The organism is Streptomyces geranii (assembly GCF_002954775.1).
In the GTDB taxonomy this organism is placed as follows: Bacteria; Actinomycetota; Actinomycetes; order Streptomycetales; family Streptomycetaceae; genus Streptomyces; species Streptomyces geranii.
In genome coordinates, this window is sequence record NZ_PJME01000003.1 from 230,686 (window position 1) to 345,251 (window position 114,566).

Genomic DNA, 114,566 nt, shown 5'->3' on the forward strand with positions numbered 1-114,566 from the left:
GGCACCAGGCCGAGGAAGACCTCGGGGAGGGAGAAGGCCGGGATGGCCTTCGACACGGTCCGGTACGAGCAGTGCAGACCGACCTCGACGCCACCGCCCATGGCGGCACCGTTGTAGTAGCCGAAGGTCGGGACCGCGAGCGCCGACAGCCGCTTGAAGACCTCGTGGCCGCCCTTGCCGATGGCGAGCGCGTCGTCGTGGTTCGTCAGGAGCTCTACGCCCTTGAGGTCCGCGCCGACGGCGAAGATGAACGGCTTGCCGGTGACACCGACACCGACGATCTCGCCGGCCGACGCCTCCTTCTCGACCTGGTCGATGGCGGCGCTCAGGTTCGCCAGCGAGGCAGGGCCGAAGGTGGTCGGCTTGGTGTGGTCGAGGCCGTTGTCGAGCGTGATCAGCGCGAAGCGCCCGGCGCCGAACGGCAGGTCGAGGTGGCGTACGTGCGCCGACGTCACGACCTCGTCGGGGAACAACTCGGCCGCGCCCTTGAGGAGTTCGGTGATGCTCACTTGCTGCCTCCGGCGGACTCGAAGTGCGGGTTCTCCCAGATGACGGTGGCGCCCATGCCGAAGCCGACGCACATCGTCGTCAGGCCGTAGCGGACCTCCGGCTGCTCCTCGAACTGCCGGGCGAGCTGCGTCATCAGGCGCACGCCGGAGGAGGCCAGCGGGTGACCGAAGGCGATGGCACCGCCGTACTGGTTGACGCGCGCGTCGTCGTCCGCGATGCCGTAGTGCTCAAGGAAGGCCAGCACCTGTACGGCGAAGGCCTCGTTGATCTCGAAGAGACCGATGTCGTCGATGGACAGGCCCGCCTGGGCGAGCGCCTTCTCCGTCGCCGGGATCGGGCCGTAGCCCATGACCTCCGGCTCGACACCCGCGAAGGAGTACGAGACGAGACGCATCTTCACCGGGAGGTTGTTCTCGCGGGCGAAGTCCTCGGAGGCGATTAGGGAGGCGGTGGCGCCGTCGTTCAGACCGGCCGCGTTACCGGCGGTGACCCGACCGTGCACCCGGAACGGCGTCTTCAGGCCGCTCAGGTTCTCCAGGGTGGTCCCCGGCCGCATCGGCTCGTCGGCGGTGACCAGACCCCAACCGGTCTCACCCACCTCCGCGTTGGTGTTCCGTACGGAGATCGGCACCAGGTCCTGCTGGATCTTGCCGTTGGCGTACGCCTTCGCAGCCTTCTCCTGCGAGCGCACGGCGTACTCGTCGGCGCGCTGCTTGGTGATCGTCGGGTACCGGTCGTGCAGGTTCTCGGCGGTCATGCCCATGAACAGAGCGGACTCGTCGACGAGCTTCTCGCTCACGAACCGCGGGTTCGGGTCCACGCCCTCGCCCATGGGGTGGCGGCCCATGTGCTCGACACCACCGGCGACGGCGATGTCGTACGCGCCGAACGCGACGGAACCGGCGACCGAGGTGACGGCGGTCAGCGCGCCGGCACACATCCGGTCGATGGAGTAACCGGGCACCGACTGCGGCAGCCCGGCGAGGATGCCCGCCGTACGGCCGATGGTGAGCCCCTGGTCACCGATCTGCGTGGTCGCGGCGATGGCGACCTCGTCGATCTTCGCCGGGTCGAGACCGGGGTTGCGGCGCAGCAGCTCCCGGATCGCCTTCACGACGAGGTCGTCCGCGCGGGTCTCGTGGTAGATGCCCTTCGGGCCCGCCTTGCCGAACGGGGTGCGGACGCCGTCGACGAAGACGACGTCCTTGACGGTACGAGGCACGATGGCTCTCCTCCAGAGGTGCGGGACGGCACTGCTGCATACGCAACCGCTGAGCGGGCGCTCAGCCCCATGCTACTTGTGAGTAACCGTACTGCACACCCCCGGGAGGAGGAGCGGCAAAGGTCACACGGGCTCAACATGTTACCGCCGGTTACACAAGCGTACCCAAGGGGCGCGAGGAACGGCGCGACCAGCCACAACGGACCCGCACCCGCCCGAACAACAGAAGCCCCTACCCCTTGGGCGGAGCAGTGGACCCCCGGGGAACAAGCACAGGGGTAGCCACCGGATGGGACTCCGCACCCCCACCGATCACCCCGAACAAGGTCCGGGCAACATCCACCCCAAACCCGTGCACATCATGACTCATCGCCGACAACGTAGGCCGGGTCAACCGGCACAACTGCGAGTCGTCCCACGCCAGCAACGACACATCCCCCGGCACACTCAGCCCCATCTCCGCAGCCACGGACAACCCCGCCACCGCCATGATGTCGTTGTCGTACAGAATCGCCGTAGGCCGCTCCGAGCCCGACACGGACAACAGCGACCGCGTCGCCCGAGCCCCCTCGTCCCCCGAGAAATCGGTCGCCACCTGCGACACCCCCACGAGCCCGACCCCCCGCGCCGCCTCGTCGAACGCGGCCGTACGAATCCCGCTGTGCCCCAGCGCCACCGCACCCCCCACCCGGGCGATCCGCCGATGCCCGAGCGCCGAGAGATACCGCACCGCCTCCGTCACGGCGGTCGCGTCATCGGTCCACACGGCGGTGAGCCCACCGGCCAGCGACGGATGCCCGACCGCGACCGCGGGCATCCCGAGCCGCTCGACGGCCGGGACGCGCGGATCGTCGGCCCGCAGGTCGACCAGGATCGCCCCGCCGATGATCCGCCCCTTCCACCAGGACTCCTGCAGCCCGACCTCCTCCTCCAGGCTCCGCACGAGCCGGAGCAGCAGCGAGCACGAGTGCTCGGTCAGCACGCTCTCCACGCCCGAGATGAAGTCCATGTAGAAAGGTTCGAGCCCGAGCAGCCGGGCGGGCCGGCAGATCGCCAGCCCCACCACGTCGACCCGCGCCCCGGCCAGCGACCGCGCGCTGACGCTCGGCTCCCAGCCCAGCTCACGGGCGGCGGCGAAGATCCGGTCCCGGGTCGCCTCGGCGAGCCCCGGCTTGTGGTTGAAGGCGAGGGACACCGCCCCCTTGGAGACACCGGCGCGCGCGGCGACGTCCTTGATGGTGACGCGGGGGGTCGGCGATGCCGTCATCGTGCCGGCTCCACGCAGTACAGGGCCGATCGGGCGATCTCGGCATCCGGAGTCTCCCAGCCACGCACCCCGATGGTCACCTGTTCCCCGGGCAGCAGGGTCACCAGCCCACGATCGGCCCGCGCCCCCGGGTCCAGCCGGTCCGCCTGCAACAGCAGATCCCGTACGAGGGTACGGGCCGTCACCGTGACCGCCCCCGGAGCGACACTCACGTCGAACTCGGGCCGGGGATAGGGGATTTCACGGTCGGGCACCGGAAAATACAGCGCCCGCAGCCCGTCCACGTCGGCGACCAGGAACTCCCCGCCCCCCACGGGCACAAGCCCCTCGGGCACCGGCACCTCGGCGACGGCCCGCCTCTCCACCTCGAACCCGACCCGCGTCACCGCCCCGCCACCCACGGCACCCCCGTCCACGGCCGGCCGCCGCAGCTCCACGGTCCCCTTCCACCGCTCGGCGGCCTGATTGACGACCACCAACACCAGCCCGGCCTCCCGCACTTGAAGAGTGAGCAGCCGATCCGCGTACAGCCGCCGCAGCTCGTGCCACAGCGGCTTCTCTCGCCCGTCCCCGTCGACCGCCGCCCAACTCGTCACCGGCCAGCAGTCGTTGAGCTGCCACACGATGGTCCCCGCGCATACGGGCCAGTGCGACCGCCAGTGCTCGATCCCGGCGGAGACGGCCCGGGCCTGATTGACCTGGGTGAGATAGTGCCACCGGTCGAAGTCCCCTTCGGGCAACGCGAAATGGTGACCGAGCCCGCGCTCCAGCTTCCCGTTCCCGTCCTCCGCCTTCTGGTGGTGCAGCATGCCGGGGGAGTCGGCGGCGAGCGCCTCACCGGGCAGCGCCCGTCGCAGCGTGGCGTACGCGGGCGGTGCCTGCCATCCGAACTCGGCCACGAAACGCGGGACTTCGAGCCGGTAGTCGGCGTAGTCCCGCCGGTTCCACACCTCCCAGGAGTGATGCGTGCCGTGCGCCGGATCGTTCGGATGCCGCTCCCAGGAACCCGACCAGGGACTGCCCGCCGTGTACGGCCGCGTAGGGTCCAACTCGGCCACCACGCGCGGCAGTACGCCCAGGTAGTACCCCTCGCCCCAGGACTCCCCGGCGAGCCGCCGCTCCCACCCCCAGTCCTTGAAGCCCCAGAGGTTCTCGTTGTTCCCGTTCCACAGCACCAGCGAGGGATGCGGCATCAGCCGTACGACGTTCTCCCGGGCCTCCGCCTCGACCTCGCCCCGCAGCGGCTGCTCCTCGGGATAGGCCGCGCACGCGAACGGGAAATCCTGCCAGACCAGCAGCCCCGACTCGTCGCAGGCGTCGTAGAAGTCCTCGCTCTCGTAGATCCCGCCGCCCCACACGCGTACGAGGTCCACGCCCGCGTCGGCGGCCTGCGCGAGCCGCTCCCGGTACCGCTCCCGGGTGATCCGGGACGGGAACACGTCGTCCGGGATCCAGTTGACGCCCCGCGCGAACAGCCGCTCGCCGTTGACGACCAGCGTGAACCCGGTCCCATGGGCGTCGGCGGACATGTCGAGCCGAACGGTCCGGAACCCGACCCGCCGCCGCCAGCCGTCCAGCGGAACCTCGCCATGACGAAGCGTCAACTCGACCTCGTACAGCGCCTGTTCTCCGTACCCGCGCGGCCACCACAACTCGACGTCCGGGACTTCCAGCCGTACGACACCACTGGTCCCGTCGACCGTGCCGAGCGCCCGAAGCTCGCCGCCGCCGGAAACACCACTCACCCGGGCCTCCAGGGTGAGCCCGGCCTCGACCCTCGTGCGCTCCACATCGACCGCCAACTCGACGTGCCCCACGCCCAGTTCGTCGACCGTCACCTCGGGCCGCACCCGCGCGATCCGGGCCGTGGACCACTGCTCCAGCCGCACCGGCCGCCAGATCCCGGCGGTGACAAGGGTGGGCCCCCAGTCCCAGCCGAAGGAGCAGGCCATCTTCCGGATGTACTGGTAGGGCTCGGCATAGGCACCCGGCCGCTCGCCCAGCCGCTCCCGCACGGCCTCCGCCTCGGCGTACGCGGAGGCGAACCGCACGGTCAGCCGCCCGGACATGCCGGTCACGTCGAAGCGGTAGGAGCGATGCATGTTCCGCACCCGGCCCAGGAGTTGACCGTCGAGGAGGATCTCGGCGGCGGTGTCCAGCCCGTCGAAGACGAGATCGGTCTGTTCATGCGTGGAGGAGGCATCGAGGTTGGTCTCGTACGTCCACTCCCGCCGCCCCACCCACGCGACCTCGGCCTCGTTCCGCCCGATGAAGGGGTCCGGGACGACCCCCGCCGCCAGCAGGTCGGTGTGCACGCAACCAGGCACCGTGGCGGGCAGTCGGCCCCCCTCGTGCCGCACGGTCCAGCCCTCGGTGAGCGGTGTGGCCTCCAGCATGCGCACTCCTAAACCGTTCAACTTCCGCGTGAGTCAGGCGCGGAAAGAGTGGGGTCAGCGTTGGCGAAATAGGGACTTTACCGGTTCAGTAAGTGGTGTCAGAGTGCCGAATCAGCCATCCCGTTAGTGCTCGTCCGTCCCGAACGGAGCTGATGCACATGAACCGCCGCACGCTTCCCGCACTCCTCACCGCCGGTCTGCTGCTCTCCGCGTGCACCGGCACCGGCGGAGCCTCAAAGGGCGCCGACGCGAAGGCGCCTGACGATCCGTCGAAGGTGAGCGGAACCATCAAGGTCCTCACCGTGCGGACCGACCTCGTGCAGGACGGCACGCTGAAGAAATACGCCGACGCGTTCCGCGAGACGTACCCGAACGTGAAGGTCGAGTTCGAGGGGCTCACCAACTACGAGGCCGAAGTCAAGATCCGGATGAACACGGAGAACTACGGCGATGTCCTGCTGATCCCCGCGGTGATCAAGAAGAGCGACTACCCGAAGTTCTTCGCCTCCCTCGGCACCCAGGCGGAGCGCGCCGCGAAGTACCGCTTCACCGACTTCACCACCGTCGGCGGCAAGGTCTACGGCCAGAGCCCGGTCGGCGTGACCCCCGGCTTCCTGTACAACAAGCGGATCTGGCAGGAGGCCGGCATCACCGACTGGCCCACCACGCCCGCCGAGTTCATCACCGCCCTCAAGGCGATCAAGTCGAAGACGGACGCGGACCCGTACTACACCAACTTCGCCGCCCAGTGGCCGCTCACGTCCTGGACGTACGTCAACGGCTCGGTGGGCTGCGACACCGGGGCGACCACGAAGCTGGTCGAGAGCGACCCCTGGGCCAAGGGCGCCGACCTGCGCGTCGGCGACACCCTCCTCTACGACATCGTGCACGACGGGCTCGCCGAGAAGGACCCGACGACCACCAACTGGGAGGCGTCCAAGCCCCGGTTGGCGAAGGGGCAGATCGCCACGCAGTGGCTCGGCACCTGGGCGATCGTCCAGTTCCAGGACGCGGCGAAGAAGGCCGGCGTCGACCCCGCCGACATCGGGTTCATGCCCTTCCCGGCCCAAGTGGACGGCAAGTTCTGCGCTGTTGTCGGCCCCGACTACAACCAGGCCGTCAACGTCCACAGCGAGCACAAGGAGGCGGCCCGCGCCTGGATCGACTGGTTCACCGACAAGTCGGGCTACGCGGACGACAACCTGGCCATCTCCCCGCTGAAGAACGCCCCGTTGCCCGCCGTCCTCCAGCCGTACGAGGAAGCAGGCGTGAAGTTCATCGAGGTCGACGACAGCGCGGGCGCCCAACTCAAGCTCGTGGACACCGAGTCGGAGGTCGGCATCTACGCCCCCGACTACCGCCAGGACCTCGTCGACCTGGCCCGAGGCGCCCGCAAGGGCAGCCTGGACGACTTCCTCGGGGACCTCGGCAAGCGCTGGACCGAGGCACAGCAGTCCGTGGGGACCCGGTGACGGACACCACCGAGGCCGCCATGACGGGGCGTGCGGCGGCGCGCGGGAAGGAGCCGCCGCCCGCCCCCGCACCACCGCAGGCCCCACGCGGAGCGCGTCTGCGGCGAGGCGCGACTCCCTGGCTGTTCCTGATCGCCCCGCTCGCGCTCCTGCTGACCTTCACCTACGCGCCGATCGCCAACATGGTCGCGTACAGCTTCACCGACTGGGACGGCGTCAGCCCCGAACTGCACTACACGGGCGCCGGGAACTACACCGAACTCCTCACCCGCCCCGAGCTGTTCGAGGTGTTCTTCGTCAGCGGCTACTACCTGGCCGCGTCCGCCGTCCAGATCGTCGCAGCGCTCTACTTCGCGACGATCCTCAGCTTCGACGTGCGCTTCCGGAACTTCTTCAAGGGCGTGCTGTTCTTCCCGTATCTGATCAACGGGGTCGCGATCGGCTTCGTGTTCCTGTACTTCTTCCAGGACGGCGGCACGCTCGACTCGGTCCTGAGCGTGTTCGGCGTCCACACCGACCACGCCTGGCTGGGCACCCCGACGTCGGCGAACATCTCACTCGCCGGCGTCTCGGTGTGGCGCTACATGGGCCTCAACTTCGTCCTGTTCCTGGGCGCGATCCAGTCCATCCCGGGGGAGTTGTACGAGGCGGCCGAACTCGACGGCGCGAACCGCTGGCACCAGTTCCGGTACATCATCGCGCCGGGCATCAAGCCCGTACTGAGCCTGAGCGTGATCCTCTCGATCTCCGGCTCGCTCTCGGTCTTCGAGATCCCGTACATCATGACCGGCGGCGCGACCGGCACCGAGACCTTCGTGATCCAGACGGTGAAGCTGGCCTTCCAGTTCAACAAGACGGGGCTGGCCTCGGCGGCGGCTGTCGTACTCCTGCTGATCGTGCTGGCCGTGACCTGGGTGCAGCGGCGGCTCGTCCCGGACGACAGGGTGGACCTCGTATGACGCGCCGAGCGGTCGCCCGTACGTTCGTGTACCTGTCCCTTGTCCTCGCGGCGCTGGTCGTCCTGCTGCCGCTGGGCGTGATCGTGCTGACCTCGCTCAAGTCCGAGCAGGAGATGGCGGACGACAGCGGTGCGCTCTCCCTCCCCGGCGACCTGCTGAACTTCCACAACTACGTGACGGCGTTCCAGGACGGCGAGATGCTGGCCGCGTTCGCCAACACGGCGTTCATCCTCCTGTTCGCCGTCACGGGAACCGTCCTCATCGGCTCCATGACGGCGTACGCGATCGACCGCTTCACCTTCCGCTTCCGGAAACCGGTGATCGCCCTGTTCCTGGTGGCGACCCTGGTCCCCGGCGTCACCACCCAGGTGGCGACCTTCCAGATCGTCAACAGCTTCGGCATGTTCGACACCCTCTGGGCGCCGATCGCGCTCTACATGGGCACGGACATCGTGTCGATCTACATCTTCCTGCAGTTCGTCCGGTCCATCCCGATCTCGCTGGACGAGTCGGCACGCCTCGACGGAGCCAACGCCTTCACGATCTACCGCAAGATCATCTTCCCGCTCCTGAAACCGGCGATCGCGACGGTGGTGATAGTGAAGGGGATCACCGTCTACAACGACTTCTACATCCCCTTCCTCTACATGCCGTCGGAAGATCTTGGCGTGATATCGACGTCCCTCTTCCGCTTCAAGGGCCCCTTCGCGGCCCACTGGGAGACGATCTCGGCCGGAGCGGTCCTGGTAATCCTGCCCACGCTGGTCGCGTTCCTGTCGCTGCAGAGGTTCATCTACAACGGCTTCATGAAGGGCGCGACCAGGTGAGGCTTTTGCTTTCAGGGGCGCGGGGAACTGCGCGAGCAACCACGACGCACCCGCACCCGCCGAACAACAGAACCCTTACGGCGCCTTGGCGGAAAGCGCCGATACCAGCACCGGAGTCACCTGCTCCACCTGCCAAGCCCGCGCACCGAATCCCTCAAGCGCCGCCGCGACGGACTCCGCGTCGGAAACGACAGGCGGCTCCCAGCAAACCCTCCGCACCGTGTCCGGAGTGATCAGATTCTCCTGAGGCATATTCAGCCCCTCGGCCAGTGCCGAGACCGCGGCCCGCGCCGCGGACAACCGAGCCGCCGCCACCGGATCCTTGTCCGCCCATGCCCGCGGCGGCGGCGGCCCGACCACGGGCTGCCCCGGCTGCGGCAACTGCGAGTCGGGAACCGTCTTCGCCCGGTCCACCGCCGCCTGCCACTGCTCCAGCTGCCGCCGCCCCATCCGATGCCCGAACCCGGTCAGCCCCGCCAGCGCGTGCACGTTCGCCGGCACGGCGAGCGCGGCCTCGACGATCGCCGCGTCCGACAGCACCTTGCCCGGCGACACGTCCCGGCGCTGCGCGATCCGGTCCCGGGTCTCCCACAGCTCCCGTACGACAGCCAGCTGCCTGCGCCGACGCACCTTGTGCATACCGGACGTACGCCGCCAGGGGTCCTTGCGCGGCTCGGCCGGCGGCGCCGACGCGATGGCGTCGAACTCCTGCCTGGCCCACTCCAGCTTGCCCTGCCGGTCCAGCTCCTTCTCCAGCGCGTCCCGCAGGTCGACCAGGAGTTCGACATCGAGTGCCGCGTACCGCAGCCAGGGCTCGGGCAGCGGGCGGGTCGACCAGTCGACCGCGGAGTGACCCTTTTCGAGTACGAAGCCCAGGACGCCCTCGACCATCGCGCCGAGGCCGACCCGGGGGAACCCGGCCAGCCGTCCGGCCAGCTCGGTGTCGAACAGTCGGGCGGGGATCATGCCTATCTCGCGGAGACAGGGCAGGTCCTGGGTGGCGGCGTGCAGCACCCACTCCACCCCGCCGAGCGCCTCGCCGAGGCCCGAGAGGTCGGGACAGGCGACGGGATCGATGAGCGCGGTACCGGCGCCCTCGCGCCGCAGCTGCACCAGATAGGCACGCTGACCGTAGCGATAACCGGACGCGCGTTCGGCGTCGACGGCGACGGGACCGGTGCCCGCGGCGAACGCGGCGATCACCTCGGCGAGGGTGTTCTCGTCCGCGACGACTGGCGGAATACCGTCGCGCGGTTCGAGGAGGGGGATCGGCGCCTGAGCCTCAGAAGATCCGTTGTCGTCCGGAGGAGCGCCTCCGGTGGTTCGCAGTGAGCTGTCTGCTGCGGTCTCTTGGGCTTCGGTCACCTGTCAAGGGTATCTGTGTATCGACGGCGCCCGCCGACGGAACGTTCCGTCGACGGGCGCCTTGGGGTCGTAAACCAGTCACGTGTCACACGTGTCAGTGAATTCGGTCGGTGATCAGTGGTCAGTGATGGTCGTTGATCATTGTTCAGTGAGGTTCAGTGGATGATCCCGGTTCGGAGAGCCACCGCCACCATCCCGGCGCGGTCGCCCGTGCCGAGCTTGCGGGCGATCCGGGCGAGGTGGCTCTTGACGGTGAGCGCGGACAGGCCCATGGAGACGCCGATCGCCTTGTTCGACTGGCCCTCCGCGACCAGCCGCAGGACCTCCACCTCACGGCCGGACAGTTCGCGGTAGCCGCCCGGGTGGCTCGGGGCACCCGGGGGGCGGCGGTGCATACGGGCGCCGGCGCCCATGGGGGCGGCGCCCGGTCGGCTGGGGAGCCCGACGTTGTTGCGGGTGCCGGTGACGACGTAACCCTTCACACCGCCCGCGAGGGCGTTGCGCACGGCTCCGATGTCGTCGGCGGCGGACAGGGCCAGGCCGTTGGGCCAGCCCGCGGCACGGGTCTCGGACAGCAGGGTGAGCCCGCTGCCGTCGGGGAGGTGGACGTCTGCGACGCAGATGTCGCGGGGGTTGCCGATGCGGGGACGAGCCTCCGCGATGGACGAGGCCTCGATCACATCGCGTACACCGAGCGCCCACAGATGGCGGGTGACGGTGGAGCGGACGCGAGGGTCGGCCACGACCACCATGGCGGTCGGCTTGTTCGGGCGGTAGGCGACCAGGCTTGCGGGCTGCTCAAGAAGAACGGACACCAGGCCTCCTGGAGTGCGGCGTGCTTTCAAGGTCACAGAGGTCTTCGGCATCAAACCTGTGCTCCTTTAGAGAAAGATCACGATCTGGTGAGTAACAATCCGAGCAATTCGGACACGCGATCGATCATCCGAAGATCGAACGGTTTCGCTCAACGTCGATACGCGGCCGAAAGTGGCCGTATCGACAAAGAGCTACTAAAGACGGCGTGCCGATCCACGACAAAAGAGAACGGCCTTGCGGTACCCGTCCGGGTACCGCAAGGCCGTTCTCAGGACTTCAGCGCGACTGCGGGCCCCGCCGCTGAGGCAGCGTCACCACCGACGCGTCGCCCGGGGCGGCCGGTGGCAGGCCCGCGATCTGGGCCAGGAGGTCGCACCAGGAGGCCAGATGGGACGCGGTGTCCGGGACGCCGCCGAGGCCCTCACGGGGCGTCCAGGAGGCGCGGATCTCGATCTGGGAGGCGGCCGGCCGCTCCGACATCCCGCCGAAGTAGTGCGAACTCGCGCGCGTGACCGTGCCGCTGGCCTCGCCGTACGACAGCCCGCGCGCCTGGAGCGCCCCCGTCAGCCACGACCAGCACACGTCGGGCAGCAGCGGGTCCGCGGCCATCTCCGGCTCCAGCTCGGCGCGCACCAGCGTCACCAGCCGGAAGGAGCCCTGCCAGGCGTCGTGCCCGGCCGGGTCGTGCAGCAGGACGAGCCGGCCGTCGGCCAGATCCTCCTCGCCGTCCACGACCGCCGCCTCCAGCGCGTACGCGTACGGCGCCAGACGCTGGGGCGCCCGCGTCGGCTCGATCTCGATCTGCGGCCTCAGCCGCGCGGACCGCAAGGCGTCGACGGCCGCCCGGAAGGGCAACGGAGCCGTCTCCACCGCATCCCGGTCCCCCTCCTTCGCGTCGTCCATCCCGCCAGCGCCGTCCGACAGTCGTCCCTGAGCCGCAGCCATGCGGGGAAGATTAAGGGGAACCAGGCCTCCGCGCGCGGAGGGACACCCGTGGGACGGGCCACAGTACGGTCGCGACCGCCGGCCGGACCGTTCGAGGGACTGTCGGCAGGGGCTGTCGGTGGGGCGTGCGAGACTTTGGGTCGTGAGCGCGAACCAGAGCCCCGCGGGCCGGCAGCCGACAGCGACGCCCGCCGCCGTCAAGAACGACGCCGTGCAGGAATCCGCCTTCCTGAAGGCGTGCAGACGCGAGCCGGTGCCGCACACACCCGTGTGGTTCATGCGCCAGGCCGGGCGCTCGCTGCCCGAGTACCGCAAGGTCCGCGAGGGCATCCCGATGCTGGAGTCCTGCACCCGGCCCGAGCTGGTCACCGAGATCACCCTCCAGCCGGTACGCCGGCACAAGGTGGACGCGGCGATCTACTTCAGCGACATCGTCGTCCCGCTCAAGGCCATCGGTGTCGACCTCGACATCAAGCCCGGCGTCGGCCCGGTCGTCGAGAAGCCGATCCGCACCCGCGCGGACCTCGCCCAGCTCCGCGACCTCACCCCCGAGGACGTCTCGTACGTCACCGAGGCGATCGGCCTGCTCACCCGCGAACTCGGCGCCACCCCGCTGATCGGCTTCGCCGGAGCGCCCTTCACCCTCGCCAGCTACCTCGTCGAGGGCGGCCCCTCGCGGACGTACGAGAACGCCAAGGCGATCATGTACGGCGACCCGCAGCTCTGGGCCGACCTCCTCGACCGCCTCGCCGACATCACGGCCGCCTTCCTCAAGGTCCAGATCGAGGCGGGCGCCAGCGCCGTCCAGCTGTTCGACTCCTGGGCAGGTGCCCTCTCCCCGGCCGACTACCGCCGCTCGGTGCTCCCCGCCTCCGCGAAGGTCCTCAAGGCCGTCGAGGGGTACGGCGTGCCGCGCATCCACTTCGGCGTCGGCACCGGCGAGCTGCTCGCCCCGATGAGCGAGGCCGGGGTCGACGTCATGGGCGTCGACTGGCGCGTCCCGCTCGACGAGGCCGCCCGCCGGATCGGCCCCGGCAAGGCGCTCCAGGGCAACCTCGACCCGACGGTCCTGTTCGCCTCCACGGAGGCCGTCGAGGCCAAGACGCGCGAGGTCCTCGACTCCGCGAAGGGCCTGGAGGGCCACGTCTTCAACCTCGGCCACGGCGTCATGCCGAACACGCCTCCGGACGCCCTCACGCGCCTCGTGGAGTACGTCCACACGAACACCGCCCGCTGACGCCGCGGGAGTCGGCGCCCGTCACCACGTATGCCGTGCCCGCCTGCCCCACAGCAGGCGGCCCGGCTCGGGCGGCGGCGGGGTGCCCGCCCTGAGCGGCCAGGCGAGCAGCATGCCCGCGAGGAAGCCCACGATGTGGGCGGCGTACGCCACGGTGCCGGCCTCGGAGACGCCCTCGCCGGACGAGTACACGGCCTGGAGCACGAACCAGAAGCCCAGCACCAGCCAGGCCGGCAGCCGCAGCGGCAGGAAGATCAGGAAGGGCACCAGGACCCACACCCTGGCCTTCGGGAACAGCACCAGATAGGCGCCCAGGACACCCGCGATGGCCCCGGAGGCGCCGATCAGGGGGTCGGCCGAGTCGGCGTTGACGAGCGCGAAGCCGTAGGACGCCGCGTAGCCGCAGACGACGTAGAAGAGCAGGTACCGCACGTGTCCCAGGCGATCCTCGATGTTGTTGCCGAAGATCAGCAGGAACAGCATGTTGCCCAGCAGGTGCAGCCAGCCGCCGTGCAGGAACATCGCCGTGAGGACGGACAGGACCGGTGACTTGTCGTACGTCGGCGGGCCGATCACGCAGCCCGGGCCGCCCGTGCCGATCCCGACCTCGCCCGTCGGCACCATGCGCGGGAGCTGGTCGTGGATCAGTTCCCGGGGCACGGCGGCGTAGTGGTCCAGGAAGGCCTGGAGATGGCACAGCTGGGCCAGGGCGCTCTCGCCCGTCACCGAGCCCGCTGTGCCGGGCATGGCGAGGAACACGAGGACGTTGGCGGCGATCAGCGCGTACGTGACCCAGGGGGTGCGGTTCGCGGGGTTCACGTCATGGACGGGGATGACCACAAGGAAGTAGTGCCCGCGATGCGTCCCGTGAATCGGTGAACGCGGCTGTGCGTGTGTCCGTATCTGTCCTCAACGTCCGCGGCACGGCGAAGGCGCGCTGCGGGGACGACGTGAGGAACAGGCGATGAACGACCGAGTGACTCCTCCGATGGTGGCTCTGCCCAACGGAGAGGCCGAACTGGCCCTGGTGGTCCACCTGCCCTGGGAGGACGTGGCGCGGCTCGGCCAGGAGGCGGGGCGGTTGGCCACGCAGATGCAGCGGCCGGTGTCGCTGGACGAGGCTGTCAGCCATCGGCTGCGGTCCAGTGGGCTGGGTGCGCACGCGAAGCCTGCGGTTTCTCAGGCGCCGCCTGCTGTTTCGGCGTCGGCTTCTGTGTCCTCGTTGCCGTCCCGGCCCCCGGCTGAGCAGGCTCGGCAGGCTATTGATCGGATCAACGGGACGGCCTAGGGGGTGGGGGGTTCTGTTCGGTGCCGGGTGCGGGTGCGTTGTGGCTTGTCGCGCAGTTCCCCGCGCCCCTAGGACAGCTGCCCCTAGCGTGTCTTGGTTCGCACCGCCGCTGATGCTTTCCTCGCCGCTACCAGTACCGGGTCCCAGACCGGGGAGAACGGGGGCGCGTAGCCCAGGTCCAAGGCGGTCATCTGTTCTACCGTCATCTGTGCTGTCAGGGCCACCGCTGCGACGTCCACCCTCTTTGCCGCGCCCTCCCGGCCTACGATCTGGACGCCGAGGAGGCGGCCGGTGCGGTGTTCGGCGAGCATCTTCACCGTCATCAGGGCGGCGCCTGGGTAGTAGCCCGCGCGGCTCGTCGACTCGATGGTGACCGTTTCGAAGCGGAGGCCCGCCCGGTGCGCGTCCTTCTCGCGCAGGCCGGTGCGGGCGATCTCCAGGTCGCAGACCTTGCTCACGGCCGTGCCGACGACCCCGGGGAACGTGGCGTAGCCGCCGCCCGCGTTCGCGCCGATGACCTGGCCGTGCTTGTTGGCGTGCGTGCCCAGGGCGATGTGCCGTTCGCGGCCGGAGACCAGGTCCAGGACCTCCACACAGTCGCCGCCCGCCCAGATGTCGTCGTGGCCCCGCACCCGCATCGACAGGTCGGTGAGGAGGCCTCCGTGGTCGCCCAGGGGGAGCCCGGCGGCACGGGCGAGCGTTGTCTCGGGGCGTACGCCGATGCCGAGCACGACCACGTCCGCCGGGTACTCGGCGTCGTCGGTCACCACAGCCCGTACGCGGCCGTCCTCGCCCGTGAGCAGCTTGGTGACCTCGGCGTCGTTCACCATGGTGATGCCCAGGCCCTCCATCGCCTCGTGCACCAGCCGGCCCATGTCCGGGTCGAGCGTGGACATCGGCTCCTTGCCGCGGTTGACGACCGTCACCTCGTAGCCGCGGTTGATGAGCGCCTCGGCCATCTCCACGCCGATGTACCCGGCGCCGACCACGACCGCGCGCCGGCCCCCGGTGCCGGCCAGGGTGTCCAGGAGGGCCTGGCCGTCGTCCAGGGTCTGCACGCCGTGCACCCCGGGGGCGTCCATGCCCGGCAGTGCCGGGCGGATCGGGCGGGCTCCCGTGGCGATCACCAGTTTGTCGTACGACGTCCATGACTCGACGCCCGTGTCCAGGGCACGCGCGCGTACCCGGCCGCCCGGGACGTCGATCTCCGTCACCTCCGTGCGCATGCGCAGGTCGATGCCGCGGGCCCGGTGCTCCTCGGGCGTACGGGCGATCAGCCGGTCCCGGTCCGGGACGTCGCCGCTCACCCAGTAGGGGATGCCGCACGCCGAGTAGGAGGTGAAGTTGCCGCGCTCGAACGCCACGATCTCCAGCTCGTCGGGGCCCTTGAGGCGGCGGGCCTGCGACGCGGCGGACATACCCGCCGCGTCGCCGCCGATCACGACCAGCCGCTCGGTCCCACGGTCCGTGTCCCTCGTACGCTCATCGCTCGCGCTCATGGTCATACGAACACGCTACGGGGACCGTGCATTTCAGTCCTGGTCCGGGACGTTCGGCTGGGGCGCCGGGCTCGGGGCCGCCGCCGTCGCCGGGGCCGAGCTGTGCCTGCGGGTGCGGGTCAGGCGCAGCCAGGCGAACAGCAGCAGGAACGCCACCGCCGCGAACGGCAGTACGGCGGCGACGGCCACCACGATCCAGCGCAGCATCGACACGAACGCGTTCCAGCCGCCCGAAAGGGCGTCCAGGACACCGGGGTCCTCGTCCTCGTCGGACTCCTTGGCGGGGGTCTCGGACAGGGAGAGGTTGATCGTGGCCAGGGTCGTGCGGTCCTTCAGGGAGGACTGGCGGGCCAGCAGCGACTCCAGGTCGGCCTGGCGGCGGCTCAGCTCGCCCTCCAGGGTGACCACGTCGGAGAGCTTGGTGGCCCGGTCCATCAGTTCGCGGATGCGGTTCACGCTGGCCCGCTGCGTGGTGATGCGGCTCTCCACGTCGACGACCTGCTCGGTGACGTCCGTGGCCTCCGCCTCGCGGTGCAGCAGCTTGCCGGTGCCCTCCAGGGCGTCGAGGACCTTCTCGTACTCGCCGACCGGCACCCGCAGGACGACGTCGGTGCTCTCGCTGCCCTCCCCGCCCTCCTCGCCGTCCTCCTCGCTCAGGGTCGTCGCCTCGCTGCCGACGTAGCCGCCCGCGTTCTGCGCGGCGGTGCGGACCTTGGCCAGGGCCTTCGACACGTCCTTGACCTGCACGGAGACGGAGACGGTACGGATGATGTGCGGGCCGGTGGCGGGCTGCGGCGCCGTGCTGGCCTGGGAGCCGCTGCCCTCGCCGCCGCCCGGCTTGCTGTCGCTGTCGGCCTGTTCCTCCAGGGCCTCGGAGGCGGCCTGCTTGGCGCCGCCGCCCGCGTCGCTCGCCGTCGAGGCGTCGTCGGCGGCGCCGGTGCAGCCGGTGAGCAGCAGACCGGCGGCGAGCAGGATTCCCGCCAGTGCCTGGACCGGGCGGGTACGGCTTGTGAGCAGGGTGTTCATCTTGTGGGTCCCCCCGAGGGTTGTCGTCGGACCGTCTTGGGCCGCCGTGGTGCACGGCTGACGCTCCTTCGACGCCCGAGGGGTTCGGGACGTTGGCCGGTTCCGGTTCCGATGAGGTCACGGTCGGGACTCGTGCCGGACACCGGGGCGCGGTGTGCGCCGAGGGGAGTGTCAGTGGGGTCTGAGAGGGTGGAGACATGAGCGCAGTGGAGGCCCGTGCGGGTGCCGGGCATGTCGTCGTCATCGGGGGCGGGATCGCGGGTCTGGCCGCCGCCCACCGGCTGCTGGACCGGGGCGTCCTGGTCACGGTCCTGGAGGCGTCCGACCGGGTCGGCGGCAAGCTGCTGCCCGGCGAGATCGCGGGCGCCCGGGTCGATCTGGGCGCCGAGTCGATGCTCGCGCGCAGACCCGAAGCCGTCGCGCTCGCCCGCGAGGTCGGCCTCGACGACCGCCTCCAGCCGCCCGCCACCTCGACGGCCTCGATCTGGACCCGGGGCGCCCTGCGGCCCTTCCCCAAGGGGCACGTCATGGGCGTCCCCGGCAACGCCTCGGCCCTGTCCGGGGTCCTCTCGGACGAGGGGCTGGCCCGGATCGGGCGGGACGCCGAACTGCCGCGCACGGAGGTCGGGGACGACGTGGCGGTCGGGGAGTTCGTCGCCGCGCGCCTCGGCCGCGAGGTCGTCGACCGGCTCGTCGAGCCGCTGCTCGGCGGGGTGTACGCGGGCGACGCCTACCGCATCTCGATGCGCTCGGCCGTGCCCCAGCTCTTCGAGGTGGCGAAGCGGTACGCGTCCCTCACGGAGGGCGTGCGCGGCATCCAGGACAGGACGGCCGCCGCCCCCCAGCAGTCCGGCCCGGTCTTCATGGGCATCCAGGGCGGTGTGGGCCGACTGCCGCTCGCCGTCGCGGAGTCGGTCCGCGCGCGGGGCGGCGAGATCGTCACCGGGACACCGGTGACCGAGCTGCGCCGCAGCGGAGCGGAGGGCTGGCGGATCGTCGCCGGTGAGCGCGTCCTGCACGCCGACGGCGTGATCGTCGCCGTACCCGCACCCGTGGCCGCCGAGCTGCTGCGACCCGAAGCACCCGGCGCCGCCGCCGAGTTGGGCGCTGTCGAGTACGCGTCGATGGCCCTGATCACCCTCGCCTACCGCCGAGCGGACGTCGAACTCCCGGAAGGCAGCGGCTTCTTGGTGCCGCCGGTCGACGGCCGCACCATCAAGGCAGCCACCTTCGCCTCCCAGAAGTGGGGCTGGATCGCCGACGAGAACCCGGACGTACTGGTCCTGCGCACCTCGGTGGGGCGCTACGGCGAGACGGCGATCCTGGAGCGCGAGGACACCGACCTGGTCGACGTCTCACGCCACGACCTGCGCGAGGCCACCGGCCTGGACGGCACACCCCTCGACACCCGCGTCACCCGCTGGACCGACGGCCTGCCCCAGTACCCGGTCGGCCACCACGCGCGCGTGACCCGCATCCGCGAACACGTGGGCAAGCTGCCCGGCCTCGCCGTGTGCGGCGCCGCGTACGACGGGGTCGGCATCCCGGCGACCGTCGCGAGCGCCTACGCGGCAGTCGAGCGGCTGACCGGTGCCCCGGTGCCGAGCGCCTCCGGCGGAGCGGGAGAATAGGCGCATGAGTGACGACGCCCCCACCACCGAGTCCGGCCGGATCCCGAACAAGGGCAAGCTGGCCAAGGACCTCAACGAGGTCATCCGCTACACCCTGTGGTCCGTCTTCAAGCTGAAGGACGTCCTGCCCGAGGACCGCGCGGGCTACGCCGACGAGGTCCAGGAGCTGTTCGACCAGCTCGCCGCGAAGGACGTGACCGTCCGTGGCACCTACGACGTCTCGGGGCTGCGCGCCGACGCCGACCTGATGATCTGGTGGCACGCCGAGACCGCCGACCAGCTGCAGGAGGCGTACAACCTCTTCCGCCGGACGAAGCTGGGCCGCGCCCTGGAGCCGGTGTGGTCGAACATGGCGCTGCACCGCCCCGCCGAGTTCAACCGCTCGCACATTCCGGCGTTCCTGGCCGACGAGACGCCCCGGAACTACATCAGCGTCTACCCGTTCGTGCGCTCGTACGACTGGTACCTGCTGCCCGACGAGGACCGTCGCCGGATGCTCGCGGACCACGGCAAGATGGCCCGCGGCTATCCGGACGTGCGCGCCAACACGGTCGCCTCGTTCTCCCTCGGGGACTACGAGTGGCTGCTGGCCTTCGAGGCCGACGAGCTGTACCGCATCGTCGACCTCATGCGCCACCTGCGTGCCTCCGAGGCCCGGATGCACGTCCGCGAGGAGGTGCCGTTCTACACCGGGCGTCGTAAGGACATCGGCGAGCTGGTCGCCGGTCTCGCCTGACGGCCGGTCGCTTCACGCGCCCTGGGTGGCCTTTCCGCCTGCGGTCTGCCGGGAGCGGCTGACCGGGGCCGCCGGGCGCGGCTCCGGGTGCGGCGCGCAGTCCGTGCCCCGCACCGGCAGCCGGCCCGTCAGCAGGTACGCGTCCAGGTGGGCGTTGACGCACTGGTTCGGGCCGCCCGCGATGCCGTGCGTGCCCGCGCCCCGCTCGGTCACCAGGGCCGAGCCGGGCAGCCGGCGGCGCAGTTCGAGGGCGCCCGCGTACGGGGTCGCGCCGTCCCGCTCGGCCGCCAGGATCAGTACCGGCGGCAGCTCGCCCGGGCCGGTGCGCACGTCGAGGGGGGTCTGCCGGGGCGCCTGCCAGTAGGCGCACGGCAGGTTCATCCACGCGTTGTCCCAGGTCTCGAAGGGCGCCGTGCGCGCGAGCCGGGTGTTGTCCCGGTCCCAGACCCGCCAGTCCGTCGGCCAGGACGCGTCGTTGCACTCGACGGCCGTGTAGACCGCGTTGCCGTTCTCCGCCTCCACGGCCGCCTCCGTCACCGGCGCCGCCTGGTCGATCAGCGGCTGCGGATCGCCCTTGAGGTAGGCGGACAGGGCGTGCGCGCGGTGCGGCCAGTAGTCGTCGTAGTACCCGGCCTGGAGGAACGCGCCCTGCAACTGGCCCGGGCCCACCTGCCCGCCGGCCGGCTCGGCGGCGAGCCTGGCCGCCGCCTTCTCGTAGCTCTGCAGTACGGCTTCCGGCGTAGCACCCAGGTCGTACACGTCGTTGTGCCTGGCCACCCAGGACCGGAAGTCCGCCCAGCGGGCCTCGAACGCGGCCGACTGGTCGAGGTTGTTGCGGTACCAGATGCCGCCCGGGTCCGGGTTCACCACCGAGTCGAACACCATCCGCCGTACGTGCGACGGGAACAGCGTCGCGTACAGCGCGCCGAAGTAGGTGCCGTACGAGGCGCCCATGAACGTCAGCCGGTCCTCGCCGAGGGCGGCGCGGATGACGTCCAGGTCACGGGCGTTGTTGAGGGAGTGGTAGTGGCGCAGCGCGTCGCCCGAGCGCTCGGCGCACCCGCGCGCGTACGCCTTCGCCTCGGCGATGCGCTCCAGCTTGTACGACTCCGAGGGGTGCAGCGGTGCCTGGGTGGGGCCCTTGAAGAAGTGCTTCGGGTCCTTGCAGGACAGCGGCGCCGACCGGGCCACCCCGCGCGGGGCGTAGCCGACCAGGTCGTACGCCCCCGCGATGCGCTTCCACTCCGGGATGACGCCGATCATCGGGAAGAACATGCCGGAGGCGCCGGGGCCGCCCGGGTTGTAGACGAGGGCGCCCTGGCGCTCCACCTTGTGCTCGGGGTTACGCGGGTCCCGGCCGGTCGCCTCCGCGCGGCTGACGGTGAGCTTGATCTGCTTGCCGTCGGGGTGCGCGTAGTCGAGCGGCACGGTGACGGTGCCGCAGCGCAGACTGTCCGGCAGTTCCTCCTCCGGTGGGCACTTCCCGAAGTCGATCCCGGTCGCCTCGGCGCGCGCCGCGGCCCGCACGGAGCCCCGGAACTCGGCCGAGCCGGGGCCGCCCGGGCGGTCGGGCAGGCCCGGGGCGCTGTCCGCGGGGGCGGCGGCCAGGGTGGTCAGCAGCAAGGACCCGGCAGCCGTGTACAGGGCGGCAGCTCGCATTCGCGTATCCCTTCGGTGGGGCAACAGAAGGGATGTTTCGGGCGCCGGTGGGTGAAGGCAAGCACCGCCCGCCCGGTGTCGCCGCGAGCACTCCTATGCGCCCCCGCACACCTCCCGGGCGCCGGGGACGGCGGGGCGGCGGGGAGTGGGCCGGTCAGCGCAGGCGTTCGCGCAGGGTGGCGTCCAGGGGTTCGCGGTGTGCGAAGGCCGCGCGCAGATCGGGCTCGCCGACCGCGCGGACGCCCAGTACGGCGACGGAGGTGAGGTAGGTGCGTTCGTCGCCGGTGCCGTGGTGGCCGGCGGTCCGGGTGCGCCGGGACAGGGTGGTGAGCAGGCGCTGTCCGGCGGGTGACGCCCAGCGCGAGTAGGGGTGCACCTCGACGCGGGCGATGGCGAGGCAGCTCAGGCTGAGGACCAGGGGGAGCGCGAACCAGAGGGCGACCAGGTCGCGGGGTACGGAACCGCGTCCCGGCAGCAGCAGCGCGACCGTGCCCAGCGCGACGACGGTCAGTGCGGCGGCCCGCACCTGGCGGACCGCGAAGGCGATCCCGCGCCGGGCGCCGTCGGGCACGGCCAGGCCCGCCGCGACGAGCCGGTCCGCGAGCCCCCGTACGGCCTCGGTGCCGGCCGCGGCCCGGCGTACCGGAGCGATGCGGGACTGGCCCTCCGGTCCGATGGCGCCTATCACCGACCGTTCCATCTCGTCGCGTCCGCTCGGGTCGACGACGGTCGCCCAGCCGGTGTGGGCGAGCAGCAGGCGCCGCTGGCGGGCCATCGACACCAGGGTGAGATCGGCGACCCGGGCCGGTCCGCCGGACAGGAAGGCGGCCTCGTACAGCGTCAGGTCGTGTCCGCGTCCGCCGGGGCCCGCGTCCGGATCGGCGGCCGTCGAGTGGACGGCGGCCAGACAGAGCCGGGTGCACGCCGTACCGGCGGCGATCCAGGCCAGCAGCAGGAGGAAGGACCAGAACATGCCGTTGTTCTATGCGAAGGGTGCCGGGAACGCCATGGGCTTTCAGGATATGGACGAGGTATGGCCGATACGCGCCGTATGGGCGATGGCCGGATCAGGGCGCTTCGACAGCCTCGGAGGGCTCGGCAGCCCTTGCGGGCTCCGAGGGGTCGGTGGGCCAGGTCGGGTCCGCGAACTCCACGATCTCGCCGACCTCCGGGGGCGGGCCGGTCGCGGGCGGCGGCAGCGGATAGGTCGCGGCCGGGGAGGGTGTCACCGGGACGGCGGACGCGGGGGCGGGCACCGGTCCTGGCGGGGCCGGGGAGTTGGTGAGCGGCGGGGTGCTCGCGGCGGCCATGTCGTTGGCCAGGGCGTCGAAGTCGACGTAGCCCGTGGCCTCCAGGACCTGGATGTGGTCGAGGACGGTCCTGTTGGCGTCGTCGGCCAGCGCCCGGACCAGGGAGTTGCGGGTGCTCGCGCGGACCTGCGCGACGACCGAGAAGACCTTGCCGTGCGCCATCCGCAGCAGGTTGGCGAACTGGCGGTCGTACTCCTGGCCCTGGGAGGCGTCCATGGTGCTCAGCCAGCCGCGCTGCTGCTCGTTCGGCTGGTTGGGCAGTTCGATCCCGAGCCGCGAGGCCACGTCCCGGACCCGCTCGTCGAGAAACATGTGCCCCTCGATCAGATGGCGGCCCGCGATCCGTACGGCCTCGGTGGTGCCGCGCTGCTGGGCCTGCTGGCCGGCGGGCAGCTCCCACAGTCCGGCGAGCCGCACCTTGACGAGGAACTCGCGGTCGAGCGCGGACAGTGGCCCGAACCGGGTGGACACCGACTGGGCGTTGAGGACGTCCGCACCGGTCCCGGCGCGGTCCGTGTACGACCAGACCGGGAAGATCAGCGCGGCGAGGGTCGCCGCCAGCCCCGAGAGGATGAGCCCGGTGCCGCCCAGGCCGGGACGTTGGATGGATCGCATGGTGCCTTTGCCTCCTGTTGCGGCACCGCACGCTAATGCGCTTCGGGCACGAAGTCGGCATTCTACTCCGGGCCCTACGTCAACTGCCGTACGAGGGGGAAGGGCTGTGGGGGAGGGGGCGGACGCCGGATGGGGGAGCGCACGCCGCGTACAAACCACCTGAAACGCCAACAAATAGCCACCGGAGGTGAGATGAAGCCACCGCGCTGTTAACCGCCGCACAGTGCGCGGCGGTTGGGGGCGGGGCGGCTCAGCGGCGCAGCAGTACGCGGCGGGTGGCGCGGGCCAGCCGGGCCGTGGGGCGCTGGGAGCGCGGGGCCGGGCCCGAGCGGTCCAGCCACCACTCGCGCAACCGCCGTCGGCTGTCGGCGTCCGAGGGCTGCTCGCCGAGCAGCAGATGGGCGGCGAAGTCCAGCGCGTCGTGCCGGTAGCCGTCGGACATGGGGTGCCCGTGCGCGTACGTGAGGAAGGCGGGCCGGTAGCCGTCCCCGAGGATCTCGGGCAGCTCCGGCGCGACCTTCGCGACGACATCGGCCCGCTTCGCCCCGAGCGCCCGCGCCTGCACCCCGAGCCGCACCCGGTCGAACCCCTCCGGCACAGGCGTCCCCGCGACGAGCGCGGACAACAGGGCGGCCTGCGCGAGGGCGAGACGCTGCCGGACGGGTTCGTGAGCGGCGGCGGGGCTGTCGCCGGGGGTGGCGCCGTGGCTGTCGTCGACCGCATCGCCGGCCGGCGCCTGCGCGGCGATCGGTGCCTTCGGCGCGGCCGGGGTTTTCGGTGTGGCTGTCGCCGGAGCGTGCGTCTTGTCGGTCGGTGACTTCGGTTCGGGCTGTGCCGGAGTCCGGGTCCGGGTGGACGTGGCCCGTGCCAGGGCTCCCCGGATCGCCACCAGCTCCCGCTCCAGCTCGGTCGCCTCGGGGAAGTTGTCGTCCCGTTCCAGGAGGACGCCGGGTGGGCTCACCCGGGACGCCAGGGTCGTGAGGATGTCGAGGACCGCTTCCGGGACCGGGTGGGCGTGGCTGTCGTGCCAGACGCCGTCCCGTTCGAAGCCGCCCGCGACATGGACGTACGCGATGGCCTCCACCGGCAGCTCGGCCAGGGCCTTCGCCGGGTCCTCGCCCCGGTTGACGTGGTTCGTGTGCAGGTTGGCCACGTCGATCAGGAGTCGTACGCCTGTCCGGTCGGCCAGTTCGTACAGGAACTGCCCCTCGGTCAGCTCCTCGCCCGGCCAGGCGATCAGCGCGGCGATGTTCTCGACCGCGAGCGGCACCGGCAGCGCCGCCTGGGCGATACGGACGTTCTCGCACAGGACGTCGAGCGCGTCCCGGGTGCGGGGGACCGGCAGCAGATGGCCGGCCTCCAGGAGCGGGGAGGCGGTCAGCGGGCCGCCCGCCCGGACGAACGCGATGTGCTCGGTGACCAGGGGCGAGTCCAGTGCCTCGGCGCGCTCGGCGAGTGCGGTGAGCCGGTCCTCGGCGGGGCGGTCCGCGCCGCCCAGGCCCAGGGAGACACCGTGCGGGACGACCGTGACACCGCGCTCGCGCAGGCGGAGCAGCGACTCGGGGAGATGCCCGGGGCAGAGGTTCTCGGCCACGGCCTCGACCCAGTCGATGCCCGGCATGGCCTCCACGGCGTCCGCGATCTCCGGCCGCCACCCGATGCCCGTACCCAGCCGCTCCGGTCGCTTCATGGTCCGTCCCCTTCTCCGACCTGATCGGTCCACGGAGTGATGGCCCGGGCTCCCGGGAGCGAACCCTTCCCGGGAGACCTTCAGAGCAACATTTGAGCTTCCGCCCGCCCCCTGTCCGCTTCCGCCCGCCTACGGGGTCGGGGTCTGGGTGGGGAGTGCGTTGGGGTCCGGGGCCTCCGGCCGGTTGGTGTTGATCGTGCCGGGTGTCGTCGGCGACGGCTTCGAGCTCACGACGACGTCGGTGGTCGGCTCCACCGCGGGCGCGACGGGCGGCACCACTCCGGGCGACGGCGGCGGCGGACCGGTCGGACTGGCGCTGGGCCCGGCGGCGTTCTCGGCGATCTTCTCGAAGTCGACCTGGCCGGTCTTCTCCAGGATCGTGATGTGGTCGAGCACCGTCTGGTTGGTGTCCGAGGCCAGTTGACGCACGAGCGTGTTGCGGGTCTGGTTCCGCACCGTCGCGACGACCGGGAGGATGTTGCCGTGTGCCTGCCGCAGGAGTTGCGCCCAGACCCTGTCGTAGTCCGCGGGCGAGGCCGCCGTCATCTGGTCCAGGAAGCCCTGCTGCTGTGCGTTCGGCACGTTGGGGATCGGGACACCGAGCAACTGGGAGGCGTTCCGGGCCCGCTTGTCGAGGTCGTTGTGGCCCGTGATCAGGTGCTGGGCCGCCTCCCTGACGGCGGGATTGCTGGACTTCTGCATCGCCTGCTGTCCCGCGGGCAGTTCCCACAGCCCGGCCAGCCGGACACGCACGATGAGTTCGCGGTCCAAGGGGGTCAGCGGTCCCCACTGGGTGTTCACCGTGTCCCCGGCGAGCGGGGCGGCTGCGGCCGTCGCGGCGTCGTTGCGGTGCGGGTACGAGTAGAACACGGGGTACGCGAGCGCGCCGACGGTGCCTGCGATGGCGAGGCCTACGAGGAGCGTGCCGTTCATGCGGGGCAAGGGAGCCTCCCGGGGGAAACCCAACTGGGCGTTGGGGACTGGTACGTGGCTGGTGGGGGACGTACGTGAGAAGCGGTCAGGACACCGAGCGGGCCCGGGCCGCCGTCACGTGTACACGAGTCAGATCAGGCCGTTGGCGATGGCGTCGAAGTCGACCGCACCGGTCTTCTCCAGCATCGTGATGTGGTCGAGCACGGTCTGGTTCGTGTCCGTCGCCAGTTGACGTACCAGCGTGTTCTGGGTCTGGTTCCGGATCGCCGCGACGTCCGGGAAGATCGTGCCGTGGGCCTTGCGCAGGATGCTCGCCCAGACCCGGTCGAACTCCTTGCCCGCGGGGGCTGCGTCCATCTGGGCCAGGAAGCCCTGCTGCGCCTCGTTCGGCTGGTTGGGCAGCTCCACGTTGAGCTGGGCGGCGACCTTCCGCACCCGCTCGTCCAGGTCGCCGTGGCCCACCAGCAGGTGGTCCGCCGCCTCCTTGACGGTGGCGCTGCTGGACTTGGCCATCGCCTTCTCCCCGGCGGGCGCCTCCCACAGACCGGCCAGCCGGACGCGCACGATCAGACTGCGGTCCGAGGCGGTCAGCGGTCCCCACTGGGTGTTCACCGTGCCGGCGGCCGTGTTCGACACCCCGGTGCCGGACCGGTCGGAGTAGGACCACACAGGGAACGCGAGCGCGGCCACCGTGGTGGTGAGGGCCGCGATGACGAGGGCCGAGTGGTTGATGCGCGGCAAAGGAGCCTCCCGGGGGAACCAACTGGTCGTTGGGCAGATGTTGCTTGGCCAGCGACAGGAGGTACGGCCGGGGACCCGGTGATGTTCAACGAAGATGTTTGAAACCTGTGCGTCCCAGGGGACGGTGGTCCGCCACGACGGTCGCCGAACCGGGCGCGATCTCCGTGAAACCGGCATCGCGGACCAACGGCAGCCCGCTGCCGGTGAGTTCACGCCAGCGGTCCGGCTCCGCCGTCCGTACGGCGAGCGGGAAGCCGGCGTCCCGCCAGGCAGCCCGCGCCTCGTCCGACAGCTCCCACCACGCCAGCTGGGCGCCGTGCCCGGTCTGCGCCATCGCCTTGCCCGCCGACATGTCCAGCTCGGGGTTGAGCCAGAGCACGGGCACCGCCGGGTCGGGCCCGAGCGGCGGCTCCGGATCGTCCAGATCCGTGCCGGACACCTGGAGCCGGGCGAGATCCTTGGGCCAGCCGTCCAGCGGTACGGGCGGGAACACCCGCACCTCGGCCGACTTCCCGGTCACGGTGATCCCGTCCAGCGCCTCGGCCCGCCGCCACTCGGCCCCCCGAGCCCGCCGCACGACCTTGCGGATCCGGGCGTCCTGCCAGTCCCGCATGACCTGGGCCCACTCCCCGTCCCCGACGGCCCGCTCATCGGCGAGGATCACGAGCACGGCCCGCGCGGCGGTCTCCAGGGCGTCCGTACGAGCGGGCGGCGCCCCCTTCTCGATCCGCGCGACAAGGGGCAGAACGAACTGGGGCGCCTCGTCGCGCGACGACGGCTCCGGCCGAAAAGGACTGTCCCCGGCTGACCTCTGATCATGGCTCACGAGGACCCACCCTAGGGGCGCGAGGAACTGCGCGACCAGCCACCTCGAACCCGCAGCCGCGCCACGACAGAATGACCCCATGCAAAGCGATCTACGCCTGACCAACGTGGGCCGCCGCTACGGCATACGCGGCCCCTGGGTCCTGAGACACATAGACCTGACCCTCGCCCCCGGCACCCTCACCCGCGTCGAAGGCGCCAACGGCACAGGCAAGTCCACACTCCTGCGCGTCCTCGCCGGCATCGACACCCCCACAGAAGGCACCCTCACCGGCCGCCCCCGCACCACCTACGTCCCCGAACGCTTCCCCGCCCGACTCCCCTTCACCGCCCACGGCTACCTCACCCACCTCGGCACCATCCACGGCCTTCCCCGTACGACCGCCGCCCGCGCCGCCGACGAATGGCTTGAGCGCCTCGGTGCAGCCGCCTACGCCCGCACCCCCATGGCCCAGCTCTCCAAGGGCAGCAGCCAGAAGGTGGCCGTCGCCCAGGCCCTCCTCCCCGCCCCGGAGCTGCTCGTCCTCGACGAGGCCTGGACGGGCCTCGACACCGCCGCGCGGGCCGAGTTGGAGCGGGTCGTCGCCGAACTCACCGCGTCCGGCGCCTCGGTGGTGTTCGTCGACCACGACCCGGCCCGGCTCGCGGGGGCACCCGACGCGACGTACACCGTGACCGAGGGCGGCCTCAACCGCCGTACGGCACAAGCCGGTTCACCGGAACCCAGCGGCCCGCACCTGCTCGTCGAGGCGCAGGGCCCGCCCGGCGCGGAACCCCCGGCCGAGGCGCTGAGGTGGACGACGTCCAGGGCGGAGACCACGGCACCGGGCGGCCACCGCCTCACCGTCCCCCGGACCCACTCGGACGTCGTGCTCCGCGCCCTGCTCACGGCCAGCCCACCCTGGCACGTGGCGAGCGTCGACCCCGGAGCGCCCGCGAGGAACCACACCACCGCACCCGCCCCGCTCACCACCGACGAAGGCCCCAGATGACCGCCCTCCTGCGCTACCAGGCCGCCCTCCTCGTGCGCTCGCAGCGCTGGCTGCCGCCGTTCATCCTGTACGCGGTCTTCCTGGCCGTCGGCGTGCAGGGCGGCCAGCCGGTGCTCGACTCGCTCGGGTACGCGGCGGCGGCCGTACTGCCGGTGGCCGCCTGGCTGGTGCGGATCTGCGCGGGCAACGAGCCGCCCGCCGCCCGCGCCGTCGTGGCGGCGGCCGTCGGTCCCGGCCGGGCCCACCTCGCGTGTCTCCTCGTGGCCTTGGCCGCCGCCGCGCTGCTCGGCACGGCCGCGACCGTCCTGGTGACCCTGATCAGCGACCCGGCGAGCGCCGATCACCAGGTCCGGGTGGAACCCCTCCCGGCCGGCGCCGCCGGACTGCTCGCCGCACTGGTGTGCGCCCTGCTCGGCACGGCCGTCGGCGCGCTCACGACCTGGCCCCTGCTGCGCTCACCCGGCCGCGCGGTGCCCGCGATGATGCTCGGCGTCCTGTTGGCCTTGGTGGTGGCGGGCTCCCCGGCCCAGTCGGCGATCACGTCCCTGGTGACCGGCTCGCGCGCGGGCACGGTTCCGGTGCCGTTGCTGCCGCTGGCCGGCGCGGCCCTGCTCACCGCGGCGGCGACCGCCACGGCCTGCGCGCTCACCGCCCGCCGCTCACCCTGAAGATGATGCTCGGCGTCCTGTTGGCCTTGGTGGTGACGGGCTCCCCGGCCCAGTCGGCGATCACGTCCCTGGTGACCGGCTCGCGCGCGGGCTCGGTCCCGGTGCCGTTGCTGCCGCTGGCCGGCGCGGCCCTGCTCACCGCGGCGGCGACTGCCACGGCCTGCGCGTTCACGGCCCGCCGCTCACCCTGAACAGGCCGAGCGCTGCCCCTCCTGCCACTCACACACCGGGCAGAGCGTGCTGCCCTTCTGCGCCCGCGGATACTCGGTCGGCTCCCGGCACAGCACGCACTCCGCGTACTCGTCCTCGTCGCTCATGACACCAGCGTAAGCCGGTCAGCACCGGTCATCGCCGGTCACCCGTGGCCCCGATCAGCTCGGACACCTTCACGAACCGGAACCCCCGCTCCCGCAGCACGGGCACGACAGCACGCACGGCCCGCTCGGTCGCCGGGGCGGCGCTGCTCGTGCAGTGCAGGACGACCACCGACCCGGGCCGTACACCGGCCAGCACCTCCCGGGCCACCGCGTCGGCGTCCGTCGCGAAGGCGTCCCCGCCGACCACGTCCCACTGCACGGCGGTGACCCCGGTCGCGCTGAGCGCGCGCAGCGCCCGCCGGTCGTAACACCCGCCCGGGAAGCGGAAGTAGGGCATGGCGTGGTCCACCCCGACGGCCCGGAAGGCGGCGAAGGCCCGCTCGACGTCGGCCCGCATCCGCGCCTGCGAGTCGTCGATGGTCGGCAGTCCGTAGCAGTCGTCGGTGAAGGCGTAGTGGCTGTACGAGTGGTTGGCGACCTCGAACAAGGGGTCCCGCCCGATCGAGCGGGCCTGGGCCGGGTACTCCTCGGCCCACCGACCCGTCATGAACACGGTCGCCGGCACCTTCAGCGCCCGCAGCGTGCCGATCAGCCGGGGATTGTCGAACCGCTCACCCCGCGCCGCCCGCTCACCCTGCCCGGCGGTCATGTCGGCGTCGAAGGTGAGCGCGACGGTCTTCGCCGGGGTGTGCCGCGGGCCGTTCCGGAAGACGGGGGTCAGACCGGCGGGCCCGGGCGCGAGCGTGGGCGGACGGGAGGGCGCCGCGGACGGGCGCGCGGGAGGGCGTTCGGCCCGCTGGGGGACGGGTGCGGTGCCGCACGCGGCGAGTGCGGCGCCGAGGACACAGGCTGCGGCGACTCGTCGTACGAGAGTGATCATCGTACGAAGGTAGAAATGCCGGAGTTGCCCGGTGGCCCGCCGCGAGGGCGAGCCGCCGGGATGTCACCCGCCCGGCCGTGACCCCGTACCCCCGAGGTCGGCTAGGTGGCGAGCAGCCGGGCCCTGGACTCCGCCACGTCGAAGTCCGCCTTCGGGTACTGCGGGTCCAGCGCCTCCAGGTGCTCCAGGAGCAGTCGGCTGATCGCCCAGTTGCGGTACCACTTGCGGTCCGCCGGGACCAGGTACCAGGGCGCGGCCGTCGAACACCGCTCCAGGGCGATCTCGTACGCCTCCTGGTACGCGGGCCACAGCGCGCGCTCGTCGATGTCGCCGGTGTTGAACTTCCAGTGCTTGTCGGGGTTGTCGAGGCGTTCGAGGAGGCGGCGCCGCTGTTCGTCGTACGAGATGTGGAGGAAGCACTTCACCACGGTCACGCCGTCGTCGGCCAGGGATTTCTCGAAGCCGTTGATCTGGTGGTAACGGGTGGTGAGCTGGGCGCGGGAGACGAGTTCGCGGACGCGGGCGATCAGGACGTCCTCGTAGTGCGAGCGGTCGAAGATGCCGACCTCGCCGGGTTCCGGGAGGGCCCGTTTGATGCGCCAGAGGAAGGAGTGGCCCAGTTCCTCGCGGGTGGGGGCCTTGAAGGCCCTGATGCGGCAGCCCGAGGGGTTGAACAGGCCGATGACGTGCTTGACCGTGCCGCCCTTGCCGCTGGTGTCCATGCCCTGGAGGACCAGCAGCAGCCGCCGTCGGTCGCCCGCCGAACCGGCCGCCCACAGGCGCTCCTGGAGGTCCGCGAGCCGTTCGCCCAGCAGGACCGTGGCGGCGAGCCCCGCCGCCTTGTCGGCGGGCCCGCCCGGGGTGGCCCGGGCGTCGTACGCGCCGAGGTCCACGGGCCGCTCGCCGGGGACGCGCAGCAGCTCACTCAGCGGACGGTCGCCCGCCGGGACCCTGCTCTTCCCTGAGTCCTGTTTCGAGTCCTTCCTGGCCATGGGTACCTCTTTCCGTACTCGGCTGTCGCGGGGGTTGGGCGGCCCGTTCCAGGAAGCGGAGCAGCTCCACCGGGAAGGGCAGGACGAGTGTCGAGTTCTTCTCGGCGGCGACCGCCACCACCGTCTGGAGCAGCCGGAGTTGGAGGGCCGCGGGCTGCTCGGACATCACCCCGGCCGCCTCCGCCAGCTTCTTCGAGGCCTGCAACTCGGCGTCCGCGTTGATGATCCGGGCCCGGCGCTCGCGGTCGGCCTCGGCCTGGCGGGCCATCGAGCGTTTCATCGTGTCGGGCAGGGAGACGTCCTTGATCTCGACCCGGTCGATCTGCACGCCCCAGCCCATCGCCGGACTGTCGATCATCAACTCCAGCCCCTGGTTGAGCTTTTCCCGGTTGGAGAGGAGATCGTCCAGGTCGCTCTTGCCGATGATCGACCGCAGTGACGTCTGTGCCATCTGCGAGACAGCGAACCGGTAGTCCTCGACCTGGACGAGCGCGTTCGCCGCGTCGATCACCTTGAAGTAGACGACCGCGTCGACCCGCACGGTGACGTTGTCCCGGGTGATCCCCTCCTGGGCCGGGATCGGCAGGGTGACGATCTGCATGTTGACCTTGTGCAGCCGGTCCACCAGCGGCACCACCATGGTGAACCCGGGCGGGCGCACGTCCCCGGCGAGCCGGCCCAGCCGGAAGACGACCCCGCGTTCGTACTGCTTGACGACCCGGGCAGCCGCCCCGACATAGACGAGCCCGGCGGTTCCGGTGGCGATCCCCGCGGCCAGCAGTTCCTCAAGCATGACGACGACCCCTCGCAGCCGTCCCGTACGCGCCGATCGGCACGTTAATAAACGATATGCCCGGTCCGGGGCTCGGGGCGAGCCTCGGACCGGGCAACCGTGGGGCGCGGGGGGCTACGGCGTCGCCGTCGTCACCCGCACCGGTTCGGTGTCGGCCGCGCTGTGCCGCTCCGCCCAGCTCTCCAGGGCCGTGCGGCAGGCGTGGTCCAGATGGTGCAGACCCGAGAGGTCCAGCTCGATCGGCCGGTCCTGGGGGAGCGCCTCCAGGCTGTCGAGGATCTTCGGCAGCCGCAGGAAGGTCGCGTTGCCCGACAGATGGGCCCCGATGGGTCCGGCGCCCTTGTCTATGACCTCCAGCTTCAGGTGCGAGGCCTCCCAGGCGGTCTTGCCCACCGACAGGGCGAGCCCGATCAGCACGCCCTCGAACATGTTCACGGACACGATCGCCACGGCCGTGACGACCAGGATCAGCGCCTCACCCCGGTGCTCGCGCCACAGCGAGGCGACCCCGCGCAGCGGGATCAGCTTCCAGCCCGCGTGGACGAGGATGCCCGCCAGCGCGGGCAGCGGGATCAGCGCCAGCGCGCCGGGCAGCAGCGCCGCGAACAGCAGCAGCCATACGCCGTGCATGACCCGGGACGCCTTCGTGCGCGCGCCCGCCTGGACGTTCGCCGAGCTGCGCACGATCACCGCGGTCATCGGCAGTGCGCCCAGCAGCCCGCACACCGTGTTGCCCGCGCCCTGCGCCATCAGCTCCTTGTCGTACCGGGTGCGCGGACCGTCGTGCAGCCGGTCCACCGCGGCGGCGCTGAACAGGCTCTCGGCGGACGCGATCAGCGTGAACGCCACCACCGTGCCGAGCATGCCCAGGCTCGCCAGTTCACCGAAGGCGCCGAGGCCGGGGAGCTGGACGGCGTCCAGCAGGCCCTTCACCTCGACGGTCGCCACCGGCAGGCCGAAGGCCAGGGTGACGGCGGTCGCCAGGACCACCGCGGCGAGCGCGCCCGGCACCGCCCGCGCCTTCTTCGGCAGCCGCCGCCACAGCACGAGCACGGCGACGGTGCCCGCGCCGACGGCCAGCGAGGCCAGTGCGCTGGTGCTCCCGACGGCCTTCGCGGCGGCCTCGGGCAGCCCGGCGATCTTGTCGAGCCCGGCGGCGGGCGCCTTCAGCCCGGCCGCCGCGTACAGCTGTCCGGCGATGATCACGAGGCCGATCCCGGCCAGCATGCCCTCGACGACGGACACCGATATGGCCCGGAACCAGCGCCCCAGCCTGAGGGCGCCCATCCCGAGCTGGAGCAGCCCGGCGGCGAGCACGATCACCCCGAGGGCGGGCAGTCCGTGCTCCCGGACGGCCTCGAAGACCAGCACGGTGAGACCGGCGGCCGGGCCGGACACCTGGAGGCTGCTGCCCGGCAGGAGTCCGGTGACGATGCCGCCCACGATGCCGGTGACCAGGCCGAGTTCGGCCGGGACCCCGGAGGCGACGGCGACGCCCACGCACAGCGGCAGGGCGACGAGGAACACGACGAGCGAGGCGGCGAAGTCCTGCCGCAGATGGGGGAACCTGGCCGGTTTGCCGAGGCCGGTCATGGCGCCGGCGCTCACAGGGCTTCGAACGCGTCGGTGGCGGCGCGGTGTTCGCGTACGGCCCCGGTGTGGACCTCGTAGTACCAGCCGCGCAGCCGCAGTTCGCCCCTGGCCAGGCGTTGCTCGACGCACGGGTAGGAGCGCAGCCGGAGCAGCTGGGTGAGGACGTGGTTCTGGACGCCCGCCGCGACCGTCGGGTCGTCGGTGTCGGACGCGGCCGTGGTGTCGGGTTCACCGGCGGCGTGCGCGAGCCAGTCGCGTACGGCGGGTACGGCGGTGAGGTCGTCGCCGCGGACCAGGGCGCCGACGGCGCCGCAGTGGGAATGGCCGCAGACCACGATGTCGCTGACGCCGAGGACCTCCACGGCGTACTCGATGGTCGCCGCCTCGCCGGTGGGGCGGCCGGTGGCGTACGGGGGGACGATGTTGCCTGCGGTGCGCAGCTCGAAGAGTTCGCCGGGCCTGGCACCTGTGATCAGGGCCGGGACGACCCTGGAATCGGAGCAGGTGATGAACAGGACCTGGGGGGACTGGCCTTCGGCGAGCTTCGCGAACTCCTCGGGACGCCGGCCGAAGGTGCGGGCGTTGTCGATCAGGGGCTGCATGTGGTGACTCCTCCTGGCGCGCTTCTGGGGCGCGTCGGACGTACATGACAGTCGTACGTACATAAACGGTGGGGCGTGCTTGACAGTGCGTGTGGGGACGCCGTGGCTGTCAGCAGCGGAACACCTGGAGTGCTGCCGGGGTGTGCGCGGTCGGTGATCTGGGCGCCTGGTGGCGGGAGGTGACCGGGGCGCGCGGTTCGGGCGGGGCCGTGGGGTCCGCCACGAGGGCCGGGCGGCCGGGCGCCTCGGCAGCCGTATCGACGATTCGATGCCGGTCGCGGATGCGCAGGGGCCAGGCGGGGTCGTGGGGACGCCCGTCATTACCGCAGGTAACGTACTCGTCGCGGAGAGGCGCGGCCCTGGGTTTGTTTCTGGTCTCGGTCTTGGCCTCGGCGTGACGGGCCGTGTGCGCGGATGCGAAGGAAGCGGTGGGAGTGAAGAGCTGGAGGGCCAGCAGTGCGGCCGTGAGGAGCGAGATCACGGTCCGGACGGTGGTACCTCGGAACATGCGCCCCCCTCCTGGTGTCTCGCGGTCCCTCGCGCACGTCAACGGCTGGTCAATCGAAGGTCAAGAAACACGTTAACCCTGCGAAGTTCTTTGCAGCGTGAACTTAGCGTTTCATGCTGAAGACAGCCTGAAAAGCGCTGGTGGGATGACGCGAACTGGCCCTTGACGCAAGGGTTTACGACGGCTCCACGAGCCCCTTGGCGTCGCGGGCCAGCGCGGTGAGGCGGGAGATCGCGCGGAAGTACTTCTTGCGGTAGCCGCCGTTCAGCATCTCCTCGCTGAACAGCTGGTCGAAGGGCAGGCCGGCGGCGAGCACGGGCACTTCGCGGTCGTACAGCCGGTCGGCGAGCACGACGAGCCGCAGCGCCGTCGACTGGTCCGGAACCGGCTGGACGTCGGTGAGGCACACGGCCTTCAGACCGTCCGTGAGGGCGCCGTACCGGCTGGGGTGCACCCGGGCGAGGTGGTCGAGCAGCGCGGGGAAGTCGTCGAGCGACGCGCCCTCGGTGACGTACGCCGCCTTGGTGACCTGTTCCTCGGAGTACGGCGCCGGGGCCTGGGGCAGCCCCCGGTGGCGGTAGTCCTCGCCGTCGATGCGCAGGGCGCGGAAGTGGGCGGACAGGCCCTGGATCTCGCGCAGGAAGTCCGCCGACGCGAACCGGCCCTCGCCGAGCTTGCCCGGCAGGGTGTTCGAGGTGGCGGCGAGCGCGACGCCCGCGTCGACGAGCTTGCCGAGCAGGGTCGACACGAGGACGGTGTCGCCCGGGTCGTCCAGCTCGAACTCGTCGATGCAGAGCAGCCGGTGGCCGCTGAGCGTCCGCACGGTCTGCTGGAAGCCGAGGGCGCCGACCAGGTTCGTCAGCTCGACGAAGGTGCCGAAGGCCTTGAGCGCGGGCTCGGCCGGGGTGGCGTGCCAGAGGGAGGCGAGCAGGTGGGTCTTGCCGACGCCGTAGCCGCCGTCGAGATAGACCCCGCGCGGCCCGGCCGGCAGCTTGGCCGCCTTGGCCTTCCCGAACCCGAAGAACCCGCGCTTGCCGCCCCCCACGGCGTGCGCCCCGCCGAGCCCGCCGGCGAACCCTTCGAGGACCCGCACGGCCTCGGGCTGGCTGGGCTGGTTCGGGTCCGGGATGTACGTACCGAAGCGCACCGAGTCGAACCGCGGCGGCGGCACCATCTCGGCGACCAGCCGGTCCGCGGGGACGTGCGGCTCGCGCACGCAGAGGGAGAGCGGGGCCGCGTCGGCTATCGGGCCGAATCCGGGGGTGGCTGGGGTGGTAGGCACGGTTCACCATGCTAAGGGCCGTGCCAGACTGCCTCGTATGCGACGCCTGTTCCCTGTGACCGAAGAGACAGTGGCCGGGGCCTCGGGAGGGGCCGTGGATGCCGGTGGGGGCGGTGGTGTGCCCGGGGGCTCCGGGGCGGGGGACCGGGAGTGGAGCCTGGACGAGCTGGCCGCCGCCTATGCCTACCCCGAGTGGGCGAACGGGCGGCCGGAGACCTGGCTGCGGGCCAACATGGTGTCCACGCTCGATGGCGCCGCCCAGCACGACGGCCGGTCCCAGCCCATCTCCTCCGACGCCGACATGCGGATCTTCGGCACCCTGAGGGCGCTGGCCGATGTCGTGCTCGTCGGTGCGGAAACGGTACGCCAGGAGGGGTACCGGCCCGCACGCGCGCGTGCCGAGTTCGCCGGAGCCCGCGCGGCGGCCGGACAGGCGGAGGCGGCGGCGGTCGCGATCGTCAGCGCGAGCCTGGAGCTGGACTTCTCGCTGCCGCTGTTCACCTCGCCGCTCGTGCCCACGGTCGTCCTCACGGGCGCCGCCGCCGCTCCCGACCGCGTCGCCGCCGCCGAGAAGGCGGGCGCCCGGGTGCTCGTCGCCGGTGACGGCACGGGCGTCGACCCGGCACGCGCCGTCCAGGCCCTGGCCGGCCTCGGGTACACCCGGCTGCTGGCCGAGGGCGGGCCCCGGCTGCTTGGACAGCTGGTGGCGGCCGGTGTGCTCGACGAGCTGTGCCTGACCCTCTCCCCGATGCTCAGCGTGGGGGACGCCCAGCGGATCTCGGGCGGGCCGTCCCTGACTGTTCCCCGGCGCCTCGAACTGGTGTCCTTGCTTGAGGAGGAGGGGTTCCTGTTCAGTCGCTACCGCCGCACATGACGTCACGACATGAAGTGGAATCTGCCGTTCCGTTTGGCTTTCGCTGGGCACACTAAAACTCGCAGACCCCGTGCGATCACGGGGCAGGATGGTTTCCGCAAGGGCCTACGGACGGCCCACGGAGGAGAAGGGCGCCTGTCGTGTTCACAAGCGTACTGATGATCGAGAAGGCCCTGACGTCCGCCGACGTGGAGTTCGTCACCACCTTGCACGGCGACGAGGACGTCGCCTTCCACGTACTGCTCCAGCCCCGCGGCGACCAGGCCGACCGGCTGCTGCGCGCCATCGACGACATTGCCCTCGGCGAGCTGGACGAGGCGGCGCACGAACGGGACACACCGGAGGGCAAGGACGCGGCGGCGCTCGGGGAGCAGGCGCTGGAGGTGTCGCTGGCGGCGCTCCGGGGGTCGGGCAACGAGGCGGAGGGGCGGATCGTCGAGGACCATCCGCTGGATGCGCTTCGGGGGCTGGTGGACGAGGTCGAGGCGGACGAGGTGATCGTGCTGACCGATCCGCACTACGTGGAGGAGTTCTTTCACCGGGACTGGGCTTCTCGGGCTCGGCACAAGGTGGGGGTGCCGGTGCTGAAGTTGTTCTCGCACAGCAAGGCGTAGGGGGTCGCGGGGTAGTTCGTCGGGTGCGGGTCCGGTGGGGGCTGGTCGCGCCCCGCAGCGGAGCCGCAAATCGATACAGCCCCGCGCCCCCAGGGCGATGCGGTCGCCGCTCTTCGAGAAGCAATAGGCTGGCTCCTCGGAACGTCCGCCGTACGCACCACGCACAGGGAGAGATCATGGCCCCCGGCCTTCCTACCGCCATGGAACGACCGCACTTCATCGGTATCGGTGGGGCCGGGATGTCGGGGATCGCGAAGATCCTTGCTCAGCGGGGGGCCTCTGTGGCCGGGAGCGATGCCAAGGAGTCCGAGACCGCTGTCGCGCTGCGGGCGCTCGGGGCGACCGTGCACATCGGGCATGCCGCCGGGCATCTTGCCGACGACGCCACCTGTGTCGTCGTCTCCTCCGCTATTCGCGCCGACAATCCCGAGCTGGCCCGGGCGGCCGAGCTGGGGATTCCCGTCGTGCACCGGTCGGACGCGCTGGCCCGGCTGATGGACGGGCTGCGGCCGATCGCCGTCGCCGGTACGCACGGCAAGACGACCACGACGTCGATGCTCGCGGTGTCGCTGAGCGAGCTGGGGCTCAACCCCTCCTACGCCATCGGCGGCGACCTGGACGCGCCCGGCTCCAACGCCCTGCACGGCGACGGCGACATCTTCGTGGCCGAGGCCGACGAATCGGACCGCAGCTTCCACAAGTACGCGCCCGAGGTCGCCATCGTCCTCAACGTCGAACTCGACCACCACGCCAACTACGCCTCCATGGACGAGATCTACGAGTCCTTCGAGACGTTCGCCGGCCGCATCGTGCCCGGCGGGACGCTCGTGATCTCCGCCGACCACGACGGCGCCCGCGAGCTGACGCGGCGGCTGCCCGACTCCGTGCGCGTGGTGTCGTACGGGGAGTCCGCAGACGCCGATGTGCGGGTGCTGTCCGTCGTGGCCCAGGGGCTCAGGAGCGAGGTCACCGTCGAGCTGGACGGGGCCCCGCTCACCTTCACCGTCTCCGTGCCCGGGCGGCACTACGCGCACAACGCCGTCGCCGCGCTGGCCGCCGGTGTCGCGCTGGGCGTGCCCGCCGGGGAGCTGGCGTCCGCGCTGGCCGCGTACACGGGCGTGAAGCGGCGGCTGCAGCTGAAGGGTGAGGCCGCCGGGGTCCAGGTCATCGACTCCTACGCGCACCACCCGACCGAGATGACCGCCGACCTGGAGGCGATGCGGGCGGCGGTCGGGGACGCGCGCATCCTGGTCGTCTTCCAGCCTCATCTGTTCTCCCGCACTCAGGAGCTGGGCAAGGAGATGGGCGCGGCTCTGGCGCTCGCGGACGCCTCGGTCGTCCTCGACATCTATCCGGCCCGTGAGGACCCGATCCCGGGGGTCACCAGCACGCTGATCATCGACGCCGCGCGGGCCGCCGGTGCCGATGTGACGGCCGTCTCCGACAAGGCCGAGGTGCCCGAGGTCGTCGCGGGAATGGCGAAGCCCGGTGATCTCGTTCTCACCATGGGCGCGGGTGACGTGACCGACCTGGGCCCGCTGATCCTGGACCGTCTCGCGCAGTAAAGGGGCTGAGCTTCATGTCGTACGACGTCGACAAGCCGGACGAGCAGTGGCGCGCGGAGCTGACTCCGGCCGAGTACAAGGTGCTGCGTCAGGCCGGCACGGAGCCCGCCTTCGTCGGTGAGTACACGGACACCAAGACGAAGGGCGTCTACTCCTGCCGGGCCTGTGGCGCCGAACTCTTCACCTCGGAGACGAAGTTCGAGTCGCACTGCGGCTGGCCGAGCTTCTTCGACCCGAAGGACACGGACGCGGTCGAGCTGATCGCGGACCGGTCCCACGGGATGGTGCGGACCGAGGTGCGGTGTGCCCGGTGCGGATCGCATCTCGGGCATGTGTTCGAGGGTGAGGGGTATCCGACCCCGACCGATCAGCGGTACTGCATCAACAGCATCTCGCTGCGGCTGGCGCCCGAAGCCGGCTGACGAGCGCCAGTTCGTGGCCAGGTTCGTCTGATCATCCGTTCATCGTTCGCCGGGCGGTCGGGGTGTCCCGCCGTCCGGCGTCGTGGTGCCGGGGGCGCTGCCCCGGCCCACCCGCACCCGCTCGCCGCCCACGTCCGGTTTCAGGTCGACCTGCACCTGATGCGTCGTCTGGCGGTCCACCGTGCCGCCGAGTTCGGCCGTGACCACGCCGATCCGCACCCCGCCCCGGCCCGTGCCTGAGCGGTGCACCTGCACCGAGAACGTCAGGTTCACGTTCTCCACGGTGAAGCCCAGTGCCCGGCCCTGCGCTTCCTCCCGGGCCTCCTCCAGCTCGCCCCGGACCTGACGGATCACTTCGGCCAGCCCCACGAACCCCGGTGCGTCCGGCAACTCGTACCTCCCCAAAGCCTGTTACTCCATTGCGCACCAGTATGCGCAACCGCCACCGTATAGTGACGGTGTGGCTGCTGACGGGGGTATCCATACCAATTCGTCCTTGGAGACACCGCCCTGGGCGGTGCGCATCCGGCGGGCGAACGGGGAGATCGCGGGCGCCGGCATTCTGCTGAGCCCCGATCAAGTCCTCACCTGCGCCCACGTGGTGGAGCGCGGCGTCGGGGTCACCGCCGAGTTCGTCGGGGCGCCCGGCCATGAGGTGCCCTCGGTGGCGGCCTGGGTGGACGGGGACGCGTATGTGCCGGAGAGCAGGGACGCCGACGGCGACCCCAGTGGCGATGTCGCCCTGCTGAGGCTGGCACACCCCAGGCCGGACGGGGATCCGGCGCGGCTGCACCGGTTGTCGGCGCCCAATCGTGCCGTGCGGATGTACGGCTTTCCGTACGACCACAACGGCGGCATCTGGTTCCGGGCCACCGTCGTCGGGGGCTGCGGGCGGGACGGGCAGGTGCAGTTGAGCCCGACGAGCCGTGGGGAGCTGGCCAGTCCGGGCTGCAGTGGCTCCGGGGTCGTCGACAGCCGTACCGGTGAGGTCATCGGCATGGTGCTCACCGGGCTCCAGGACCGGCACGGGAACCTGTTCTCCTTCATGACCCCGGCCGAGACCATCGTCCGGCATCTGCCGCAGGTGGCCCGGTGGACCTCGGGGCGGACCGCTGTCGACGACCGGCTCAGGTCCACCCGTGACGACGCCGCCGGGGCGCTGCTCGACGAGCCGTTCGCCCAGCGGCTCGCCGACTGGCTGCGGGACGACGGACAGCAGGTGAAGATCAGCCTCGTCCGCGCCGACGACGCCGTCCGGGCCGCCACCCTGCGCCGCGCGATCACCCTCGCCGACCGGGAGTTACGCACCTCGGCGTCCGTCTGCCGCGCCTCGCACGACCCGCCGGGGACCGTCCCGTCGGCCGGTGGCCACGACCTGGCCGTGGACGCGGCCGGGCTGACCTCCGCCGGGATCGAGGAGCGGATCGCCGAGCGTACGGGCCTGTGGCAGCACCGGGCCGCCCCGCTGGCCGACCGGATCAGGGCCGCGCGGGTCACCCTCACCCTGGTCGTCGTCGGCGTCGACGAGGCCGTCGACCCGCTCGCGCTTCTGGACCTCCTGGAGATGCTCCGGGCCGAGGGCAGCCGCCTCCTCCTGGTCTTCCGCACCGCGGGCGCCGCCCACCGCCACGCCCTGTACCGACTGGTCGCCGCCCCCACGCGGGAGCGCCGCGCCCGGCTGGTCGCGCGGCTGGAGGAGGCCACCGGCCCGCTGGCCACCGCGCTGTACGAGCGCACGGCCGCCGTACGGACCGACGACGCCCGCCGCGCCCACGCGGACCTGGTCAGCGCCCACGCCGCCCTCGCGGACCTGACCCGGGCGGCGGGTGCCACGGGCGACGGCGGCCGGGGTCCCGACCTGGCACGGTACGAGCGGCTCGCCGAACGCGTGACGGCCGGGCTGGCCGCGACCATCGGCACCCTCGACCGGCTCCGCGACCGGCGCGACGAACTGCGCGGCCGGCTGCGGAGCTACCACGCGCTCCACCGGCAGGCCGCCAAGGGCGAGGAGGACCTGGTGGTGGACGCGCTCTATCTCCACGCCCACGAACTGCTGCGGGCCAGGCCCTGCGACATACCGGCCGTCGAGGCCGCGGTGGACGCCTACACGCGCAGGATCGAGCGCGGGGACAGGGCCGGGCAGGCCGATGGGGCGGGACGGGGAGACCGGGCGGCTCAGGACGTGGGCGGTGCCGCCTCGCCATGATGTCGGCACCGCCTGAACCTCCCGAACCCTCCGAACCCCCCGAACCTCCCGAACCATCCGAGCCGTGCGGCAGGTTCGACTGCCCCGGCGGCCACATCATGGTCACGGGCTTCTGCGACACCTGCACCCGCATGCGGCCCGCCGCCCCGGCCCCGCTGCGGGCGGCGCCGGCGCGATCCGTCGCCGGGCGCGCGGAACCCTCGTACCGGCCGACCGCCCCGACCGCCCCGGCGGCCCGCGCGCTGGACCGTGACGGACTGCTGGTCCTGCCGCAGGTGCCCGCGCCGGAGCCGTCGGAGGCCGCCGGGACCGTCGCCCGGCCGCCCACCGGGGGCCGCCGTTGCGGGTTCGAGAACTGTCACGGCACCATCGGGGTCGCCCACGACGGAGGTCCGGCGCCCGACCACGGCTTCTGCGACCAGTGCGGCAAGGCGTACTCCTTCCGGCCGAGACTGCGCCCCGGCGACCGGGTCGGCGGTCACTACCGGGTGCTCGGGTATCTCGCGGCGGGCGGGCTCGGCTGGGTGCATCTCGCGGAGGACACCCGGGTGCCGGACCACCTGGTCGTCCTCAAGGGGCTGATCAACACCGGTGACGCCGCCGCCCGCCGGACGGCCGTCGAGGAGCGCCGCTCGCTCACCACGCTCCACCACCGGGACATCGTCCGCATCGTCACGTACGTGCACCACCAGGCCCCCGGCGAGACGGAGGCCACCGGCTACATCGTGATGGAGTACGTCGGCGGCCGGTCCCTCGGCTGGATCAGGCACGCCTCCGACGCGGAACTCGCCCGGCTCTTCGGCGGCGCGTTCGAGTTCGGCCATGTGCTCACCTACGGCTGCAAGATCCTCGGCGCCCTGGAGTACCTGCACGACCAGGGCCTCCTGTACTGCGACATGAAGCCCGACAACGTCATCCACTACGGGCGCGAGATCAAGGTCATCGACCTCGGGGCCATCCGCCGGACCGACGACCGCTCCTCCAGCCTCGTCTACACCCCCGACTACGCACCGCCGAAGACCGAACGCGACGAACGCGGCTTCCAGGTCGACACCGACCTCTACACCGTCGGCAAGACCCTCGGATCCCTCGCCGTCCGCGCCACCCCGGCCGCCGGACTCGCCGCCCGCTCCTTCGACGCGCTCGTCAGACGCGCCACCCACCCGGAACCGGCCGCCCGCTTCAGCTCGGCGGCCGAGATGTCCCGCCAGCTCTGGGAGGTGCTCCGGGAGCACCAGGCCCTGAGCGGACACGAGCCCTACCCGGAGCGCTCCACCCGCTTCGCGCCGACGGCCGCGCTCTTCGGCTCCGACCTCGGCACGGTCCCGTCCCTCGGCCACTGGACCCGGCGCCCCGGCTCCGCCGGTCCTCCGGAACTGCCCATCGGCCCACCCGAACCCTGCGACGTGGCCCGCGCGCTGCCCGTCCCGATCCCCGACCCCCAGGACACCGCCGCCGTACTGCTCGGCGGACTCGCCGCCGACAACCCGGAGCGCATTGCCGAGCAGGCGGAACGCAACCCGGCGCCGGCCACCCTGGAGACCGCGCTGTGGCTGAGCCGCGCCTACCTGGACGCGGGGGACGTCGACCAGGCCGACCGCTGGCTGGGCAGGGCACGCCGGCTGAGCCGCGAGTACGACTGGCGGATCTTCTGGCACCAGGGACTGCTGCATCTGACGCGGGGTCAAGTGCGCAAGGCGGAGGGCGAGTTCGCCGCCACCTACGCCACCCTGCCGGGCGAGTCCGCGCCGAAGCTGGCCCTCGGCTACTGCGCGGAACACCTCGCCGCCGGGGAGCGGCAGACCGAGGAGTACTACGAGGCGGTCCGGCGCAGGGACCGGACCCAGGGCAGCGCGGCTCTCGGGCTCGCCCGGATCGAGCTGCGCCGGGGCGACCGGCGGGCGGCCGTCGAGGTGCTCGACCGGATACCGACGACCTCCCGGCACTACGACGCCGCACGCGTCGCCGCGATCCGGGTGCTCACCGGACGGCTGCCCGGGTCCGGCCCCACGGCGGCCCAGCTCGGCGAGGCCGCCGAACGGCTGCAGGGGCTCAGACGACCGCCGACCGCGCTGCACCTCGACGGCAGCGGGGCCTGGGACCGGCTGGTCACCGAGGTCCGGGAACACGCGCTCACCTGCCGTCCGCCCGGGGGATGGGGGCCGGACTTCCCCGCCGGGGAGCTGTTCGGGCCGACGGACACACCGAGGGCGCTGGGCGAGCTGCTCTCCCGCTCGCTGAAACGACTCGCGGACCAGGCGGGGAGCACCGACGAGCGCGGGGAGCTGCTGGACCGGGCGTACGCGACCCTCCCCGAGACGGCCGGCTTCCGGGAGCTGCTTCGGGGGTGGCGGCGTACGGCGTGAGGCGCGATGGCAGTGCGGGCGGGGCGGCGGTCCGAGGACGAGGGCAAGGGGCACGGACACGGTGGACACAGGCACAAGTACGAGTACAGGCACAGACGCAGCCGTGAAGAGAGGTGTACCGGACGGGCGCGTGGCCGGTGACGACGAGCGCGGGCGGCCCACGGTCGGGCTGGAGATCAGTCAGTCGAAGTACCTGTCCGCCAAGGCGGACGAACCGCAGATGCACGCCATCCTGACCGTCCGGGTCGACGGCACGGCGGGCGGGGGAGGGGCCGGGCCCGTGCTCGCCCAGGTGCTGGCCGTGGACTGTTCCAGTTCGATGGCCTGGCCGGAGGAGAAGTTCCGCCACGCGAAACGGGCGGCCGTGGCGGCGCTGCGGATACTGCCGGACGGCACCCCGTTCGCGGTGGTCCGGGGCACGGAGGAGGCGACCATGGTCTACCCCGCCGCCCTGGAGACCCAGGACACCACGGTTATGGCGCGGGCGGACGCCCGGCAGCGTGCGGCGGCCGAGAAGGCCGTGAGCCGGCTGATCGAGGGCGGCGGAACCCGTATCAGTGCCTGGCTCGACCTGTGCCGTGACCTGCTGACGGAGCAGGACGCGCCGATCGGTCATGTCCTGCTGCTCACCGACGGCAAGAACCAGCACGACGAACAGGGGCCGCTGGAGGAGGTGTTGGAGGCGTGCGCGGGGCGTTTCGTGTGCGACGCCTGGGGCATCGGCGACGGCTGGGAGGGGCGCGGCCTGCTGAAGATCACCCGGCGGTTGCACGGCAGCGCGGCCTCCGTGCGGGAGGACTCCGCGCTGCCGGGGGAGTACGAGAGACTGATGCACCGTCTGCTCACCAAGAGTGTTCCCGAACTGGTCATCTCCGTACGGCCCATGGCCGGGGTCGCGGTGCGCTACCTCAAGCAGGTCTTCCCGACCGAGGCCGAACTCCCTTGCGGCGCAGGGGAGGAGGGCGACGGGACGCGGCGGTTCGTCACCCGGGCCTGGGGTGACGAGACCCGGCGCTACCAGCTGTGCCTCGCGGCCGACCCCGCCGGGCGCGGACTCGGGGAGGACCTCCAACTCGCCGTCGTGGCCGCCGACATGCCCGGTGGCGAAGGGGTGCGGCTGCCGACGCCGCTGGCCTGTGTCGTGCACTGGACCGACGACCAGGAGCCGTCCCGGCACACCGACGTCTAGGTCGCGCACTTCGAGCGGCACCAGCGGCTCGGTGAGGCCATCGCGGCGGCGACCGACGCCTACCGGGAGGGTGAACACGAGTCGGCGGAGCGGAAGTTGGGCGAGGCGGTGCGGCTCGCCCACGCCATGGGCGGTGCCGGGTCGCTCGACCGGCTGGCGCAGGTCGTGGAGATCGTCGACGCGGCGGCCGGGCGGGTCAGGATGCGGGCCGGGGTGGCCGCCATCGACTTCGAGCGGCTGATCACCGCGAGCAGCCACAGCACGTACGGGCCCGTGTCGGCCCCCGGCCGTGCCCCCACGAGCCCCGCGGGACCGGCCGGGGCCGTCGTGCCGTGCCCGGCGTGCGGGAAGAAGGCGTCGGTGACCGCGCGGTTCTGTCCTTCCTGCGGGCAGCGCCTCGGCGAGCGGCCATGAGCACCACCGGGCGGGACCTCACCCGCAGACTCCGGCTGCTGCTGGCCCTCGGGGCCGCCGCGACCCTCGTACTGTTCGGCGCGTACCGGGGTGTGCACGACGACACCGTGCCGCTGGCCTCGTCGAGCGCGCCGGGCATCCTGGCGGTCGACACCGCGCGGAACGCGCTCGGCAAGGCGCACCAGGTCGTCACCCGGAGCGGGGCGGTGGACGACGACACCACCGGCGAGTTCCACACCCAGATCTCGGTCGCGCACCAGAGCCTCGCACTGGCCGCCTCGGAGAACGTCACCGGCCTCGCGGGCCGCCACACCCTGCAGACCGTCACCGGGCTGATCGCCGTCTACTCGGGCTGGGTCGAGCGGTTGGGCAAGGCGCGGCACAACCCTCGGCTGAGCGCCGTCTATCTGCACTACGCGAACCAGGTGCTCGGCCCCGGAACCGACGGGGACATCATGAGCCGCCTGGCGGACCTGCGGGACCAGAAGATGGCGGAGGCCGAGCGGCAGGCGTCCTTTCCCGAGCCGCTGTGGCTGGCCTGGAGCGCCGTCCTGGTGCTGGCCGTGGCCCTGTGCGCGGCGCTGGTGGAGGCGCAGCGGTTCGCACGGCGCCGGTTCCGCCACTCCGTGCACCCGCCGCTGCTCGCCGCGACCGTGCTGTGCGTGGCCGGGGTGGCGGTGCTGAGTTGTTTCACCCTGGAGGCGCACCGGGCGATGACCGGCGTCCTCGACCAACTCCGCACGCCGCAGCCGGCCGGCGAGGTCGCCAAGGTCGCCGGACAGGTGGAGGCCGGTATGGCGGACGCCGGTTTCTGGGCGGCGCTGTCCAGCTGGGTGCTGATCGGAGGGGTGTTGATGATGGCGCTGACGGTGGCGGGGCTGTGGCCGCGCATCGCCGAGTACCGCTTCGAGGGGTCGCGATGAGCCGACGGCCACGCCCCCGCACCCTCGGCATCGTCTGCGCCTGTCTGGTCCTGCTCGCGGCCGGTGTCGTCACCGGGGTGCACTGGGCGCACGACAGGGGTTCGGTGACCCTGCTCGCCAACTGGAGCAGCGCGGAGGAGAAGGCCTTCCAGGAGGTCATCGACCGGTTCGAGAAGGACAAGGGCATCGAGGTCATCTACGAGGGCAGCTCCGCCCTGAGCCAGGTACTGGCCGCCGACATCGCCTCCGGCACCCCGCCCGACGTGGCCATGGTCCCCGGCCCCGGCGAACTGCTGGCCTACGCGGCCCAGGGCAGGCTCCACCGGCTCGACGCCCTGTTCGACGCCGACCAGTACGACGACTTCTGGACGCCTCGACTGAGGCCACAGGGAGGCCTGGAAGGCACGTACTGGCTGCCGGTCAAGGCCAGTCTGAAGAGCATGGTGTGGTACTCGGGCATCCGGCGGGACCAGGTCGCCGAGTCCGCGGGCACGCCCCGCAACTGGTGTCTGGCCATGGGGTCCGGCGCTACCTCCGGCTGGCCGGGCACCGACTGGGTGGAGGACATCCTGTTGCAGCAGACGGATGCCAAGACGTACCGGAAGTGGGTGGACGGCAGCCTCGCCTGGACCCACGACAGCGTCCGCGCGGCCTGGACCACCTTCGGCGACCTGGTGGGCGCGGGCGACCTGGCACGCGTCGAGCGGGCGCTGAAGGACGACTTCGACAACGCCTGCGCCCAACGGCTGGAGCACCAGGGGTCGTTCAGGGCCGCCCACTGGCAGCAGCGGCCCGGCGGCGCCCGGTACGTCCACTCCGCCGACGTGTTCCCCGAGTCCGCCGCCGGGAACCGCTGGGAGGTCTCCGGCGACCTCGCGGTCATGCTCAACCCGACCGACGAGGCGAAGGAGTGGATCCGCTACCTCGCCGACCCCGGGACCCCGCTCCCGGGCCACACGGTGAACACGGCCGCCACCAGCCCCCACGACGGGAACTCGACGGAGGGCCGGATCGGCGCGACCCTCCGCGCACCGGACGAGACCCTCTGCTGGGACGCCTCGGACGCGATGCCACGCGCCACCCGGGACGCCTTCCACCAGGCGGTCCTCCGCTACCTCCTCTCCCCGAGGACCCTCGACGCCGAACTGGCGGCCCTGGAACGACGACGCGTCGTCCCCCAGAGCACGCCAGGACTGCCCCCGGGCACCCCCCAACTCCCTGTCTGCAGCTAGGGCTTGGCCTCGCCACCCCGGACGGCCAGTTCCTCCAGGGCCGGCCGCTCGTCGGTGCCGTCGCCCCGCGCGGTGACCCGGACGTACCGGGCGCCCACCGGCGGGGTCAGCGTGCCCGCGACTCCCTCGGGCCGTACCGTCGTCCAGCCGTCGCCGTCCCGGGAGACCTCGACCGAGTGCGTGGCCGGGAGCGGGTCCCGCCAGCGCGTGGTGACATGGGTGAGGCGTCGGGGGCGGCGCAGATCGAGGGTCACGGTCCCTTCGGTGCCGTCCGGCGACCAGAAGGTGGTGTCGTTGCCGTCCACCGCCGCCACCGCGTAGGCGCCGGGCTCCTCGGTCGAGGCGCCGACCCGCGCGCAGCGCGCCAGGTTGTCGGTGGGGTCGCGGTCCGGGCGCCGGGTCTTGAGGACGGCCGGCGCGGACCCGCTCACCAGCCGGTCGCCGTCCGGCGACGCCACCCGCATCGGATCGCCGCCGGTCAGCCGGACGGTGGTCTCCTCGGGCCCGATCGCGATGTCGAAGGTACGTCCCTGCCAGCGCAGCCCGTGCAGCGTCACCCCCTCCTTGAGCTGCGGCGGCAGCAGCGGGTCGAGCCGGATGCCGTCCTCGCGCCAGCGCAGCCCGGTCAGACCATGGGTGAAGGCTTGCAGGAAGCCGCCCTTGCCGGTCAGGAAGTCCTGGGCGGGCTGCCCGGCCAGCGGGTCCGACGCCCCGGCCTTCTGACCGCGCGCCTCGGCGAACAGCGCGTACGGATCGCGGGCGAACGGCCGGTAGGAGCGCAGCAGATAGGTGTACGTGGCGCAGCCGGGCGCACCGATCTCGGCGGCGGCGACGGCGTGCACCGAGTCCGTCATGGCCGGGCCGTCGGGGTCGCTGCGCCGGGCGTAGTAGTCGAGCGTGCGGGCCTTGCGCGCACTGTCCATGGGCCATTCGAGCGGGTGGATCAGCAGCACGGTGTCGGCCTGCTTGATCGGCTTCGTGCCGTCGTACCCCGCGTACTGGAGGTAGACGCCGCTCTTGTCGTCGTAGGGGATGCGCAGCCCGTCGGCGATCCTGGTCCACTCCTCCGGCACCGCCTCGCCGAGCAGCTGTCCGGCGCGGACGGCGTGGCGCAGGGCGACCGCCGCACCGGCGTTGGTGAAGACGCCGTCGTCGACGTCGTTGCTGTACTCGTCGGGCCCCGCCACATGGTTGATCGAGTACGAGCCGTCGGCGTTCGCGGTGACCCGGCTCGTCCAGAAGTCCGCGATGCCCCTCAGCAGTGGCCAGCCACGGCCGCGCAGCCAGGCCCTGTCGCCCGTGACCAGGTAGTACTGCCAGGCGGCGAGGGAGATGTCGCTCTGCAGATGGTTCTGCATCCGGCAGTGGTCGGGGTCCACGCTGTGGCACTCGGCGGCCAGCTCGCCGTCGGCGCCGCTGGTCCACGAGTAGAACAGGCCCCGGTGACCGAGCCGGGCGGCGTTGGCGCGGGCCGCCGGCATCGTCCGGTGGCGGTACTCCACGATCGTCCGCGCCGACTCCGGGTGGAAGGCAAGCAGCCCCGGCTGGATCCACGTCTCGGCGTCCCAGAAGACAAGCCCCGCGTAGTTGTCGCTGGTCAGCCCGACCGGCGACACGCTGGTGGCGGTGCCGGGCCGGGTGGCCGACAGCACCCCGTACAGCGCGGACCGCAGCCAGGCCTGGACGTCCGGCCGCCCGGGCACCTCGATGCCGCCGCGCCACAGCTCGTTCCAGGCCCTGGCGTGCGCGCCGAACAGCGTGTCCCAGCCGCGCGCGGCGGCCCACCGGGAGGCGTCCAGCGCGGAGCGCTCCGGCTGACCGGACGTCAACTCCGTATCCACACCGACGTACTTGACGAACTCGTACGACCGGCCGGGCTCGACCTCGACGGTGGCGGACTGGCTCTCCGAGCCGACGTCGGCGGCCCGTCGGTCGGACCGGGGTCCTTTGAGGGTCCCGGAGTCGTCCGGGACGGCACGGGTGGCGGCGCCGCCGAGGACGAGGGTGGAGGCGATCGCGCCGGCCACCTCCGTGCCGTCGGTGCGGAAGGCGAGGCCGATGGTCCGGCCCGCGCCGCCCGGCCGGGGGCCGCCGCCGGTCCTGGTGATCCGCCGCGCCCCGGCGCCGTCGAGGGTGTCGGTGACGGTGGTCCGGCCGCGCCAGTGGGGGACCATGCGCAGCCGTACGGTGCCCACGTGCGGGTTGTCGCGGTCGGTGGTGACGTCGTAGACCAGGTCAGTGGCCCGACCGTCGGCGGACGTCCAGGTCAGGGACGTACGGACGAGTCCGCAGCGCTGGAACAGGGTCTGGCGGTATCCCGAGATCGCGGCGGCGGGCGTCCGCGAGGTGAAGGTGTCCCCGCCGACGCCCACGGTGAGCGTCGACCAGGTGGGGAGGGCGGCGGCGACCTGGAACCCCTTGGCCACGGCCGGGTCGCGGGCGTACAGGCCCGCGGCGAAGGAGCCGTCGTAGGCCGGGGTGTAGAGGGGCCAGCCGGTCCGCTCGCCGGTCGCGTCGTAGCCCATGCCGTTGGGGGGAACGCGCTGGCCGAGGAAGCCGTTGGAGACGTAGGCCCGGTAGGGGTTCGCCCGGTCCGGCCGGGTGGTCGAGGGGGCCCAGGCCGGGTCCCCGGCGTCCTGGAGACAGGGCCGGTCGGGCACACCCGTGGCAGCCGCCCGGGGCGCTTGCGCGGCGGGGAGGGTCAGGGCGGGGACGAGTGCCGTCGCCAGGGCGAGCAGACCCACGACAGCGGGCGACATCAACCGGCCGTCACGCGGACGCCCGGCGGCTCGGCCCCTGGCAGGGCGGATTCGTGGTGGCAACGGTGTCCCTTCAACTGCGGTCCGCCCAGAGGTGGATACGGACGCGGATGCGGATGCGGATTGCGGCGGACGAGCTACCCACTTCATCCCTCAATGGGGTTTTGTGGGGCGAATCATGACATGGGTGGAGGAGGGTTCCGTCCGTGGACGGGCGGGTGGTGGGGGGAGTGCGGCAGCGGCCGAGGGCGTGTGGAGGCGAGGCGCGTCGCGCCGGCGGCAACTCGCCGACGAACGGGAACACGCTCAACCTGCCCTGCGGACCGGGATACTTGGGTTTTCGCACGGCAAGGAAACCAGGGGAGCGGACAGGTGAACTCTGCGGTGGGCGCGGGCAGTTGGGGCGAGGGCGGCGGTCGGGGCGGGCGGCACGCGGTCGTCGTGGGCGGGAGCCTCGCGGGGCTGCTCGCGGCACACGTCCTGGCCGGACACGCCGACCGGGTGACCGTCGTCGAGCGCGACCGGTTCCCGGACGGCACCGGCGCGCGGGCCGGCGTACCCCAGGGCCGCCATCCCCATGTCCTCCTGCAGGGCGGGCAGTTGGCGCTGGACTCGCTGCTGCCCGGCTTCCTCGCGGAGCTGGGCGAGGCCGGGGCGCCACGGGTGGGCCTGCCGTCGAACCTCGTGCTGTGGCAGCAGGGCCGCTGGATCCGGCGGGTGCCTCCGTCGACCCACATCTACACCGGTTCCCGGGCCCAGTTGGAGGGCCTGGTGCGGCGGCGGGTGCTCGCCAACCCGGTGATCAGCGTGGTCGAGGGCAGTGATGCCGTCGGGCTCCTCGGCGACGCCTCGCGGGTGCGGGGCGTGCTGCTGCGGGACCGCTCCGAGGGCGCGGGCGCCGAACAGCGGTCCCTGGCAGCCGACTTGGTCGTCGACGCCTCCGGCAGCGGCACCAAGGCACCGCAGTGGCTCGCCGCGATCGGCGCCGGGGCCGCGCACGAGGAGACCATCGACACCGGGATCGCGTACGCCTCCCGTGTCTACCGGGGCAAGGACGGCGCCCTCGGCGACGGGACCCTCGGCTTCTACGTCTACCCGAACCCCGACCACGTCCACGCGGGCGGCGCGCTGCCGCTGGAGGACGGCAGCCACCTGGTCATCATCTCGGGGCTGCGCGGCGACGAACCGCCCACGGGGGACGCCGAGTTCGAGACGTACGCCAAACGGCTGGGGCATCCGCTCCTCGACCGGTGGATCGAGTCGGCCGAACCACTCTCGCCGGCGTTCGGCTACCGGCGGACCGGCAACGTCCGCCGCCGCTACGACCTGGCCGACCGCCTGCCCGCCGGATTCCTCGCCACCGGCGACGCCCTGTGCACCTTCAACCCGATCTACGGACAGGGCATGGCCGTCGCCGCGATGAGCGCGGTCGCCCTGCGCGACGCCCTCGCCGACCGGCGCCGTACGCCCACCACCCGCCGGGTGCAGCGGGCGCTGCTCGGGGCGTCCCGGCTGGCCTGGGACATCTCCGCCGGGGCGGACCGCAGGATGCCGGGCGTGGTCGGCAACGCGGTGGTCGCCGACAAGGCCGGGGACCGCGTCGCGGAGTGGTATCTGGGCCGGGTCACCGAACGGTCGCCCGGCGACCCCGTCGTGGGACGCGCCTTCCGTGCCGTACTGACCCTCTCCGAGCCGGTCACCGCCCTGTTCGCCCCCGCCGTCGCCCGTGCCGTGCTCCTCGGCCCGCCGTCGCCGACCCCGGCCGAGCCGCAGGAGGCACCGGAGTAGCCGGGGGAGCAGGGGGAGCAGGGGGAGCCGGGCGTCTGAGGAAACGCACGTGGGGCCCTGCCGTGTCGTACGGCAGGGCCCCGGTGCTTTCCCGTTACGACGTGCAGACGTCCTTCAGCCGGTCGGCCGCCGCGTCGATCTTGCTGGAGTCGGGGCTCGTGTCGCCGTTCAGGATCGACCTGTTGTAGTCGTCTATCGCCTTGTCCAGGTCGTCGACCGCCTTGTCGACCTTGTTGTCGTCCGTCTCCTTGTTGATCTTGTCGAGGTTCTTGTCGATGGTGTCGATGGAGTCGTCGGTCTTGGACGGGTCCTTCACCGCGTCCCAGCCCGCCTCGTGGATCGCCTTGATGCTGTCCGAGATCGAGTCGGCGTTGCTGATGCAGCCCAGCGAGTTGTCGAGGTCCTCGCAGCCGGTCAGCAGCCCGGCGGTGAGTGCGACGGCGGCGACGGTGGTGACCATGGCGGCGGTACGACGACGTCCACGGCGGAGGTACGAGGGCATGGCAGGGGTCCCTTCACTTCGTTTCGTTGGCTTGAGCGGCAGAGCGGCAGAGCGGCAGAGCGGCAGAGAAGCTGTGAGGTGGAGAAGCTGTGAGGTGGCGAGGCTGAGAGGCTTCAGTAGCCGGCGGGGGCGCGCTTCTTGCGGCCCGAGACGAGACCGCCCGCCGCGCCCAGCGAGACCAGGCCCATGCCCGCGGCGGTCGCGATGCCCTTCACCCCGTCCATCGTGAGGTAGCAGAACGCGGCCACCCCGCCGTTGAACAGGAACAGGAACCAGAGGGTGGACGGCTTCGACAGGAAGGCCTTGATCCTCGGCTTCTTGGCGATGCGCGAGCCGGCCAGCAGTGACACGGCGATGCCGGCGTAGGTGGCGATGCTCTTCTCCGTGCCGTCCAGGACGGCTCCCGAGGCGGTGCTCGCGGCGAGGCCGCCGACGAAGAACGACCAGAGCAACAGGTTGGCGATGAACGACTTCACGGCGGCGAGCAGCGACTTCACGGGAGTTTCCTTCGGGGCCTGGGGACGTTGTCGGTCTCTTCTGATCTCTTCCGATCTCTGCCGACTACGATCCCGTCGCCCGCTCGCCGCCACGAGGGACCGTTCTCCCGAATGGATGGTGTAGCCCGCTACACCATCCGCCCCGTCCTGCCCGTCCTGCCTCCGATCATTTAATTGACCGGTCGGTACACAATACGTAGCATGCAGGTGCAGGCGGTCGAGGCGGTCGACGAGGACCGGCGCCAGGAAGAAGGATGACCATGACGACGAAGCGTTGGAAGCAGCGTCCGCCGGGTTCGACCTGGGGCGACTGGGGCGAGGACGACGAGCTGGGCCGGATCAACCTGGTCACGAAGGAGAAGGTCCTCCAAGGCGTGCGCGAGGTCGAGCACGGCATCGCCTTCAGCCTCAGCCTCCCGCTGGACTATCCGGGCGGCTCGGCCATGAACCAGCGCCGCTACCCGCCGATCCTGCGCCCCACCGAGGACCTCCAGCACAACCAGGACGTCTTCTACAACATCAAGGCGAGCGAGCACTTCTCGCCCGACCTGATCGACGTCTGGTCCGACGACGTGGTCACCTTGTGGCTCCAGTACTCCACCCAGTGGGACGCCCTCTGCCACCAGGGCGCCGAGTTCGACGCGGATGCCGACGGCGTCAACGAGGCCGTCTACTACAACGGCTACCGCGCGGGTACGGACCTGGTCGGGCCGCAGGACGACGCCAAGGGCGACGGCAGCGGCAGCCTCGGCTTCGCCCGCCACCTCGGCCTCGAACACATGGCGGAGCACGGGGTGCAGGGCCGCGGTGTCCTCATCGACATCGCCCACCACCTCGGCACCGGCTACCAGGCCGTCAACTACCGGCAGCTCCGCGAGATCATGGACGCCGACAACGTCACCGTGGAGCCCGGCGACATCGTCCTGCTCCACACCGGTTTCGCCACCCAGATCCTCAACTGGAACAAGAACCCCGACCCGGTCGCGATCCACCAGACCGCCGCCTACCTCGACGCCCACGACCCCGAGATCCTCCTATGGATCACCGAGTCGCAGCTTGCGGGCCTGGTCGCGGACAACTACGCGGTCGAAGGCGTGGGTGTGGGCAACGAGACGGGACCCCACTCCCTCCTCCCCATCCACCATCTCTGCCTGTTCAAGCTGGGCGTCCCCCTCGGCGAACTGTGGAACCTCGGCCCGCTCGCCGCCTGGCTCCGCGAACACAACCGCAGCCGCTTCCTCCTCACCGCACCCCCGCTCAACCTCCCCGGCACCCAGGGCAGCCCGCTCACGCCCGTCGCCACCGTCTGACGGTGCCGAAGTCGTTCGGTGCGGGTCGGGATCCTGCCCCTGACCCGCACCGAACTGGTACGAGATCACTTTCATGGAGGACGGAATGCCGTCAACACCCGCCGGGAGCGCCGACGTCGCCGGCCGACGCGTCGTGATCACCGGGGCCGGCCGTGGTCTGGGCCGGGTGCTCGCGCAGGCCTTCGACGCGGCCGGAGCCCGGCTGGGGCTCGTGGCCCGTTCCGAGGACGCGCTCAAGGAGGTCGCCGGGACGCTCCAGGGCGACCCCCTCGTCCTCGCGGGCGATGTGCGCGACGAGGGCTTCAACGAGTCCGTCGCCGAGGCCATGGTCGAGCGGTACGGCGCTGTGGACGCCTGGATCTGCAACGCCGGGGTCTCGCCCGGGGTCGCCGCCGTGACCGACACCAGCGCGGATGCCTGGCGGGAGGTCATCGACGTCAACCTGACCGGGACGTTCCTCGGAGCCCGGGCGGGCGCGGCCGTGATGGGCGCCGGCGGCCGGATCATCGTCACCGGTTCCGTGCTCGGCGACCGGCCCAAGGGCGGCCTCGCCGCGTACTCGGCGTCCAAGAGCGGCGTCCAGTCCCTGGTGGGGGCGCTGGCCCAGGAGCTGGGGCCGCGCGGGATCACCGTCAACACGGTGGCCCTCGGCTGGTTCGACACCGGGCTCGGCGCACACTGGCGGCGCAGCGCGGAGCGCGACAGTGGCATCGTCGAGCACACGGCACTGGGCCGCTGGGGCACCCCCGACGACCTCCCCGGCATCTACCTCTTCCTGGCCTCCGAGTCCTCGGCCTATGTCACCGGTACGACGATCACGGTCGACGGCGGCTACTCGCTGCTCTGACCGGATGTCGCCCACCACGAAGGCCTGTTGACGCCGGGGGACGTCAACAGGCCTTCGGTTGTGCTCAGTTGGCGGTGAACACCCGTACATCCCAGGCGCCCAGCTCCACTTCGGCGCCCGCCGGGACCGGACCGCCGCCGTTCAGTACGTCCGTCAGCTCGGCCGGCGCCGGTACGCGCACCGGCTCCCAGCCCCAGTTGTGGACGATGTGCACGCGCCGCCCGTCCTCCGCCGTACCGGTCGTCGCCGTGACCGACTCCGGCAGTTCGCCCCAGGCACTGCGGGCGGCCGGGGTCAGCCAAGTGGCCAGCTCCCGGGCCAGGTCGCGGCCCGGGACCGTACCGACGTACGTCACCTGCCCCGCGCCGTGGCGGCGGGTGGTGACGGCCGGCCAGCGGCCGAAGTGCGGGTGCTCGTACGTCACCAGCGGCTCGGCGTCCGTCACGGTGAGACCGTCGGCCCAGTGCGACGCCGTGGCGCCCTCCGGGAGTCGGAGCGGGCCGCCGGGCACCGAACGCACCGGTATCGCGTCGGTGAGGTTGCTGAACTCGTCGTAGGTGACGCCCGCCGCGTCCACCAGCCGCCCGGGGGCGGGTTCGTGGCGGGCCCGGGCCTCGTGGTCGGCGTACGCCGTGCGCGGGCCGAGGACCAGATGGCCGCCCGCGTGGGCGTACGCGGCGAGCCAGTCGAGGGTCGTGTCGTCGACGACGTACAGCGCCGGGACGACCAGGACCGGGTGCCGGACCACGGCCTCCTCGGGGGACAGGCCCGCGCGTTCGCCGCGCGGGTCGTGGAGCTGGCGGGCGTGCACGATGCGGACCTGGCGGCCGGCGTCGAAGGCGCCCCGGTAGAACGGGTCGAAGATCCGCTGGTAGGCGGTGTCGTCGGGGCCGCCGTCGGCCGTCGCGAGCGGCGGGTACTTCTGCATCAGCCACTTGCTGGGCGTCGAGTAGACCAGCGTGATGTCGGCGTCCGGTTCCAGACCGGCGACCAGCGGGCCCGCCGTGTCGAACTCGGCGCCCAGCCGGGCCAGTTCGGCGAACGTCCGGCCGGGCCGGCCGCTGTGCGGGAGGACGCCTCCCCAGTAGGTCTCGGCGCCGAAGTGCAGGGTGTGCCAGTGCCAGTACTCGATCATCCTGGCCCCGCGCCCGACCAGCGCCCAGGCGGCCTGGCGCCACTGGCCGTCGTACGCGGGGCGGTTGTGCCACGGCTCGCCGATCGACGAGGCGTTCGTCTCGGTGACCAGGAACGGGGCCTGCTTGGAGGAGAACATCCAGTCGGCGGTCTGGTAGAGGGACCAGACGCCCGTCGTCCGCCAGCGCTGCGCGTGCGCGTCCGGCGTACGGTCGGGGAGCGCGAGGCCGTCCTGCATGACGTAGTACGGGTTGCCCGAGGCGATGTCGAGCCGGACGGTCAGCTCCTCGTCCTCCACCGCCGGGCGGGTGTAGGAGATGCAGGTGGTGACGAACTGGTCCGGGTTCGCGTACTCCCGGACGATGTCCGCCTGCCAGCCGATGAACTCGGTGACCTGGAGGGCCTGGAACTCCCGCCAGGCCACGTCGTACTGGGGCTGGATGTTGCCGTCCGGGGTCCACAGGTCGGCCCAGGTGGACAGCCGGTGCGACCAGTAGACCAGGCCCCATTCGCGGTTCAGGGTCTCGACGTCCCCGTACTTCGCCCGGAGATGGTCGACGAAGCGCTCGAACACGCCCCGGTTGTGCAGGAGTTCGTTGCCGGGTTCGTTGTCGACCTGGAAGCCGATGACCGCCGGGTGGCCGGCGTACCGGGCGACGATCTTCCGGATCACCCGCTCGGCGTGGAAGCGGAACGCGGGGTGCGTGAAGTCCACTTCCTGCCGGGCGCCCCAGCCGATCCGCTGCCCGGTGGCCCGCTCGCCGGTGATCTCCGGGTACTGCCGGGCCAGCCACGGCGGCACGGCGTACGTCGGTGTCCCGAGGACCACGGCGATACCGCGCTCATGGGCGCCGTCCAGCACCGGCTCCAGCCAGTCGAGGTCGAAGTGCCCGCTCTCCGGCTCCCACGTCGACCACACCGACTCGCCGACCCGGATCACGGTGAACCGGGCGTCGGCCATCAGGTCGAGGTCCGCCTTGAGCTGTTCGCCGGGACGGTAGTCGGGGCCGTGGGTGGGCTGGTACTCGTGGTAGTACGCGGCGCCGAAGAGGACGCGGGCGGGCAGAACCGCCATGAAGTCAACCTCCAGGAAGGAAAGGGGAGTTGGGCAACCCGGTTGGCCGGGTGGGCAGTTACTGCTTGACCCCGCCGGTGGCCAGGCCGCTCTGCCAGTACCGTTGGAGCATGAGGAAGGCCACGACGAGCGGGATCACCGAGATCATCGACCCGGTCACGACGAGCGCGAGCATGTCGCTGCTGGCACCCGCCCCGCCGTTCTGCGCCTGGGCGGCCCAGGAGGAGAGCCCGAGCGTGATCGGGTACAGACTCGAGTCGTTGAGCATGATCAGCGGCAGGAAGTAGTTGTTCCAGGTCGCCACCAGCGTGAACAGCAGCACGGTCACCAGACCCGGGGCCAGCAGCCGCAGCACGATCAGGAAGAAGATCCGGAACTCCCCGGCCCCGTCCATCCGGGCGGCTTCGAGGATGCTGTCGGGCACCGCGTCCTGCGCGTAGACCCGCATCAGATACAGCCCGAACGGGCTCACCAGCGAGGGCAGGATGATCGCCCACGGGGTGTTCACCAGCCCGACCTTCGCGAACAGCAGATAGGTCGGAATGGCGAGCGCCGTCGCCGGCACCATGACCGCGCCGAGTACGAGGTTGAAGGCGGCGCCGTTCCCGCGGAACCGGAACTTGGCGAACCCGTACCCCGCCGCAGCCGCCAGCAGCGCGGCGCCGACGGCGCTGACACCGGCGTACAGCAGGGTGTTGAGCAGCCAGTGCAGGAAGACGCCGTCGTCCTGGGTGAAGGTATCGCGGATGTTCGTCAGCAGCTGCGGGGCGTCGTCGAACCACAGGCCGAAGCTGTTGATCAGGCCCTGGGTGCTCTTCGTCGACGCGATCAGCAGCCAGACGAGGGGGAGGAGGAAGTAGGCCAGCACCGCCAGCATGGCGATCGTCAGGGGCGTGCTGCGGCGGCGGGACGGGCGCCCGCGTCGTTTGCCGTTCCCGGTGGCTTCGGGTGCCTTGTCGGACGTGGGAACGACGTTGCTCGCGGGGGGAGTCGTGGTGGTCACGCGGGCCTCCTGCGGTTGGCGGTGAGCAGGAAGGCGTACGAGATGACCACGATGACCAGGCCGAGGAGGAAGGAGACCGCAGCCGCGTAGTTGATCTGCTGGCTGGTGAAGGCGAGCGTGTAGGCGTAGAGGTTGGCGGTGTACGAGCTGTCGATGACGTCCGGGACGATCTTCATCAGCAGGCTGGGCTCGTTGAAGAGCTGGAAGCTGCCGATCACCGAGAAGAGCAGGGTGAGCGTCAACGCGGGCCGCAGCGCCGGGATCTTGATGGACCAGGCGATCCGCCAGGAGCCCGCGCCGTCCAGTGCGGCGGCCTCGTACAACTCGGTCGGGATGGTCCGCAGGGCCGCGTACAGGATGATCATGTTGTAGCCGACGAACTCCCAGGTGACGATGTTCGCGAGGCTGCCGAGCATCCAGCTGTCGGTGAGGAAGTGCGGGGCCGGCAGGCTCAGTTTGTCGCTGAGCTGGGCGAACGGGCCGAAGTCCGGGCCGTAGAGGTAGCCCCACATCAGGGTGGCGACCACGCTCGGCACGGCGTACGGCACGAAGATGCCCAGCCGGATCACCTTGGCGAGCCGCAGCAGGCCGCTGTCCAGCGCGAGCGCGAAGAGCAGGGCCAGCAGCAGCATCACCGGGACCTGGATCACGAAGAAGGTCGCCACCCGGACGACACCCTCGCGGAGTTGGGGGTCCTTGACCGCGGCGAGGTAGTTGTCCAGGCCGACGAACGACGTGCCGCCGACCAACTTCTCCTGGAACAGGCTCAGATAGGCCGCGTAGCCCAGCGGGGCGAGGAAGAGCAGGAGGAACAGGACCATGAAGGGGGCGATGAACAGCGGGCCCGCCGACCGTGGTCGTGCGAGGAGTCTGGACATCAGGTGGCCGCCTTCACCGTGAAGCCCTGCTTCTTGGCGAACGTGGTGATCCGGGTCTGCCAACTGGCGAGCGCGGCGACGGTGTCGGTCTTGCGGGCCAGTGACAGGCCGACGGTCTCCGTCCAGTCGGTGGCGACCTGGTCGAGGAAGGGCGGCCACTGGAAGGAGGGGTCGACCTGGGCGCTGATGCCGGCGAAGACCTCGTTGACCTTCTGGCCGCCGTAGAAGGCGGGGGTGGCGCCGCTGAAACTCGCGTCCGCGAGCAGGGCCTTGGTGGCGGGGAAGAAGAACTGCTTCGTCGCGAACAGCTTCGCGCTCTCGGGGTCGCTGTTGAGGAACTTGGCGAATTCGGCGGCGGCGATGGGGTTCTTGGTGGAGCGGATCACGGCGGTCGTCGAGCCGCCCCAGTTGCCGGCGCTCGGCTTGGCGGCGTCCCACTGCGGCATCGGGGCCGCCCGCCACTTGCCCGCGGTGTCCTTGGCCGAGCCGGAGAGGAAGGCCGGGCCCCAGGCGCCGACGATCCAGGTGGCGTACTTGCCCTTGTTGAGCGCGGCGTACCAGGAGTCCGTGAAGTCCGGCTCGACGCCGATGACGCCCTCCTGGGCGAGGGCGCCCCAGAACGCGCCGAGCTTCTTGGAGACCGCGTCGTCGACGCTGATGGTGATGTCGCTCTTGCCGGAGGTGACGTACGGCTTGGACCCCGCCTGCCACAACAGGCCGTGCCACGCGGCGACCTGGTTCGCGGCGAGGTTGGTGAGGTAGACGTCCGGGTCGGCCTTGTGCAGCTTGCGCGCGGCCTCGGCGAACTCGTCCCAGGTCTCGGGGACTTCGATGCCGTGCTTGTCGAAGATGTCCTGCCGGTACAGCATGCCCATCGGGCCGGTGTCCTGCGGGATCGCCCACACCTCGCCGTCGCTGCCGCTGACCTGGCTCCAGGTCCAGTCCACGAACTGGGACTTGAGGGCGGAGGCGCCGTACGGGCGCAGGTCCAGCAGGCTGTCGGTGATCGTGAAGGTCGGGATCGCCTGGAACTCGATCTGCACCAGGTCGGGGGCGCCGCTGCCGGCCTTGAGCGCGGTACGCAGCTTGGTGTACTCCGGGGTGCCCTGACCGGCGTTGACGGCCTTGACCTTGATCGCCGGGTACTTCTTCTCGAACAGGGCGATCTCGGCGGCGATCTCCGGGACCCACGTCCAGAAGGTCAGCTCGGTCGGGGTCGTCATCGCCTTGTCGATGTCGGCCTGGCTGACCGGCTTAGACGAGGACGAGCCGCTGTCGGAGCCACCCCCGCCGCAGGCGGTGAGGGCCGCGCCGAGCGAGGCGGCACCGGCCGCGGTGAGCAGGAGACGGCGGCTGAGGGCAGCGGGGGAGGCGGGGATTCTGGGCATGGTGGACTCCGGCCAGGACGAAAGGACGTGATGGGAGGACTGGGGGAGGCGGCAGGTGGGGCTGACCTGCCTCTTCAGGGGTGTGGCTGCGGTGCTGGTGCTGCGGTGGGTGCGGCTACCGGTGGGGCGGGGGTGCGGTGGAGGACCGTACGACGAGGTCGACCGGTGGGTCGCTCGGCGGCAGCGGGTCCGCGTCCGGGTTCTCGATGGCGTGCAGCAGGCGTTTGAGGCCCTCCTGCGCCACCGCGTCGAACGGCTGCCTGACGGTGGTCAGCGGCGGGGTGACGTAGGCGGCGACCGGGATGTCGTCGAACCCGACCACGCTCACGTCGTCCGGCACCCGCCGTCCGGCCTCCGCCAGCGCCCGGATCAGTCCGATCGCCATGTCGTCGTTGGCGGCGAACACGGCGGTCACCGAGGGATCGGCGGCGAGCCGGCGGCCCGCCGCGTAGCCGGAGGCGGCCGACCAGTCGCCCTCGACGACGGGCGGCTCGGACGCGCCATGGGCGGCGAGGGCGGCCCGCCAGGCGGCGAGCCGGTCCCTGGCCGCGAACCAGCGCGGCGGTCCGGAGAGGTGATGGACCGTCAGATGGCCGAGATCCAGCAGGTGTTGGGTGGCGGCCCGGGTGAGCAGATCCGCCCCGCCGCCCGAGGTGACCGGGTGGGCGGTGGCGAAGGGCGAGGGCGCCCCGATGACCAGGACCGGTACGTCGACGGACAGCTCCGCCATGCTCGTGCCCTCGTCGATCGGCTCGGAGACGACGATGCCGTCCACCCCCTGTTCGAGGAGCGAGCCGACGGCGCCGGCGACGCCCGCCGGGTCGCCCTCGACCGTGTTGACGACCCGCAGCGCGTACCCGGTGTCCCGGACGGCGCGCTCGATGCCCATCAGCAGTGACGCGGGCCCGTACAGGGCGGTACCCAGCGTCACCACGCCGATCGACCTCGTCCGCCCGGAGGCGAGCGCCCGGGCCGCGTTGTTCATCCGGTAGCCGAGGTCTTCGGCGGCCTGGAGAACCCGGCGGCGTACGTCCTCGGAGACGTACCGCTCGCCGTTGAGGACCCGGGACACGGTCTTCTGGGAGACACCCGCGAGCCGTGCCACGTCGACACTGCGGGGCGTCGACGAGGCCGCACCCCGTCCTGTCTGTCGTGTCACGGCGACTCCTCGCGGATATCTGACTGCGCTGTCATGACTGCGCAGTCATATCTACGCAGTCAGACGGGGCACGTCAAGGGTTCGCGCAATCCCGGCGTAACTTTCCTGACTCGGACAGCGCTGTCGCACCGGTGTCGTACCAGGGTCGTACGGCGGCCCTACGACCCCGGTACGACAGCGCCGGACACCCCTCCGCCGGCCGGGCGTCCATGATCCGACCGCTTTCTGGGTAGCTACGGGGTTTGCCGCGTCGTAGCGCCGTCGTCCCGAGGAGAGCCGCCCGTGTCCCTGCCCGACATCGAGTCCCTGGCCCGTACCGCACTGCCCGAGATGACCGACGACCTGCGCACCCTCGTCGAGCACGAGACCCCCAGCGACGACAAGCAGCTGCTGTCCGCCGGGCTCGCCGCCATCGAGGACTGGGCGCACCGGCGCCTCGGCCCACCGGACGAGACCGTGCGGCATGACGGCGGCGAGCACGGAGACGTCCTGGAACTCCTCCACCGGGGCACCTCGGACACCGAGGTGCTGCTGCTCGCCCACTACGACACCGTGTGGCCGGCCGGCACCCTCGCCGAGTGGCCGTTCACCGTGACGGACGACGGCCGGGTGAGCGCGCCGGGCGCCTTCGACATGAAGTGCGGCCTGGTGCAGGCCGTTTGGGCGCTGCGCCTGCTGCGCGAACGGAACCTGCCGCGCCCGACGGTACGGCTGCTCCTCAACGGCGACGAGGAGATCGGCAGCCCCTTCTCCCGGCCGCACATCGAGCGGCTCAGCGAGCACGCGGCGGCCACACTGGTGTGCGAACCGGCGGCGGGACCGGACGGCGACCTGAAGACGGCCCGCAAGGGCGTCGGCCTCTTCGAGGTGGCCGTGGCGGGCGTGGAGGCCCATGCGGGCCTGGACCCCTACGGCGGCGCGAGCGCCGTGCACGCCCTCGCCGAACTCGTCACGCGGATCGCGGAGTTGGGCTCACGCGAACACGGCACGACGGTCAACGTCGGTGTGATCAGCGGCGGTACGGGACGCAACGTCATCGCCGGACACGCCCGCTGCGGGATCGACGTACGCATCGCCGACCCCGCCGAGGCGGTCCGCATCGACACCGAACTGGCCGCCCTCACGGCCTCCGACCCCCGGGTACGGGTGACCGTCTCCGGCGACTGGAACCGCCCGGCGATGGTGCCGACGCCGGCCTCCCAACTCCTGTTCAAACAGGCGCAGTCGGTGGCGGCGGGGCTCGGTCTGACGGTCCGTGAGACGGGCGTGGGCGGGGCGAGCGACGGCAACTTCGTCTCCGCGCTGGGCCGCCCGGTCCTGGACGGCCTCGGCCCGGTGGGCGGGGGCGCGCACGCCCGCGGCGAGCATGTGCTGCTCGAACACGTGCCGGCCCGTACGGCGCTGCTGGCGGGGCTGCTCGTGGCCCACGGGGAATAGCCGGCCCCGCACGTACGCTGGAGGAGCAGTCGGCTCTAGTGATCGGGGACCGGGATGACCTACGAAGCGCAGACCACGGAGAGCGTCAGGGCCACGGAGACCGCCGGGACCGCCGAGGCGGTGCGGCACACGCGCTTCGGGCGACTGCCCGAGCGGATCCGCCTGGAGGACATGACCGCCGGGCAGCCCGCCTCGGTGCCCGACCCGGCGCGGAACGCGTACAACGAGGACGAGTGGACGGTCCGGTACTGCCTGTGACGAACGAAGGGCGGGCCGCCGGGTGTCCGGCGGCCCGCCCTGGGGGGACGGGGATCGATCAGCTGACGTCGGAGGCGTCCAGGCGGTAGAGGCCGCTGCTGGTCGACGTGGACGTCGAGGTGGACGTGGACGTCGACGTGGAGGTCGATGAGCTGCTCGTCGAACCGGTGCTGTACTCCGAGGAGTCGACTGCCGTGCCGTGCTCCTTCACCCAGTTCGCGATCTCGGAGCTGGTGCCCTGGCCGCTGTCGCTGCTCACGATGATGTAGTGCAACTTGCCTGCCTTCACCAGGCTCTTGAGCTTGGCCAGGGTCATCGCGTTGTCGCTGCCCGACCAGCCGCCCATCGAGATCACGGGCTGGCCCGACTCCAGGATGATCGAGGACGCCGTCTGGTCGGTGGCCACCGCCAGCAGCCAAGTGGCGCCGTCCTGGTGCTTCTTGAGGTACGTGATCATGTCCGACGACACCTGGGTGCCGCCGCCCATCCCACCGCCACCGCCACCGGCGGTTCCTCCGCCGTCACCGCTCGGACGGGTGCCCGACTCGGTGCCCGCCTCCGCCGAACTCCCGCTGGAGGACGAGGTGTTGCCCGACGGGGGCGTCCCCATGGACTGGCCGTCGCTCTCGCTCGTACCGCTGCTGCCGCTCGTACCCCTGGAGCCCTGCGGAGCACCGCCGCCGCCACCCATGCCGCCGCCCATTCCGCCGCCTGTGCTGGGGCCGGCCGTCGGGTTGGTGCCGTTGGTGCTGGAGGTCGCGGCCGAGACCGAGTAGGCGGCCGGTCCTGCGAGCAGGGCGACCACCGCGGCCAGTGCCGCGATGCCCATCAGACGGTGCCGCTTGCTGAAGCGGCCGATCAGCAGGCCCGCGACGGACAGGGTGCCTGCCACCGCCACGATGATCTCCGCGACCGTGTACAGGGTGCCGGAGCCCGACACCCGCTGGAGCAGGACGACCGCCCAGATCGCGCTCGCCGCGATGGCCAGCGGGAGCACCCAGGCCCACTTCGCCGCCGTACCCTCACGGAAGGCGCGGTAGAGCATGACCCCGCCGGCGCCCGCCAGGGCCGCGATTCCGGGGGCCATGGCCGTGACGTAGTACGGGTGGAAGGTGCCCTCGGCGAGGGCGAAGGTCAGGTAGTGCAGGACGAACCAGCCGCCCCAGAGCAGCAGCGCCGCGCGCTTGGCGTCCGTACGGGGGGCACGGCCGCGCAGGACCAGGCCCGCGATCAGGGCGATCAGTGCGAAGGGGATCAGCCAGGAGATCTGGCCGCCCATGATCTCGTTGAACATGCGGTAGACGGACGCCGTACCGCCGAAGCTCGCGCCGTTGCCCGCCGAGCCGACCGACGAACTCGCCCCGAAGATCCGGCCGAAGCCGTTGTAGCCGATGACCAGGTCCCAGACCGTGTTGTCGGTCGAACCGCCGATGTAGGGGCGGGAGGAGGCCGGGATCAGGTCGACGACCACCATCCACCAGGCCGAGGAGACCACGAGGGCCACCGTGCCGACGGCCAGGTTGCGGATGCGCCTGCCCAGGCTCGCGTTCGCCGCCCAGAGGTAGACCAGGAAGAAGACCGGCAGGACGACGTACGCCTGCATCATCTTGGTGTTGAAGGCGAAGCCGATCGCCACGCCCGACCAGACCAGCGGCATCAGGCGTCCGGTGCGCACCGACTTCATCAGGGCCGCCGCGCCCAGCAGCATCAGGAAGACCAGGATCGGGTCCGGGTTCGTGTCCCGGGTGATCGCCACCGTGATCGGGGTCAGGGCGAGGGCCAGGGACGCGATGGTCGCCGCCACCGGGCCGAAGTCGCGCTTCACCATGCGGAACAGCAGGGCCACCGAGGCCGTGCCGACCGCGACCATCGGCAGCATCAACTGCCAGGTGCCGTAACCGAATACGCGGGCCGACAGGCCCATCACCCAGAGCGCGAAGGGGGGTTTGTCGACGGTGATGAAGCTGCCGGAGTCCAACGCCCCGAAGAAGAAGGCCTTCCAGCTCTTCGTGCCGCTGTACACGGCCGCGTCGTAGAAGGTGTTGCCGGTGATGGAGGAGAGGTTCCAGGCGTACAGCGCCGTGGCGAGGATCAGGATTCCCCAGAGGGTGGGGCGGGTCCAGGCCGGGTCCTCGGGGGCGCCGGTGAACAGGCGTTTGGCGCGGGCCGCGAGACCGCCGCCGGAGGCCGGGGGTTCGGCGCGGTGGTGGGGCGCGGGTGCGCTGTCGCGGGTCGGCGGCGGGGCGAGGGTCGTCATGACGCGTACTCCAAGCTGGGGGCGGGGCTGCTGCTGGTGACGTGCTGGGGTGCGCCTACGGGGCGCTGCGCGGGTACGCGACGCGGTACGGGAATCCGGGTGCGGCCGGTGACGCCGGCGCGCAGCATCCGGCGTACGCCTCTGAGGTCGTCGAGGGCGGTGCGGACGATGTCGACCCGGCTGTCGGGGTCGTCGACCCAGTCGACCGGTACTTCGTGGATGCGCAGGCCGTTGCGCTGGGCCAGGACCAGCAACTCGGTGTCGAAGAACCAGGCGTTGTCCTCGATGTGCGGGGCCAGCGCCCGGAAGACGTCCGTGCGGACCGCCTTGAAACCGCACTGGGCGTCCGAGAAGCGGGCCGCGAGGCCGAGCCGCAACAGGGCGTTGTACGAGCGGGAGATGAACTCGCGCTTCGGGCCGCGCACCACGTCGGACTGGCGGTGCAGGCGGCTGCCGATGGCCACGTCGCTGTGGCCGGACAGGAGCGGGGCCACCAGCGGGAGGAAGCCCGCGAGGCCCGTGGAGAGGTCGACGTCCATGTACGCGACCACGTCGGCCGTGGAGTTCCGCCACACGTGCTTCAGCGCGCGGCCCCGGCCCTTCGCGTCCAGGTGGACCGCGTGGACGTGCGGGAGGCGGAGCGTCAGGTCGGTCGCGACCTGCCAGGTGGCGTCGGTGCTGGCGTTGTCCGCGACCGTGATGCGGAACGGGAACGGGAAGGAGGCTTCGAGGTAGGCGTGGAGACGGCCGATGCTCTCGGCGAGTACGTGCGCCTCGTTGTACACCGGCACCACGATCTCGACCGAACGCTGCCGGACGCCCCTCGCGTTCGTTTCGTTCATGCCAGTGACGATCGGGGCCGTATCTGGGGCGACCCTGAGGCGACTCTGAGCGAGGAATGAGAATCAGCGGACTCACAGGTTGCCCACAGGGGCGGCCGGTGACACGTGATCTCAGGCTGTGTGCGCGCTCCCACCGCCCGCCGCCGCGGACGCGATCAACTGGTCGATCAGCGCGATCAGGACGTCCCGGCACGACTCCCGGTCCCGGGCGTCGCACAGCAGCACCGGGGTGCGCTCCGGCAGTGCCAGGGCCTCCCGGATCTCGTCCGGCTCGTACGGATGTTCCCCGTGGAAGCCGTTCACGCCGACGACGAAGGGGATGTCCCGGCGCTCGAAGAAGTCGATCGCCGCGAAGCTCGACTCCGGCCGGCGCACGTCGATGAGGACCACGGCCCCCAGGGCGCCGATCGCCAGGTCGTTCCACATGAACCAGAAGCGCTGCTGGCCCGGCGTACCGAAGAGGTAGAGGATCAGCTCGTGGCTGAGGGTGATGCGGCCGAAGTCGAGGGCCACGGTGGTGGACTTCTTCTCCTCGATGCCGTCCAGGTCGTCGATGCCGAGGCCGGCCGCGGTCAGCGGTTCCTCGGTGCGCAGGGGCACGATCTCGCTGACCGAGCCGACCATCGTCGTCTTGCCCACGCCGAAGCCGCCGGCGATGAGGATCTTGACCGTGTCGGGCGCCGAGGTCCCGTTCGCGGTCGCGCTAGAGCCGGCCAAGGCCGTCCCTCACTTTCTGGAGCAGGTCCATGTCCGTGGTGCGCGAGATCTGCCGCGGGGACTGGGCGGTGATCCGGCCCGCCTCCAGCAGATCGCACAGCATGATGACGACCACGCTCACCGGCAGGTCCAGATGGGCCGCCAGCTCCGCCACCACGACGGGACGTGCGCACAGCCGCAGGATCCGAGCGTGCTCGGGCTGGGGCCGCTTGCCGCCGTCGGGCTGCGGCTCCACCGCCGTCACCGACGTGATCAGCGTGAAGTCGGCGCGGCTGGGCCGGGTCCGCCCGCCGGTGAGCGTGAACGGCCGTACGAGACGGCCGGCCGCGTCGCTTCCGCTCACCTCACTCGCCGGCCGCGCCGACGACCCCCGCGCGCGGGGCCGCGCTGAGGTGCTCACCGATCTTCTTCACCAGCATGTTCATCTGGTACGCCACCACCCCGACGTCCGCTCCCTGGCTGGTCAGCACCGCGAGATGGGCGCCGGGACCGGCCGCGGTGAGGATCAGGTAGCCGTTGCGCATCTCGATCAGCGCCTGGCGCACCGGACCGCCACGGAAGTCCATGCTGACGCCCTTGCTGAGGCTCATCAGCCCGGACGCGGTCGCCGCCAGCCGCTCGGCGTCGTCGCGCAGGAACGCCGTGGACCTGCTGACGACCAGTCCGTCCTCGGAGAGCACCACGGCGTGGTTCACCTCGGCTACCCGGTCCACGAGTCCGGTGAGCAGCTGGTCGAGCTCGGTGTGCGTGGCGGGGGTGGGGCGTGTCATTTCTCTGTCCTTCATCAGCGGTCTGCGGGCGGAGTCGAGGTGACCGGAGTGCCTGCGTCGGGGAGCGGTGCGTCGGGTTCCTGGGGCGAGTCGTCCTCTCCATGGTCGTACTGCTCTTCGGCGTCGTCGTCACGGGCCTGGAGGGTGCCGCGCTGGAAACCGGAGAGCGAGGAGGCCGCGCGCTCCGCCGAGAACTCGTCCGACGCGTCCTCGGCCGTGCCCTCGGGTTCGGTGTCCTCCCGCAGCTCGGCGGCCAGACTGGTCTGCGGTACCCGGCGCGGCAGCGGCGCGGGACCGCCCTTGCGCGCGGCGCCGCCCGGCTCGGCCGGACGCTCACCGCCGCGGCCCGCCCCGACGAGCGCGGCCGGGCGGGCCGCGGGACCCGTCTCGGCGGTCCGGACCCGGGCCGCGACGGGCTGCGGCTCCCGGTCCCGGACGCGCTCGTGCGCCGAACGCTCCGCGAGGGCCGGGGCCGGCGCCTCGGCGGACTCGTCCTCGGCGGCCGAGGGATCCGTGTCGGGCACGGCGAGTTCACGGACTACGACATCGTGCGGGACCAGCACGATCGCGGTCGTACCGCCGTACGGCGAGGAGCGCAGCGTGACCTGGATGCCGTGCCGGACGGCGAGGCGGGCGATCACGAACATGCCGAGCCGCAGGTCGTCGGCGAGCGCGACCACGTCGAACTGCGGTGCCTGGGCGAGGTGTTCGTTGAAGGACGCGTAGTCCTCCTCGGACATGCCGAGCCCGCGGTCCTCGACCTCGATGGCCAGCCCCTTGGCGACCATCGCGGCCCGTACGCCGACCGGGCTGGGCGCGGGCGAGTAGGCGGTGGCGTTGTCGATCAGCTCGGCCAGCAGATGGATGACGTCGGCCACCGCGGGCGGCGCGAGGTACACGTCCTCCTCGGTCTGTACCTCGACCCGCTGGTACTCGGCGACCTCGCCTACGGCGCTGCGCAGGATGTCGATCAGGGCGACCGGCTCGGTCCAGCTGCGGCCGGGGCGTTCACCGCTGATGATGACCAGGTTCTCCTCGTAGCGGCGCAACTGGCTCGCCGTCGAGTCGAGTTCGTACAGCCCCTTGAGGATCTCCGGGTCCTGGTGGGCGCGTTCGAGCGCGTCCAGCTTGGTGAGCTGGAGGTTGACCAGGTTCTGGCTCTGCCGGGCGATGCCCAGGATGACCTTCTGGAACCCGCGCCGGGTGTCGGCGAGTTCGACCGCGGTGTGCACGGCGGTGCGCTGCGCCGCGTTGAACGCGTGGGCCACCTGGCCGAGTTCGTCGTGGCCGTAGTCGAGCGGCGGGGTCGCCGACTCGACGTCGACCTTCTCGCCCCGGTTGAGCCGCGCGACCACGTCCGGCAGCCGCTCCTCGGCCAGGCCCAGGGTGGCCATGCGCAGGCCGCGCAGCCGGCGGGACAGCGAGCGGGTGATGCGCCAGGACAGGATGATGCACAGCAGCAGCCCGCCGAGCCCGCCGGCGCTCAGTGAAGCGGCCTTGATCAGCAGTGAGCGTGCCTCGTCGTCGCTGCGGCTGAGCAGCCCCTGGGTCTCGTCATGGATGAGCGAGCCGTACTGGACGCTCAGTTCGTCCATCGCGGCGGTCCACTGCTTCTGCTTGTCCGGCAGTGTGATCTTCCGGTCGGCGCCGCCGCCGGGCGTGCCCGACGTGAGCACCTCGTCCTCGATGGAGGTCAGCGTCTTCCAGGCCGAGCCTTGCAGGATCGCCTCGGTACGGGTCTTCGCCGTGCCGCTCAGGGACTGGACCAGCTCGTCCTCGACGACCCAGCGCCGGGCGCTGACCAGCCGGACGTAGGTCTCCCACTCCTGCTGGTCGAAATGCCCCGAGGGCCAGGCCAGCATGAGCTGCGAGTCCTCCTGGGCGACCAGTTCGGCCGCGTGCTCCAACTGGACGAGAGGACCGGCCTGTGAGGTGAGGTCGCCGTCGTCGACCTGGGACAGTTCCTGGAAGGAGTGGATCTGGTCGGCGATGATCGACGAGTACTGGTCCAGTACCTGTTGGGCGGAGATGTCGGTGAGCCTGTCGACCTGACCGCGGTAGTACTCCAGGCTGCCCGCCGCCGCGATGACCGAGTACATCCGCTCCCCGATCCGGTCGGGGGCCTCCTGGATGGCCTTGGCCCGGCCGACCAGTTTCGCGACCGCCTTGTCCGTCTCCGCGCGCTGCGCGTCCAGGGCGGAGCGGTCACCTCTGGGCGAGGCCAGCCACACGGCCGACAGGGTGCGTTCCTTCTGCAACGCGAGCGTGGCCTCGGTGCCCATGGCACCGGTCGACTTGCTCAGCTCCGTCTGGTCCCGCAGCCGCAGGCCCTCCGAGAACATCTGAATCGTCGTCACACCCCACATCGCGGCGAGGATGACGCTGGGCACCAGCGCGAGCAGGATCAGCGAGAGACGTATGGAGCCGAGACGGCGCCGGGCACCTTTGCGTGGAGGCATCGTCGTCCTAGGGCGATCAGCGGTGGGCGGAAGTGACAGGTGACAAAGGGAAGGCGAGTGGTGACGGAAGCGGAACACGGCTGGGTCCGCAGGATGCTATCCGTACAAGTGAACGTACGCACCGTGAGCCCCCAAAGCTTGGCGCAGCCGTTGTACGACGGTTGCCGCGCGCGGCGATGGGGAAACGGGGCGGAGGGCGATGCGGAACACCCGTTCAGGGCCTGACGGGTGCTCAGGGCGCTCAGCGGGTGCCGTCGGCCGCGAACCTGGCCACGTCGGCGATGTTCTGCTTGGTGACGAAGGCGGGCCCGGTCAGCACGGGCGCCGAACCGCCGCCGCTGAAGTTGCCGTTGGACCTGTACAGCCAGATCGAGTCGACCGCGAGATAGCCCTGCAGATAGGGCTGCTGGTCGACGGCGAACTGGATGTCGCCGCTCTTGACCGCGCCCACGATGTCGTTGTCGAGGTCGAAGGTGGCGATCTTCGCCTTGCTGCCCGACTCGTCCACCGCCTTCACCGCCGCGAGCCCGAACTGGGCGCCCAGCGTGACTACTTCGTCGATGGTCGCGTCCTGGTTCAGCCGGGCGGCGACGACCTGGGTCACGGTGTCCATGTCGGTACCGTCCACATACAGGTTGTCGGTCTCGCCGGCGAACGTCTTCCTCACCCCGGCGCAGCGCGCCTCCAGGGCGACGTTCCCCTGCTCGTGGATCACACAGAGGGTGTGCTTGACCTTGAGGGTGTCCAGCTTGTCCCCGAGCGCGCGGCCCGCGGTGGACTCGTCCTGGCCGAAGAACGACATCAGCCCGGCCGAACGCCATTCGTCGATACCCGAGTTGAGCCCGACCACGGGTATCCCCGCCGCCCTGGCCTGCGCGACCGCGCTCTTCATCGCGTCCGGCTTGGCGAGGGTCACGGCGATCCCGTCGACCTTGTCCTCGACCGCGTCGCGCACCAGCGCGGCCTGGGCGGCGGCATCCGGATCGCTCGTGTACGTCAGCTCGACGTCGTCCTTGGCCGCGGCGGCCTGCGCGCCCTTGCGCACCCGCTCCCAGAAGGCATCGCCCTTGGCCCCGTGGGTGATCAGGGCGACCTTGATCCGTCCGGTGCCGGCACCGGCGGTGCCCTCGCCGGAGTCCGACCCGTCGGACCCGGAGCCCGAACAGCCGGCCGCGAGCAGGCATACGGCGGCCAGGGCGGCGGCAACTGCGGTGCCCCGGACGGATCGTGCGGAACCGGTAGAGGCAGGGGGTGTGTTCATGGGAGTGCGGCACCTCGCAGCGCGGCCGAGGAGGGGGAAGGGAGCGGGACGACAGAGGAGTGGGTACGGCGGAATCTGCGCGATCGTCGGCCGACGTGCACTGACTGTCCGACTTTCGCTGGGGCGGAGCCAATCGGATGTGACGCCTGGTAGTCAAGTGAGCAACCAGCTGGAACCGGCGTTCACGAGCCGTTTCGGGGTGTGCCCGGCGCGTGTGATCCCCCTCGGTCGGTCCTGGGCAGTGTCAGAAGGATTGCCGGTACGGAGGGGTAAGGGAAGGGGAAAAGGGACCTCCGGTTCCTGTTCGGCGCGCGGCGCGCGGGGGGCGGGGGTGGGCTCGTGGCGGATCGGTCAGGGGATGCGGGACCCGGGGATCGCCATGTCGTCGGTTGCGCGCAGGCCGGACTGCCATGGGCTGCCTGGATCGCCTTCCAGTTGGACAGGTCGGGGCAGCGGACGGCGATGGCCCGCCTGGACCGGCCCTTGGGCGCGTCTCCGGCCGAGGTGCTGCGGGGGCTGCTGGGTGAACCCGGGCGCATTCCGCTCGTGCTGGACGACTGGTGCGCCGGGTGACGCCGCCGGCCCGCTGGAGCGCGAGACGCTCGGGCCGCTCGGCGAGGCGCTGGGGGAGAGCAGTCCGTTCACCCTGGCGGTGCGCCGGGGTGAACGGCCCAGCTGGGACTTCGAACCGCAGCCGGAGCGAACCCGACCCCGGACGCGGTCACCGTCCTCGCTACGGCTTGCGGGCCACCGCTCCGTACATCGCGATGTCCTCGTCCCTGATGCCCTCGCCGCTCTCCGCGTCCGGGTGCCACTTGTGCACCTGGACGATGCCCGGCTCGACCAGCTCCAGGCCCTCGAAGAACTCCTCCGCCTCCGGGAAGGTCCGCAGGCGCATCGGCATGTTGCGGGCCTTGTACTCGCGGGCGACCCGGCCCACCTCCTCGGGGGCGAACTCGGCGGTGCCGATGGACATCGCCAGGTAGCTGCCCGAGGGGAGGGGCTCCAGGAGGCGGCGGACGATGCCCACCGCGTCGTCCTCGTCCAGGACGAAGTGGACGATCGCGATCACCGTGAGCGCGACCGGCTTCGTCAGGTCCAGGGTCTCCCGGAAGTCGGGCGAGGCGAGGATGTCCTCCGGGTGCTGGAAGTCCGCCTCGATGTACGCCGTCCGGCCCTGCGGGGTGCTCGCCAGCAGCCCCTGGGAGAGGGTGAGGACGATCGGGTCGTTGTCGACATAGACCACCCGGGACTCGGGGGCCACCGACTGCGCGATCTCGTGCAGGTTGGGGGAGGTCGGGATACCGGTGCCTATGTCCAGGAACTGGCGTATCCCGGCCTCCTTGGCCAGATAGGCCACCGCACGGTTCATCCAGTCGCGGTTGGCCTTCATGTGGATCGGCAGGGCGGGCCACTCGTGCGACATGGCGTCGCCCGCCTCCTTGTCGGCGGGGTAGTAGTCCTTACCGCCGAGGATGTAGTCGTAGATCCGCGCGGAGTGTGCGTTCTCCGTGTCGATCCGGTCGGCCGGCCATCCGTTGTCGGGCACGCCGCCCCTCCCATTCACGTGTGAGTCTGAGTCAAGTCTCAGTAGAAACAAGGCAGTTCAGTTCATCAGAGCAGGAAGTCTGCTGCACCCGCCTTCACACCGGCCAGGAAACTCGTCATCTCTCTCGGGGTGAAGACCAGGGCGGGGCTGTCGGGATCGGTGGACTGGCGGACGGCGACCCGGCCGTCGGCGAGCTTCATCACTTCGACGCAGGCGCCGCCCGCGTCGTCGCTCCACGGCTTGGACCAGCCCCGGGAGCCGAGTTCACGGGCGGGCATGCCGTTTCGTACCGGGTGGTGGGGGTGGGTGGGGTGGTGCATGTCAGAGCTCCTTGCGAATCGCACCGAGGACGGCCTCGGTCTTTCTGGCGGGCGCCGACTGCGCGCCCAACCGGTCCAGAGCCTCGCGATAGACGACGACGTCGTCGCCCTTGTCGAGATACACCGCACCGACCAGACCGCTCAGATAGACGATGTCCGGCAGCTCGGGTGCCCTGAAACGGAAGAGATGGAACGCCCCGGCCCGCATCGCGGGATGCGGGCCGTTGCCGAACGGCATGATCTGCAAGGTCACATGAGGCAGCGCGTTCATCGCGATCAGATGGTCGATCTGCGCGCGCATCACCTCCGGACCGCCGACCGGCCACCGCAGCACGGTCTCGTCCATCACGATCCACACCCGCGGTGGTGCCTCGCGGGTCAGCAGTTCCTGGCGCCGCAGCCGCAGCGCCACCCGGCGGTCCGTCGCCTCCGACGAGGCGTGCGGATTGCCGGCCCCCAGCAGTGCACGCGCGTAGTCCGCCGTCTGGAACAGGCCGGGCACGAACTGCGATTCGTACGCGCGGATCTGCAACGCCGCCTGTTCCAGGCTCAGATACGCGGCGAACCAGTCGGGCAGTACGTCCCGGTAGTTGTGCCACCAGCCGCGCTTGTTCGCCTCGCGCACCGACTTCAGGAAGGTGTCGATCTCCTGCTGGTCCGCCACCCCGTACGTCTGCAGCAGTTTCTCGACGTCCGGCAGGCGCAGCCGGGCCACCTTGGCGGCTTCCATCCGGCGGATCGTGGAGTGGCTGACACCGATCGCCACCCCCGCGTCCTCGAACGTGAGACCGGCGCGCGTCCGCAGCTCCTCCAGCTGTCTGCCGAGGATCATGCGCAGGACGGAAGGGGCGCCGCCCCAGTCGGTCTCCGCGGTCACGCCTACCCCCTCACGCCGGGCTCAGGGTCGCAGTCTGTCACGATCATTTTTCGACGGCAGCAGCATGCACCCCAAAAAATGCAAATTTCAACTTGCTGGTTGCGAGCCGTTGTTGTCAGGTGTCACAGTGTTCGTACCTTCCCGGAAACGGTGAACGACGAGTCCGAATGGCCCTGTTGGGGGAGAAGGGGCCACAACCTGCGCTGATTCGATGCGGGTTGACCTGCTCGTCGCTCACATCGGGACGGTGTCGCACCGGCCAGGGTGCACAGGCAGACGAAAGGCGAACGGCGATGGCTCCGCCCTCCCTCCCCCAGCCACTCGGCCGACTGCCCAGGGACAGGCTCGCCGGCCCCTCCGAGTACTCGAATCGTCACTCTCCGCAGTCGGAAATGTTCGCCCTGCCCGCGACCCCCGCCTCCGTCGGCGCGGCCCGCCGCAAGGTGCGCGAACTCCTGGACTCCTGGAACGTCGGCGACGACACCACCGACAACGCCCTCCTCGTGACCTCCGAACTCGTCACCAACGCCCTCACCCACACCGCCAGCGAGCGGATCGTGTGCCGACTGCGCCTGTCCGCCGGGCGGTTGCACGTCGAGGTCGAGGACGAGAACCGCGCCGGGACCCTGCCCGCCCAGCGCATACCCGGCCCCGACGAGCAGTGCGGACGCGGACTCCTGCTGGTAGGCATCCTCAGCAGCGACTGGGGCGTCCGCGACGCCCCGCACGGCTCCGGACGTATCGTCTGGGCCGAACTCCCGCACGAGCAGGCCGACTTGGCGGACGCGGGCAGCAGCAACGGCACGGGCAGCAGCAACGGCGCGGGCCCCGGCCCCGGCCCCGGCCCGGCCCCGGATCCGGTGTCCTCGGTCGAGGCCGTCTCCTCCGCCTCCGCTACCGCTACCTCCTCCTCCGTTTCCGTCGAGACCGGCGAAGTCGTCGACGCGCCGGCTCCCCTCGCCGCCGGCGCCCCCGCCGAGAGCGCTCCGGCCGAGCCGCGCCCAAACGTCACCTCACCCGCCACCCCGGCCCCCGCCCCGGTCAGACCCGCCCCCGCCTTACCCCCGGCTCCCCCCGCCGCCCACGCCGCTCAGGTCGCCGCATCCGGCCCCTGGCAGCCGTCGGCCCCGCACCGCACCCGGCCCGTCCCCCACTCGGCCGAAGGAATCGCCTCACATGGACCGTATGGATCAGCAGGAACGACAGGACCGCACCACCCGTACTCCCGCTCCTGACCCACGCCCGCCGTACAACTCCCACGGACCGCACGGCCAGGCCCCCCAGCCAACGGTCACCCAGTCACCGGCCACCCGGCCATCGGTCATCAAACCACCGGTCACCCAGCCCCCGGCCCCGGCAGCCCGTACGCCGTACCCGCCCCGCACGCTCCCGCTTCCCCGCACGTCCCCACCGCTCCACGCACCCCCGGCCCCCAAGCCCCCGCGCGAACACCCCGGTCACCTCGGCCATCCCGGCCACTCCGCGCACCCCGGCCTCGCTGTAGACCTGTCCCTCCCCACCCCCCTCGGCTGCGACGCCATAGGCACCCCCCGTGCCCACGGCCGCCGCATCATGGACGGTCTGCCCCGCGTCGGCTGCGTCTACGCCGACGACCAGCGCTGGTGGTGGATCGTGCCGTCCGGCTCCCACCTCGGCGTCACCTGGCCGTCGAGCACCCGCTACGTCATCGGCGCCCAGCTCGCCGACCCGTCCTGGACCCGTACCCGGCCGCCGTCCCCGTCGGTCCGGCCCCGGCTGATCCACAGCCCCGAGGGCGACTCCCCGTACACCCCGCCGATACCGCTGTACGTGCTCGTCTGCCGACTGGCCGGCAGCGTTCCCAGCTGGTCGCCCGGCGCCGGCGGCTGAGCCCGCCAACTCCCTTGCGGATCCCCTGAGGCGAAAGGCCTCGGGGGATCTTGACGGCAGAAATGTTACCGGTAACATCGATGCCGTCCCCGCATCGGCGCGAGGACGAGTCAGCCGCGTTCTCGACCACAGGTGACGGGAGTCCACGTGACCGATCGACCGACGGGACGTCCGGCGGGGCAACCGGCGGTCACCGAACCACCGCGGACCACCCCCACCGGCCCGGAGACCCCCGCCTTCACCCCTGTCTTCAGCCCCGTCGCCGTCGTCGCCTCCTGCCTCGGCTTCGTCCTGATCGGGGTCGTCCAGGCCCTGTACGGCCCGTCGATCCCGGCCCTCCGCGAGGAGTACGGGCTCTCCCCGTCCGCCGCCGGTCTCGGACTGAGCGCCCACTTCGCCGGTGGGGTCGTCGGGGTGCTGCTCTTCGACCGGCTGCACGCCCGGATCGGCAACCGGCGCGTCCTCGGCAGCTCGTACGTCCTGATGGCCGCCGGTGCCGCGGGCTTCGCGCTGGCGCCGAACTGGCCCGTCGCGCTCGCCGCCGCCCTGCTCGCCGGGCTCGGCTTCGGCGGTATCGACTACGGCCTCAACCAGCTGTTCGCGGTCGGCTTCGGCACCCGCTCGACGGCGATGCTCAACATCCTCAACGCCCACTTCGGCGTCGGCGCGATCCTCGGTCCGGCGCTGATCGGCGCGGTCGGCTCGGAGCACTATCCGGCCGTCTTCCTCGCCTTCTCGCTCGCCAATCTGCCCCTCCTGTTCTGTCTCCGGGGCGTACGGGAACACGTACCGCGGCCGACCGGCGCCCCCGAGTCCGGCGCCCCCGGCAGACCCGGCGGGCCCGTGCTCGCCCGCAGTCTCGGCTCCGTACTCGGCGTCTTCGTCACCCTCTACGTCCTGCACGTGGGCATCGAGGCGGGCGTCGGCGGCTGGGAGCCGACCCACCTGGAGACGGTCGGCTACGGCGCCGGAGCCGCCGCCACGGCCACCTCCGTGTACTGGCTGATGATGACCGCCGGCCGTTTCCTGGCCGCGCCGCTCGCCCTGCGCTTCTCACCCCAGTCGATCATCGCGGTGTCCTGCGCCGGGATGACCGTCTGTCTGCTGCTGGCCGCGATACCCGGCCTCGCCCCCTACGCCTACGCGGGCGTCGGCCTCTTCATCGCGCCGATCTTCCCCACCGGGCTGCCCTGGCTCAACCGGGTCGCCCCGCAGGCGCGCAGGGCCGGTGCGGTCGTCATCGCCGCGTCGATGGTCGGGGGAGTGGCCGCGGGACCGGCTCTCGGCAAGGCCATCGAATGGTCCGGCGTACGGGCCGTGCCGCTGATCCTCGGCGGCGTCTCGGCCCTGTGTCTGGCCGCCACGGCCTGGCTGATCCGGGCCACCCGGGCTCGCTGAGCCCTGCTCCGTCCTCGCTCACCCACCACCTCCAGCGAACCGACTGGAATCCACGACCCGAAGGGAAACCCCCGCATGCCCGCCCTGACAACGACGTCCGACGGTTTCCTGCTGCACGGCGAGCCGTTCCGGATCATCTCCGGTGCGATGCACTACTTCCGAGTCCACCCCGACCAGTGGGCGGACCGGTTGCGCAAGGCCCGGCTGATGGGCCTCAACACCGTGGAGACGTACGTCCCCTGGAACCTCCACCAGCCCGAGCCCGGCACCCTCGCCCTCGACGGCATCCTCGACCTGCCGCGCTATCTGCGGCTGGCCAAGGCGGAGGGGCTCCAAGTCCTGCTGCGGCCCGGCCCGTTCATCTGCGCCGAGTGGGACGGCGGCGGGCTGCCCTCCTGGCTCACCACCGACCCCGGCATCCGGCTGCGCTCCAGCGACCTCCGCTTCACCGGCGCCATCGACCGCTACCTCGACCTCCTCCTGCCGCCCCTGCTGCCGTACCTCGCCGAGTCCGGCGGTCCCGTCATCGCCGTCCAGGTGGAGAACGAGTACGGGGCGTACGGCACCGACACCGCGTATCTCGAACACCTCGCGGAGGCCCTGCGCTCGCGCGGCATCGGGGAGTTGCTCTTCACCTGCGACCAGGCGAACCCCGAGCACCTCGCCGCCGGAAGTCTCCCCGGGGTGCTCACCACCGGCACCTTCGGCAGCAAGGTCGGTGCCTCGCTGGAGCAGTTGCGGGCGCATCAGCCCGAAGGGCCCCTGATGTGCGCGGAGTTCTGGATCGGCTGGTTCGACCACTGGGGCGAGGAGCACCACACCCGGGACGCGGCCGACGCCGCCGCCGACCTGGACCGGCTGCTCTCGGCGGGCGCGTCCGTCAACATCTACATGTTCCACGGCGGCACCAACTTCGCCTTCACCAACGGCGCCAACCACGACCACGCCTACCAGCCCATGGTCACCTCCTACGACTACGACGCCGCCCTCACCGAGAACGGCGACCCCGGCCCCAAGTACCACGCCTTCCGCGAGGTCATCGCCCGGCACGCGCCCGTCCCCGACGAGCCGGTGCCCGCGCCCAGCGTCAAACTCCCGCCCACCGCAGTCGAGTTGGGCCTGAGCGCGCCGCTGCTGCCCCATGTCGGCCTCCTCGCCAAGCCCGTGCGCACCGAGGAACCGGCGACCATGGACGAGCTGGGGCTGCGCGCCGGGTACGTCCTCTACCGCACCACCGCCCCCCTCGCGGGCGACGGCCTGCTGCACTTCGCCGGCGGGGTCGGCGACCGGGCCCAGGTGTTCGTCGACGGCGCCCCCGTCGGCGTACTCGAACGCGAGCGGCACGACGAGAGCCTGCCCGTCCGGATTCCCTTCGCCGGAGCGGCACTTGACGTCTTGGTCGAGAACATGGGCGGGGTCAACTACGGGCCGCGCATCGGCTCGCCCAAGGGACTCCTCGGGGCGGTCACCTTCAACGGCGCCGAACTGCGCGGCTGGGACAGCCACCCCCTCACCCTCGACGACCTCAGCGCGCTGCCCTTCGCCCCCGTCGACGCGACCCCGGCCGCCCAACCCGCCTTCTACAAAGGCACGTTCGAGGTCGAGACGCCCGCCGACACTTTCCTGTCGCTGCCCGGCTGGACCAAGGGCCAGGCCTGGATCAACAACTTCCACCTCGGCCGCTACTGGAACCGGGGCCCGCAGCGCACCCTCTACGTGCCCGCGCCCGTACTGCGCCCGGGCGCCAATGAGTTGGTGCTCCTGGAGCTGAACGCCACCACCTCCACGCGGGTCCTGCTCACCGACACCCCCGACCTCGGCCCGGTGAAACCGTGACCCACCACTCCCTCCGGGTCCCCGCGCCCGCCGGGCCCCCGCTCACCGGCCACCTCCCCTTCGCCGACGCGCCGGGCGTCCCGGACCCGATCGGGGTGACCGGCCGCTGGTTCACCCGTGGCGGACGCCCCTGGTTCCCCGTCTCCGGCGAGTTCCACTACTCCCGCTACCCGGCGGGGGAGTGGGAGGAGGAGCTGCTGAAGATGAAGGCGGCGGGCATCACCGCCGTTGCCAGCTATGTCATCTGGATCCACCACGAGGAGATCGAGGGCCGGGTCCGCTTCGACGGCGACCGCGACCTGCGCCGCTTCGCCGAACTCTGTGCCCGTCACGGCCTCGACCTCATCCCGCGCATCGGCCCCTGGAGCCACGCCGAGGTCCGCAACGGCGGCCTCCCTGACTGGCTGCTCACCCGCACCACCGCGCCCCGCACCGACGACCCCGACTACCTGGCACCCGTACGCGGTTGGTTCGCCGCGATCGCCGAGCAGTTGACGGGGCTCGACCGCGCGCACGGCGGCCCGATCGTCGCCATCCAGATCGAGAACGAGCTGTACGACCAGCCGGACCATCTCCTCAGCCTGAAGCGGATCGCGCAGGAGGCCGGGCTGAGCGCACCGCTCTGGACCTCCACGGCCTGGGGCGGGGTCCGACTCCCGCCCGACGAACTGCTTCCGCTCTACGGCGGCTACACCGAGACCTTCTGGACCGACTGGGACGGCGGCTGGTCCGACACCTGCCGCAAGCACTTCCTCTTCACCCACCAGCGCGACGACGAGGGCATCGGCGCCGACCTGCGCCCGACGACCGTACGGGGCGGCGAGCCCGCGCCGACGACCGGCCGATTCCCCTGGGCCACCTGCGAGTTGGGCGGCGGAATGGCCGTGGCCTACCACCGCCGCCCGCAGGTCGACGCCGCCGACGTCGGCGCGCTCGGGCTCACGAAGATCGGGTGCGGCTCGGTCTGGCAGGGCTACTACATGTTCCACGGCGGCACCAACCCGGTGGGCGAACTGACCACCCTCCAGGAGTCCCACGCCACCGACTACCCGAACGACCTGCCCGTCCTCACCTACGACTTCCAGGCACCGCTCGGCGAGTACGGCCAGTACCGGCCCTCGTACGACGAACTGCGGCTCCAGCACCTGCTGTTGGCGGACTTCGGCGAGCGCATCGCGCCCATGGAGTCCGTGCTGCCGGAGCAGGCGCCCGCCGGACAGGACGACCGGGAGACCTTGCGCTGGGCCGTGCGGAGCGACGGCGACTCCGGCTTCCTGTTCGTCAACAACCACCAGCCGCACGAACCGTTGCCGGACCACCCGGACACGTCGTTCACCGTCGACCTCCCCGGCGGCTCCGAACTGACCCTCCCCAGCGCCCCGGTGACGGTCCCTCAAGGGGCCTACTTCTGCTGGCCATTACGGCTCGACGTGGCCGGGCTTCGCCTCGACTGGGCCACCGCCCAGCCGGTGTGCACGGTCGACGCGGGCGGACGTACCGTCCTCGTGCTCGCCGCCACGGACGGCGTTCCCGTCGAACTCGCCCTGGACGTCAGCACGTTGAGGTACGTCCACACCCCGATGGGCAAGGTCGTGTCCGCCGACGGACGCTTCCTCGTCACCGGACTGCGGCCCGGTACCGATGCCCTCGTCGAGGTCGGCACCCCGGACGGCGGACAGGTCGGCCTGCTGGTGCTGGACGCGGCGACCGCCCGTACCGTCTACCGGGGCCCGGCCTGGGGCGCCGAGCGCCTGATTCTGTGCGAGGCCGGCGACGGGGTCGTCTTCGACGAACCGGCCGGGGAAGTACGGGTGCACAGCGCGGCGGCGGAGGTGTCGTTCGCCGTGCTGCCCGCGCCCGGGACGCCTCCCGGCGAGGGCCTCGCCGTCTCCTCCGACGGGGTGTTCACCCGCTACACCTTCCCTGCGGATGAAGCGCGCGATGGTTCCGGCGTCCTCGGCGTCTCCCTGCTCCGGGCCGCCGGACCCGCGCCCGATACCGTCACCGGCGTTCAGGGCCGGGCCAGTGCGCCCGCCGACAAGTACTTCGACACGTCCGCCGCCGAGTACCTCGTCGACGTACCGGACGAACTCCCGCGCGCCGGAACCCTGTTGCGCGTCCACTGGACCGGTGACGTGGCCCGCGCCTACGTCGGGGACACGCTCGTCGCCGACCAGTTCTACTCGGGGCGGGTCTGGGAGATCGCTCTCGGCCGGGTCCCGGCCGGTGATCTGCGGGTGAAGGTGGTGCCGTTCGCCGCCGACCCGCCCGTGCGTCTGCCGGTGCCCGTGCCGGTGGGGGAGGCCGGGATCGCGCGGGTCGAGTGGGTCACCGTACGGACTCAAGTGATCACCGGGTAGGTCCCGGTCGGCGGTGTCCGCCGCCCGGCCGCCTATTCTGTGGGCCAGTCGGGCGGGGCACGACCGCCCCCACGGGACGAAGCCGAAGGATGCATCCCCATGACCCGAAGTGCCGGTGGCGGCGCCGCTCCCAAGGGGCGCAGCCGGCGCAACTTCGCGGGCGCGCGGCCGGTGATGGACGACGTGGCCCGGCTGGCCGGGGTCTCCAAGCAGACCGTGTCGCGGGTGCTCAACGACAACCCGGCCGTCCGCGCCGAGACCCGGGAAGCCGTCCTCGACGCCATGCGGTCGCTCGGGTACCGGCCCAGCCGCAGCGCCCGCTCGCTGGCCAGCGGGCGGACCCGGATGCTCGGGGTGATCTCCTTCGACGCGGCCCGCTACGGCCCCGCCTCCACCCTCACCGCGATCAACACCGCCGCCCAGGACGCCGGTTACCTGGTCAGCTCGATCGCCCTCGACACCGCCGACCGGGACACCGTCGTCCAGGCCGTGGACCGGCTCTCGGCGGAGGGCGCCGACGGGGTCATCGCCATCGCCCCCCAGCGACGGGTCGGCCGCGCGCTCGCCGAGGCCCACCTCGACATCCCCCTCGTCGTGATGGACAACGCCCTCGGCGACGACACCCCGATGGTCACCGCCGACTCCCGGGGCGGAGCCCGCGCGGCCACCGAACACCTGCTCGGGCTCGGCCACCGTACGGTCCGGCACATCGCCGGACCCACCGGCTGGACCTCCGCCGAACGCCGGGCCGCGAGCTGGCGCGAGACCCTGGAGAAGGCCGGGGTCGAGGTACCCGAGCCGCTCGTCGGCGACTGGAGCGCCGACTCCGGCTACGAACTCGGCCGACGGCTCGCCCGCGACCCGGACGTCACCGCCGTCTTCGCCTCCAACGACCAGATGGCGCTCGGCGCGCTGCGCGCCTTCCACGAGGCCGGCCGCCGGGTCCCGGACGACGTCAGCGTCGTCGGCTACGACGACATCCCGGAGGCCGCCCATCTGCTGCCCCCGCTCACCACCATCCGCACCGACTTCCAGGAGATCGGCACCCGCTCGCTGCGGATCCTCCTGGCCAGGATCGACGGTGAGGCGAACGCGGGCCCGACGGCCGTCGCGAAGGCCGGTGCGGAGGGGGAGACAGACCTTGTCACGGTCATTCCGGCCCACCTCATCGTGCGGCGCAGCACGGGTCCCGCACCGGCCTAAACTGGGCCCGTGGTGACAGGTACGGGCAGTTCCGGTTCCGGTGATCCGTCCGCCGAGGTGCTGGCGGAGGCCGCCGGTACCTTCGGGCTGCTCGCCTCGCCCGCCCGGCTGCACATCGTGTGGGCGCTGGCCCAGGGCGAGAGCGATGTGACCGGGCTCGCCGAGCGGGTCGGCGGCGCGCTGCCCGCCGTCAGCCAGCACCTCACCAAACTCAGACTCGCCGGACTCGTCCGCTCGCGCCGCGAGGGACGCCGCCAGGTGTACTTCGTCGACGACCCGGACGTCGTCACCGTCGTACGGCTGCTGGTCGGGCGGCTGACCGACCGCGCCGAGCACGCCCCGGTACGGCACCTCCGTGGAGTCTGATTTCGGCACGCTCCGGTGGCTCGACGCCTCCCCGCGCGGTCTGACCGAGGGCGAGGCCGAGGCTCGGCTGACGGCCGTCGGGGAGAACGTGGTCCCGGCCGCCCGTCCGGTCCGGTGGCCCGCCCTCCTCGTACGGAGCCTGCGCGACCCCTTCACCGCCGTACTGCTCTGCCTCGGCCTAGTCTCGGCGGTCGTCACGGCCTGGGGTACGGCCTCGGTGATCCTGTTCCTGGTCGCGGTCAGCGCGGTGCTCCGGGCCTCCGGCGAACATCGGGCGGAACGTTTCCTCAGCGGGCTGCGCGAGCTGGTCGCCGGCACCGCGACCGTCCTGCGCCGCCCGACGGCGGACGGGCCGCCGCTCGCCCGGGAGATCCCGGTCGCCGAACTCGTCCCCGGCGACGTGATCCGGCTCGGTCCCGGCGACCTGGTCCCGGCGGACGTACGGCTGCTGCGCGCGACCGGGCTGACCGTGCACCAGGCGCCGCTCACGGGCGAGTCGGCGCCGGTGGCGAAGGGCGTACGGCCGGATCCGGCGGACCGGGGTGTGTTCGCGCGGCCCGAGCTGTGCTTCCAGGGCAGTGCCGTTGTCTCAGGGAGCGCGACCGGCGTGGTGGTGGCCACGGGGGCGCGTACGCGTTTCGCGGGCGCGCACAGTGCGGTCGTACGCCGGGAGGCGAGCGCCTTCGACCGGTCGCTGCACGGCGTGTCCTGGGTGCTGATCCGGTTCATGCTGCTCGCCCCGCCCCTGGTCCTGATGGCCAGCGGCGCGCTGCGCGGACAGGGGCCCGAGACACTGCCCTTCGCCGTCGCGGTGGCCGTCGGGCTGACGCCCGAGATGCTCCCGGTCGTCGTCAGCACCTGTCTCGCGCGCGGGGCGTCGGGGCTCGCCCGGGAGCACGGGGTCGTGGTGAAACGCCTGCCCGCGCTGCACGACCTGGGCGCGGTCGACGTCCTGTGCCTCGACAAGACGGGCACCCTCACCCAGGACCACCCGGTCGTCGAACGGTCGATGGGCTCCGACGGCCGGGACGATCCGTCGGTCCTCGACTGGGCCGCCGTAGCCGCCTGGTGGACCCTCCAACTCGCCGAACTCCCCACCCCGGACGCCCTCGACGAGGCGCTGCTCGCGGCGGCGGGGCCGGTCGGGGAGCGGTACGACGGGGTGGCCGCGCTGCCCTTCGATCCGGTGCGGCGGCTGGCCACGGCGGTGGTACGGGGGCGGCTCGGCACCCATGTCCTCGTCGTCAAGGGCGCGGTCGCGGAGGTCGTCGGGCGGTGCGCGCTGGACCCCGCCGAGCGGGAACGGGTTCTCGCACGCGCCGACCTGGAGGCGGCCGGCGGGCTGCGGCTGCTCGCGGTCGCCACCGCCGAACGGCCCGCACGCACCCGGGACCGGACCCCGGCCGACGTACACGGCCTGACCTTCCGGGGCTTCGTCGCCTTCCGGGACGACCTCGCGCCCACCGCCGCCGAGGCCCTGCGCGACCTCACCGCGCTGGGGATCGAGGTCAGGATCCTCACCGGCGACCATCCGGGTACGGCCGCCCGCGCCTGCCGTGACCTGGGCCTCGCCCCGGGGGTGGTGGCGGAGAACCCTGAAGACCTGGAGGGGCTCGGGGACGCCGAACTGGCGGAACTGGTCCGGCGTACGACCGTCTTCGCGCGCTGCACCCCGGCAGGCAAGGCGCGGATCGTCGCCGCGCTGCGGGCCGATGGTCGTACCGTCGGCTTTCTCGGGGACGGGGTGAACGACGTGCCCGCGCTGGGCGCCGCCGACGTCGGGATCGCGCCGCGCGCCGCCGTGGACGTGGCGCGGGAGCGGGCCGACGTCGTGCTCGGGGAGAAGGATCTCGCCGCCGTCGCGCACGCCGTCACGACCGGGCGGCTCGGCAGCGGCAACATCGCCACGTATCTGCGGGTCACGCTCTCCTCGAACCTCGGCAACGTCGTCGCGATGCTCGCCGCCGGGCTCCTGCTGCCCTTCCTGCCGATGCTCCCGGCGCAGGTCCTCGTGCAGAACCTGTGCTTCGACACGGCACAACTGGCCTACGCCTACGACCGTCCGGCGCCCGGTGCGCTGGCCCGGCCGAGCGTCCTGCGGCCCCGCGAACTCCTGCGCTTCCTCGGCCGGTTCGGCGCCCTGAACGCCGTCGCCGACCTCGCGACCTTCGGCGTGCTCGCCCTCGCGCTGCACGGGCCCGACGCGCTGGACGACCGGGCGGTCTTCCACTCGGCCTGGTTCACCGAGAACCTCCTCACCCAGGCCGTGGTGATGGTGCTGCTGCGCGGCGGCGGGCGCCGGGGCACGGGAGCCGTCGGGCGGGCGGCGGGCGCACTCGCCGCCGTCGGGCTCCTGCTGCCCCTCTCCCCGCTCGGCCCGACCCTGGGGCTGGTGGGGCTGCCGGGGTCCTACTACGCGGCTCTGGTGGCCGTGCTGGGGCTCTACGGGGGTGCGCTGGCTGTCGCCCGGCGGGCGCGGGGTGCGCGGGTCAGCCGTAGGTGAGGTTCGAGCAGGGGTTGTCGTCCGCCGAGCGGGCGCTGTCGGCGACGTCCTTCGGGACGGCGGTGGGCGTCGGCGAGGCGGTGGCGCCGCCCTGGTAGGACTGGCCGACCACGACGTTGACGCCGTCCGCCGTCACCGGCTGGATGGCGGCGCCCGGGAAGACGCGGGCCACCGTCTGGGCCTCGACCTTGTGGCCGGGGCCGTACTCGACGACCGTCGTCGTGTGGTCCTGGCTGCTCGCGGTGGCCGTGCCGGTGACCGTGAAACCGTCGGCGGTCAGCTCGGCGGCGGCCTTCTTGGCGAGGCCGGTGACGGTGGTGCCGTTGTAGACGGCGACGGCGATTCCTTTGCCGGACACGGCAGTCGGGGCTGTCGAGGGGCTCGCGCTCGGGGTGGCCTTCTTCTTGCCGCTGGCGTCCTTGCCGTCGAGCGTGCGGTCCGCCTTGAGGGCCGCCCAGAGGTCGCTCGCGTCCGGTTCGACGATCGCGACGCGTGAACCCTCGTACCGCCAGGGGATGGTGACGAACTTCGTGTTGTGCAGGTCGATGTCCTTCAGCGACATCGCGAAGGAGATCAGCTTGTCGGCGGAGCCGAGACCGGGGTCGACGGTCAGGGACTTGGTGGCCGCGTCGGCGAGGGGCAGCAGTTTGGTCGGGGTCAGGCCGTTGCTCTTGACCTCCTTCATCAGGCTTGCCACGAAGGCCTGTTGGCGTTTGATACGGCCGATGTCCGAGCCGTCGCCGAGGCCGTGCCGGATCCGGACGTAGTCCAGCGCCTTCTGCCCCGAGACGGTCTGCTCGCCCTTCGGGAAGAGCAGCTTGCCGCGGGTGGGGAGTTTGGGCTTGAGGTCGCGTTCGTAGACGTTCTGCGGGAGGCACACCTTCACGCCGCCGACCACGTCGGTCAGCGCGGCGAAGCCCTTGAAGTCGACGACGACGGTGTGGTCGACGCGCAGACCGGTGATGCTCTCGACCGTGTTCTGGGTGCAGGCCGGGTTGCCCTTCTCGGTCTCGCCGACCGAGTAGGCCTCGTTGAACATCGTGTCCGGCCGCGCGCTCGTCCACTTGCCGTCGGGCAGCTTGCAGGGCGGGATGGTGACCAGGGTGTCGCGGGGGATGGAGACGGCGACGGCGTTCTTGTGGTCGGCGTAGATGTGCAGCAGGAACGCGGTGTCGGAGCGGCCGATGTCGTCGGCGTCGCCGCCGCCGAGCGCGGCGTTGCCGTCGTTGCGCGCGTCCGAGCCGATGACCAGGACGTTCTCGCCCTTGGAGGAACCGGCGGCGGGGCGGTTGTCGGAGAGGCCGCCCGCGTCGAAGGTCTTGATGTCGCCGTTCAGCCGGAGATAGACCCAGCCGGCGCCGGCCGCGACGAGCAGCACGAGCGAGAGGCAGATGCCCAGCGCCAGCCGTCCGCGCCGCCCGGATCCGCGCCGCCGGGGGCCTGCGGCGGACCGGTGTCGTGCTGGTGCGGCCCGCCTGCTGGTGCTGGTGGTCATCGGCGCCCTTCTCACGTCTCACCTTGGTTGTACAGTTGCGCAAAGTAGCAACTGTTATGTGTGACGAACGAAAGGGGTGTGAGGTTGTGCTCCGCAACGGACTGGAACCGTGGCATCTGCTGGTCGTGGCGATCATCTTCATCGTCATGTTCGGCTCGAAGAAACTCCCGGACACGGCCCGGGCACTCGGCCGCTCGATGCGCATCCTCAAGAGCGAGGCGCGGGCGATGAAGGCGGAGGGGGCGGTGGGGGAGGGATCTTCGCAGGTGAGCGAGGGCGCCACGCACCCGGCCGACCCTGCGGCCGATCGGTAAGATCATCGGCATGGCCGCTTCCGAACCCACCATCCTCGCGACCTCCGGCGGACACCGCACCGGCGGCCGGACCATGGTGTCGTTCGACGCCCTCGTCCATCACGCCGTCGATCTCTCCGGGGCCCACGGCCGCCGGCCGCGCGTCCTGTACGTCGGTACGGCGATCGGCGACGCCGAGCACTTCACGGCCCGCATGGGCGAGGCCGCCCGGGTCGCGGGCTTCGACCTCACGCCCCTGCACCTGTTCCCGATGCCCAACGTCGACGACGTCGAGGGCACGGTGCTCGCGCAGGACGTCGTCTGGGTCATGGGCGGCTCGGTGGTGAACCTGCTGGCCGTGTGGCGGGCGCACGGCCTGGACCGGATCATGCGGCGGGCCTGGGAGGCCGGGGTCGTGCTGAGTGGGGTGAGTGCGGGGTCCCTCTGCTGGTTCAGGGGTGGGACCACCGACTCCTTCGGGCCCGAACTCCGGCCTCTCACCGACTCGTTGGGATTTCTGCCGTACGGCAACGGTGTGCACTACGACAGCGACGCGGGGCGCCGGCCGCTGGTGCACCGGCTTGTTGCCGACGGCACCCTGCCCACCACGCACTGCACCGACGACGGGGTCGGGCTCGTCTACCGAGGTACCGAACTCGTCGAGGCGGTCGCGGAGTTGCCGGGCAGGGGTGCCTATGTCGTCAGGTGTGCGGGGGAGTCGGCGGTCGAGGAGCGGATCGAGCCGCGCAGGCTGCCCTCGCCCGTGTCGTCCTGACCGGATTCCGGCTTCGCGGTGGACTCCGCGGTCGCCGAGGTGGCCAGGGCCGCCTTCTTCTCCCGCTTCTCCTTGCGGCGCTGCTTGCGGCTGACCTTCGGTTCCTGGTCCGGCAGCCAGCCGAACGCCATGCAGCTGCCCACCGCACCGAGCGCGAGGCCGATGAAGAAGCCGCCGAGGTTCGAGGTGAGCCACGTGCCGAGCGTGACCCCGATGCCGACGATCGAGTAGAACAGGCGCTGCGCGGGGTTGAAGATGATCAGCACACCGCACACGATCATCAGCGCCGGCAGCAGATAGCCCGCCAGACCCTGCATACCGATGTGCAGGATGACCCCCAGCGACGCCTTCATGGTGACCAGGATCTCCGTGCCGCCCAGGGTCAGCAGGACCCCGGCCAGGAACGGACGGTGGGCCCGCCAGGATCTGAAGGCGGGCCGCACCTCCTGCCGTTTGTCGGCGAACATCAGCAACCCGTACCGCTGAAGCCGAGCTTCAGGCCGGGGAGCTTGAACACGGCCGCCGTGGTGGCGTAGTTGGTGGAAGTGAGGTTGGCGATCCGGATGGTGTCCGCCTGCTGACTGAAGACACCCTCGGGACCCTTGACGCCCGCCTTCGTGAGCGTGCTGGCGTCGTTGCCGATCTCGATGTTGGTGAAGGACGCGTCACCCGCCTGCTCGGTGCCGTCCAGCGTCAGGTCGGTCGCGGTCACCGGGGTGCCGTTGCCGCCCGCCCTGATGACCAGGTTGATGCCGCCCAGGTCGACGCTCTGGCACAGCTTGGTGATCGACGCGTTCTTGATCGCGGTGGTGATCACCAGGACCTGGCCGCCGGTGTCGCCCTCGTTGGGGCTGTTCTCGATCATGTGGTCGAGGGCGCCGAACTGCTCGAAACCGGTGCCGGTCATCTCGGTCGCGGTGACCTCGAACGGCATGCCGGAGATGGCGAACTGGACGCCCAGGGCGCCCTCGGCGGTGAGCACCGCGAGGGTCGCGGCGACCAGGGTGGCCGGCACCGCCATGACGGCGGCGCGGCGCCCACGGACCCGGCCGCGTCGTTCGGCGCCCTTCCCGGCGCCTTCGAAGAATTCGGACACGTTGGAGGATCCCGATCCCCCGTCGCCTCCGGAGGCGTTACCGCTCTCCGGCAGCTCGGGGTTGGATCCGGCGGACGACGAGACGTCCGAGGACGAGGCCATGGCTGCTCCCATGCATAGTCATTGCGTCAATGCTGGTCGGGCTTCAGTGGCGTGTTGTCCTGGCGCGGACAGCAGCTGGTGCGTACGTCTCCTCGCAACTCCCGGCGGTTGCAAGGGCTTTCGCGGTTACGCTCCAGTAGCCGCCGAGGAAGTTACCCGTGGTTACTTTAGAGGGTCAAGGGAGTTGTGGAAAAAGGGTGCGGATTATGCGCCACCTGTGGCTTCGCGGGCTGATCTAGCCCCGCCAGGGGGTCCCGGAGGGCCCCCGGTTCGTATCCGAAGCACCAACTTCGGTTCGATGCCTTGACGTTGACGGTTCCTCAGGTCTAGAACTGCCCTGGTTTCCCCGGATCCGTGGCGCCGGATCCGCAGCGGTGCGAGCCGCTCTTCCCGGACTCAACGTTCATTTCCGCAGTCCGCCTCCGAGGCACCCGCACGGCCGTTTCCCCCCTGGGCCGACGCCGGGTCGCCCTGTCCCGCCCGGTCCGGCAGGAAGCCTCCCTCCAAGCCTTTCTGCCGGCCACCGGCCGGTTGTCGTTGCCGGTCCGTCGCGTACGGAGAAGGCGTCACGGGCCGGCACCGGCGTCCTTTTCGCGCCCTTCACCCCATCAGGCGTCCGGCACGCGTTCCCACGCGTACTTCCGCACGCCCCCACCCCCTCGACACCACCCCCCATGGCATCTCCAACTCACCCCCGAACACCCCCAGTTCCAGAAAGAGGCACCCGCATCATGCGTACTCGTACCCGCTCCGCCCTCGCCCTCGCCGCCGCCGTAGCCGGACTCTCGGTCGCCGCGGTCACCCCCGCGTCCGCCGCCGACACCGTGCTCACCGTCAACAGCGCGGCCGGCGACGCCGTCGCCGTCGGCGATGTGCTGAGCGCCTCCCTGGCCTCCGGCACCACCGCCACCCTGTTCTCCAGCGCGACCGGCACCAGCGGTGTCACGTGTGCCGCGTCCACCTTCACGGCCACGGTCACCGACAACCCCGCCGCGCCCGGCGTCGCCACCGAGTCGGTCACCGCGCACACCTTCGGCAGTTGCACCAGCAACGTCCTCGGTGTGCTCGGCGTGACCAGCGTGACCGTCAACAACCTGCCGTACACCACCGTGGTGGGCTCCGACGAGTCCGTCACCGTCAGCCCGGCCGCGGGTTCCACCATCCAGACGACCGTCGTGCTGCGCACCCTGCTCGGCAGCATCAACTGCGTCTACCAGGCGCCCAGCCTGGCCGGCACCACCGGTGAGGCCGACAACAGCATCAACTTCGCGGCCCAGGCGTTCACCAAGTCCTCGGGCTCGTCGCTGTGCTTCAGCGCCGGTTACTTCACCGCCAAGTACGCCCCGGTGCAGGACGTGACGCAGGGCAACGCCACGGTCTTCGTCAACTGACGAACCGTCAATGAACGGCTGGGTCGCCGGTGTTGATCAGTCGATCACCGGCGGCGCAGCCGCAGGACGAGGGTGACGGCCACGGCGAGCAGCACTGCCGCGGCGGCGCCCGCGACCGCGTACCGCGGTCCGGTGTTCTCGGTGGCGGCGGCCACCGGGGCACCGGCCACGGTGCTCCCGGACTGAGGGGCGGCGGAGTCGGCGGACTCCGCCGCCTCTTCCGTTTCCACGGCCGGCGCCGGCTGCTCGGCCGGAGCGCTCGCGGTGGCCGACTTCGTGGGCGCGGCGGACGCGGCCCGCGCGGTCGGCGTCGCGCCGGCGGACGTACCGGAGCCGCCCGTGCCACCGCTGCCGCCCGCGTTGCTCTTCGCCGCCGGGAACACCACGTCCGAGCACGAGTAGTAGGTGTCCGGCGTACTGGAGTTCTGCCAGATCGTGTACAGCACATGGCGCCCGGTCCGGTCCGAGGGCAGCGTCATCGCGAGGCGGTACGCGTCACCCGTCAGCGCGGGGTCCTTGACCTCGGCGAACGGCCGCTCTGGCAGATCCGACCAGGTCAGCGGCTGGGCCGGGTCGTACCCGGGCTTCGTCAGGAACATCTTGAACGTGCCGGTGTGCGGGATCGTCGAGCGGTACGTCATGGTCAGCCGCGCGCCCGGCGTCAGCGTGGTCGAGGGCCAGTCGGCGCGCGCCAGGTCGAGCCCCCGGTAGGCGGAGAGACCGCCGCTGCACAGCTTGCCGTCGGGGATCACCGCGCGGTCCCGCCCGGCCACGTCCGGGACCCGCACGTTGTCCCAGAAGGTGAAGGGCGCCCCGCCGTTCGCGGTGAGCGCCGCCCGGCAGGCCGCCGTACCGGCCGTGGCACCGCCGTCGGGGGAGCAGGCGTAGGCCCGGCTGACCGGCTTGGTCGGCGCACCGTGCGCCTGGGCGGGACCCGCCGCCGACAGCGTCAGCAGCAGCGGTGCGGCGACGGCGGCGGTGCAGGAGAGTGCGGCGGCCGACAGGGTGCGGCGGTGGGCGGTCATCCGGTACGTCTCCTCGACCGAGGCGGAAAGGGGAAGGAGCAAGGAAGGGGGCGGGCTGGGGAACGGCGGAACAGGTCTGGTGCGGGCCGGCCCGCGAGCGGGTCTGCTTTCGGGCAGTACGGGAAGCGGGCGGACCGCGTTCAACCGGCACCCGCACCACCACATGTGCCGCCCCGCACCGAACCCCGTACCGCCAATACCCCGCAACTCGCCCAACCCGGTCAACTGGCCGTCGTCCACGGGCGGTTTCCGGCGCTCAAGGGTGTGCATCCGGCCCGATCGAGGGTTTCCCCTGTATCCGGATGACCTTCTCTTTGCCTAATGTTCCACCACAGCCGCCCCATAGGTAACCCCGGAACGGGCCGCTCGCGCTTGGCCGGCCGCCGTGCCGCTTTTCGAACCGCACCCCCCGCCGCTTCGACGACGAAGCGAATCGACCGACACTCCTCGCTGCCCGCGCGGCCCAGAGGAGTACGGCTCCCGAAAGGCAAGCCCTTGCGTACTTCACCCTCCCGTGCCACGGGGCGGAAGCTGATATCCGCCGCCGCGGTCTCCGCCGCCCTGGTCGCCGCGGCCACCACCTCGGTCGCCTTCGCCCAGGAGCCCGCCGCTCCCGCCGCCGCCCCGGAGGCCGCCGCACAGGCGGTCGCCGCCCCGGCCGAGCGCCTGATCGTCGGCTACAAGGCCGGCGCCGCCGAGGCCACCTCGAACCAGGCCGCCGACGCCGACGCCGCCGCCAAGGGCAAGGAGGCCGGGGAGACCCTCGACTTCCAGCGCCGCCTCGGCACCGGCGCCGCCCTCGTCGACCTGGGCGAGCAGCTCAGCAAGACGGACGTCGCCGACGTCATCGCCGAGTACCAGGCCGACCCGCAGGTCGCCTACGTCGTGCCGGACCGCCTCAACAAGCCGCAGGCCGACCCGAACGACACCGAGTACAGCAAGCAGTGGGACCTCTTCGAGGCCGCCGCCGGCATGCGCGTCCCGGGCGCCTGGGACCTCGCGACCGGCACCGGCGTGACCGTCGCCGTCATCGACACCGGCTACGTCACCCACTCCGACCTGGCCGCCAACATCGTCGCGGGCTACGACTTCATCGCCGACACCGCCGTCTCGGTGGACGGCAACGGCCGTGACAGCAACCCCGCCGACCCGGGCGACTGGTACGCGGCGAACGAGTGCGGCACGGGCATCCCGGCGTCCAACTCCTCCTGGCACGGCACCCACGTGGCCGGCACCATCGCCGCCGCCACCAACAACAGCAAGGGCGTCGCGGGCATCGCGTACAACGCGAAGATCTCCCCGCTGCGCGTCCTCGGCAAGTGCGGCGGCTACGACTCCGACATCATCGACGCCATCACCTGGGCGTCGGGCGGCACCGTCTCCGGTGTCCCGGCCAACGCGAACGTCGCCAAGGTCATCAACATGAGCCTGGGCGGCTCCGGTGCCTGCACCACGGCCACCCAGACCGCCATCACCAACGCCGTGAACCGTGGCACCACGGTCGTCGTCGCGGCGGGCAACAGCAACGCCAACGCGGCCAACTACTCCCCGGCCAGCTGCGCCAACGTCATCTCGGTCGCCGCGCTCAGCCGCACCGGCGCCAAGGCCTCGTACTCCAACTTCGGTGCCTCCGTGGACATCGCGGCCCCGGGCGGCCAGACCAGCACCGGCACCGCCAACGGCATCCTGTCCACGCTGAACTCCGGCACGCAGGGCCCGTCCACCGAGTCGTACGCCTACTACCAGGGCACCAGCATGGCCGCCCCGCACATCGCGGGTCTCGCCGCGCTGCTGAAGTCGGCCAACTCCTCGCTGACCCCGGCCCAGATCGAGTCGGCCATCAAGACCAACTCCCGTGCCCTGCCCGGTGCTTGCTCGGGCGGCTGCGGTGCGGGTCTGGCCGACGCCGCCAAGACCGTGCAGGCCGTGACCGGCACCGGCGGCGGCACCACCGGCACCGTCTTCTCCAACACCACCGCGGTCGCGATCCCGGACAACAGCTCCGCCATCGAGTCCTCGATCGCCGTCACCGGCCGCACCGGCAACGCCCCCTCGGCTCTCCAGGTCGGCGTGGACATCACCCACACCTACCGCGGTGACCTGGTCATCACCCTGGTCGCGCCCGACGGCACGACCTACCCGCTGAAGGCCTCCGGCTCGGACTCCGCCGACAACGTGGTCGCCACGTACACGGTCGACGCCTCCAGCGAGGTCGCCAACGGCACCTGGAAGCTCCGCGTCCAGGACGTGGCCTCCGCCGACACGGGCACGCTCAACAACTGGAAGCTCACCTTCTGATCCAGCTGATCAGCGGGCTGAAGGTGTGACACAGACGGGCGGGTCGGTCGGCGTGGATGGACGCCGGCCGACCCGCCGCTGTCATGTGCCCTACGTGGTAGGCGAGTTACTTGGGACGGGCGCGGGAAACCGCGCGACCGGTCCCCACCGGCCCGCGGTGAACGATCCGCCTCGCGGAGCGATCAGCCGAACTCCGCCAGCCGCTCCGTCGCCCACTCCCGGTACCCACGCCCAGGCCGCCCGAGCAACTCGGCCACATCCGGCTCCACTTGCCCCTTCGACCCGTCCCGCCCCCGCGCGGCGCTCTCGGCCAGAGCACGGGCGATCGGCTCCGGACAGCGCGCGAGGAGCCCCTGCAGCACCTGATCGGTCGTCAATTCCACGAACTTCAGGGGCCGTTGCAGCAACTCGCCCAGGATCTCGGTCTGTTGGACCGGGGTGACCCCCGCGGGACCGGTCAGCGCGTACGCCCGCCCCGCGTGCCCCGCCGGGTCCATGAGCGCCCGTACCGCCACATCCGCGATGTCCCGGGGGTCGATCGCCGCCGTCGCCACCGTGCCGTCCGCGCCCCGCACCACGCCCTCCGCCCGGATCGAACGGGCCCAGCCGAGCGTGTTGGACATGAAGGCGCGCGGTCGCAGCAGCGTCCAGGACAGGCCCGAGGCGCGCAGCAGCCGTTCGTTCTCCCGCTGCCACTGCGTGATCAGGTCGGTCGCGTCCGGTTCGGTCACCGACAGGGTCGTCAGCTTCACCGCGTGCCCGACCCCGGCGGCCCGGGCGGCCGTCAGGAAGTTCTCGTCGTGGGCGTTCGTCAGCGGGTTCGCGGTGACGAGCAGCGCGGAGCGTACGCCGGTCAGCGCCCGGCGCAGACTCGCGGGGTCCTCGAAGTCGCCGCCCACCACCTCGGCGCCCGGGCCCGCGAGGGCGGCGGCGCGGGCGGGGTCGCGGGACAGCAGCCGTACCGGCTCGTCGATGGGCAGGCGCCGGGCCACCAGGCCGCCGACGGTGCCGGTCGCGCCGGTCAGCAGGATCATGACGCTGTCCGCCGGATCATGATGTCTTCCAGGGCCGCGGGGTCATGACGCCTTCAGGGCGAGGGAGTCGGCCGAGTCGAGCTGGGAGAGGACCCGGGCGCCCCGGTCCGGCCTGCTGTCGAGGCCCAGCAGCAGTCCCGGGACCGCGATGCTCGGCAGGATGTGCGCCCACAGCACGGACAGCCGGTGGCCGAGATCGGCGCGGTCCGTCATCGCCCGCGACATCAGCTGGATGCCGGTGAAGCCGCCGACCAGCAGGTCCACCGTCTCCGGCGGATCCACCGTCGGCAGCAACTCGCCCTGCTCACGGGCCTGTTCCATCAGGAACGTCAGCCGCTCCGACCACTGCCGGAACGGCTCGGCGTGGTCGACGTGGTTCGGCGTCTCCATGTCCACCGCCAGCCGGACACTGCCCCGCAGCAGCGAGTTCGTCAGCAGCCGCTGGCCGACCACGAACGTCATGTCGATGATCTCCTGCAGCTTGCAGGGACGCGGCGGCACACTCCCGAAAGGCACCTGCTCGTCGAGCACCGCCTGCGCGAGGGATTCCTTGGAAGGGAAGTGGAAATACAGGGCGCCCTTGGTCACCTCGGCCCGCTCCAGCACCATCGAAATGGTGGTGGACGTGTAGCCGTGTTCGTCGAAAACCGCGCCCGCGGCTTCGAGGATCGCCCTGCGCGTCCTGATGGCGCGCTCCTGTTTCGCCATAAGAGCCCCCTTCTGGCGCCCAGTTGGCCGGTGTCCGTGTTCCGGTGCCGTTCGCGGTGCCGTGCTGGTGCGGGACGACGCGTGGTCAGTGCGCCGGAACCGCCGATCATAGGGCCGGACCGACTGATCTCGTTGAAAACAAACCGGTCGCCTCGTACTCTAACGCTCACCGGAGCGGGCGCTTTTCCCGTCCGTCACGCCATTCGGGGGACCGAGGGAGAGACATTGCCTCCAGTGCCGCAGTCTGCCGAGATCCCAGCCATGACAGCGAGCGTTCCGCGCCAACTCGTGCACCGCGCGGCCATCGCGGAGACGTTCCCCACCGGTTGGTCCAGAACGGAGACCGACCGGTTCAGCGTCTGCGCGCAATGGCCGAGAGTTCACTGCTTACACGTGTCGGCCGATCGAACGGCATACGATCCGCTGCTCGTGGTGGAGACCGTACGACAGGCGGGGACCCTGCTCAACCACACCGAGTACCAGGTGCCGCTGGACCACCAGTTCGTGCTCCAGGAGTTCCGGATCACCACGTTCCCCGAGCACTTGGGTGTCGGGCCCCTGCCCGCCGAACCGACCGTCGACATCACCTTCTACGACATCCGCCATCGAGGCAAGCGACTGGTTTCGGCCCGCTACGAGGCCGACGTACGCCTGGACGGAGAGCTGGTCGCGCACGCCGACGTCGCCTTCACCTGCACCAGCGGAGCCGTCTTCAGCAGGCTGAGAGGCGGCCGTACGGCGGCCGGGGTGACCGCGCTGCCCGTTCCGCCGGGGCTGCCGGCGGCCGATGTGGGCCGGGACTCGGCGGCGGACGTCGTCCTGGCCGTGCCCCAACGCGGCCACCGTGACTGGCAGTTGCGAGTTGATACCGGTCATGCTGTTTTCTTCGATCATCCCCTCGACCACATACCGGGCATGCTGCTCCTGGAGGCCGCCCGCCAGGCCGCACTCGCCCGGACCGGCCCCGACGGCGGCCTCATACCCGTGTCCTTCGACACGACCTTCCACCAGTTCGCCGAACTGGACCAGCCCACCTGGATCGAGTCCACCGACCAAGGTGACGGAGCGCTGAAGGTGGTCGGAACGCAGGAGGGACGCACGGTTTTCGAGTGTGTGGTGGGCACCGTGGAACGGTCGGCTATCTTGTACAGGGAGTAATAAACAAACGGCATATCCCGTTTTTCTTCAGGGAGTTCGGGAGCGCCGTGACGGTGGGGAGGGGTGGGCGCCGATGGCGAGGCAGTTACGCGCCGAGCAGACCCGAGCGACGATCATCACGGCCGCGGCCGACCTGTTCGACCGGCATGGCTATGAATCGACCAGCCTGAGCGACATAGTCGAGCACGCCCATGTCACCAAAGGCGCCCTCTACTTCCACTTCGCGGCGAAGGAGGACCTGGCCCACGCCATCCTGGAGATCCAGTCCAGGACTTCCCGGCGCATGGCCAGGGACATCGACGGCCGCGGCTACTCCTCCCTCGAAGCGCTGATCCGCATCACCTTCGGGATCACCAGGATGGCCGTCGAGGGCCCGATCTCCCGGGCGGGCCTGCGCCTCGCCGCGGGAGACGTCGTCGTACGGCCGCCGCTGCGGCACCCCTTCCGCGAGTGGTCGGAGATCGCGTCGGGCAAACTCCTCGGCGCGGTCAAGGAGTCCGACGTCCACCCGGACGTCGATGTCGACGCGATGGCGCACTCCCTCGTCAGCTTCTTCGTCGGCAGCCGCGTGGTCAGCCGCGCGGTGGAGCCGGTGGCCCGCCAGCCCCGCCGTACGGCGGACATGTGGCGCCTCACCATCCGGGCACTGGTGCCGACGCCCAGGCGGGCGCGGTATCTGAGCCTGGTGGCGCAACTGGAGCGGGAGATAAGGGGTGTTGCGTGAGGCAGGTCGTGGGTCCGGGGTGGGGCGTCTGCCGGCGGTGACGTCTCCCGGGCGGTGATGTCCCCGGGCCGTACGTTTCGTGGACGGTACGGTGAGGCGCATGCCTGCCTCCGCCTCCGAGTCCCCCTCCGGCTCAGCGCTCCCGCCCGTGATCGTCTCCGACGAGCCGGGCTCGTTCCCCTGGAGCGTGCTGGCCGAACGGCATCCCGCGCTCATCCAGAAGGTGCGCGACGCCTTCCCGTACGGCCCCGAGCAGCACCGCGCGCTCGACGCGCTCCTCAAGAACTGCACCGAGGGCGTCGTCGAACCCCTCCCGGCCGGGGCCGAGGACCGGCAGCAGTGGGAGGAGTGGGGCACCGGGGAGTACGCGGGCCGATCCTGGTTCGACGTGCCGTGGCTGTGGGCGGAGGGATACTTCTACCGCCAACTCCTCGAAGCGGTCGGGTACTTCGGCAGCCCCCGAGGCGGATCCGGGGGTGACGGTGCCTGGCGGGGGATCGACCCTTTCCGGCCTTTCAAGCTCGCCGAACTGGACGCCTCCGAGACCGACGAGGAACTCGCCGCCCTGGACGACCTGGTGGGCAGGCCCGAGGCGGAACAGGCGCGCGCCCTGCTCCACGGCTCACTGTGGGGCAACCGGGCCGACCTCGGCTTTCGCCTCTCCGGCGCGAGCGGGAGCGCGAACGAGGGCCTGAACGAGGGGGAGGGCAAGGGTGTGGACAAGGGCGGGGACGCCGCCGGACTCCTCGCCGACGACAGCGAGGCCTTCTGGTCGCTGCTCCGGCCCGCCGGGCGCGACGTCCGCACCGTGTGCCTGGTCGCCGACAACGCCGGCCGCGAACTCGTCCCCGACCTGCTCCTCCTGGACCACCTGCTGACCCACGGCCACGCCGAACGCGCGGTCCTGCACGTGAAACCGCACCCCTACTTCGTCTCCGACGCGACCACCGCCGACGTGGTCGACGCCCTGCGCAGGCTGACCCGGGCGCCGGGCGAGGCCGCCGCGTACGGCCGGCGCCTCTGGTCCGCGCTGGCCGACGGCCGCCTCGTCGTACGCGCCCACCCCTTCTCCTGCGCCCCGCTCCCTTACGAGGCGATGCCCGCCGACCTGCGCGAGGACTTCGCCTCGGCCACGGTCACCGTCATGAAGGGCGACCTGAACTACCGCCGCCTGGTCGGCGACCGCCTCCGGCCCCCGACCACACCGTTCGCCGACGTCACCGCGTACTTCCCCGGCCCGGTGGCCGCCCTGCGCACCCTGAAGTCCGATGTGATCGTCGGCCTCGACGCCGCTACCGAGAGCGCGCTGGTCGCCGCGGAGGGGCAGCGCTGGCGGACGAGCGGTACGCACGCGGTGGTGCAGGTGGCGCGGTGACCTGTTCACCCATGGTCCTGTGGTGATCATGTCAAATCTTTGGTAGGTATGCGCGCATGGCGTTACGTCCATTGCGCTCGGGAAGAGTAAAACTCGCGGCGGCGCTGGCCGCCCTGACTCTGGCCGTCGCGGCCTGCGGCGGTGACGACTCGGACTCGTCCTCCTCGGCCGACGGCAAGAAACGCATCAATGTCGCCGCCCTTCCACTGATCGACTGCGCCGCCCTCTACCTCGCGCGCGACCGCGGCCTGTTCGAGAAAGAGGGCCTCGACGTCCGCATCACCCAGATCCAGCAGAGCCTCCAGGCGCTGCCCGCGCTGGCGAAGGGCCAGGTCGACGTCGTCGCGAGCGCGAACTACGTCACCTACTTCCAGGCCCATGAGAAGGGCACCCTCGACATCCGCATCGTCGCCGAGTCGATCAGAGCCGCGCCGCACATGATGGACGTCCTGGTGCCGAAGGACTCGGACATCAGGACCGTCGCCGACCTCAAGGGCCGCAAGCTCGCCGTCAACGTCCTCAACAACGTCCAGTCGCTGACCTTCAACGAAGTCTTGGAACAGGCGGGCGCCGGCCGCCCCGACTACCGCCAGGTCCCCTTCCCGCAGATGGGCGCCGCCCTGGAGAAGGGCCAGGTCGACGCCGTCCACGCGGTCGAACCCTTCGACAGCGTCATCCAGGACGAACTGAAGGCGAGGGTACTGATCGACGGCGCCTCGCCCCCCGTCGAGGCGATCCCCCTCAGTGGCTACATCACCACCCATCACTACGCCACCGAGAACCCGGAGACCCTCGCCGCCTTCCAGCGGGCCATCAAGGCCGCCGCACAGCTCGCCGCCGAGGACCCGTCGGCCGTACGCGCCGTGGTGCCGACGTACACCAAGGTGACCGCCGCCCAGGCGAAGTCGGTCGACCTGCCGGACTTCCCACCGGTCATGGACCCCACCCAGATCGCCCGCCTGACCGAACTGATGGAGAAACAGGGCCTGTTGGAGAAGGCGATCGACCCGGCGACGCTGTTGGTGAAGTGAAGAGGTTTCGCGGAGAGACACGGGTACGGCAGGAACCGGTGCTCGGCCTGCTCGGTGTGCTCATCGCCTTCGGCGTCTGCGAGGCGGTGAGCCGGGCCGGGATCGTCCGCAGCAGCTATCTGCCGCCCGCGTCCGAAGTCCTGTCCCGGGCCGTGGAGTTGGCGGGTGACCCGGCCTTCCTGGACGGGCTCGGCGCGACCCTGCGCGCCTGGGCCCTGGGGCTGGCCCTGGCCTGCGCGATCGCGATCCCGCTGGGGCTGCTGCTCGGCAGCGTGCCGGTCGTCGACGCCGCCGTACGCGCGATCGTCGAGTTCCTGCGCCCGCTGCCCTCCGTCGCGCTGATCCCCCTCGTCTCCCTGCTGCTCGGCTCGGGCACCGAGACCAAGGTCGCGCTCATCACGTACGCCTCGGTCTGGCCCATCCTCTTCAACACGATCTACGGGCTCGGCGAGACCGACCCCCTCGCCAAGGACACCCTGCGCGCCTTCGGCTTCGGCCGCCTCTCGGTACTGCTGCACGTCGAACTCCCCGGCACTGCCCCCTTCATCGCGGCCGGTATCCGCATCTCGGCCGCGATAGCCCTCGTCCTCGCCGTCGCCACGGAGATCCTCGCGGGCTTCGGCGACGGCCTCGGCATCTTCATCGCCCAGGCGAGCACCGCACCGGACGGCACCCGCGACGTACTGGCCGGGGTCGTCTGGGCCGGGACACTGGGTCTGCTCATCGACGGGGTGCTCGTGCGGTGCGAGCGCCGAGCGTTTCCGTGGACCCCGGAACACCGGACCCTGCAACGCCGGCCTCCGAAAGGAGAGGCCCCGGAACGCCGGACCCCGCAAGGCGGGACGCCCCGGCAACGGTCCCGTGACGCGTCCGCGCCGATGCCGGGTCGGCACTCCGCCGCGGACGTCTCCGACCGCGAGGCCCGCCCATGAACCGGCGGGTGCCGACGCCAGGCGGGGCCGGATCCGGGCCCGGTGCGGACCCTGTCACCCCCGCCCCGACCCCCACCCCCATCCCCACCACCTCCCGTACTGAGTCCCGCACCACCCGCGTCGGCCCCCTCGCCCGAGGCGCACTCCTCCGCTGGCTGGTGCTCGCCCTCGCCGTGGGCGTCTGGCAGTTGGTCGCCCGTGCGCACGGCAGCGTCTACTTCCCTCCTCCCGCCCGTATCGCCCGGCACGCCTACGACCTGTGGTTCTCCGGCCCCGCCCGTCATCTCCTCCTCACCGATGCCGCCGTCGACAACATCCTGCCCAGCCTCGGCCGGATGGCCGCCGGGTTCGCTCTCGCCGCCGTCGCCGGGGTGGCGCTGGGTATCGCCGTCGGGCGGTCGCGTCGGACGTACGCCCTGTGCAATCCGGTACTCCAGTTCGCCCGTGCCGTCCCGCCTCCGGCCCTCGTCCCCGTCTTCGTCGTCGTGCTCGACTTCGGTACGCAGATGCAGGTCGCGTCGATCGCCTTCAGCGCCGTATGGCCCGTGCTGATCAACACGGCGGAGGGGGCACGCAATCTCGACCCGCTGCGGGTCGAAGTCGCCACCGTGCTGCGGCTGACCGCGTTCGAACGGCTCTGGCTGCTGCTTCTGCCCTCCGCGCTGCCGCGCATCTTCGCGGGGCTGCGGCTGAGCCTCTCGCTCTCCCTCATCCTCATGGTGTTCTCGGAGCTGCTGCCGGGCACCGCCGACGGCATCGGCTTCACCCTCACCGACGCCCAGTCACGCTCCGACCTGCTGACCGTCTGGGCGGCCCTGGTGCTGCTCGGCGCACTCGGATTCCTGCTCAACACCGGACTGCTGGCGGTCGAGAAGCGGCTCGTCGGCAGCAGGCGACCTACATGACCCGCGACACCCCAGGCTCTCAGGACAGGTGACCGATCCGGATGCTCACGCTCGACTCCCTCGGCCGGCACTACGGCGACCACCTCGTCCTGCGGGACATCAGCCTCACCGTGCCCGACGGCCAACTCCTCTGTGTCGTCGGGCCGTCCGGCTGCGGCAAGTCCACGCTGCTGCGCACCATCGCCGGACTGCTGCCCGCCCACGAGGGCACGGTCACCGTCGACGACACCCCTGTCTCCGGTGTGCCCGACCGGCTCGCCGTCGTCTTCCAGGACTACGGGCGCTCCCTGTTCCCCTGGCTCACCGTCCGCGAGAACGTCGCGCTGCCGCTGCGCCGCCGTGGTCTCGGCCGGGCCGAACGGCGTGCCGAGGCGGAACGGATCCTGGAGCGCGTCGGGCTCGGCGGAGTGGCCCGGCGCCACCCCTGGCAGCTCTCCGGCGGTATGCAGCAGCGCGTCGCCATCGCCCGCGCGCTCGTCTGCCGGCCCGCCCTGCTGCTCATGGACGAGCCCTTCGGCTCGCTGGACGCCCAGACCCGCGAGGACCTCGAAGACCTGCTCCTTGAGGTGCACCGCACAGACGGCGCGACCATCGTCTTCGTCACGCACGACATCGACGAAAGCGTGTACGTGGGCGACCGCGTCGTCGTGCTCTCCCCGGGGCCCGGCTCGCGTGTCCTGCTCGACCTGCCGGTCGAACTCCCCGGCCCCCGCGACCAGATCGGGACCCGGGGCCTGCCCGGCTTTGTGGCGCTCCGGGCGCAGGTGGGACGGGCGGTGCGCTCGGGGAAGAAGGAACTCCCTTAGTACTCGCAGGACTCGTGTGACATCTCGTGGTGATCGCATGTCGAGTGAACTCACAGCGCCCGCCCGGAATCCCCGAATCGGTCCCGATTCACGCGATGGTGTGATCATGTGGGGCGTCGTGGATGACGCGTCCGGGGCAGGGGTAGGGCCCCGCCCATGACACAGCCGTTCGTACTCCCGCATTTCTACATGCCGTATCCCGCGCGGCTGAACCCGCATCTCGACGAGGCGCGCGCCCATTCGGGCGTCTGGGCGCGGGAGATGGGGATGCTGGAGGGCTCAGGCGTCTGGGAGCAGTCCGATCTCGACGCGCACGACTACGGGTTGCTGTGCGCGTACACGCACCCCGACTGCGACGGGCCCGCCCTCTCGCTCATCACCGACTGGTACGTGTGGGTGTTCTTCTTCGACGACCACTTCCTGGAGGTCTTCAAGCGCAGCCAGGACCGGGACGGCGGCAAGGCCTATCTCGACCGGCTGCCCCTTTTCATGCCGCTGGACCTCTCGACTCCCGTGCCGGCGCCGGAGAACCCGGTGGAGGCGGGCCTCGCCGACCTGTGGGCGCGCACGGTTCCGGCGATGTCCGTGGACTGGCGCAGGCGGTTCTCCGTCGCCACCGAGCATCTGCTGAACGAGTCGATGTGGGAACTGTCCAACATCAACGAGGGGCGGATCTCCAACCCCGTCGAGTACATCGAGATGCGTCGCAAGGTCGGCGGGGCGCCCTGGTCGGCGGGGCTCGTGGAGTACGCGACCGCCGAAGTGCCCGCGTCCGTCGCGGAGTCGAGGCCGCTCCGGGTGCTGATGGAGACCTTCTCCGACGGCGTCCATCTGCGCAACGACCTCTTCTCCTACCAGCGGGAGGTCGAGGACGAGGGCGAGTTGAGCAACGGCGTGCTCGTCCTGGAGACCTTCTTCGGGTGCACGACCCAGGAGGCGGCCGAGACCGTCAACGACATCCTCACCTCGCGGCTCCACCAGTTCGAGCACACCGCGCTCACCGAAGTGCCCTGCCTGGCACTGGAGAAGGGCCTCACCCCGGACCAGGTCGGCGCGGTGGCCGCGTACACGCGCGGGCTGCAGGACTGGCAGTCCGGGGGGCACGAGTGGCACATGCGCTCCAGCCGGTACATGAACGAAGGCGCCCTGGAGGAGTCGCGGCCCTTCGGTGTCGGCGGTTTCGGCACCTCCGCGGCGAACGTCGGCGCGCTCCTGGCCTCGGCCGGCGCCGAACGCCTGCGCGCCTACACGCACGTGCCGTACCAGAAGGTCGGCCCGTCCCGACTGCCGGACTTCTACATGCCGTTCCGGCTCAGCCTCAGCCCGCACCTGGAGGGCGCCCGGCACCGCCTCACCGACTGGATGCACGGCATGGGCATGCTCCAGGAGGGCGTCTGGGACGAGGACAAGCTCGCCGCGGCCGACCTGCCGCTGTGCGCGGCCGGCATCCACCCGGACGCGACGGCCGACGGCCTCGACCTCAGCTCCGCCTGGCTGTCCTGGGGCACCTACGGCGACGACTACTACCCCCTGGTCTTCGGCCACCGCCGCGACCTGGCCGCGGCCCGCCTGTGCTCCGAGCGACTCACCGCCTGCATGCCCATCGAGGGCGACGCGTTCCCGGTGCCGGTCAACGGCATGGAACGCGGCCTCATCGACCTGTGGCGGCGTACGACGGTCGAGATGACCCCCGACCAACGCCGTACGTTCCGCGCCGCCGTGGACGTGATGACCGAGAGCTGGGTGTGGGAACTGTCCAACATGACCCAGCACCGCATCCCCGACCCGATCGACTACCTGGAGATGCGCCGCGCCACCTTCGGCTCGGACCTCACGATGAGCCTGTGCCGCATCGGCCACGGCCGGACGGTCCCCCCGGAGGTCTACCGCAGCGGCCCCGTCCAGTCGCTGGAGAAGGCCGCCGCCGACTACGCCATGCTCATCAACGACGTCTTCTCGTACCAGAAGGAGATCGAGTACGAGGGCGAGATCCACAACGGCATCCTCGTCGTCCAGAACTTCTTCGGCTGCGACTACCCGACCGCGCTCGGCATCATCCACGATCTGATGACCCAGCGCATGCAGCAGTTCGAGCATGTCGCCGCCCATGAGTTCCCGGTCCTGTACGAGGACTTCAAGCTCACGGACGAGGCCCGCGAGATCATGGACGGCTATGTGGCCGAGCTGCGGAACTGGCTGTCCGGCATCCTGAACTGGCACCAGCAGGTGCCCCGTTACCAGTCCGACTACCTGGCCCGCAGGGCCCACGGTTTCCTGCCCGACCGCGGCTCGGCCCTGCCGGTCGGCTGACGGCGGCCCCGCCCGCCCCGTCAGCCGAGGCCGCGCACCCGCTCCGCCGTCTCCTCGGCGAGCTCCCGTACGCCCGTGGCGGCGTTCCCCGAGAGCTCGCCGAGTATCGCGTCGGCGTGGGCCAGCAGGGCGCGGGACTCCGCCCGGAGGTCCGCGTCGGCCAGCGCGCGGGTCAGGGCGTAGTGCTCCTCGGCGATGAAACAGCCGAGGTTCACCCCGTGCCAGTGCCGCAGGGAGGTGTCCCTGGGGTCGGTGAGGACGGCCCGCAGGGTCGTCAGCGTGGCGGTGGCCTGCGACAGCCGGCCCAGCTCGCGTTCGAGCCGGGCCTGCGTCAGCCGGGCCGACACCCGGGCCCAGGCCGTGTCCTGGAGGTCCGCGAACAGACGCTGGGCGCGCAGGGCCTGGAAGGTGTCGCCCAGTTTCTGGAACGCGTGGCTGAGGGACCGCAGCGGGGAGGCGCCCAGCGCCTCCGGGGCCGCGCCGGGCCGCCGGAGCTGGAACAGCCCCAGCTCGATCTCGTCGAGCAGCCGGATCAGGGTGACCCGGGCCAGTTCGGTCATGCCCTGGTCGCGGGCCAGCTCCGCCAAGGTGAAAGGCGGTTCGTCCGCCGGGTCCGCGCCGAACCAGGAGGCGTCCGTGTCCAGCGCCCACTGGCGCAGCTCGGCGCCCGTGGCCCCCGCCCCGGGCAGCTCGCTCAGCCCGCACACCGTGTCGAAGTCGGTGTCCCGCACCTCGTGCAGCAGCGGGAGATCCTCGGCCAGGCCGTGCAGGCCCACCAGGACGGCACCGAGGCGCAGTTCGTCCGTCATCGACGACCCGGCCTCGTACCGCACGAGATGCCGCAGCAGGCCCAGATCGCTGTCCGCGCGGTCGAACTGCGCGGCCCGCAGCACGAGTCGGCGGCGCAGCGGATCCCGGGCCACCGCGTCCCACTCCGCCGGGCCGCCGCCCGCCCGCAGCACGGCCAGGTCGGTCCGGCCACGGGCGAGCACCGGCTCCCACAGCGGCGGACGCGGATGCCGGTCGAGCCGTTCGTACGCACCGCCCTCCTCCGCGTTGAGCAGCAGGAAGTCGGGCTCGGTGCGCAGCAGCGCCGCGTGCAGCATGCCGATCAGCTCGACGGGGGAGCGCTCGGGCAGCCCCAGGGCGGTGCGGAGGCCGGCGCGCTCGGCGTCGAGGTCGAAGTCCTCGTCCTCGCGCATGTCCTCCTCCGCCTCCGCGACCCGGGCGAGGATCTTCTCCGCGCCGTCGGCGGGCGACAGATCCAGACAGTCGTGCCAGCCGGGCAGGCCGACGACTATCTCCAGCGCCTCGTCGACACTGGAGCCGATGATCCCGGCCGAGCCCTCCGAGTCGGCGTACAGCACCGATCCGTCCGCGCACACGAAGAACGTGCCTCCGGTGCCGTCCCCGGCCACCGGGGTCAGCGGTCCGCCCGAGGCGAGGCGGACCTCCTCGCCGTGGTCGGCGCGATCGAGGTCGAAGTCGAACGGGAACGCGGCCAGTTCGGCGGCGGCACGGCTCTGGCGCAGCAGCCGCAGGGCATGATCGGTCATGCCGCAGAACGTAACAGCCCCCACTGACAACGGGTGATTTGGGGGGATATGACTGCCCATGTCCGACCCTGGGGCAGTCTCACTCGTTCGTGGCTCGTCGTGCGCCGGTGTGCCGGGTAGAGCACCTGCCGGAGGCGAACCATGGAACAGACTGCGCTGCGTCCCAAGCCCATGCCCGGTCAGGAACCGGCCGGCGGCACCACATCCCGCCCGGCCCGGCGTCCGCACGCCGCGCCCCGGCGCGGCCGACGGCTGACGAGCCTGCTGTTCGGCCTGTTCGTCGCGGGCGTCCTGGTCCTCGCGGGCGTCGGGCTCGGCACGCTCGGCGCCACCGTGATCGGCATGAGTAAGCTCGCGGACCTGCAACGCCAGGCGGGGCAGCAGGGGCCGGGCCGGGGGGAGGGGCAGGGGGCGGACCCGGCGGGTGGGCGCAGCGGCACACCCGCCGGGTCCGGGGCCGGGGTCGAGTCCCGTTCCGGAACCGGCCCTTCCCGGCCGCCCTCCGGCGGCGCGAGTCCGAGTTCCTCGCCGTCGGCCGTGACCGCGACGCTCGGGGTCGAGGCCGTCGACGCGGAGAAGGCGGGCGCCCTGCTCGTCGGCGTCCACATGCCTGGCCCGGGCTACACCGCGGGCCTCGTCCGAGGGGACGTACTCCTCACGTTCGGCGGCGCCCGGGTCGACTCGGCGGCCGATCTCGCGCGCGTGGTCGCCCGCGCCCGCCCCGGTGCCGAGATCACCCTCACCGTCCGGCACCGCAGCGGCGGCTACCAGCAACTGGTCGCGATCCCGGGCGTCGTCACCTGACGCCCTCCGTCACGCGACCACCCTGAAGTGGCTGGTCAGCCGCCCGCTGTCGGCCAGCACATGGAACGCGAGGCCGACCGGCGCGTCCCGGTCCGCGACCTCCGTGCCCTCCCAGGGCAGCCGCAGGGTCCAGGTCACCCCCGGGCCGACGGCCAACGGCCGTCCGGCGAAGGTCGTGGCGGCCGGTGTGTGCGCGTGGCCGGTGATCAGCCCCGCGATCTGCGGCCTGCGCTCCATCAGGGCGGCCAGCCGGTCGGGATCGCCCAGTCGGCAGGCGTCCGGCAGCGGGTGGTGCAGCGCGACCGGCGGATGGTGGAAGGCGAGCAGTGCCGGGACGCCCTCGTCGAGTTCGTCGAGCGTCGAGTCGATCCAGTCGTACGTCTCGTCGTCGAGGGCGCCTTCGTCGCTCCCGGGCACGCTGGAGTCGCACATCAGGACGGCGGCGTCGTCGAAGACGTGCGCGCTGTTGACCGGGGCCCCGCCGGCGGGCAGTCCCAGCAGCGCCTTGCGGTACGGGGCGCGGCTGTCGTGGTTGCCCGGGCAGGTGAGTACGGGGAAGGGCGCGTCGCCGGTGCGCAGTCCGAGGAGGTGTGCGGCCTCCTCGTACTCCGCCTCCGTGCCGTGGTCCGCGATGTCCCCGGTGACCAGCAGGGCGTCCACATGCCCCGGCAGTTCCCACAGCCGGTCGCGCACCCGTTCGGCGCGTGCTGTGGAGCGTGCGGTTCCGTCGAGGTGCAGATCGCTGATGTGGGCGAGTACGAGCATTGCCTTCCGCCTCCCTTAATGGTTCAAGGAGATCTAAGCATTAGTACTAATGCTTGCTCAAGCTCCTTCCGTTAGTAGTGGGCGTGAGAGGCCTACAGGAAGAGCCGTCAACCGGCTCGCGCCGCACCTCCCGGCCGGGCAGGATGCTGCCCGTAGCCCCTCGCCCTTCCACGGAGGCCCGGATGACCGGCAGCAGGCCCGCGCCCTTCACCGCCGACGACTACCGGGACCGGATGCGGCGTGCCGCCCGCGCGGCCGAGGACGCGGGACTCGCCGGGCTCCTGGTGGCACCGGGACCCGACCTCGTCTGGCTGACCGGCTACGCGCCCACCGCTGTCACCGAACGCCTCACCCTGCTCGTGCTGGCCGCCGGACAGGACCCGGTCCTCGTGGTCCCCGCCCTGGAGGCCCCGGACGCGGCACACGCGGCGGGCGCACCCGCCCTGACCCTGCGCGACTGGACCGACGGCAAGGACCCGTACGCGGCCACCGCGGCCCTACTCGACGCGGCCGGCCGCTTCGGGGTCAGCGACAACGCCTGGGCACTGCACCTGCTGGCACTCCAGAAGGCGCTGCCCCGCACCTCGTACGTCTCCTTCACCGAGGGACTGCCGATGCTGCGCGCCGTGAAGGACGCGGCGGAACTGTCCCGGCTGGCAGCCGCGGGCGCGGCTGCGGACGCAACGTACGAGGAGATCCGGAAGGTTCCCTTCGGCGGGCGCCGCGAGAGTGACGTCGCGGGCGATCTAGCCGAGCTGCTGCGGCGGTTCGGGCACTCCCAGGTCGACTTCACCATCGTCGCCTCCGGCCCCAACGGCGCCGATCCGCACCACGAGGCGGGCGACCGGGTCATCGAGCGGGGTGACATGGTCGTCCTCGACTTCGGCGGCCTCCTCGACGGCTACGGCTCCGACACCTCCCGCACGGTCCACGTCGGCGAACCGGACGCCGAGCGGCGCAGGGTCCACGACATCGTGCGCGAGGCCCAGGAGGCCGGTTTCCGCGCCGTACGGCCCGGCGCCGCGTGCCAGGACGTCGACCGGGCGGCCCGCGCGGTCATCACCGCGGCCGGGTACGGCGAGTACTTCATCCACCGCACCGGCCACGGCATCGGCGTCACCACGCACGAGCCGCCGTACATGATCGAGGGCGAGGAACTGCCCCTCGTCCCCGGGATGTGCTTCTCCGTCGAACCCGGCATCTATCTGCCCGGCCGCTTCGGCGTCCGCATCGAGGACATCGTCACGGTCACCGAGGACGGCGGCCGGCGCCTCAACAACACCACCCGAGAGCTGGTCACCGTGGACTGACCGACCACGCACCCGGGGCCCCGCCCCTCCGCCACCCTCCCCTCCGGACGACAACGGCGCGACCATGACCCAGGCACCGACACCCACCGCGGACACGGTCCGCCGACTGGTCCGCTCACTCCTCGCGGACAGCGCCCCCGGCACGGGCGCGGCTACCGGGCCCGACGTCCGGCCCGTCGGCGCGGGCGGCGAGGGCGGCGAGGGCGCGACCTGGTGGGTGGGCACCCGGCACGTCCTGCGCCTGGCCCCCGACCGGGAGGCCTCCGCGCGACTGCGCCGCGAACTGCGGCTGCGCGACCTCGTCCGCCCGCACCTCGGCGTCGCCGTGCCCGTCGGCGTGGCGCACGGCGAGTGGGCCGGCGGACTGGCCTACACGCTCGACACCAGGGTGCCCGGCGGCACGGCCGAGGAGCACGACGTCTCCGCCGTCGGCGAGGCCGATCTGGCCGGGCTGCTCACGGGCCTGCGCGAGGTGCCCGCACGCCAGGCCGAGACGCTCGGGGTGCCACGGGTCGCGCCCCGCTCCCTGGAGGCCCTGCGCCGGGCCGCCGTGAGCGCGGCCGAACGCCTCGCCGCGGCCGACGAGTTCGACCCCGCGCGGCTCCACCAGCTGACCTCGTCCGCCACCACCCAGCTCGCCGCACAGGCCGGTACGTCGGTCCTCGTCCACCACGGCCTCAGGGGCGAGCACCTCGTGGTCAGCGCCGACGGGCGGGTGCGCGGCGTGCTCGACTGGACCGACACGGTCGTCGGCGACCCGGCCGAGGACATCGCCGGCCTCGCCCGCGCGGTCGGCGCACCCGCCGCCGTGCGCGCCGCCACCCTCGCCGGATACGCGGCCCGCCCCTGTCTGCGCGGCCTGTGGCTCGCCCGCTGCGACACGGTCGTCCGGCTCGCCGACAGCCTGGCCGGCCGCGACACCGGCCCACGGCCCCTGCTCAGGGTCCAGCTGCGCCGAGCTTGGGAGGCGATCCTGCTGGAACGGGTGACGGAGCTGCGGGAGCGGGACGAGGAGGAGTAGTCGGGCGGCGGGCGGGACGGGGGAGGGGGAGCAGGAGGGGCCACGGTGCGGGGCGCCGGGCAACGTAAGCGTTTACGCAAACGATTGCGTAAACGCTTACGTCCACGAGACGCTCACCCTTGCTCCAGCACCACGCAGGACTCCCCGGGGACGTGCAGCAGCCCGTCCGCGCCCGGCAGTTCGACCGGTTCCCAGGCGGCCAGGACCTGTGCCCGGCGCGGGCCCAGGGGGATCGCCGCCGAGGTCTTGGCGAGGTTCGCCACCACGCGTACGTCCCCGCGCCGGAAGGCGAGCCAGCGGGCGTCCTCGTCGTAGGCGACCTTGATGTCCGACAGGTCCGGGTCGGTGAGGTCGGGCTGTGCGTGGCGCAGGGCGATCAGTTCCCGGTACCAGGACAGCACGCGCGCGTGGGGCTCGTTCTCGGGCTCCGACCAGTCGAGGCAGGAGCGGTCGCGGGTCGCCGGGTCCTGCGGGTCAGGGACGTCCTCCTCGGCCCAGCCGTGCGCCGTGAACTCCCGCCGCCTGCCCCGCCGTACGGCCTCCGCGAGGTCCGCGTCCGTGTGGTCGGTGAAGAACTGCCACGGGGTGCCCGCCGCCCACTCCTCGCCCATGAACAGCATCGGTGTGAACGGCCCGGTGAGCATCAGCGCGGCGGCGCAGGCCAGCAGACCGGGGGAGAGGGCGGCCGAAAGGCGGTCCCCCTGGGCACGGTTGCCGATCTGGTCGTGGGTCTGCGTGTAGCCGAGCAGCCGGTGCGCGGCGACGCCCGTACGGTCGAGCGGGCGGCCGTGCGCCCGGCCCCGGAACGTCGAATAGGTGCCGTCGTGGAAGTAGCCGCCGGTTAGCGTCTTGGCGAGCGCCGCGAACGGGGCCCGCGCGAAGTCCTCGTAGTAGCCCTGCGACTCGCCCGTCAACGCCGTGTGCAGGGCGTGGTGGAAGTCGTCGCTCCACTGGGCGTGCAGCCCGAGACCGCCGCCCGCGCGCGGGGTGACGAGCCTAGGGTCGTTGAGATCCGACTCGGCGATCAGTGACAGCGGCCGGCCCAGCTCGGCGGCGAGGGCGTCCACGGCCGTCGACAGCTCCTCCAGGAAGTGGCACGCGCGCGTGTCCCGCAGCGCGTGCACCGCGTCGAGACGCAGCCCGTCGATCCGGTAGTCGCGCAGCCAGGCCAGCGCGCTGCCCAGCAGATACGCGCGCACCTCGTCCGACCCGGGCGCGTCCAGGTTCACGGCGGAACCCCACGGCGTCTGATGCGTGTCCGTGAAGTACGGGCCGAAGACGGGCAGATAGTTGCCGGACGGGCCCAGATGGTTGTGCACGACGTCCAGAACCACGCCCAGACCGAGCGCGTGCGCCTCGTCGACAAAGCGCTTCAGCGCCTCGGGGCCGCCGTACGGCTCGTGCACCGCCCACAGCGACACCCCCTCGTACCCCCAGCCGTGCCGCCCCGGGAAGGGGCACAGCGGCATCAACTCGACGTGCGTGACGCCCAGTTCCACCAGATGGCCCAGGCGCCCGGCCGCCGCGTCCAGCGTGCCCTCGGGCGTGTACGTGCCCACGTGCAGCTCGTACAGCACCGCCCCCGGCAGCGCGCGGCCCGCCCACTCGGTGCGCCAGGTGTGCAGGCCGTGGTCGACGACCGCGCTCAGCCCGTCCGGGCCGTCCGGCTGGCGGCGCGAGCGCGGATCGGGCCGTACGGGGCCGTCGTCCACGGCGAAGCCGTAGCGCGACCCGTCCGCGGCCTCGGCCTCGCCGGACCACCAGCCCGCGCGCTCCGGATCGCGCTCCAACGCGCGCGTGCCCGCGTCGCAATGGAGCGTCACACGACTGGCCTGCGGTGCCCACACCTCGAAGTGCACGGACGGATCCCCTTCGTCTGCCGGGTGCTGCCCACCGGGAGGTAGCCCGTCCCATCGTGCTTCAAACGCCCGCACTCCGCGCTTGAATCCTCACCATTGCCCGAGGTGTCGTCGGACCGGTCCGGGAGGCCGCCGTTTCCGCGTTTTCTGGACACCCCGCGCGCACTGCCCGACAATCACGAACGTGACGTCGTCCTTCGAGTTCCACACGTACCCAGCGCGTCTCTCGGACGCGGAGCGCGACCGGGCGCTGAAGGTCCTGCGGGACGGAGTCGCCCTGGGCCGGCTCTCGCACGACACGTTCATCCGGCGCATGGAACTCGCGCTCGCCGCCCGCCGCTCCGACGAACTGGCCGTCCTCACCGCCGACCTGCCCACCGAGAACCGCCTGTCCCGCCTGGTCTTCGGCACCGTCGAGGCGGTCTCCGGCTTCACGGTACGGCTGCGCAGGGCCTGGCAGTCCGAGCGGCTCCCCAAGCTGCTGCTGCCCCACCCCGGCAGCGGCCACCCCCTGCGCATAGGGCGCGACCCCGCCAACGGCCTGCGGCTCACCCACGAGACGGTCTCGCGCGTGCACGCCGAACTCCGGCACCAGGGCGGCCTGTGGGTGCTGCGCGACCTCGGCTCGACCAACGGGACCACGGTGAACGGCCGCCGGGTGATCGGCGCGGCCGTCGTGCGCGACGGCGACCAGATCAGCTTCGGGCACATGGCGTTCAGGCTCGCCGCGGAGTGATCCCGCGCGCGTGGGTGCCCTCCCCGGAGGGGCGATTCACTTTGCCCGCCGCGGTGTTGACGTACCCCCGCAGTCGTGACTGACTGTGCGTGCGCCTTGTACACCAGGTGATCCGACGGTCCCGCTCGTGGAGGTGTGTCCTGTCGCCGCTCCTCCGCTACCCGTCCGTGGACGAGCTGGCCGACCGGGCCGCCGCGCTCGTCGCCCGGCACCCCGCCGACGCCCGGCTGCGCACCGTCGGCACCTCGCGCGGCGGTACGCCCCTGTGGCTGCTCTCCGTGGGCCACGGCGACCGACAGGCGCTCGTCGTCGCCGGACCGCACGCCAACGAGCCCGTGGGCGGCGCGACCGCCCTCAGGCTCGCCGAGCGGGCCCTCGCCGACCCCGGACCGACCGTCCGCGCGGACGCCACCTGGAACCTGCTGCTGTGCGTCGACCCCGACGGGTCGCGCCGCAACGAGGGCTGGCTCGGCGGCCCTTACACCCTCGGGCACTACTTCCGTAACTTCTTCCGGCCCGGCTTCCTGGAACAGCCCGAATGGCTGCCCGACGGCGCGGCCCGCGCCGCCCTGCCGGAGACCCGCGCGCTGCTCGCCGTCCAGGACGAACTACGGCCGTTCTTCCAGTGCTCGCTGCACGGCGTCGACGTCGGCGGCGCCTTCGTGGAACTCACCCGCGACCTGCCGGGCCTCCCGCAGCGCGTCGCCGAGACCGCCGCCCGGCTCGGCATACCGCGCGAACTCGGCCCGTTCGACACCCTGTACTGGCCCCGCCTGGGACCCGCCGTGCACCGGATACCGCCGCCCAGACGCGGCGACCTGGCCGCCGCCATCACGGAGGCGGCCGTCGAGTCGACCTGGTTCCATCCGCACCGGCACGGCACGGTGACCGCGATCGTCGAGGCGCCCATGTGGGGCGTCGCCGCCGTGGAGGACGACAGCCCGCCCGCCGACGCCGACGCGGTCCTGCGCACCGTCAGCCACACCCTGCGGCACGACACGCGGTATCTGGAGCTGGCCCTCGGACGTCTGAGA

104 protein-coding genes (2 of these 104 only partly in view) are annotated in these 114,566 nt (G+C 71.6%); 50 read left to right on the forward strand and 54 right to left on the reverse strand.

Annotated elements, in window-relative coordinates; all coding sequences use genetic code 11:
- From CW359_RS05985 to CW359_RS06000, 4 genes are all read right to left on the reverse strand, one after another.
- Positions 1-509, reverse strand: partial view of a 3-hydroxyacyl-CoA dehydrogenase NAD-binding domain-containing protein gene (locus CW359_RS05985; RefSeq protein WP_105968697.1) — the beginning only. The gene continues 1,618 nt to the left of window position 1, outside the view; the window shows 509 of its 2,127 coding nt (coding positions 1-509); the start codon lies at positions 507-509; its stop codon lies off the left edge, out of view.
- Positions 506-1,732, reverse strand: coding sequence for a thiolase family protein (locus tag CW359_RS05990; protein ID WP_105968698.1), 1,227 nt, complete (start codon positions 1,730-1,732; stop codon positions 506-508). The genes CW359_RS05985 and CW359_RS05990 overlap by 4 nt, the downstream gene beginning before the upstream one ends.
- Before the next feature lie 232 nt (positions 1,733-1,964).
- On the reverse strand, positions 1,965-2,999 hold the full coding sequence (locus CW359_RS05995; RefSeq protein ID WP_105968699.1) for a LacI family DNA-binding transcriptional regulator: 1,035 nt from the start codon (positions 2,997-2,999) through the stop codon (positions 1,965-1,967).
- Positions 2,996-5,395 carry a glycoside hydrolase family 2 protein gene (locus CW359_RS06000; RefSeq protein ID WP_105968700.1) on the reverse strand — a complete coding sequence of 800 codons (2,400 nt, stop codon included), beginning with the start codon at positions 5,393-5,395 and terminating at the stop codon, positions 2,996-2,998. The genes CW359_RS05995 and CW359_RS06000 overlap by 4 nt, the downstream gene beginning before the upstream one ends.
- A 158-nt stretch (positions 5,396-5,553) precedes the next feature.
- Here CW359_RS06000 and CW359_RS06005 point away from each other — a divergent pair, with 158 nt between their 5' ends.
- Genes CW359_RS06005 through CW359_RS06015 form a run of 3 tightly spaced genes read left to right on the forward strand, consistent with a single transcriptional unit; the run spans position 5,554 to position 8,653 of the window.
- On the forward strand, positions 5,554-6,867 hold the full coding sequence (locus CW359_RS06005) for an ABC transporter substrate-binding protein (protein ID WP_105968701.1): 1,314 nt from the start codon (positions 5,554-5,556) through the stop codon (positions 6,865-6,867).
- A gap of 20 nt (positions 6,868-6,887) precedes the next feature.
- Positions 6,888-7,826, forward strand: coding sequence for a carbohydrate ABC transporter permease (locus CW359_RS06010; RefSeq protein ID WP_232838260.1), 939 nt, complete (start codon positions 6,888-6,890; stop codon positions 7,824-7,826).
- A complete protein-coding gene (locus tag CW359_RS06015; protein WP_105968703.1) occupies positions 7,823-8,653 on the forward strand; it encodes a carbohydrate ABC transporter permease in 831 nt (276 codons plus the stop codon). The genes CW359_RS06010 and CW359_RS06015 overlap by 4 nt, the downstream gene beginning before the upstream one ends.
- 75 nt (positions 8,654-8,728) lie before the next feature.
- Here the strand turns inward: CW359_RS06015 and CW359_RS06020 are convergent, their stop codons facing one another.
- From CW359_RS06020 to CW359_RS06030, 3 genes are all read right to left on the reverse strand, one after another.
- Positions 8,729-10,018 (reverse strand): ribonuclease D, encoded by a 1,290-nt coding sequence (locus CW359_RS06020; RefSeq protein ID WP_105968704.1) that lies wholly within the window; start codon positions 10,016-10,018, stop codon positions 8,729-8,731.
- A gap of 155 nt (positions 10,019-10,173) precedes the next feature.
- A complete protein-coding gene (locus tag CW359_RS06025; protein WP_105968705.1) occupies positions 10,174-10,833 on the reverse strand; it encodes a helix-turn-helix transcriptional regulator in 660 nt (219 codons plus the stop codon).
- Positions 10,834-11,110: 277 nt separating this feature from the next.
- Positions 11,111-11,737, reverse strand: coding sequence for a DUF3000 domain-containing protein (locus tag CW359_RS06030; RefSeq protein WP_198655118.1), 627 nt, complete (start codon positions 11,735-11,737; stop codon positions 11,111-11,113).
- A gap of 184 nt (positions 11,738-11,921) precedes the next feature.
- Here CW359_RS06030 and hemE point away from each other — a divergent pair, with 184 nt between their 5' ends.
- Complete coding sequence (hemE, locus tag CW359_RS06035) at positions 11,922-13,016, forward strand: uroporphyrinogen decarboxylase (protein WP_105968707.1); 1,095 nt, start codon at positions 11,922-11,924, stop codon at positions 13,014-13,016.
- 21 nt (positions 13,017-13,037) lie between these two features.
- On the opposite strand, the gene CW359_RS06040 is transcribed toward hemE, so the two are convergent.
- The gene (locus CW359_RS06040; protein ID WP_105968708.1) at positions 13,038-13,856 is read right to left on the reverse strand and encodes a rhomboid family intramembrane serine protease; all 819 of its coding nucleotides are present in this window, start codon (positions 13,854-13,856) and stop codon (positions 13,038-13,040) included.
- Between the two features lie 124 nt (positions 13,857-13,980).
- Between CW359_RS06040 and CW359_RS06045 the strand changes: the two genes are divergently transcribed.
- Positions 13,981-14,304: a hypothetical protein gene (locus CW359_RS06045; protein ID WP_105968709.1), complete on the forward strand. Its 324-nt coding sequence runs from the start codon at positions 13,981-13,983 to the stop codon at positions 14,302-14,304.
- Positions 14,305-14,387: 83 nt separating this feature from the next.
- Here the strand turns inward: CW359_RS06045 and CW359_RS06050 are convergent, their stop codons facing one another.
- On the reverse strand, positions 14,388-15,809 hold the full coding sequence (locus CW359_RS06050) for an FAD-dependent oxidoreductase (RefSeq protein WP_232838245.1): 1,422 nt from the start codon (positions 15,807-15,809) through the stop codon (positions 14,388-14,390).
- 27 nt (positions 15,810-15,836) lie between these two features.
- Positions 15,837-16,829 (reverse strand): DUF4349 domain-containing protein, encoded by a 993-nt coding sequence (locus tag CW359_RS06055; RefSeq protein ID WP_105968710.1) that lies wholly within the window; start codon positions 16,827-16,829, stop codon positions 15,837-15,839.
- A 197-nt stretch (positions 16,830-17,026) separates the two neighbouring features.
- On the opposite strand from CW359_RS06055, the gene hemG reads away from it, so the two are divergent.
- Positions 17,027-18,460 (forward strand): protoporphyrinogen oxidase, encoded by a 1,434-nt coding sequence (gene hemG / locus CW359_RS06060; RefSeq protein WP_105968711.1) that lies wholly within the window; start codon positions 17,027-17,029, stop codon positions 18,458-18,460.
- Between the two features lie 4 nt (positions 18,461-18,464).
- Positions 18,465-19,196 (forward strand): hydrogen peroxide-dependent heme synthase, encoded by a 732-nt coding sequence (gene hemQ / locus CW359_RS06065; protein WP_105968712.1) that lies wholly within the window; start codon positions 18,465-18,467, stop codon positions 19,194-19,196.
- A 12-nt stretch (positions 19,197-19,208) separates the two neighbouring features.
- Here hemQ and CW359_RS06070 read toward each other — a convergent pair whose 3' ends face one another.
- The 7 genes from CW359_RS06070 to CW359_RS06100 form a co-directional block, all read right to left on the reverse strand.
- Positions 19,209-20,855, reverse strand: coding sequence for an alpha/beta hydrolase (locus CW359_RS06070; protein WP_105968713.1), 1,647 nt, complete (start codon positions 20,853-20,855; stop codon positions 19,209-19,211).
- A 154-nt stretch (positions 20,856-21,009) separates the two neighbouring features.
- Positions 21,010-21,828, reverse strand: coding sequence for a TIGR04222 domain-containing membrane protein (locus tag CW359_RS06075; RefSeq protein WP_105968714.1), 819 nt, complete (start codon positions 21,826-21,828; stop codon positions 21,010-21,012).
- A 94-nt stretch (positions 21,829-21,922) separates the two neighbouring features.
- The gene (locus CW359_RS06080) at positions 21,923-22,780 is read right to left on the reverse strand and encodes a DUF4142 domain-containing protein (protein ID WP_105968715.1); all 858 of its coding nucleotides are present in this window, start codon (positions 22,778-22,780) and stop codon (positions 21,923-21,925) included.
- A 250-nt stretch (positions 22,781-23,030) separates the two neighbouring features.
- On the reverse strand, positions 23,031-24,470 hold the full coding sequence (locus CW359_RS06085) for an MbnB/TglH/ChrH family RiPP precursor modification enzyme (RefSeq protein WP_105968716.1): 1,440 nt from the start codon (positions 24,468-24,470) through the stop codon (positions 23,031-23,033).
- A gap of 129 nt (positions 24,471-24,599) precedes the next feature.
- A complete protein-coding gene (locus tag CW359_RS06090; protein ID WP_105968717.1) occupies positions 24,600-25,412 on the reverse strand; it encodes a DUF4142 domain-containing protein in 813 nt (270 codons plus the stop codon).
- Positions 25,413-25,532: 120 nt separating this feature from the next.
- On the reverse strand, positions 25,533-26,144 hold the full coding sequence (locus CW359_RS06095; RefSeq protein ID WP_105968718.1) for a DUF4142 domain-containing protein: 612 nt from the start codon (positions 26,142-26,144) through the stop codon (positions 25,533-25,535).
- Positions 26,145-26,229: 85 nt separating this feature from the next.
- The gene (locus CW359_RS06100; protein WP_105968719.1) at positions 26,230-26,970 is read right to left on the reverse strand and encodes an aminoacyl-tRNA hydrolase; all 741 of its coding nucleotides are present in this window, start codon (positions 26,968-26,970) and stop codon (positions 26,230-26,232) included.
- Between the two features lie 79 nt (positions 26,971-27,049).
- Between CW359_RS06100 and CW359_RS06105 the strand changes: the two genes are divergently transcribed.
- On the forward strand, positions 27,050-27,961 hold the full coding sequence (locus CW359_RS06105; protein ID WP_105968720.1) for an ABC transporter ATP-binding protein: 912 nt from the start codon (positions 27,050-27,052) through the stop codon (positions 27,959-27,961).
- Positions 27,958-28,629: an ABC transporter gene (locus CW359_RS06110; RefSeq protein ID WP_105968721.1), complete on the forward strand. Its 672-nt coding sequence runs from the start codon at positions 27,958-27,960 to the stop codon at positions 28,627-28,629. The genes CW359_RS06105 and CW359_RS06110 overlap by 4 nt, the downstream gene beginning before the upstream one ends.
- On the opposite strand, the gene CW359_RS47510 is transcribed toward CW359_RS06110, so the two are convergent.
- The 9 genes from CW359_RS47510 to zapE form a co-directional block, all read right to left on the reverse strand.
- Entirely contained in the window at positions 28,607-28,801 is a 195-nt protein-coding gene (locus CW359_RS47510) for a hypothetical protein (protein ID WP_198655106.1), read from the reverse strand. The genes CW359_RS06110 and CW359_RS47510 overlap by 23 nt on opposite strands.
- Positions 28,802-28,811: 10 nt before the next feature.
- Positions 28,812-28,946, reverse strand: coding sequence for a hypothetical protein (locus tag CW359_RS47070; protein WP_269805581.1), 135 nt, complete (start codon positions 28,944-28,946; stop codon positions 28,812-28,814).
- Positions 28,947-28,974: 28 nt separating this feature from the next.
- The gene (locus CW359_RS06120; RefSeq protein ID WP_105968722.1) at positions 28,975-29,826 is read right to left on the reverse strand and encodes a polysaccharide deacetylase family protein; all 852 of its coding nucleotides are present in this window, start codon (positions 29,824-29,826) and stop codon (positions 28,975-28,977) included.
- 101 nt (positions 29,827-29,927) lie between these two features.
- The gene (locus CW359_RS06125; RefSeq protein WP_105968723.1) at positions 29,928-30,818 is read right to left on the reverse strand and encodes a PPK2 family polyphosphate kinase; all 891 of its coding nucleotides are present in this window, start codon (positions 30,816-30,818) and stop codon (positions 29,928-29,930) included.
- Positions 30,748-31,611, reverse strand: a complete 864-nt coding sequence (locus CW359_RS06130; RefSeq protein WP_232838246.1) for a slipin family protein — start codon at positions 31,609-31,611, stop codon at positions 30,748-30,750. The genes CW359_RS06125 and CW359_RS06130 overlap by 71 nt, the downstream gene beginning before the upstream one ends.
- A gap of 114 nt (positions 31,612-31,725) precedes the next feature.
- Positions 31,726-33,204, reverse strand: a complete 1,479-nt coding sequence (locus tag CW359_RS06135; RefSeq protein WP_105968900.1) for a SulP family inorganic anion transporter — start codon at positions 33,202-33,204, stop codon at positions 31,726-31,728.
- An 11-nt stretch (positions 33,205-33,215) separates the two neighbouring features.
- Positions 33,216-33,806: a carbonic anhydrase gene (locus CW359_RS06140; protein ID WP_105968724.1), complete on the reverse strand. Its 591-nt coding sequence runs from the start codon at positions 33,804-33,806 to the stop codon at positions 33,216-33,218.
- Between the two features lie 109 nt (positions 33,807-33,915).
- On the reverse strand, positions 33,916-34,314 hold the full coding sequence (locus CW359_RS06145) for a hypothetical protein (protein ID WP_105968725.1): 399 nt from the start codon (positions 34,312-34,314) through the stop codon (positions 33,916-33,918).
- Positions 34,315-34,489: 175 nt separating this feature from the next.
- Positions 34,490-35,596 (reverse strand): cell division protein ZapE, encoded by a 1,107-nt coding sequence (gene zapE, locus CW359_RS06150; protein ID WP_105968726.1) that lies wholly within the window; start codon positions 35,594-35,596, stop codon positions 34,490-34,492.
- 37 nt (positions 35,597-35,633) lie between these two features.
- Here zapE and CW359_RS06155 point away from each other — a divergent pair, with 37 nt between their 5' ends.
- The 4 genes from CW359_RS06155 (at position 35,634) to msrB (ending at position 39,071) form a co-directional block, all read left to right on the forward strand.
- Positions 35,634-36,470, forward strand: a complete 837-nt coding sequence (locus CW359_RS06155; protein WP_105968727.1) for a pyrimidine reductase family protein — start codon at positions 35,634-35,636, stop codon at positions 36,468-36,470.
- Between the two features lie 140 nt (positions 36,471-36,610).
- Complete coding sequence (locus tag CW359_RS06160) at positions 36,611-37,084, forward strand: indole-3-glycerol phosphate synthase (RefSeq protein ID WP_105968728.1); 474 nt, start codon at positions 36,611-36,613, stop codon at positions 37,082-37,084.
- Positions 37,085-37,260: 176 nt separating this feature from the next.
- Positions 37,261-38,649: a UDP-N-acetylmuramate--L-alanine ligase gene (gene murC / locus CW359_RS06165; RefSeq protein WP_105968729.1), complete on the forward strand. Its 1,389-nt coding sequence runs from the start codon at positions 37,261-37,263 to the stop codon at positions 38,647-38,649.
- Between the two features lie 14 nt (positions 38,650-38,663).
- Positions 38,664-39,071, forward strand: a complete 408-nt coding sequence (gene msrB / locus CW359_RS06170; protein ID WP_105968730.1) for a peptide-methionine (R)-S-oxide reductase MsrB — start codon at positions 38,664-38,666, stop codon at positions 39,069-39,071.
- Between the two features lie 39 nt (positions 39,072-39,110).
- Here msrB and CW359_RS06175 read toward each other — a convergent pair whose 3' ends face one another.
- Positions 39,111-39,461 (reverse strand): trypco2 family protein, encoded by a 351-nt coding sequence (locus CW359_RS06175; RefSeq protein ID WP_232838247.1) that lies wholly within the window; start codon positions 39,459-39,461, stop codon positions 39,111-39,113.
- Positions 39,462-39,567: 106 nt separating this feature from the next.
- Here CW359_RS06175 and CW359_RS06180 point away from each other — a divergent pair, with 106 nt between their 5' ends.
- The 6 genes from CW359_RS06180 (at position 39,568) to CW359_RS06200 (ending at position 47,401) form a co-directional block, all read left to right on the forward strand.
- Complete coding sequence (locus tag CW359_RS06180) at positions 39,568-41,277, forward strand: S1 family peptidase (protein ID WP_232838248.1); 1,710 nt, start codon at positions 39,568-39,570, stop codon at positions 41,275-41,277.
- A 98-nt stretch (positions 41,278-41,375) separates the two neighbouring features.
- Positions 41,376-43,643 (forward strand): serine/threonine-protein kinase, encoded by a 2,268-nt coding sequence (locus CW359_RS06185; RefSeq protein WP_105968901.1) that lies wholly within the window; start codon positions 41,376-41,378, stop codon positions 43,641-43,643.
- A gap of 103 nt (positions 43,644-43,746) precedes the next feature.
- A complete protein-coding gene (locus CW359_RS06190) occupies positions 43,747-44,832 on the forward strand; it encodes a VWA domain-containing protein (protein WP_232838249.1) in 1,086 nt (361 codons plus the stop codon).
- A gap of 96 nt (positions 44,833-44,928) precedes the next feature.
- Entirely contained in the window at positions 44,929-45,246 is a 318-nt protein-coding gene (locus tag CW359_RS46285; protein WP_232838250.1) for a zinc ribbon domain-containing protein, read from the forward strand.
- Positions 45,243-46,169, forward strand: coding sequence for a hypothetical protein (locus tag CW359_RS06195; RefSeq protein WP_105968732.1), 927 nt, complete (start codon positions 45,243-45,245; stop codon positions 46,167-46,169). Before CW359_RS46285 ends, CW359_RS06195 begins: the two co-directional genes overlap by 4 nt.
- Positions 46,166-47,401: an ABC transporter substrate-binding protein gene (locus CW359_RS06200; protein ID WP_105968733.1), complete on the forward strand. Its 1,236-nt coding sequence runs from the start codon at positions 46,166-46,168 to the stop codon at positions 47,399-47,401. The genes CW359_RS06195 and CW359_RS06200 overlap by 4 nt, the downstream gene beginning before the upstream one ends.
- Here the strand turns inward: CW359_RS06200 and CW359_RS06205 are convergent.
- Positions 47,398-50,160, reverse strand: a complete 2,763-nt coding sequence (locus CW359_RS06205; protein WP_105968734.1) for a discoidin domain-containing protein — start codon at positions 50,158-50,160, stop codon at positions 47,398-47,400. The genes CW359_RS06200 and CW359_RS06205 overlap by 4 nt on opposite strands.
- A gap of 441 nt (positions 50,161-50,601) precedes the next feature.
- Here CW359_RS06205 and CW359_RS06210 point away from each other — a divergent pair, with 441 nt between their 5' ends.
- Positions 50,602-51,948, forward strand: coding sequence for an FAD-dependent oxidoreductase (locus CW359_RS06210; RefSeq protein ID WP_105968902.1), 1,347 nt, complete (start codon positions 50,602-50,604; stop codon positions 51,946-51,948).
- A 94-nt stretch (positions 51,949-52,042) separates the two neighbouring features.
- Here the strand turns inward: CW359_RS06210 and CW359_RS06215 are convergent, their stop codons facing one another.
- Together CW359_RS06215 and CW359_RS06220 are read right to left on the reverse strand one after the other, a co-directional pair.
- Positions 52,043-52,450 (reverse strand): hypothetical protein, encoded by a 408-nt coding sequence (locus CW359_RS06215; RefSeq protein ID WP_105968735.1) that lies wholly within the window; start codon positions 52,448-52,450, stop codon positions 52,043-52,045.
- A gap of 113 nt (positions 52,451-52,563) precedes the next feature.
- Positions 52,564-52,947: a hypothetical protein gene (locus CW359_RS06220; RefSeq protein WP_105968736.1), complete on the reverse strand. Its 384-nt coding sequence runs from the start codon at positions 52,945-52,947 to the stop codon at positions 52,564-52,566.
- 260 nt (positions 52,948-53,207) lie between these two features.
- Here CW359_RS06220 and CW359_RS06225 point away from each other — a divergent pair, with 260 nt between their 5' ends.
- Complete coding sequence (locus CW359_RS06225) at positions 53,208-54,257, forward strand: cyclase family protein (protein WP_105968903.1); 1,050 nt, start codon at positions 53,208-53,210, stop codon at positions 54,255-54,257.
- Between the two features lie 85 nt (positions 54,258-54,342).
- Entirely contained in the window at positions 54,343-55,104 is a 762-nt protein-coding gene (locus CW359_RS06230; RefSeq protein ID WP_198655107.1) for an SDR family NAD(P)-dependent oxidoreductase, read from the forward strand.
- Positions 55,105-55,168: 64 nt separating this feature from the next.
- Here CW359_RS06230 and CW359_RS06235 read toward each other — a convergent pair whose 3' ends face one another.
- The 5 genes from CW359_RS06235 to CW359_RS06255 all read right to left on the reverse strand — a co-directional run bounded on the left by CW359_RS06235 (position 55,169) and on the right by CW359_RS06255 (position 61,741).
- On the reverse strand, positions 55,169-57,313 hold the full coding sequence (locus CW359_RS06235; RefSeq protein WP_105968738.1) for a beta-galactosidase: 2,145 nt from the start codon (positions 57,311-57,313) through the stop codon (positions 55,169-55,171).
- A gap of 58 nt (positions 57,314-57,371) precedes the next feature.
- Positions 57,372-58,316, reverse strand: a complete 945-nt coding sequence (locus tag CW359_RS06240; RefSeq protein WP_105968739.1) for a carbohydrate ABC transporter permease — start codon at positions 58,314-58,316, stop codon at positions 57,372-57,374.
- Complete coding sequence (locus tag CW359_RS06245) at positions 58,313-59,194, reverse strand: carbohydrate ABC transporter permease (protein ID WP_105968740.1); 882 nt, start codon at positions 59,192-59,194, stop codon at positions 58,313-58,315. The genes CW359_RS06240 and CW359_RS06245 overlap by 4 nt, the downstream gene beginning before the upstream one ends.
- Positions 59,194-60,582 carry an ABC transporter substrate-binding protein gene (locus tag CW359_RS06250; protein WP_105968741.1) on the reverse strand — a complete coding sequence of 463 codons (1,389 nt, stop codon included), beginning with the start codon at positions 60,580-60,582 and terminating at the stop codon, positions 59,194-59,196. Before CW359_RS06250 ends, CW359_RS06245 begins: the two co-directional genes overlap by 1 nt.
- A 115-nt stretch (positions 60,583-60,697) precedes the next feature.
- Positions 60,698-61,741 (reverse strand): LacI family DNA-binding transcriptional regulator, encoded by a 1,044-nt coding sequence (locus tag CW359_RS06255; protein ID WP_105968742.1) that lies wholly within the window; start codon positions 61,739-61,741, stop codon positions 60,698-60,700.
- A gap of 282 nt (positions 61,742-62,023) precedes the next feature.
- Between CW359_RS06255 and CW359_RS06260 the strand changes: the two genes are divergently transcribed.
- A complete protein-coding gene (locus CW359_RS06260; RefSeq protein WP_105968743.1) occupies positions 62,024-63,178 on the forward strand; it encodes a M20 family metallopeptidase in 1,155 nt (384 codons plus the stop codon).
- Positions 63,179-63,232: 54 nt separating this feature from the next.
- Complete coding sequence (locus CW359_RS06265; protein ID WP_105968744.1) at positions 63,233-63,436, forward strand: hypothetical protein; 204 nt, start codon at positions 63,233-63,235, stop codon at positions 63,434-63,436.
- A 58-nt stretch (positions 63,437-63,494) separates the two neighbouring features.
- Here the strand turns inward: CW359_RS06265 and CW359_RS06270 are convergent, their stop codons facing one another.
- The 7 genes from CW359_RS06270 to CW359_RS06300 all read right to left on the reverse strand — a co-directional run bounded on the left by CW359_RS06270 (position 63,495) and on the right by CW359_RS06300 (position 71,742).
- Positions 63,495-65,693 carry an ArnT family glycosyltransferase gene (locus tag CW359_RS06270; protein WP_105968745.1) on the reverse strand — a complete coding sequence of 733 codons (2,199 nt, stop codon included), beginning with the start codon at positions 65,691-65,693 and terminating at the stop codon, positions 63,495-63,497.
- Positions 65,690-66,535, reverse strand: coding sequence for a dolichyl-phosphate beta-glucosyltransferase (locus tag CW359_RS06275; RefSeq protein WP_105968746.1), 846 nt, complete (start codon positions 66,533-66,535; stop codon positions 65,690-65,692). The genes CW359_RS06270 and CW359_RS06275 overlap by 4 nt, the downstream gene beginning before the upstream one ends.
- Positions 66,536-66,646: 111 nt before the next feature.
- On the reverse strand, positions 66,647-67,252 hold the full coding sequence (locus CW359_RS06280; RefSeq protein ID WP_105968747.1) for a GTP-binding protein: 606 nt from the start codon (positions 67,250-67,252) through the stop codon (positions 66,647-66,649).
- Positions 67,239-67,595 (reverse strand): DUF742 domain-containing protein, encoded by a 357-nt coding sequence (locus CW359_RS06285; protein ID WP_105968748.1) that lies wholly within the window; start codon positions 67,593-67,595, stop codon positions 67,239-67,241. The genes CW359_RS06280 and CW359_RS06285 overlap by 14 nt, the downstream gene beginning before the upstream one ends.
- Before the next feature lies 1 nt (position 67,596).
- Positions 67,597-68,022: a roadblock/LC7 domain-containing protein gene (locus tag CW359_RS06290; protein ID WP_006377390.1), complete on the reverse strand. Its 426-nt coding sequence runs from the start codon at positions 68,020-68,022 to the stop codon at positions 67,597-67,599.
- A 14-nt stretch (positions 68,023-68,036) separates the two neighbouring features.
- Positions 68,037-70,481, reverse strand: a complete 2,445-nt coding sequence (locus CW359_RS06295) for a sensor histidine kinase (protein ID WP_105968749.1) — start codon at positions 70,479-70,481, stop codon at positions 68,037-68,039.
- A 241-nt stretch (positions 70,482-70,722) separates the two neighbouring features.
- Complete coding sequence (locus CW359_RS06300; RefSeq protein WP_105968750.1) at positions 70,723-71,742, reverse strand: substrate-binding domain-containing protein; 1,020 nt, start codon at positions 71,740-71,742, stop codon at positions 70,723-70,725.
- A gap of 339 nt (positions 71,743-72,081) precedes the next feature.
- Between CW359_RS06300 and CW359_RS45155 the strand changes: the two genes are divergently transcribed.
- On the forward strand, positions 72,082-72,315 hold the full coding sequence (locus CW359_RS45155) for a hypothetical protein (protein WP_157968501.1): 234 nt from the start codon (positions 72,082-72,084) through the stop codon (positions 72,313-72,315).
- Positions 72,316-72,475: 160 nt separating this feature from the next.
- Here CW359_RS45155 and CW359_RS06305 read toward each other — a convergent pair whose 3' ends face one another.
- From CW359_RS06305 to CW359_RS06315, 3 genes are all read right to left on the reverse strand, one after another.
- Positions 72,476-73,291 (reverse strand): SAM-dependent methyltransferase, encoded by an 816-nt coding sequence (locus CW359_RS06305; protein WP_105968751.1) that lies wholly within the window; start codon positions 73,289-73,291, stop codon positions 72,476-72,478.
- A 65-nt stretch (positions 73,292-73,356) separates the two neighbouring features.
- Complete coding sequence (locus CW359_RS06310; protein WP_105968752.1) at positions 73,357-73,611, reverse strand: DUF397 domain-containing protein; 255 nt, start codon at positions 73,609-73,611, stop codon at positions 73,357-73,359.
- A gap of 1 nt (position 73,612) precedes the next feature.
- Positions 73,613-74,488, reverse strand: a complete 876-nt coding sequence (locus CW359_RS06315) for a helix-turn-helix domain-containing protein (protein ID WP_105968753.1) — start codon at positions 74,486-74,488, stop codon at positions 73,613-73,615.
- A 392-nt stretch (positions 74,489-74,880) separates the two neighbouring features.
- Between CW359_RS06315 and CW359_RS47075 the strand changes: the two genes are divergently transcribed.
- From CW359_RS47075 to mgtA, 8 genes are all read left to right on the forward strand, one after another.
- Positions 74,881-75,723 carry an ATP-binding protein gene (locus CW359_RS47075; protein ID WP_105968754.1) on the forward strand — a complete coding sequence of 281 codons (843 nt, stop codon included), beginning with the start codon at positions 74,881-74,883 and terminating at the stop codon, positions 75,721-75,723.
- On the forward strand, positions 75,665-76,357 hold the full coding sequence (locus CW359_RS47285; protein ID WP_332874962.1) for a hypothetical protein: 693 nt from the start codon (positions 75,665-75,667) through the stop codon (positions 76,355-76,357). Before CW359_RS47075 ends, CW359_RS47285 begins: the two co-directional genes overlap by 59 nt.
- Before the next feature lie 147 nt (positions 76,358-76,504).
- Positions 76,505-77,755 (forward strand): MFS transporter, encoded by a 1,251-nt coding sequence (locus CW359_RS06330; protein WP_232838251.1) that lies wholly within the window; start codon positions 76,505-76,507, stop codon positions 77,753-77,755.
- A gap of 75 nt (positions 77,756-77,830) precedes the next feature.
- Complete coding sequence (locus CW359_RS06335; protein ID WP_105968756.1) at positions 77,831-79,591, forward strand: glycoside hydrolase family 35 protein; 1,761 nt, start codon at positions 77,831-77,833, stop codon at positions 79,589-79,591.
- Positions 79,588-81,951 (forward strand): beta-galactosidase, encoded by a 2,364-nt coding sequence (locus CW359_RS06340; protein WP_105968757.1) that lies wholly within the window; start codon positions 79,588-79,590, stop codon positions 81,949-81,951. Before CW359_RS06335 ends, CW359_RS06340 begins: the two co-directional genes overlap by 4 nt.
- Before the next feature lie 99 nt (positions 81,952-82,050).
- The gene (locus tag CW359_RS06345; RefSeq protein WP_105968758.1) at positions 82,051-83,154 is read left to right on the forward strand and encodes a LacI family DNA-binding transcriptional regulator; all 1,104 of its coding nucleotides are present in this window, start codon (positions 82,051-82,053) and stop codon (positions 83,152-83,154) included.
- Between the two features lie 9 nt (positions 83,155-83,163).
- Positions 83,164-83,520 (forward strand): ArsR/SmtB family transcription factor, encoded by a 357-nt coding sequence (locus CW359_RS06350; protein ID WP_105968759.1) that lies wholly within the window; start codon positions 83,164-83,166, stop codon positions 83,518-83,520.
- The gene (mgtA, locus tag CW359_RS06355; RefSeq protein ID WP_105968760.1) at positions 83,510-86,023 is read left to right on the forward strand and encodes a magnesium-translocating P-type ATPase; all 2,514 of its coding nucleotides are present in this window, start codon (positions 83,510-83,512) and stop codon (positions 86,021-86,023) included. Before CW359_RS06350 ends, mgtA begins: the two co-directional genes overlap by 11 nt.
- Here mgtA and CW359_RS06360 read toward each other — a convergent pair.
- Positions 86,010-87,518, reverse strand: a complete 1,509-nt coding sequence (locus CW359_RS06360) for an LCP family protein (protein ID WP_105968761.1) — start codon at positions 87,516-87,518, stop codon at positions 86,010-86,012. The genes mgtA and CW359_RS06360 overlap by 14 nt on opposite strands.
- A gap of 86 nt (positions 87,519-87,604) precedes the next feature.
- On the opposite strand from CW359_RS06360, the gene tatA reads away from it, so the two are divergent.
- Together tatA and CW359_RS06370 are read left to right on the forward strand one after the other, a co-directional pair.
- A complete protein-coding gene (gene tatA, locus CW359_RS06365; RefSeq protein WP_105968762.1) occupies positions 87,605-87,832 on the forward strand; it encodes a Sec-independent protein translocase subunit TatA in 228 nt (75 codons plus the stop codon).
- A 10-nt stretch (positions 87,833-87,842) separates the two neighbouring features.
- The gene (locus CW359_RS06370) at positions 87,843-88,586 is read left to right on the forward strand and encodes a Type 1 glutamine amidotransferase-like domain-containing protein (protein WP_105968763.1); all 744 of its coding nucleotides are present in this window, start codon (positions 87,843-87,845) and stop codon (positions 88,584-88,586) included.
- On the opposite strand, the gene CW359_RS06375 is transcribed toward CW359_RS06370, so the two are convergent.
- Positions 88,505-89,053: a DUF6114 domain-containing protein gene (locus CW359_RS06375; RefSeq protein WP_232838252.1), complete on the reverse strand. Its 549-nt coding sequence runs from the start codon at positions 89,051-89,053 to the stop codon at positions 88,505-88,507. The genes CW359_RS06370 and CW359_RS06375 overlap by 82 nt on opposite strands.
- Positions 89,053-89,784 (reverse strand): DUF6230 family protein, encoded by a 732-nt coding sequence (locus tag CW359_RS06380; protein ID WP_105968764.1) that lies wholly within the window; start codon positions 89,782-89,784, stop codon positions 89,053-89,055. Before CW359_RS06380 ends, CW359_RS06375 begins: the two co-directional genes overlap by 1 nt.
- A 731-nt stretch (positions 89,785-90,515) precedes the next feature.
- Between CW359_RS06380 and CW359_RS06385 the strand changes: the two genes are divergently transcribed.
- Positions 90,516-91,175, forward strand: coding sequence for a Tat pathway signal sequence domain protein (locus CW359_RS06385; RefSeq protein ID WP_105968765.1), 660 nt, complete (start codon positions 90,516-90,518; stop codon positions 91,173-91,175).
- Between the two features lie 44 nt (positions 91,176-91,219).
- Here CW359_RS06385 and CW359_RS06390 read toward each other — a convergent pair whose 3' ends face one another.
- Positions 91,220-92,200: a lytic polysaccharide monooxygenase auxiliary activity family 9 protein gene (locus CW359_RS06390; RefSeq protein ID WP_105968766.1), complete on the reverse strand. Its 981-nt coding sequence runs from the start codon at positions 92,198-92,200 to the stop codon at positions 91,220-91,222.
- A 495-nt stretch (positions 92,201-92,695) separates the two neighbouring features.
- Here CW359_RS06390 and CW359_RS06395 point away from each other — a divergent pair, with 495 nt between their 5' ends.
- On the forward strand, positions 92,696-94,498 hold the full coding sequence (locus CW359_RS06395; protein WP_105968767.1) for a S8 family peptidase: 1,803 nt from the start codon (positions 92,696-92,698) through the stop codon (positions 94,496-94,498).
- Positions 94,499-94,680: 182 nt separating this feature from the next.
- Here the strand turns inward: CW359_RS06395 and CW359_RS06400 are convergent, their stop codons facing one another.
- Together CW359_RS06400 and CW359_RS06405 are read right to left on the reverse strand one after the other, a co-directional pair.
- Positions 94,681-95,532: an SDR family oxidoreductase gene (locus CW359_RS06400; protein ID WP_105968768.1), complete on the reverse strand. Its 852-nt coding sequence runs from the start codon at positions 95,530-95,532 to the stop codon at positions 94,681-94,683.
- Between the two features lie 42 nt (positions 95,533-95,574).
- Positions 95,575-96,240, reverse strand: coding sequence for a ScbR family autoregulator-binding transcription factor (locus tag CW359_RS06405; protein WP_105968769.1), 666 nt, complete (start codon positions 96,238-96,240; stop codon positions 95,575-95,577).
- Between the two features lie 261 nt (positions 96,241-96,501).
- Between CW359_RS06405 and CW359_RS06410 the strand changes: the two genes are divergently transcribed.
- From CW359_RS06410 to cyc2, 8 genes are all read left to right on the forward strand, one after another.
- Complete coding sequence (locus CW359_RS06410) at positions 96,502-97,398, forward strand: ScbA/BarX family gamma-butyrolactone biosynthesis protein (protein ID WP_105968770.1); 897 nt, start codon at positions 96,502-96,504, stop codon at positions 97,396-97,398.
- Between the two features lie 73 nt (positions 97,399-97,471).
- Entirely contained in the window at positions 97,472-98,122 is a 651-nt protein-coding gene (locus CW359_RS06415; RefSeq protein WP_105968771.1) for a ScbR family autoregulator-binding transcription factor, read from the forward strand.
- Positions 98,123-98,222: 100 nt separating this feature from the next.
- Positions 98,223-99,497 carry a damage-control phosphatase ARMT1 family protein gene (locus tag CW359_RS06420; RefSeq protein WP_105968772.1) on the forward strand — a complete coding sequence of 425 codons (1,275 nt, stop codon included), beginning with the start codon at positions 98,223-98,225 and terminating at the stop codon, positions 99,495-99,497.
- A 56-nt stretch (positions 99,498-99,553) separates the two neighbouring features.
- On the forward strand, positions 99,554-100,528 hold the full coding sequence (locus CW359_RS06425) for an ABC transporter substrate-binding protein (RefSeq protein WP_105968773.1): 975 nt from the start codon (positions 99,554-99,556) through the stop codon (positions 100,526-100,528).
- Positions 100,525-101,460 (forward strand): ABC transporter permease, encoded by a 936-nt coding sequence (locus tag CW359_RS06430; RefSeq protein ID WP_105968774.1) that lies wholly within the window; start codon positions 100,525-100,527, stop codon positions 101,458-101,460. The genes CW359_RS06425 and CW359_RS06430 overlap by 4 nt, the downstream gene beginning before the upstream one ends.
- An 8-nt stretch (positions 101,461-101,468) precedes the next feature.
- Entirely contained in the window at positions 101,469-102,365 is an 897-nt protein-coding gene (locus CW359_RS06435; RefSeq protein WP_408647458.1) for an ABC transporter permease, read from the forward strand.
- Between the two features lie 41 nt (positions 102,366-102,406).
- The gene (locus tag CW359_RS06440) at positions 102,407-103,171 is read left to right on the forward strand and encodes an ABC transporter ATP-binding protein (protein WP_105968776.1); all 765 of its coding nucleotides are present in this window, start codon (positions 102,407-102,409) and stop codon (positions 103,169-103,171) included.
- A 156-nt stretch (positions 103,172-103,327) separates the two neighbouring features.
- The gene (gene cyc2, locus CW359_RS06445) at positions 103,328-105,481 is read left to right on the forward strand and encodes a germacradienol/geosmin synthase Cyc2 (protein WP_105968777.1); all 2,154 of its coding nucleotides are present in this window, start codon (positions 103,328-103,330) and stop codon (positions 105,479-105,481) included.
- Positions 105,482-105,501: 20 nt separating this feature from the next.
- Here cyc2 and CW359_RS06450 read toward each other — a convergent pair whose 3' ends face one another.
- Entirely contained in the window at positions 105,502-107,037 is a 1,536-nt protein-coding gene (locus CW359_RS06450) for a hypothetical protein (protein WP_105968778.1), read from the reverse strand.
- Between the two features lie 141 nt (positions 107,038-107,178).
- Here CW359_RS06450 and CW359_RS06455 point away from each other — a divergent pair, with 141 nt between their 5' ends.
- A complete protein-coding gene (locus CW359_RS06455) occupies positions 107,179-107,841 on the forward strand; it encodes a PDZ domain-containing protein (protein WP_105968779.1) in 663 nt (220 codons plus the stop codon).
- Between the two features lie 9 nt (positions 107,842-107,850).
- Here the strand turns inward: CW359_RS06455 and CW359_RS06460 are convergent, their stop codons facing one another.
- Positions 107,851-108,606: a metallophosphoesterase gene (locus CW359_RS06460; RefSeq protein ID WP_105968780.1), complete on the reverse strand. Its 756-nt coding sequence runs from the start codon at positions 108,604-108,606 to the stop codon at positions 107,851-107,853.
- Between the two features lie 182 nt (positions 108,607-108,788).
- Between CW359_RS06460 and CW359_RS06465 the strand changes: the two genes are divergently transcribed.
- Both CW359_RS06465 and CW359_RS06470 read left to right on the forward strand, forming a co-directional pair.
- Positions 108,789-109,916: an aminopeptidase P family protein gene (locus CW359_RS06465; RefSeq protein ID WP_105968781.1), complete on the forward strand. Its 1,128-nt coding sequence runs from the start codon at positions 108,789-108,791 to the stop codon at positions 109,914-109,916.
- A gap of 64 nt (positions 109,917-109,980) precedes the next feature.
- Positions 109,981-110,937, forward strand: coding sequence for an aminoglycoside phosphotransferase family protein (locus CW359_RS06470; RefSeq protein ID WP_105968782.1), 957 nt, complete (start codon positions 109,981-109,983; stop codon positions 110,935-110,937).
- A gap of 113 nt (positions 110,938-111,050) precedes the next feature.
- Here CW359_RS06470 and treZ read toward each other — a convergent pair whose 3' ends face one another.
- Positions 111,051-112,796 carry a malto-oligosyltrehalose trehalohydrolase gene (treZ, locus tag CW359_RS06475; protein ID WP_105968783.1) on the reverse strand — a complete coding sequence of 582 codons (1,746 nt, stop codon included), beginning with the start codon at positions 112,794-112,796 and terminating at the stop codon, positions 111,051-111,053.
- 184 nt (positions 112,797-112,980) lie between these two features.
- Here treZ and CW359_RS06480 point away from each other — a divergent pair, with 184 nt between their 5' ends.
- On the forward strand, positions 112,981-113,532 hold the full coding sequence (locus CW359_RS06480) for a DUF1707 and FHA domain-containing protein (protein WP_105968784.1): 552 nt from the start codon (positions 112,981-112,983) through the stop codon (positions 113,530-113,532).
- Positions 113,533-113,699: 167 nt separating this feature from the next.
- Positions 113,700-114,566, forward strand: partial view of a M14 family zinc carboxypeptidase gene (locus CW359_RS06485; protein WP_105968785.1) — the 5' portion only. 459 nt of this gene lie beyond the right edge of the window; 867 of the gene's 1,326 nt are visible here — the first part of the coding sequence; it begins with the start codon at positions 113,700-113,702; the stop codon falls past the right edge of the window.

Excerpts from the sequence above, each read along its gene's own strand:
- CW359_RS06300 (WP_105968750.1), bottom strand. The coding sequence starts at position 71,742 with ATGAACACACCCCCTGCCTCTACCGGTTCCGCACGATCCGTCCGGGGC.
- CW359_RS47070 (WP_269805581.1), bottom strand. The coding sequence starts at position 28,946 with ATGAGCGACGAGGACGAGTACGCGGAGTGCGTGCTGTGCCGGGAGCCG.
- CW359_RS06370 (WP_105968763.1), top strand. The coding sequence starts at position 87,843 with ATGGCCGCTTCCGAACCCACCATCCTCGCGACCTCCGGCGGACACCGC.
- CW359_RS06385 (WP_105968765.1), top strand. The coding sequence starts at position 90,516 with ATGCGTACTCGTACCCGCTCCGCCCTCGCCCTCGCCGCCGCCGTAGCC.
- CW359_RS06415 (WP_105968771.1), top strand. The coding sequence starts at position 97,472 with ATGGCGAGGCAGTTACGCGCCGAGCAGACCCGAGCGACGATCATCACG.
- CW359_RS06360 (WP_105968761.1), bottom strand. The coding sequence starts at position 87,518 with ATGACCACCAGCACCAGCAGGCGGGCCGCACCAGCACGACACCGGTCC.
- CW359_RS06310 (WP_105968752.1), bottom strand. The coding sequence starts at position 73,611 with ATGCACCACCCCACCCACCCCCACCACCCGGTACGAAACGGCATGCCC.
- CW359_RS06045 (WP_105968709.1), top strand. The coding sequence starts at position 13,981 with ATGAACGACCGAGTGACTCCTCCGATGGTGGCTCTGCCCAACGGAGAG.
- CW359_RS06335 (WP_105968756.1), top strand. The coding sequence starts at position 77,831 with ATGCCCGCCCTGACAACGACGTCCGACGGTTTCCTGCTGCACGGCGAG.
- CW359_RS05995 (WP_105968699.1), bottom strand. The coding sequence starts at position 2,999 with ATGACGGCATCGCCGACCCCCCGCGTCACCATCAAGGACGTCGCCGCG.
- CW359_RS06270 (WP_105968745.1), bottom strand. The coding sequence starts at position 65,693 with ATGACGACCCTCGCCCCGCCGCCGACCCGCGACAGCGCACCCGCGCCC.
- CW359_RS06195 (WP_105968732.1), top strand. The coding sequence starts at position 45,243 with ATGAGCACCACCGGGCGGGACCTCACCCGCAGACTCCGGCTGCTGCTG.
- msrB (WP_105968730.1), top strand. The coding sequence starts at position 38,664 with ATGTCGTACGACGTCGACAAGCCGGACGAGCAGTGGCGCGCGGAGCTG.
- murC (WP_105968729.1), top strand. The coding sequence starts at position 37,261 with ATGGCCCCCGGCCTTCCTACCGCCATGGAACGACCGCACTTCATCGGT.
- CW359_RS06225 (WP_105968903.1), top strand. The coding sequence starts at position 53,208 with ATGACGACGAAGCGTTGGAAGCAGCGTCCGCCGGGTTCGACCTGGGGC.
- CW359_RS06155 (WP_105968727.1), top strand. The coding sequence starts at position 35,634 with ATGCGACGCCTGTTCCCTGTGACCGAAGAGACAGTGGCCGGGGCCTCG.
- CW359_RS06010 (WP_232838260.1), top strand. The coding sequence starts at position 6,888 with ATGACGGGGCGTGCGGCGGCGCGCGGGAAGGAGCCGCCGCCCGCCCCC.
- CW359_RS47075 (WP_105968754.1), top strand. The coding sequence starts at position 74,881 with ATGTTCGCCCTGCCCGCGACCCCCGCCTCCGTCGGCGCGGCCCGCCGC.
- CW359_RS06055 (WP_105968710.1), bottom strand. The coding sequence starts at position 16,829 with ATGAACACCCTGCTCACAAGCCGTACCCGCCCGGTCCAGGCACTGGCG.
- CW359_RS06145 (WP_105968725.1), bottom strand. The coding sequence starts at position 34,314 with ATGTTCCGAGGTACCACCGTCCGGACCGTGATCTCGCTCCTCACGGCC.
- CW359_RS06080 (WP_105968715.1), bottom strand. The coding sequence starts at position 22,780 with ATGCGATCCATCCAACGTCCCGGCCTGGGCGGCACCGGGCTCATCCTC.
- CW359_RS06410 (WP_105968770.1), top strand. The coding sequence starts at position 96,502 with ATGACAGCGAGCGTTCCGCGCCAACTCGTGCACCGCGCGGCCATCGCG.
- CW359_RS06245 (WP_105968740.1), bottom strand. The coding sequence starts at position 59,194 with ATGTCCAGACTCCTCGCACGACCACGGTCGGCGGGCCCGCTGTTCATC.
- CW359_RS06015 (WP_105968703.1), top strand. The coding sequence starts at position 7,823 with ATGACGCGCCGAGCGGTCGCCCGTACGTTCGTGTACCTGTCCCTTGTC.
- CW359_RS06375 (WP_232838252.1), bottom strand. The coding sequence starts at position 89,053 with ATGTTCGCCGACAAACGGCAGGAGGTGCGGCCCGCCTTCAGATCCTGG.
- CW359_RS06400 (WP_105968768.1), bottom strand. The coding sequence starts at position 95,532 with ATGATCCTGCTGACCGGCGCGACCGGCACCGTCGGCGGCCTGGTGGCC.
- CW359_RS06250 (WP_105968741.1), bottom strand. The coding sequence starts at position 60,582 with ATGCCCAGAATCCCCGCCTCCCCCGCTGCCCTCAGCCGCCGTCTCCTG.
- CW359_RS06440 (WP_105968776.1), top strand. The coding sequence starts at position 102,407 with ATGCTCACGCTCGACTCCCTCGGCCGGCACTACGGCGACCACCTCGTC.
- CW359_RS06075 (WP_105968714.1), bottom strand. The coding sequence starts at position 21,828 with ATGTTCTGGTCCTTCCTCCTGCTGCTGGCCTGGATCGCCGCCGGTACG.
- CW359_RS06380 (WP_105968764.1), bottom strand. The coding sequence starts at position 89,784 with ATGGCCTCGTCCTCGGACGTCTCGTCGTCCGCCGGATCCAACCCCGAG.
- CW359_RS06130 (WP_232838246.1), bottom strand. The coding sequence starts at position 31,611 with ATGCTTGAGGAACTGCTGGCCGCGGGGATCGCCACCGGAACCGCCGGG.
- CW359_RS06290 (WP_006377390.1), bottom strand. The coding sequence starts at position 68,022 with ATGACACGCCCCACCCCCGCCACGCACACCGAGCTCGACCAGCTGCTC.
- CW359_RS06185 (WP_105968901.1), top strand. The coding sequence starts at position 41,376 with ATGGTCACGGGCTTCTGCGACACCTGCACCCGCATGCGGCCCGCCGCC.
- CW359_RS06265 (WP_105968744.1), top strand. The coding sequence starts at position 63,233 with ATGACCTACGAAGCGCAGACCACGGAGAGCGTCAGGGCCACGGAGACC.
- CW359_RS06420 (WP_105968772.1), top strand. The coding sequence starts at position 98,223 with ATGCCTGCCTCCGCCTCCGAGTCCCCCTCCGGCTCAGCGCTCCCGCCC.
- CW359_RS06000 (WP_105968700.1), bottom strand. The coding sequence starts at position 5,395 with ATGCTGGAGGCCACACCGCTCACCGAGGGCTGGACCGTGCGGCACGAG.
- CW359_RS06390 (WP_105968766.1), bottom strand. The coding sequence starts at position 92,200 with ATGACCGCCCACCGCCGCACCCTGTCGGCCGCCGCACTCTCCTGCACC.
- hemQ (WP_105968712.1), top strand. The coding sequence starts at position 18,465 with ATGAGTGACGACGCCCCCACCACCGAGTCCGGCCGGATCCCGAACAAG.
- CW359_RS06140 (WP_105968724.1), bottom strand. The coding sequence starts at position 33,806 with ATGCAGCCCCTGATCGACAACGCCCGCACCTTCGGCCGGCGTCCCGAG.
- hemG (WP_105968711.1), top strand. The coding sequence starts at position 17,027 with ATGAGCGCAGTGGAGGCCCGTGCGGGTGCCGGGCATGTCGTCGTCATC.
- CW359_RS06275 (WP_105968746.1), bottom strand. The coding sequence starts at position 66,535 with ATGAACGAAACGAACGCGAGGGGCGTCCGGCAGCGTTCGGTCGAGATC.
- CW359_RS06465 (WP_105968781.1), top strand. The coding sequence starts at position 108,789 with ATGACCGGCAGCAGGCCCGCGCCCTTCACCGCCGACGACTACCGGGAC.
- CW359_RS06230 (WP_198655107.1), top strand. The coding sequence starts at position 54,343 with ATGCCGTCAACACCCGCCGGGAGCGCCGACGTCGCCGGCCGACGCGTC.
- CW359_RS06205 (WP_105968734.1), bottom strand. The coding sequence starts at position 50,160 with ATGTCGCCCGCTGTCGTGGGTCTGCTCGCCCTGGCGACGGCACTCGTC.
- CW359_RS06105 (WP_105968720.1), top strand. The coding sequence starts at position 27,050 with ATGCAAAGCGATCTACGCCTGACCAACGTGGGCCGCCGCTACGGCATA.
- cyc2 (WP_105968777.1), top strand. The coding sequence starts at position 103,328 with ATGACACAGCCGTTCGTACTCCCGCATTTCTACATGCCGTATCCCGCG.
- CW359_RS06405 (WP_105968769.1), bottom strand. The coding sequence starts at position 96,240 with ATGGCGAAACAGGAGCGCGCCATCAGGACGCGCAGGGCGATCCTCGAA.
- CW359_RS06120 (WP_105968722.1), bottom strand. The coding sequence starts at position 29,826 with ATGATCACTCTCGTACGACGAGTCGCCGCAGCCTGTGTCCTCGGCGCC.
- CW359_RS06460 (WP_105968780.1), bottom strand. The coding sequence starts at position 108,606 with ATGCTCGTACTCGCCCACATCAGCGATCTGCACCTCGACGGAACCGCA.
- CW359_RS06085 (WP_105968716.1), bottom strand. The coding sequence starts at position 24,470 with ATGAAGCGACCGGAGCGGCTGGGTACGGGCATCGGGTGGCGGCCGGAG.
- CW359_RS06125 (WP_105968723.1), bottom strand. The coding sequence starts at position 30,818 with ATGGCCAGGAAGGACTCGAAACAGGACTCAGGGAAGAGCAGGGTCCCG.
- CW359_RS06200 (WP_105968733.1), top strand. The coding sequence starts at position 46,166 with ATGAGCCGACGGCCACGCCCCCGCACCCTCGGCATCGTCTGCGCCTGT.
- CW359_RS06050 (WP_232838245.1), bottom strand. The coding sequence starts at position 15,809 with ATGACCATGAGCGCGAGCGATGAGCGTACGAGGGACACGGACCGTGGG.
- CW359_RS47285 (WP_332874962.1), top strand. The coding sequence starts at position 75,665 with ATGGACCGTATGGATCAGCAGGAACGACAGGACCGCACCACCCGTACT.
- CW359_RS06030 (WP_198655118.1), bottom strand. The coding sequence starts at position 11,737 with ATGGACGACGCGAAGGAGGGGGACCGGGATGCGGTGGAGACGGCTCCG.
- CW359_RS06470 (WP_105968782.1), top strand. The coding sequence starts at position 109,981 with ATGACCCAGGCACCGACACCCACCGCGGACACGGTCCGCCGACTGGTC.
- CW359_RS06425 (WP_105968773.1), top strand. The coding sequence starts at position 99,554 with ATGGCGTTACGTCCATTGCGCTCGGGAAGAGTAAAACTCGCGGCGGCG.
- CW359_RS06110 (WP_105968721.1), top strand. The coding sequence starts at position 27,958 with ATGACCGCCCTCCTGCGCTACCAGGCCGCCCTCCTCGTGCGCTCGCAG.
- CW359_RS06070 (WP_105968713.1), bottom strand. The coding sequence starts at position 20,855 with ATGCGAGCTGCCGCCCTGTACACGGCTGCCGGGTCCTTGCTGCTGACC.
- CW359_RS06455 (WP_105968779.1), top strand. The coding sequence starts at position 107,179 with ATGGAACAGACTGCGCTGCGTCCCAAGCCCATGCCCGGTCAGGAACCG.
- CW359_RS06005 (WP_105968701.1), top strand. The coding sequence starts at position 5,554 with ATGAACCGCCGCACGCTTCCCGCACTCCTCACCGCCGGTCTGCTGCTC.
- CW359_RS06215 (WP_105968735.1), bottom strand. The coding sequence starts at position 52,450 with ATGCCCTCGTACCTCCGCCGTGGACGTCGTCGTACCGCCGCCATGGTC.
- CW359_RS06450 (WP_105968778.1), bottom strand. The coding sequence starts at position 107,037 with ATGACCGATCATGCCCTGCGGCTGCTGCGCCAGAGCCGTGCCGCCGCC.
- CW359_RS06345 (WP_105968758.1), top strand. The coding sequence starts at position 82,051 with ATGACCCGAAGTGCCGGTGGCGGCGCCGCTCCCAAGGGGCGCAGCCGG.
- CW359_RS06235 (WP_105968738.1), bottom strand. The coding sequence starts at position 57,313 with ATGGCGGTTCTGCCCGCCCGCGTCCTCTTCGGCGCCGCGTACTACCAC.
- CW359_RS06135 (WP_105968900.1), bottom strand. The coding sequence starts at position 33,204 with ATGACCGGCCTCGGCAAACCGGCCAGGTTCCCCCATCTGCGGCAGGAC.
- CW359_RS06295 (WP_105968749.1), bottom strand. The coding sequence starts at position 70,481 with ATGCCTCCACGCAAAGGTGCCCGGCGCCGTCTCGGCTCCATACGTCTC.